Source organism: Armatimonadota bacterium (genome assembly GCA_017993055.1).
Classification (GTDB): Bacteria; Armatimonadota; UBA5829; order DTJY01; family DTJY01; genus JAGONM01.
Genome location: JAGONM010000014.1, coordinates 1 through 81,977, shown reverse-complemented (window position 1 = coordinate 81,977; position 81,977 = coordinate 1). Strand labels below are relative to the sequence as shown.

Below are 81,977 nucleotides of genomic sequence, written 5' to 3'. Positions count from 1 at the left end.
CTCTTAGGGTTATACTGCTCATCGATGCTCCTCCGTTTCGCTCGCTTGATTCGTGACCAAATCAAGTCTACGAAACGGGGAGCATCTTCGCAAATCTACACACTCAAAGCTTACGCCACTAGGCATGGGCGCTCAGGAGTCGAGGCACGAGACGAAGTCGGCCAGCGCGTCATCCCAGGAGCGCAGATCGTCGAGCCCTTGAGCCTTCAGCATCCCGTGGCTCAGCACGGAGTTCTTCGGGCGTCGGGTCGGGCCAGGCCACTCGCCGGATTCGATCGGCTTCACCTCGACATCGGTGATCCCGGCGAGGGCAAGTGTGGCCACCGCGAACTCGTGCCAGGAGCACGACCCCTTGTTGGTGACGTGGCAGGTGCCTCTGAGGGAGAGGTCAACCATCTGGCGTATCTTGCGGGCGAGATCCACAGTGAAGGTCGGTGAGCCGATCTGGTCAGCCACGACTTTGATCTCGCGGCGCGTCTGCGCGAGGTTGATCATCGTGCGAGGGAAGCTCTTGCCGTGCACGCCGTACAGCCAGGCGGTGCGGACGATCAGGTGCTCAGGGCAGAACTCGCGCACCCGCGCCTCGCCCTCGAGTTTGGAAGCGCCGTAGTGACCTAGCGGGTTCGGGACGTCCGATTCGTCGTACGGCTCGCCCTTCTCGCCGTCGAAAACGAAGTCGGTGCTGATGTAGACGAGTCCCGCATCGTTCGCCGAGCAGGCCTCTGCGATGTTTCGCGTGCCGTCGGCATTGACGCGGAAGGCGGTTTCGGGATCGCGCTGGCAGCCGTCAACGTCGGTGTACGCCGCGGCATGGATAACGACCTGCGGCCTGACGTCCGAGATGACCGCGGACGCTTGAAGGGCATCGGTGATATCGAGGGCGCGGAGTCCTGCGGTCACATCGGTCGGGACCACATCATGGCCTGAGAGCGCCTCCTGGAGGTCACGACCGAGCATACCGGCCCCACCGGTGATGAGTACGCGCATGTGCTAGAACCCGAAGACCGGCGTCTGACCGGCATCGCCGCGGATGCTGAAGGTCTTCTCCAGCCCGAACTTGTCACAGACCTTCGCCAACTCCGCGTCCGCCGCAGTGAACTTCTTGTCCAACGTGCCCGCGTCGGCTTTGACGGAGTTCAGTCCCGCGATGTCGTTCTTGCTGACGGCCGCCTGGAACTTGCCCATGAATACGATGAACGTACTGAGCGACTCGTAGTACTTCTGACCGAGCGGCCCGCAGTCGGGCGGCGCAGGCATCTGCAGGAAGTAGGCCGAAACCTGCTGCCACTCGCGGGTGAAATCCATGGACTTCTTCGCCAGGTTGTCCGTCGGGCTCTTCGCGCCGTCCTCGTCCCAGTCAAAGGGAAGCGCCTTCATTATTGCGTCGGAAGCATCGGCCATAACGGACTGGAGTTCCTTAGAGTAGACGGTCTGGCGGTACTGCTCCACCTTCTTGAGGTGCTCCAGGTACTTGACGACCTCTTCGGGGACTTCCTTCTTCTCGGGCTGTTTGGCCTCGGTCGTCGGCGACTGCAGGACTCCCGGCTGTCTGGCCGGGGGGGCGGTTTCCGTATTCAGAACCGGAGGCTGGATCGGGGCTGAGGTCGGCCCCTGATCGGTGACGCGGGGGCCCCTCAAGAGGAAGGCGGCGATCACGGCGGCTACGCACAATCCGACCGCAGCGGCGACCAACGCGACCTTCTTTTTGTCCGTTGCGGCAGGCTGGGCGCCTGTCGTCTGGAAGACCTCGCGCGACGCAGGAGCGCCACAACCCGGACAGAATCTCGATCCGGGCGGGATTTCGGTTCCGCACTTGCCGCACTCCATGAGAATGCCTCCCTACAGATCGTGCCGTCGGTTCGAGTATAGCATCGGGGCAGATGCAAGTCAATCGGGGATAGACCGGAAGCTGGACAGCTCCGGGGCAGTCGGTCTGCAGTCTGCGGCCTACTCGTATGAGAGCCCCGCGCCTCGAGTGAAGCGCGGGGCTCGATGAAGGAGGTAAGTCGGACGGTATATCAGGCAATCGCGCCGGCCTCAACCGCGCGGGCAAGGGTGTGGCGCTGCTCGTCGTCCACCTTGGTGAACTGCACGCCGTACTCCCAGTCCTCGTGACCGTTGCTGGATACGAGTATGGCACGCGTGATCCTGCCGGTTCCGGAGAACTCATCGAGGCCCGGGATGCCGGACGCCTGGATCTTCACCGTCGCTCCGGTCTGGAATCGCTGTTCCGTGATGATCTTGAGACCCCCGGCGCCGATGTCCTGGGTGAGGACCCTGCAGACGGGACCGACACTCGGCACTTCGGAATGAGGATTCTTCTCGACGAGGGCCATATCCACCGCAATGCGTGCCGGCATGCGGGGATGCTTCCTGCGCTGCACGCGGTAGATGACGGCAGGCTTGCCGACGACAATCATCGCCTCGAAGACGTCTCTAACCGCGAGCACCGACGTCTCGAAGCTGTAGAACGCGTCCTCGCCGGCGAACCCGATGGAGACCGCCGACCCCGGTTTGAGGCATGCCCCACCGGATATCCCCGAGGGGCAGGTAATAGTAAGCGTGCGGTCGTCCTTCTCCGCGATACGGCTGTGGTACTGACCGACGCACTCGCCGTCGTGAATCTCGAGGACGAGCGGCTGGTTCTGGTTGAACAGAACCGTGCGCACGGAGCCGGACCAGTTGAACGCCTTCTGGCCGATCCCATCATCGAGAGTTGCCTTGACCAGAGCCGCGAGGCTGTGCAGATCGAACGGCTTGTTGACGCAGGCGGTGGCGCCCACGGAGAGCGCGCTGGCCATGGTGTCGTGGCTCTCGTAGGCCGTCATGATGATGATGGGCATGTCTTTTCCATCGCGTCGGATATGCTGAAGCGCACTGATACCGTCCATCACGGGCATCTTGACGTCCATGATGACAAGGTCGAACTCGCTGTTCTTGACTGCTTCGACCGCTTCAGAACCATCGTGCACCGCGGTGACTTCGTAGCCGGCCTTGCGGAGTTCGGCTTCCAGTATGCGGCACAGATTGGTCTCATCGTCCGCGACGAGTATTCTACGTTTGTTGATCATTTCCCCAAGCCTCCAACAGCACGTCATCCGGGCTGAAGGGAAATCCAGCCGGGACATCAATCATCGCCCGTTCACAAATGCTTCGGACGTATCCTCGCGTTGCTGTCACCTCTTGTTATTGCATAAACCGTGCCATTGAGGGCATTGGCGACAAACTGGGCACTTTTTTTTGGCCAGTCCTGATGCCCTGACGGGGGACTCGAACATAGAGGACGGCGCCGCCCGTGATCCGAGAATGCTTCGGTCGTCAGGACCTCTCGCCGGCGGCCTGAACCGCGAACGGGAGCAGATCCGGCGTCACCAGGTCGGACGCGGGGTCGGCTAGGACTACGCATCGCTCTATCGCATTCTCAAGCTCGCGGATATTCCCCGGCCACTCGTACTTCATGACCAGATCCATCGCCTCGGGGCTGAGGAACTTCACGGCCTTGCCGTTCTCCTTGTTGAACTTCTGGATGAAGTGCTCGACCAGCGGCGCGATGTCCTCCATGCGCTCCCTGAGGGACGGCAGGAAGACCTGGATCACCTGCAGGCGGTAGTACAGATCAGCGCGAAAGACCCCGTCCGCGACGAGTTGCTCGAGATCGCGGTTCGTGGCCGCAATCAGCCGGACATCTACCTTGACGGTCTTCGTGCCTCCGACACGCTCGAACTCGCGTTCCTGAAGCGCGCGGAGAAGCTTTACCTGCACGCCGGGCGAAACCTCGGGAATCTCGTCGAGAAAGAGCGTGCCCTGAGTGGCAAGCTCGAACCGGCCGATCTTCTGGCCCGTCGCGCCGGTGAACGAGCCTTTCTCGTGGCCGAACAGCTCGCTCTCGAGGAGGGTCTCGGGCAGGGCCGCGCATGAAACTGCTATGAACGGCTTCTGCGCACGCGGGCTGTTATAGTGTATGGCGCGGGCGATCAGTTCCTTGCCGGTCCCGCTCTCTCCGCGGATTAGCACGGTAGCGTTGCTGGCGGCGACCCGCTCGATGATCCTGTAGACCTCCTGCATCTTGCCACTGCTACCGACGATGTTGTCGAACTTGTACCGCGACTTGAGTTCCTGCCTGAGTTCGACGTTCTCTTCGAGAAGCCGGCTCCTCTCCAGCGCGTTCTTGACGACCAGCTTGATCTCGTCCATGTCGAACGGTTTGGTGATGTAGTCGAACGCGCCGAGTTTCATGGCGTCAACGGCGGTCTTTATGGTGCCGTGGGCGGTGATCATGACCAACGAGAGCCTCGGGTTGATCTCCTTCGCCGCCTCGAGCACCTCGACGCCGTTCATGTCGGGCATAATCAGGTCGCAGATGACGACGTTGAGGCCCGGCTCGGTCGCCACGATGTCGAGGGCCTTGCGCCCGTTCTCGGCGGTTCGAACCTGATAGCCGTCTTTGGTGAAGACGGCCTCCAGCACACGCCGGATATTCGGTTCATCGTCAACTATCAGCAGGGATTTCTTTTCGTCCATGACACACCCTTTCACTAGCCATCCGTGGGCCTCTGCCCGCGTCTCGCGTACTCTTCTTCGCCCATCTGGACGGCACTCTCGGCCTGCTCGAGAGCGGCTCGAGCCCTGTCGCCGCACAGAGGCAGGAATATGCGGAAGGTTGTTCCCTCTCCTACCCGGCTCTGGACTCCGATCCGTCCGCCGTGGTTCTCGACTATCTTGTTGACGATCGCCAGACCGAGGCCGGTACCCTTGGTACGAGTGGTGAAGAAGGGCACGAATATCTGCGGCTGATGCTCTTCCGCGATGCCGATGCCCGTATCTGAAACGGCGATCTGCACCCCGTCCGGCTCGGCAGACGTGACAACCGAGAGTCGGCCTCCTTCGGGCATCGCCTGAATGGCATTGAGGATGATGTTGCGAAAGACCTGCTCGATCTGCTTGTCGTCCGCGACCACCCTCGGCACATCGTATGCGAGATTCTGCTCGACTTCGACCCGGGACTTGCTTATGTCCATCTGCATGAACTGAAGGAGTCTGAAGAGCACGTCGTTCACGTCGGTTTCTCTGAGGTTGAACCTCGTCGGCCGCGCGAAGTCGAGGAACTCGGTGGCGATCCTGTTCAGCACGTTCACTTCCTCGATGATGATATCGAGGAACTCGCACATCGTGGCGTGGTCCTCATACTCATTGCGTATGTACTGCGCTGCGCCCTTTATCGAACTCAGCGGGTTGCGCAGTTCGTGGGCGATGCTGGCCGCGAGCTGCCCGATCGCCGCCAGCTCCGAGATGCGGCGCATCTCGTTCTCCATGCTGATCTCGCGCGTGACGTCCTCGAATATGATGACGACCCCGAGCATCTCGCCGACGTGATCGCGGAGCTGGGCGATGTTCATGTTGATATACGCGACGTTGCCGTCGAGGCCGTGGTACTCCAGCTTGTAGCCGAGATATTTCTGCCCGCTATCCAGGACCCGGCGGACGGCATCGGCGGTACGCGCCCTGTCGGCCGGAGAGATGTCCAGCTTCTCCACGACGTCCGAGAAATGCAGGCCGGTGACGTCAGACGCATATATGGATGTGATGTCCTCGGCGGCCTTGTTCCAGGTCAGCACCCGGCCCTCGCGGTCGAGGGTCAACACGCCGGCCGCGATGCTGCGCAGAATGTTGTCCGTGTAGCTGGCGAGTGCGGCGAGAGCTTCGAGTTCTTTGTACAGCGCGGCCGCCTGCGACGCGATCACCGAAAGAATCTTGACGTTCTCCTCAGTGTAGGCATTGGGCGCGTAGCTGTGCACACTCAGCACCCCTACCACCTCATCCTGGACTATCAAAGGGATGGCCATGAGCGAACGGACCGCCCTGCCCCGCATACTCTCGAGTGAGCGGAACCTTGGGTCTCTCCGAACGTCGCGCGACACGAGAGCCTTCCGCTCTCGAATCGCCCAACTGCCGACGCTGTCGCCGTCGAGGGGAATCCCCTCGGCCGGACATTCGGGCGTTTCCACGCTTCGGCAGGCCTGCTCGACAAGAAGGGAACGATCGTAGTCCACCGTGTAGATGAAGCTCTCGTCGTACCAGACGATGCCGCGCACGATGTCTAGAATCGAATCGAAGGCTTCCTTCGGGCTGCCCGCGGTGGATATCCGCTCGGAGAGCTGATAGAGCGCGGAGAGCTCCAGCGACTTCTGCTCGATCTGCTCCTCGTACCTGCTGGCGTTCTTGATGATGCTTGCCGCCTGGGAAGCCACGATCGAGAGCAGGCGAATCCGCCGCTTCTCCGGCGGGCGGCCGTTGCTGCCGAGCATGAGGACTCCGATCACGGCATCCTCGGCCACCAGCGGCACGAGATTGATGCGCGAGAACGACTTGCCGAGCGCATCCGCGAGCGGCCTGAGCGACTCCGGCCATCGCCCGCCCGCGCCTGCAACCAGGCTGCGCGGCTCCCTGTGCCGGTGAAGCCACGCGATCGCCTCATCATTGATCATGCCGGGCACTGATCTGCGCAGTCTGGCCGGCACGGACGACGAGGACCACACGCGAACCGCGGAGTCCGAACGGCCATCCATCAGCAGGAGCATGGAAGAGACATCGCCGGTAACCTGAGCCGCGAGACGGACCAGGGTGCCGACCGCATTCTCCAGGCTGTAGGCATTGCTGAGATCGTTGCTCATCTCGTACAGGCTCGAGAGTTCCTGCACGCGATCCTTGAGGCTCTGGTAGAGACGGGCGTTCGATATCGCAAGAGCGGCTTGGCTCGCGAACACGCTGAACAGCTTGACGTCGTCGCCTGTGAACTCGGAGGCGGGCGAGATGCGGCGGATGCTGAGGACTCCGTTGACACCCCCCTCCTCATCCTTGAGAGGGACGCAGATGGAAGACACGATGTCGGGGCGGGGAGTGATCTCGGCTCCGGCGAAACGGGGATCGTCCCGCAGGTTCGTGAGGAGCATCGGCTCGCCGGACTGCGCGACCCGGCCAGCGATGCCCTCTCCGTAGGCGACTCGAGTCTCCTCGACGATCTCGACGGAGAGCCCGAAACTCGCCTTGATAACCATCTCGTCGCGATGCGGATCCTTGAGCATCAGCGAGCAGGCCTGCGCGTCCATGACGGCAGCCGCCTTCTCGGTGATCAGCCTCAGCAGGTCGTCTATCTGTGTGTTGCCGATCGCCTGGCTGATCTCGTAGATCGCGGTGACTTCTTCTATGCGCTTTCTCGCGGACGAATCGGGCATGCCTGTCCCCAAAAGTGAGCCTCAACGTGCAGATTATATCACAAAGCGCGGCTGACGAGGGTGAACGAGAGCGCATCCGACTCTCGACAATGCGACCTTCCCGGACAACAAGAACGGCCATCTCCATCGGCGTGAAGATGGCCGCGCCGGCAATCACCTTGACCGACCCGCCTACCAGCGCGTGGCGGGGCCGATCTGCTGGACGAGAGCCAGGAGGAATACGATCCGGGCGGCGACGACCAACGCGGCTCTCAGGACGGCTGCTCGTGCCATCGGTCACCGGTCGTTCCAACCGTCAGGCAGCCAGCCGCAGTTCGAAGGGAATCTCAACACCCTCGACCTCCGCGGACCCCGATGAGCCGAGGCATGCCGTCGGGGTCTCCGTCCAGAAACGGTCCCAGTGCTCGTCCTCGGCGCGGCAGTTCACCGCGGCGGTCACGAGCAGGAGTCCCAGGGCCGCGAACCCGAGAGCCGCGAGTATGACGGTACATACCGTCAGAATGGAGATGCCCATTTCTTCGATGTGCCTCCCATGAGGCGCTGGCCATCCGGTTCTCACGACCGGCCAGCCTCCAGTCTCCATTATCGGAGCAGGGAAAGCACATCTGCAGACGGCGCGACGGAATGAGAGGGAGGAAAGCAGCGTCAGCGAACGATCTTCTTGAGGTCGTCGGCCCTCCGGGTGAAGATCGCAGGGCCAGAGCCAGAGTCTGCGGTCTCGAGGCCGCAGACGCCGGTTGCTCGAACGATCTGCCCTGTCGAGAGATCTGAAGGCGGCGCGACAATGACCTTGACATGCCTCGGACCGACCTCGCGAGCACCCAGTGATGCATCACTGATACACACGTGGTCCGGACCGATCTCGGTGACGCGTCCGGAGATCATTACCAGAAGGCCGACGTTGTTCAGGCCGGTCCCACTGTAAGGACCCGGCAACACTGTGTCGGGAGTCCCGCCGACGGAACGCGCAAGCATACACACGGGCCTCACCGAACCCCAGCCAATAGGATCGACGGATGAGGCGGAGATGACTCTCACGCCATCGGCTCGACCCATGCAACCCCTGACCGCAACAAGGCGACCTTCCTCGACCGCGTCTGATGAGACGACCTCAATGCCAGAGGAACGGTCGAGGCTCTCCACGTAGAATTTCCCCGGGAATGCGGCCGTCACCACCACCGGCTCGATGCTGACCGTGATTCCGTCGGCGCATCGCTTTGCCACGCCAAGCTTGCAGGGATCGGGCAACACGAGGATGCCGTCCGAACTGCCGACGGGGCTCCAGAGACTAGCCCCGTTCCTGGCACGCACCGAGACGTAGTAGACTCGACCGGGCACAAGATTGAGATTGCCAACGGCGATCTCCGTTTCGCGAGTGAAGGTCCAATCCGTGACGTCGTTTGAGCCCGGACTGCTGCCGACCGCGTACTGATACCTGTCTATGCCCGACTCCGGATCCTCGGCCGTCCACAGGGCGTGTAAGTAGTCGGTCTCGACTTGCTGCAGACCATCGTCCGTGACCAGCGGGCTGCGAGAAGGAGGCGTCAGATCAATTGTCAGGCACGGCGAGACCGTAGGGTCGCTCCACCTGCCGCGCACGTCCAGGTCCTTGACCGACACGTAGCACGATCCCCCATGAGTCAGACGGGCTCGGGCAAGCACCGTGTGGTCTTGCAGACCGGTTGAGGTCCAGTCCTCCAGATCCGCCGAAGCGGGGGAACTACCCACGGCGTACTTGAACTCCTGCACGGGCATGCCGCCCAGCGGAGCAGTCCACCGGACCATTGACGAGTTGGAGACGAAGCTGTCCAGTTGGACGAACTCGGGAGGCGCCGGCGCCTCGGCAGCCCACTCCACCCGAAAACTGCTTGTCACCTCCGGCTGGAGCGCGACGTACAAGCCCAAACCAGTCAGTCTCTGGGATATTACGGAGGGCCCCGAGGCCACCGGCACCCGGCCGTCCTTCAGTCCAATCTTGACCTCATTCGCGAGCGCGCAAGGCCTGTTCACAACTACCGTGACTGCTCCATCAGGGCTCGGAGTGCAGGTGATAGAACCGGCAAGGTAGTCCTGGAGCCTGGCGACCAGTTGGTCAGCAGGCATGAACGCCACGTTCTGGCCGGACAGGTACTCTATCGCCGAACGAATCTGAGCGGACATGTGGATGCCGCTCGTATAGTAGTTGCCGTCGGGATTGAACATGTAGTCATGGATGTAGCCGTAGGAGTAGAGTCCATACTTGACGTTCTGCATGAACTGGGCCTTGATCTCGGATGCAAAGTTCCTGCCTTTCTTCCACACGAGCCAGTCGCTGTCTAGCGTCTGCGATGGGTAGTAGGACGTGCTTGCGGTCTGGGCCAGGTTGAAGAGCCACACCCTGCGAGTGGGCATTCGCTGAAGGTCCACATACTGACCCGTGGAAAGCCTGTATTGCCTGGCATCACTGCCTGCCGCCCCGAACAGCACACCCGCATTCCGAATCAGCGCAATCTGAGCCGGGGTCGGATCCATGTCGCCCGAGAAGTTGAAGTAACCCCCCGTGGCGGGAACGACGGCATTCTGGTCCGCCAGGGCTTCGCTGGTCTCGTGGAGCACGTCTTCGACAATCGGCCAGGATGAGGGGTGGGTCCTCGAGTGGGAACCGATGGTCATCAGAGGGTTGTCGAGTCCGTTCCACTTCGCTATCGAACAGGCGTTCAGCCTATCGTAGACGAGAAGGTTCACCAGCGGAACGCCGAAGTCGCGGGAAAGCGCGCTGACGCCGTCTATTGCAGCCAGGTTGTTCGTGGTGTCACAATGCACTTCGAATGATGCGATCGGTTTCCCGTCGGTCCTGTCGTTGGCGAAGCCGATCACCGTGGGGTCGGCGTATCTCAGGTACATGACGACTCTCCCGGCGTCGAGCGTGCTGAGCAGGTTGTGAGCAGTCCCGTCTATCGCGCCGCCTCGATCGCAGAGAAAACCTACGGTTTTGCCCTGCACAGTAACCGTGACCGGCGGCGCCATCTCAAAGTCATAGGTGTTGAAGTAGCCGCTGAGAATAACACTGGTGACAACCGAATCCTTCACCAAGCCTTCCGGCAGAATCGGAGACCCCGTCAGCAGGCGGTAGCCCCCGTTGGATACGCCGAACAGGGAGTATGAGTAGTTGACGTACTCGAGCAGAGTACCGCTCGGGCTCCACCGTTTGAAAGGCGACTGCCCGGTAATGAAGACCTTGCGACCCTCCCCGACCGCCGCCTGGCATCTCGCCGCCACTTCGGAGACCGGGACCGGCGAGGTGTGCCCGTTCAGGAAGATGACATCGTGGCCGGCGAGAGGCATGGTCACGAAACGGCTGTAGCCGACGACGTCGAACGGCAGACCGGCCCCGATCAGATCGGTAACAACGAACTGCCCGTTGTCGGAGGCGACCGCAACCGGAGAGGGCTGCTCGGTCGTCACGACGAGCACCCGCTGCGAACGACAGGGAGAGGCGAGCGCAAGAATGCAGAAGACGAGCGCAAGAAGACGGGCAAACTGACGGCTACCGGCCTTCTCGAAGACTCCGGCCATCGGAAGGGACTCCTCCGTTCACGCGTGACCGCAAACTCGTCCTGAAGCGGTTCTACGCAAATCATCGGCAGCCGCGACCTGATTCCGTGCGGAGATGTTCTGAGACCGGACGGCAGTCATAGCTCCAGCAGCCGCAGGATACTGAGCGTCGTCCCTGGACGCAAAATACCTATGTTGGCATTGTACCACATACTGTGTAACAACACAATGCCATTTGTCGGTAACTTCATGACCGAGCAGGCTGATTCACCGGCGGGTGAAGAGGGCGGTTCTGCGCGCCCAGAAGTTGAAGAAGAAGACGATGACTATGGCGACCGACTTGGCGGCGATGATGCGGGCGGCGTTGATGGTGATCTGAAAGCCATTCGAGGCGAACACGGGTATGACCGCGAGAACCCTGTCCGTCCATGACTGGATGAACGCATGGAGGGCGACGGATACCTCGCACCGGCCGAGCAGCCATCGCATGGCCAGCTCGAATATGATCTCCGTCAGAATGAGCCCCGCAACGCCGATTGCCGCGAAGACCGCGAACTCGAGACCCCGGTTGCGGATGCTCCGATGGGCAAACACCCAGCTTATGCTGAGCAGGTAGCAGACCGCCAGTCCGGCGATATATCCCCCGGCGACGGCGGCGGCATTCGGCCAGTGCGCGAACCGATAGAGAAGCAGCAGCACCGCGTAATCGAGCACGGTCGCCAGCGCGCCGACGATGCCGAAGCGAATCATCTGGTGGAGCCCGGAGTCCGACGGCGCGAGCAGCTTCCCCGCGCGAGCCAGGGATGGCCGGGCCGCTGCTCCTTCCTCTGACGGCCTACTATTCATGTGAGCTTTCCGATTCGGCAGCGCGACCCGACGCCGCGTCAGGACCCGACACGAGGTTCTCCCTCTCCTCGAGGACGACCATAGATGCGAAATCACGGCGGAAGAGAGGGCTCTTGATCCGGCCGTTCTTGTGGAGAGTGTAATGCCAGGCGACTCCGAGCGTGGACAGGCCGTACCTGACGCTGCGCAGGAAGTTGATGGACGAGGCCTCGGGCATATAACGGCACGGCACGCTGATCTCCGCGATCCGGAAGCCGAACGCGACCGTCTGGAAGAGCACCTGCGAGTCGAAGACGAAGTCGTCGGAGTTGCGGAGATAGGGTATGGTGGTGAGAAGCTTGCGGGAGTAGGCGCGGTAACCCGTGTGCAGCTCGCTGAGACGAGTCCCCATAGAACGGTTCTCAACCGAAGTGAGGAATCGGTTGGCGAAGTACTTGTAGGCGGGCATGCCGTACTGCCGCCCGTCCACTCCGAGCAGTCTCGAACCGAGGACGAGGTCAGCCTCGCCCTCACGGATCGGGCGGACCATCTCGGGAATCAGCGTCGGGTCGTACTGGTAGTCGGGATGCAGCATCACGACGATGTCGGCCCCGCGCCGCAGAGCCTCGGTGTAGCAGGTCTTCTGATTGGCCCCATAGCCCCGATTCTCGGGATGCACGAGAGTAGGGATGCCGAGATTTGCGGCCTCGCGAACGGTCTCATCGTTGCTGGCGTCGTCAACCAGAAGGATCTCGTCCACGACATCCTTCGGAATCTGTTCGTAGGTCCGAAGCAGGGTTGAGGCTGCGTTGTAGGCCGGCATCACTACCGTTACTTTGCCCATCTGCGGATTCCCAGTCTCCTGAGGCATCAGGACTCGGCCGCTTCGCCCGTCAGCACACGCCCGTACAGCGCCTCGGTCTTGTCGGTCACGCTGTCGTAGTTGTACTCGGCGACGCCGTGCGCCTTCGCCCGCTCTCCGAGTTCCCTGGCGAGCGCAGGGTTGCCCAGAACCAGCTTCAGCGACTCACAGAGATCGTCCACGTTCATGCTCTCGAAAATGACCCCGGTGTCCTCCACGACCTCGGTGTTCGCCGGAATGTCGCTTGCGATCACGCAGTTGCCGTACGCCACCGCTTCGAGCAGCGTCACAGGCAGACCCTCGATCGTGGACGGATGGACGTAACAGTAGGCGTTGCTGTACAACTCCTGGAGTTCTTCGCCGTAGACGTAACCGGTGAATATGATCTTGTCGGACGCGTGCTTCTGCAGGTCGGCGACGTATTCATCCGAATGGCTCGACCCGCCCGCGATGACGAGCGGCATCCCGGGGTTCAGCCTCTCGTAAGCCTCGATCAGATAGTGCGCACCCTTCTCCGGAACGAGCCGTGCTACGAACAGTATGTAGTCCCTCTCCCCGAGGCCGTACTTCCTGATGGTCTCCGGCGGACGGATGATCGGTTCGGTGACGGCGCTCGGGATGTATGTCACGGGGCGATGGTACTTCTCCTCTAGGTACTGCTTGAGGAACTTCGAAACAGTTATAGTGCTGTACGGGAAGTAGACGGATGCCTTCTCGCCGAACTGCAGGAACAGCTTGGCCTTCTTGCCCCACTTCTCGCGCTGCCAGTCGAGCCCGTGAACGGTTACCACGCTGTTCTTTCCGGCAAGACGCGCCAGGATCGCGAGCGTTCCCGGCCCGATGGCGTGGTAGTGGACTATGTCGTAGTCCTCGAACGTAAGGTGCAGGGTCGCGACGAAGGTATGCACGATGGCGTCGAAGTTCTTGCTGGCCAGGGTCGGGAGCTTCTTGAGATGCACTCCCTTGTAGAGCTTATCCTTCGTCTCAGTGTAGTAGGGGCGGCAGTAGACGGTGACGTCGTGCCCCTTCGCCGCGAGACGCGTGCTTATCTCCTCGACGTGGCGCTCAATCCCGCCCCACGTCGCCGGTATTCCCTTCGTGCCGAGCATTGCGATCTTCATGGTTGTCTTGCCGTCCCCCGCCGAGCGCGGCCAGGGAGATAGCACATTGTATCATATCGGGAGAATGCGGACCGACTTGGAGAGCGCCGTCCGACGCGGCCCGGACTTAGATTCAGGCGTCACCACGTCCCCGGCCCAGCAGGCGCTCGTAGATAGCGAGGAGCGACTCCATATACTTCTCGATCGAGAACCGCTCCTCCACCTTGGCGCGGCCCCGCCTGCCCATCTCGGAAGCCATCGCCGGATCGTCTATGAGGCGCCTCATGCACGACGCAAGTTCATCCGCGTTGCCGGCCTCGAAGATCAGGCCGTCCGCGCCGTGCTCCACGAGTTCCGGGATGCCGCCCATGTTCGAGGCGATGACCGGTTTCCCGGCGGAGAACGCCTCGAGGATCACCATCGGGCAGTTCTCGTGGCACTCGGAGGGGAGTACTACGAACCTTGACTCAGCAAGTTGCCTGCGAAAGTCCGCACCGGTCTGGAACCCCAGGAACCTGGCATTCTCGATATGCTCGTCGGAGACGATCCGCTGACACTCTTCGAGCAGAGGCCCCTTGCCGGCAAACCTGACCTCGAAGCCGCCGACTCTGCCGCAGGCCTCGAGCAGAGTCAGCACTCCCTTGAGCGCTTCGATGCGGCCAATGAAGAGCCCGTACTCGCCTGGAGCGAAATCGGGGGCTATGGACCTCGTGTCGGCATAGTTGTGCAAGACCTCAACTCGGTCTTCCGGAAGCCGCCCGTACTGCACCATCCGCCCTTTCAGGAAACGGCTTGGCGTAACGAACAGGTCTACGTTGCGCTCGTACAGACGCAGTGACCTGTGAACGGCGCCTTCGACGGCACAGACCAGGCTGCTCGCATAGGAGTCCTTGACACATTTCCGCAGCACGGCATGGTGAAACCACTTCCCGCGGCATCTCTCGCACACTCGGCCGTGCGTGAGGAGCAACATCGCCGGACAGATCAGCTTCGCGTCGTGAAGGGTGAGAACAGTCGGAATGCCAGCCTTCTTCAGGGCTGCCAGGATCGAGGGCGACAGTTGATGGTAGATGTTGTGGAGGTGCGCAATATCCGGCCGGGTGTCGGCGATGAGTCTTTCGATGCGCTCGCGGGCTTCCCTGGAGTAGACGATATCCGCAGCTTCCTTGGCCAGTCTCTTGATGCCCTTCGACTGCCTGGTGTTATAGTCAATGCTCGGCACGAAGTAGTCGGAGTACTGCGACTCACGGTTGTCTGGATGTGCCATGGCGAAGGTGATTGCCTCGTGACCGAGGGCTTCCAGCTCTCGAGCGGTGTCGAAAACGATGGTCTCCGGCCCACCGACCGGCCGGTAGAACTTGTTGGCTATCAGTACTCTCACGCCTCGCACCTTCGTTCCATATGTTCGGGCGGCTCGAGGCCTAGAAGGCGCAAAACGCCCGGCGCGATCGTAACGATGCTTCCGCCCAGATACTCTGGCAGCGGACGGTTCATGAGCAGCGCCGCCTCGGGCATATGTCCACCGGACACCTTCCTGTGCGTCGGGTTGACGTCAACGATCGGCCCGAAGAGCGATCGGCTGACCCCATACTCGAAATCGAGTTGGAAGATCACTTCGGGGTAGATAGAGGCATACGGTCCGCGATACATCTCCTCCCGCCGCATCGCCCATGTCACGATCTGCTTGCCCGTCTTCGGATCCCTGACCTTCAGCAGGTCAGCGATCAGCCTTTCTACAGCCTCCTCGTGCTTCTCGTCGCTATCGAACCCGGACCTTGGCAGGTCCACCCCGCCGTAGGGATTCATGCCCGAGAAGCGAGCGACGCCAGCCGAACTGCCGGCCTGATCTATCACGAACGTGGACTTCTTGAGCGACTTGGCCCCCGGAATCAACCTGGCGATCTTGAATACATAGTCCTGCATATCGTACCTGTCAAGAGTTCGGAGTACGAGCATCTTCATCCGCTCGAGCAGGCGCTTCGGGTCGAGCCTGCTGCGAGAGGCCGATGACTTGAGCAAGCCCTGCTGCCGCAGAAACTCATTAACGAGAAATGCCTTCGTGCAGCGCATGCCGTGACCGTGGTCGCCGAACACCATGAGCACCGTATCCTCGTCGATCAGATCTAGGTACTCGCCGATGATCCGGTCATGCAGCCTGTAGAAATCCTTGATGACCTCGGAGTGCGGGTTCTTGCCCGGATACGTCGGATCGGTCGGGTCGCAGTGGCGCCAAAAAGAGTGCTGCACCCGGTCGAGCGTCAGGAAGTTGATGAAGTAGAGGTCCCACCTCTCCCGGGCGAAAAGCTCCTTGCTGAACCGGAGGTGGTCTTCCGTGAGCTTCATTGTGCGCTCAGCGAATGCACCGAGGGTCTTCTTCGTAGGCTGATCCACGATCCCTCCGAGTTCGGGCACTTCGCAGTCGGTCAGGATCGAATCGGGATGCGCCTGGATGTCGCCGGTGACGAACACAGGGCCATTGACCATGATGCCGTTGACAGGCCAGACCGGATATGCCATGAAGGGGTTGATCACGCAGACACGCTTGCCCTGATCGCCCGCCGCGTCCCAGAAGGTGTTGCCCGTGAGGCCGCCGGTGTCGCACTTGAACGCCTTCTGCTTGGTGTCGAGGTAGTCCACCGAGTCGAGGATGCCGTGGTAGTCGGGCGTAGCGCCAGTGTATATGGTCGCCCATGCGGGCACGGAATCCGGCGGGTAGACGGAATCCATCCGAGTGAACGCACCCTCGTCCCGCAAGCGGCGGAAGTTCGGCAGTTCGTCCCACCACTTCTCCAGCAGGCTCGGCTCGAGCCCGTCCATACCCAGTATTACTACCCTTGACAACCACAAACCTCGCTTCCAGCCCGCCCGATCATGCACAGCACTCGCGTCAGCACGTCTGCCGCGATCTCCTCTACGGTCCTCGTCCCATCAACACGGATGAACCCCAGACCATTGCTCAGCGTCGCATACGCCTCAGCCCGATCAACCAAGTACTGCTCATCCATGACGTTCGGATCCTTCTTCCGATCCCACGCCACGCCCGGCGGCACGTCGAGGAAGAAGACCGCGTCGGGCTTGGGGAACAGCCTGACGAGCGGATGGCGCGCCAGCTTGATGATGCCTTCACCGCGCCGATCGAAGTTGATCGCCAGATCAGCCAGCATGTCGTAGATGAATCGGTCGCAGATGAGCACCTTGACGCCACCGAGAAGGCCCCGGAAACACGACCTAACCTGCATCAGATAGTCAAGCAGGCTCAAACTCAGCCATACCGGACCAATGATCGGCTTTCGAAGGATGCCCTTCTTGGAGGACGTAAAGGCCGTGTACTCGGACCCCCCCTTTTTGCGGCGGATCAGCTTCTTCGCCAGCTTGTTGAGCGGATCAAGTAGCCGGGGACTGTAGCGGCACCAGGTGTAGTCGCACAGAATCCCACGGTCTCTGAGTGCCGAGACCAGCCGCTCAGCCTGAAGCGTCTTGCCGGACCCGTCGATCCCCACGAAACAGATGAACATGCTACCTCGCAATCAACTCGTCCACATCGCCGAGAAACGCCTCGACGACCGCCGGCCAGGTATACGATGCAACCTTCTCTCTGTTCTTTGCTTCGCCGAACTGCCGCACTCGCCCTATCTGCTCAATCAGCGCCTCGGAACTCTCGGCGTAATACACACCGTTGCCACCGCCGAATCGGTCGATCAGCCCGCCGAACCTCGTACTCACCACGGGCAAGTCGCACGACATCGCTTCGAGCACCGAGAGCGGCATCTCGACGGCGCCAGTATCGTCGAACACCGGGAACACATAGAGATCAGCAAGCTGATAGACCTCCTCGATCCGCTCGGCATACCCGTCCAGAACGATGACGCCGCTCTCACGCAGGCTCGCGGCAAGTCCCGCGTCCTGAGGTGTGCTCGTGCTGCCGACGACTAACGCCTGCACTCCCGATGCGGACGCAACATCCGCCATCCCCTGCAGGTTTCGGCGCTCATTGATGTGTCCGACGTGAAGAACTACATATGCATCGGGGGCAACCCCATGCTCCGCGCGAAGCCGAGCTCTCTCGGAAGCTTCTACCGGTCGGAACCTCTCTGCGTCAACACCGGCGTGAACGACGCCCGCGTCAATGCCGATAGCCTCCAACATCCTCCTGCTCGCCTCGGACTGCACGTAGACCCGGTCCGGGGCGACCGCTCGCAGGATCGGCCATAGGTATACCGGATACGACCTCGGCTGGAGACCAATCATGACGACAGGAGCGCCACGCGCGTACGACCTGAGCGTACGCGATCTCAGGAAGCTCGCCGGGGTCGCGGACGCAACCGGTACGTATACCAACGCGTCGGGACGGAACTCCAGAATCGCCCGGCGGATATCGGCGTTGAGCAGCAGCTTGTCTGCCTGCACCTGCACGTCAATCACGCCCGGATCGCCAGATCCAAGACGGAGCACTTCGTGCCTCGCGGCCGACTCGCGAAACAGGTGGTACGTGAAGTTCTTGTAGCCTTCATCGAACGGGGGATGAAGCTCCTCCGTGAGAAGGCATATCCGCTGCGCGGTCTCAGTCATGATGCTCGGGTGTCCTGCTATTCCCCGGATCTGCCTATCTCAGAGATGATGAAACGATGCTTGCCCGCCCGCGTGAGTGGGATCGAGTCCACTACGTCGAACTCGACTTGGAGATCACCTCCGGTTTGCTCGGCGATGATCTCCGCCAGTTTCTCTAGGTATTCTTCCTTGAACTCCGCGTTCGGAACGATCCTGAACACGATCCCCGAGGGCTCTGCCTGCCAGATCTGAAACTTCGATATACCCGGGACCGCCCTAGACAGCAGCGTCCAGAAGGTGCCCGGGAAACGCGACCCTGACCGCGTGACGATGACATCGAACACGCGACCCTCGACCTTTTCTATCATCGGCAGACCGCGCCCGCAGGAACACTCCCTGTCGGACGGAACCGCTAGATCGTCGATCCTGTATCGGATGAAAGGCATGCCGAAGTTGTCCAGATCGGTGATGAGCATCTCGCCGGTCTCGCCAGGTCTAGCGGGTGTGCCGTCTTCTTTGAGATACTCAACAAAGAAGCGCTCCACGTTGACATGCAGTCCCCCATGCGCATTGCACTCGTGGGCAATATTGCCGAACTCCCTTGAGCCGTAGCGATTGAACACCCTGCATCCGTATGTCTGCTCGATGATCTCGCGCTGTTCGTCGAACATGGTCTCGCTAGACGCGATGATCGCACCGGGGCGAACCGAGTACTCGGGATTGTTCCGCAGGAACTCGGCGAATGTCACGAGAGGCGTCGGGTACGAGGTCAGCAGCTTCGGCCGGAACTTCTGCAGGGCTCGAGCGTACTCCGCCATCGTTTCGCTGTTCAGGTTGTAGGAGCAGAGGAACAGCGTGTTCATGATGGCGGACTTCAGCCGGCCCTTGAGCTTCTTGTGTGGAGTCAGGTCAAACGCCGCGCCCCACAGGGTCGCCGACCTGTCGCCCATGCGCGCCCCGCACCATCCATTTCCCCGCAGAACGATTGCCTGCCTGGCCTGGCTCGAGTTGTCGTCCACATAATACCACGTCGGTTCACCCGTAGATCCGCCAGTACTGTCCTTGCGTATACGCTCCCTGGGGACTGCCGTGCTGACAAGACGCTCCAGATCAGCGCGGATGATATCCTTGGTCAGCACGGGCAGCCGACGCATATCATCGGGCGACCGAATGTCCGCAGGCGTGATTCCCGCACTCTGGAGGGCCTCCGAGTAATAGGGTACCGTGGAGCAGGCATGTTCCAGCAACCTGGTCAGCTTGAACCACTGGTACTCGAGAACCTCAGCGCGGCCCAACCGTTCCGTTCGCGCCAACTCGGACACGAAGCCCATCACGCGATCACGCTTCGCGAACCTGTATGCCGGATAGATGACGGAGCGCAACATGAAGGGATTCACGGACGCCTCCCCAAGAGATAGTATCCGATCAGCCAGCCGATCTTGCGAAATCGCAGCGGCCAGAGATGCATCTTGTCTCCCTGAAAGACCCGCAACCGAGACAACAGGTACTCGCCGTCCGTATAGGCGATCTTGCGACCGCGGAAATGCCAGGCGTCCTGGCATCCGATCCGGTTGATCCACGCCGGATCGGCTCCGGGCGCGTTCGGCGTTCGGCCTGTGGAACTACCGGACTTCGTGCTAGCTGCGTAGCCGACCTCCAGCGCGAGACGCTCGACCTCTGGACTCCGGCCGCCTCCCGGCCAGCAGAGGAATCTCACTTCATGGCCGAGATTCTCCTCCAGCAGGCGCTTACTCTCACAGAGCTCGCATCGGGCGCGCTTGAGATACTCACTGCCCGACTCCATCCGCCCCCTATCCCCGTGCTCTTCCCGAAATGATCGTGCGATCTCCAGCAGTTCGTTCCTCCACTCGGCACGCAGGAAGAAATCCTCCCCGACGACTGCCTCGACAAGATGGGCCGCAAGCTCGTGGTCGGGAAGATACTGAGGCCCGGAGAGAGCCCTGCCGTGCTCGTAGATAGGCGTCCCAAAAGGTACGAGCGAGCTCTGATCTTCAGAGAGATAGCGAGGCTTCAGGTCGGGACGCGCATTCCACATAAGCCACGGATACCTCTCGGCGCTTTCGGGCGAGTGGAAATCGATGATGCGAGGCCCGTTGAAACACCAAGTGTGCGTACAGGTATGCGACTGAACCTCCATCACGCCTTCGGACTCCATCCGCCGCATCTCGGCCCATGATAGAAAGCCGGGCCCGGGCAGATCGGATCGGGCGGCCCTGCCAGCCCACACATCGTCCAAGGTGTTCCGAGGCTTCGGCGAAGGGTCTACGAAATCCGTGGAGACGAAGACCGTGCCCTTGTACCCGTGCTTCTTGAGGATCGGATAGGCGTAGACATAGTTATCAAGGTAGCCGTCATCGAAGGTCAGGACGACCGCTCTCCCGGGCAGTCTCCTGCCCTCCTTCATGTACGCATACAAGTCTCCAAGTCCGATGGAAATGTAACCCTCCCGAGCCATCGCCACGACCTGATCCTCGAAGACCTCGATGGGAGTCGTAAGCCAGGGCCATGGCCATCCGCCAATTTCCGGGCCGACCGTGTGGTACATCAGGACGGGGACGCTGTAGGGTTTATTGCTCATATAGTCTATCCGGCGGCGGACTGACCCGCGGACAACCGCGCATATATCTCTTCCAGCTTTCGGGCGGTGGCCTTGACTGAGTAATCCGACTCCGCCTTCTCCGCCGCGCGTTGCCCGAGCCGGGACGCCAGATCGGCATCGGCAGCCAGGTCACATATCGCATCGGCGAATGCCTGCGGTGCGTCCGGCTCGACCAGCAGGCCGTCTTCGCGGTCGGCGATCACATCGGGAATGCCCCCCACCCTCGTAGCGACGATCGGTTTGCCGGCCGCCATCGCCTCGAGCAGTGATATCGGCAGACCCTCGCGGATCGAGGAAAGCGCGAACACATCCATCGCGGCGAGCAATCCCGGGACGTCGCTCCTCGCGCCAGTGAAGATCACCCCGTCACGGACGCCGAGGTCGGAGGCACACTTGTCGAGTTCCGCGCGAAGCGGCCCGTCACCAACGATCAGGAGGCGGATGCCCGGCACGTCCTTCGACGCAATCGAGACGGCTTCGATCATCACGTGGAGCGCCTTCGGTTCGACGAGACGCGCAAGTGTGCCGACCAGAAACGTATGTTCTGTGACCCCGAGTTCGGTCCGTACCGATGCTCGTTCCGCCTCGCCTGCGCGGAAACGCTCTGCGTTCACACCGTTACGAACGACTATCAGTTTATCGTCGGGGACACGCTCGCGGTTGCGGATGATATCTGCTACGTCTTGAGAGACGCCGATCCGCAGGGCCGTGTGCCTCACCATGTATCGCTCGAAAGCAACCTGCCACGGCTTCTTCCACATCCCCTTGCCATGGTCCGTCGTGATCATCACCGGCACCCTGGCCAAGAGCCCCGCGATCCGCCCGTACAGCGCGGCATGATACATATGCATGTGGAGTACGTCTACCCTCTCCCGCTTCAAGAAGGAGCATATCCGCAAGACCGCCAGAGGAGCGCTGCGAAGGCGAAAACCGAACGAATGGTACTTAACATCGGCGGCTTCGAGGCGATTCTCCAAGGTTCCCCCGGGCTGAAGAACGCACACGATTACTCGAAAGCGCCCAGCGTCGAACTCCGGCGCGAGAGAGACCAACTGCTCCTCCGCGCCGCCTATATTGAGACGCCCGATCAGATGAGCGACCGTGATTCGGTTTGCCTGCTCGCGGTTCATCTCTGCCCCATAGCCGTTTCGATCAGTTCACGATAGCGGGCCTTCACTGCGTCCGGATGGTGGTTCAGCCTGACGTACTCCCGCGCGCGGGAGCCTATGTCGTCGCGCGCCTGCGAATCCGAGGACAGATGCCGTACGGCCTCGACGACATCGTCGAGCGACTCACAGAACCTGCCGAGGTCGTACCGCTGAATCAGGCCGTCGGGATCCACGGTGGATATGACCGGGATGCCGCGGCTCCAGGACTGCAGGAAAGTGTTCGGGAAGCCTTCCATCTCGGACGTGCAGACGAACAGCGCCGCCCTGTCGAAGTGCGTCCCGACTTCGTCGTAGGGCACCAGACCGGTCAGCTCGATGTTCGGCACGCTCTCAGACTGCTTCATGATGCCATCGAAGAGCTGCGGGTGAGAGTGATACGCCCCTCCGACCATCAGGAACTGCACGTCGGGAAGCCGCCGAGCAACTTGCAGGAACATCTCAGGATGCTTGTGATCCCGGAAACTGCCGACCCAGAGGACGGCGCTTCGACCGGGCGAAGGCTCGTGCTCCGGAATCGAGAAGGTGTTCCTGATGATGAACCCCTCTCGCCCGAAGCGCCGCTTCAGATCGCTGTTCTGCTGATCGGTCTGGACGACTATCATTTCCGCGTGCCGAATACCATGCCTGTAGACCATGCGCTTCATCGGGTTGAGGCGACTCTCTTTGGTGCCGTCGAGATCGAGGTCTATCGAAGTGGCGTGGACGAACGGACGCCCGAACCGCCTGCACAGCATCGCCAGAACCCCTGTCATGGTCCCGGTGGCTCGTTGATAGTAGAGATTGGCATCGGCACGCTTGATCGCCAGCCACATGGGATATTTCCAGGGTTTCAACAGCCACTTCCACTTGCCGCCCGGACGGTAGGCCTTGATCAGCCTGAGTCCTTCAGGAGTAACGACCTCATCCTGCTGGCCGAAGTCGTGCACAAGCGCTGATACCTCGCATCCGATGTCTTTCAGCATCTCCACGATCAGGGTCTGCTGGACTTCGGCCCCTCCCATGAAATCAGGCTTCATCCCGAGCAGCAGCTTGCTCAGGATGGGAGAGGTGGAGATGAGGCAGACCCGGTATCTTCTGTCCGCGAACTCGTTGTTCATTTCCTGCCTGATGATACGCGCGACCTGTCGGCGGCCAGGCGGCCGAACGTCTCGATCAGCCGCGCGGCGACCGCCTCAGTAGAATGATTATCCCTCACGTATTCGAAGGCGCGCCTGCCCATCTCCCGGCGCGTCTGTTCGTCCTCGGCGAGTTCCCTGACCCTGGCGATCAGTTCCTCGATATCGCCACAGTGATACCCAAGGCCCCGAGCGGCTATCAGGCCATCGGGGTCAAAGGTGGTGACCGTCGGTATCCCGGCTCTGCACGCTTCCAGGAAGACGTTCGGGAATCCCTCCGCTTCCGAGGTAAGCACGAGCATCATGGCTCGCCGGTAGTAAGACTCCGTTTCGCCCGCCGAGACCTGCCCCGCAAGTCTCAAATTGCCGAGCCCGTCGGCGCCGTCAACGACCCTCTGCCAGAGCGGGCGGTCTGCTTCGTTGAACCCGCCGATCATCTCGAACCGCCGGTCCGGGATGCGCGATGCCAGCTCGACCACCCATTCAGGACGCTTGACCGGCCTGAACCGGCCCACCCAGAGGATGGTGTCGCGTTCCATGCCGTCATCCGGCGCGCGATCAATCGGACACATGTTCCGGATGAGGATGCCTTCCCGCCCGTAACGGCTGTGCAGAAGGCGCATCTGCTCCTCAGTCTGGACGAACACAGCCGACGCGCCCCTGATCGCCGCGTTATAGAGCCACCGGTTGAGAGCGTTCATGCCTGACGCGTGACCGCCGTCGAGATCCCGGTTATGAGCAACACCGAATACGAACACCTTGCGACAGAGCCTGGACGCGAGGCCCGTGTAGCCTGCTTCCGCGCACGCTCCCCGGACATAGTAGACGTCGGCGCGTACTCTGCGGACGGAATGCAGGACACTGAACAGCGCCTTTGCCGTCCGCAAAAACCTGTTCCCGACAGGCGATCTGATGCCGAGATTTACCGGTATTCCGTCGTCGGTCACCTCAGCGTCGAAGCCGTCTTCGGACAGCAGAAGGAACTCGACAGGCGTTCCGGCGGCTGCGAGGGCGCGAGCCATGATGACCTGCTGGAACTCCGCCCCGCCGGTGGGCGTATCGGGTACCCGGTGCAGCAGACCGCGCATCCGCAACGAACAACTTACGAAGCAGACCTTCGGCATTCGTCCGGTCGCGGAGATCGAATCACAGTTCACTATGCGCTTCCTCCGTGTGCGATCGGAGCTTCGCGGGTCGCCCGAGCTCTAGTTCCGGACCGGCGCCGGGCGTGCCTTGCGCGGGAATCGGCCGGCAGCCCCGCCTGCGGCATCAAGGGCGACTTCCGCCGCCGGTTCGGGTCTCAGGTACGCACCGGCGATGCAGCCGAACATAAGGAAGTACAGCGCGCTCAGGTACGGACAGAAGAAGAATGCGTCGGTTGTAAGGGCCTGAGACAGGTGACCGGCGGCAAGCGCCCAGAAGGCCAGCACGAAGCCCTTCCCGAGAACGCCCGGCGGCGCGCGGCGATAGGCCGTAACCGAATAGGCCAGCATTCCGACCAGCATCGCGACAAACGGCACAAATGCGAGCGCGCCTCCCTCGACGGCTATCTTCAGGTATGAGTTGTGCGGAGACGTAAGCCTGGCGCCGTGGTGAGGCATGATATCGCCGTAAGGACGAAGGTACTCGCGTGCTCTTTCGCCATAGTTCTGCACACCTATTCCGAACAGCGGGTTTTCCTTTATGATCTGAACCGAGGTCGTATACACGATCGCGCGGCCGTACATCTCGGTTACGGATGTGACACGACCCTTGACGATAGGGTGGGAGGTGATGGGCCCCCAGAAAGCGGCGACCGCTATCGCGCCGAAGACGATCACCGGGGCCATTATCCGGCGGAAGTCACGGCTTCCGAACAGCAGGACGGCGGTGCCGAGCACCCAGCCTACGTAGATGCTGCGCCTGAGGGTATAGAGCATGGCAAACCCCATCATCACCGCGAGTATCCAGTAGAGGACGCGCCTCTGCTTCCAGACAGGATCAGCCGCCCGAATCACGGCCAGGAACCAGGCGGCGGCGACCACCATCCCGAACTCCTGGGGCGATCTGGCAGGCCCCTGGACCCGGACCGCGCCGAGCTCCAGTTCCTGCCACGCGGTCCCGTATATGCGGAAGAGGTTCTTATGTGTCAGGTACTCCGGGATGCCGAATCCCGCCAGATAGACTCCGACCAGGATCACACTCACGAAGACGAGACGCAGGTCATTCCTGTTGCTCACCCACCGGCGGGCGAAAAGGTAGACGAGTATCGGCATGAGATAGCTGTCCATGACGCTCTGGGCCGCCTGCCTCGGCTTCTGGGACGCAAATGTGGCGAGCAGCATGGTGCCGATGAACAGGAACATCGCAAGGTGGAGAAGAGTCAGCTTCGGAAATTCCTGGGAACGCTTGGCCTCCGCGAGCATAGCGGCCAGCATCACCATCATGAAGAGCCGGTCGGCGGTGACGACGGGAGTGCCCGGCATGAACTTGATCTGGAAGAAGTTGCCGACGACGAGCGATGTGATGAGCCAGATCAGAAGACCCACGAGCGGCCGGCTGAACGTGATCAGCGCGTATGCCAGGAGCCCGATCGCGCCGAGAAGCAGTTTGAGGTAGACGGGTTGCATGAACAGCACACCGGCCAGACCCGCCGAGGCGATGACCGTAAGCACCCATCCAGTGATCTCGTACTTCTTGACTATGCCGCGGACCCATCGCCAGGCCCGCTTCAGAAGGCGCCACGCGCCGAACACTATCACCTGCAATGTGAAGGAGATCGCGGCCGCAAGGACTCGCGTCACCCTCAGCCGGGCGATACTCTGCGCGAGCGGCGATCCGCCTATACGGACGAGGACCGAGGCGGCAGGCGCCCAGATTCGTCTGCTCGCCATTTCGCGTATTTTCTTCTTCAGGCTCCTCGAAAGCAGCATGAAATCTACCTCACGATAGACGAAACAGATTCACGACTCTGACGGCTTGCGGCCGGCGACCACGTAGAGCCGACCAAGATTCGTGGCGAGTACCGGCATCCTGTCAAGCCGCTGAACGAGATGCCGGAACACCCATTCTCCGGTTCTGCCTCTGAGAAACCCCATGCACTCGGCATGGACGACATCCAGGCCGCTTTTCCTGAGCAACTCCTGAATCTGTCCGAAGCTGAAAGTCCGCTCGTCCGCGTATGGGACTTCCTCCCCAGTATCACCCATCTTGAACGTCTTGTGCACCTTCAGCCCTCGTCGTCGCAGCAGGGCGAGCCTGCCCAGAAGATTGCCGTTGGAATCTGAGACAACGAGTTGGCCCCCGGGAAGCAACACGTCCCGGGCCATCTCGACGAAGTCCTCTGCCGGATCAATATGGGATATGGACTGGTTGCTCCATACGTAATCGAACTGCGGTTCGCGGGGAATGTTGAATACCGAATCCGTTCGGAACTCTATGTCAAGCTGGATGTCAAGCGCCTGTTCGTAGAATGTTCGACGCTTCTCGGCAACTTTGCGTCTTTCCCTCTTCAGGTCAACGCTGAAAACGCGCGCGCCCAGAGTGGCGAAGAGCAGGCTCTCTGTACCAAGGCCACTACCGGCATCAAAGACATAGGGCTTTCGATCCCGATCCCGGATCAGTTCGGATGCGATGTAGCGCAGATACCCCCTGGCAAAGCGCAGACGGAAGCGATCACCACTCGCACCTGAGGGCGGCAGATAGAGCGACTTCGGGTAGTACGAGTCAAAGACTTCGAGTTCCTCGCGGGCGAGTGACGTCGAGAGGCTTCTGTACTCCTCCTCGCGCAGATCCAAGAAACGCCTGAGCGCGGTGTCAACATCAGTGTCCGTGTTTGTGTTCGCGATCATGAATCCGCCTTATTGCGCGACTATCGAGACGAGCGTATTATTCCTGCAACCTTGCCGGGAATCCGACGCAGGATGCTCTTCTCCTTGTCGTTGAAGTACCCTGCCGCGTAGAGTGCCACGGGAAACAGAGCTGCCGACGTACTCTTGAGCAGCAGAGTGGACCAGGAATGGGCCAGGAATGTCCGGTACACGAAGAATATCGCGAGCGATACCGCCGCGGCCTTCAGTATATCCGCTACAGGATAAGGGACCGCATACGCCCGATTCGCGTAGACGACGCTGTAGACCGCGAGCAGCGCAAAACAGATCACGGTGGCCGCCACGGCCCCATCAGTTGCATAGTACTTGATCAGCACAAAGTTGAGCGCGAGATTCAGCCCAGCTATGACGATCATAAGCACGCTGAGGGCAGCCCCCCTGTTGGCCTGGATGAAGAGCGGCACGGTGAAGAAGTGCAGTCCATACAGCACGTAGGCCAGCGCGATCCAAGGCACGTAGGCGGCGGCGCTCCAGAACTGCTGCTTACCCATGACTCTCAGCAGTTCGGGCGCAAAGACGGACACTGCCAACGCCATCGCGATCAGACATGTGAGGTAGTACTTGAGTACGCTTGCACAGAACTGCGGGCCGGTGGGTGTGTTTGCGTTAGCGAAGAAGAGCGGACTCCAAGCCAGTTGGAACGCCTGAACGATCATTGTGGTTGTCATCTGCCCGAACTTGTATCCAACGCCGTATATGCCCGTGGCATCGAGACCGTGCATAGCTGTCAGAAAGTATCTGTCGGATGAGTTCAAAACCCAAGGGGCCAGAGATACCGGGATGAGAGGCAGAGACAGCGTCAGCACGTAGCGCAGTCTAGGCCACGAGAACTGCAAGCCGAGATCGCTTCGAATCAGAATCAGCCCCATGGCGACCGTAAACGCCGCGACCAGAACAGCCGCAAGCTGAGTACCGTATACCCCCCACCTGAGATACCCAACCAGATACAGGTTCAGACCGACTACGGCGATCACGTGGGCGAAGTTGATGACCAGATACCATCCGGGCCACTGCTTTGCCCTGATGGCCAGCACCGCCAGCCGGTCAACGAAGATGAAAGCGCAGGATACGGCTGTGAGGAGGACCAGAATGCCCTGAGTCGAGCTGCTGATGAGCAGTGATGCGAGGAAACCCCTGGCAAAGTAGGAAACGATCACCAGCGCTATGCCGAGCGCCACGGCGAACCCCAGCACGGAACTCATTAGTTCCCGCTTTTCCCGCTGATCCCGGCAATCGTTCATGTACACTTTTATGAGCACCGAACCGATGCCGAGCATCATTACGACCTGCAGATTGGCGGAAAATGTGTTCAGCACCTCCATCGTGCCATACTGAGATCGGGAGAACCTGTGCAAGAACAATGGGGTGAGAATCAGCGGAGAAATCTTCAGACTCATCACCCCGAAGCCGTATACCGCGGAATGTCCGACAAGTTTCTTGAGTTGATCGAGCATAGAAAGCGCACCAAGACGCTGGAGACGGCATCGGAAAGACCCGCAGCTACTCGCTCGCGGCGCCGGCGTAGAACTCCTTCTTCAGATACGGCAGGACCGACTGGGCGAAATCAACGAGATGCGACTCGGACTCCTCGTCGGTGCTCGTCACGGGCGCGGAGATCCGGATCATGGCGGACGGCCGAACCTGCTTCAGCATCAGCCGGTTTACCATCACCCGCGTCTTGTAGTTGCCGAGCGAGGTAGAGGTGGCGCCCTCGGACATGAACCAGTAGAGCCATGCCACTCGACCCTGCGCGGAGTGCTCCATGACCATGCTCATGGCGTCGAAGGTCTTGCCGGACTCCTCGTCGCGAATCTTGACCATGCGCCTCGTCTGCCCGCGCCAACCCTGGCCTTCGAGGCATATCTCAGGCTGGTGGAAGTTCCCGAGGTCCACCCCGTAGACGATGGCCAGCCCGACCTTCACATCGGCCTCGTCGTGCTCGTACCACCGGTACATAAGGCTGCTGGACGGCAGGAGACGCTTGGTCTCCTCGTCGAAGCCGGTATCGTCGTAGATCACCCAGTGGCCGAACTCCAGCGGGATTCGAGCGAAATCGGTGGTAACGCGGTTCCTATCGCTCGGCGCGACCGACCAAGTGAAACCGAGAGCCAGCGAACACAGGACTATCAGGAGAATAGCATGGGCTTGAAATCTCGACATCTGAACAACCTCGCAAGGAACGGCAGGCACATGAGCACGAGAAGCAGGACGATGTAGCCCGACCAGTCATGGAAGGCGTGCATCGCCTCGGCCCCTCTCCACTGGCCGACGAGACAGACCATGGTTATGCGGATGGCATTGGCAAAGACGCTCAGCGGGAGGGTGATCGCCACGAGCAAGATCAACCCCCACCAAGGGCCCTCCTTCAGGTACGCAAAGAGCACGGAGAACGCGAAAAGGGATATCAGCAGGCGGAAGCCGCTGCAGGCCTCCGCAACACGCGCTTCCACCCCGTTCGGCAGGGTGAGCACCTGTCCCGCCTGCACGGCATCGATGCCGATCAGATTCAGGATCGTCGCCGCTCCAGTCGTGGACCACATCTGAATCCGGAAGGAGGCCGGCCCCAGGAGGTTCCCGGGCAGAACGGCCATGAAATAGAGGTAGAGTATAGGAAACGCGAGTTCCTTCAGCATCGCCTTGCCGAGGAGTACGAGCACAAAGCCGCCGAGGAGTATCGGGAAGAGCATTCCCCTTATGCTCGCGGAGTTCGCCATCGCGGAGAACATGACGAGGAAGAGCGCCGGTATCACAATCGCGTAGCCCCACGCGCACGGTCGTATCGGCACGGCGGCGATGGCCCTCCTTTTGAGCCATACGACGAATGCGAAGATCAGCGGGATGAGTATGCCGTGAGAGTAGTTGCTCTCCTTTGCCATCCACACGCCGTACCACCACTTGAAAACCGGCATGTACAGCCAACCGAAGACGATCAGCAGGATTGCGGCAAACACCAGGTCAAGCTTGCGAAGTTCGAGGATCGTATTGCCGTTCCGCGAAGCGCTCGGTGCGGTCGTTGTCTCGTTGTTGGTCATATCGGAAAGCTCCATCGGGTTCGTCCGTCAGGCCGTGTCCTGCCGGCAGCCGCCGAGCAAGGCTAGTAGGCGCCGGTCCCCTTCAGCACCGCCGGTATCGTCTTGAGGATGATCACGAGATCAAGCCAGAGCGACTGGCGGCTAATGTACTCCAGATCGAGTTCCACCCAGCGCTCGAAGGAGAGGCTGCTTCGTCCCTGGATCTGCCAGAGACACGTCAGCCCCGGCACGACGGCGAGCCGGCCGCGCTGGTAGTCGGTGTATTTGTCCACTTCCTTCGGGAGCGCCGGGCGGGGCCCCACGAGGCTCATGTCGCCTTTCAGGACGTTGAGAAACTGCGGAAGCTCGTCGAGACTGGTCCGGCGGATGAAGGCGCCGACCCTGGTGATCCTGGGATCCCGCTTGATCTTGAAAACGGGACCCTCGGCCTCGTTCAGTTCCTCTAGTTGCTGTTTCATCTGATCCGCGTTCTCATGCATCGAGCGGAACTTGTAGATGGTGAACAGGCCGCCGTTCCTGCCTACGCGAAGCTGCTTGAAGAAGACCGGCCCCTTCGAGTCAAGCTTTACCGCCGCGGCGACGATCAATCCGAGCGGCGCAAGCACGATGACGGCAGTGAGAGAGAACAGAAAGTCCGCCAGCCGCTTGACCGCAGTCTGCCACGCACTCATGTGAGGAACAGGCGGGGCCGCCTCAGATTCGAGGCGACCCTCGCCTTCCAGGCCGGAACGATGGGTCTGTTCATCCGATGCCGCACTCATGCACTGCTCCAATCAGGCTTCGGTGTCGTCAGTAGTGTCGGCGTCACGGTCAGCGGCTTCCGACTTCGCGGCGGCGCGGACGCCAGCGGCCTCGAGGCGCCTCCGCTCGGACATGACGTCCTCGTAGCCCATCTTGAAGTGGTAGTACCCGTGACTGTCCTCCGGCCGCGCCATGTTGAGCACCGCGCCCAGCATGTTCGCGCCGACCTGCTCCAGCCTTCCCCGGAGTTCCACCTCGGCGCCTCTAGGCACGGTACCGGCGGCGTGGACTATGAGCACGTTCTTGACCAGCACCGCGAGCAGAGTCGCATCGGCAAACGCAGCAGCGGAAGGACTGTCGAAGATGACGAAATCCGCCAACTCGTTGATCTCGCTCACGAACTTCGCCATTTCGCGAGACCTGAAGAGACGAACGGGATTGCCCGGCACCGGCCCGGAAGGGACGATCAGAAGATCGGTCACCGAGGTCGGCTGGAGCGCATCCCTGAGCGGCAGTTGGCCGGCCAGGACGTTGCTGAGGCCCTTTTCGTTGCTGACGCCGAAGAACGTGTGCTGGGTGGGCTGCCTCAGGTCGCTGTCCACCAGGATGACCCTGGCACCGTCTCTCGCGAGCGATATGGCGACGTTGGCGGCAGTGGTCGAGCGTCCGGTGTCGGGCTCCGCGCTGGCGACGAGCAGTCCGTTGCCCTCCATCGTCTCCGAATGACTGATCCACAAGTTGGTGGAGAGCATCTGATAGGACGCGCCGATCACGGCTGGGAGATGCTTCTCATCGGAGAGGGAATGCGACTTCGCGGTCGGAACGACGGCAAAGACCGGAAGCTCCAGCAAGGCCTCGGCCTCGGCGGGCGTCTTGATCGTGTTGTCAAGATAGTTCAGCAGGAAGGCTATGCCGGAACAGAGCACCGGGCTGAGCAGCAGAGCGAGGATCAACTTCATCCTCTTGCGCGGGTCTGCAGGGCCTGACTGGGCCTGGTCCACGACCTGTATCGAGCTGACGTTCTCGGCCTCCTGCTCCCTGATTGCAGCCTCGTCGAGTTTCTGGCGCAGCAGGGTATAGGTGCTCTTAGCAGCATCTTCGTCAAGAGTCAGCTGAGCCAGTCGCGCTTCCTCTACAGGCAGTTCATTGAGAAGCGGCTCGACAACGCTAATCTCTGCCTGCGCGGCGGCACGAGCGGCATCGGCTGCGGAGAAATCGGCGGCAGCGGACACGTAGTTCGTGAGCAGATTGTCGTACACCGGGTTGGTCGAAGTTACCGTAGCGCTGAGGGCCATCTTGCCAGCCTCCGCAAGCCTTCGCTTGGTTTCAGCTATGGCCTGCATAAGAGCCCGCACGTCGGGATGTTCCGGCTTGCGGTCGCGCAGCATCTTCTGCAGCTCTATCTCCTGCTTGGAGAGCTCAACTTCGAGAGAGTTCCATATCGGGTTGCTGGCGACCGTGGACTGCGCATCGCGTATGCTCGGGAACTGCTTTTCGTCTGCGAGCTTGCGCTCCAGGCTGACCATTCGGCCGCGGGCCTGCTCCGCCTGTACCTGCACCTGCGAGAGCTGAATCTCGAGTTGAGACAGCCTCTGGATGAGGATGTCGGTCTGGCGCGGCAGCATGACGGCCCCGGATTCCTCCTTATACTTGCGAATCGCCTCGCGGGCTTCGGTGAGCCGCTTCTCGACCTTGGGCAGTTCGCGCTGAATGAACTCCTTGGTGCGTGTCGCGCCGCCGTAGTTCATCTCGTTGTAGAACTTGACGAACTCGACAGTTATGACGTCCGCGGTCGTCATGGCTTCGGCCTGGGTGTCGGACTTCACCTTTATTCGGAGAAGCATCGTATCCAGAACCGGCGTGACCTCGACTGTGCCCATGATCTTCACCGGGTCGCTGATCACCCCGAGGCGCAGCAGGGTCTCGTAGGACCGCTGCATGACCGTCTGGCTCTTCACAAGCTGGCCGAGGTTGGACAGACGCAGTTTGGGATCAACCTGCATCATGAACGGAGCAGTGTATATGTTGACCTTGTCCTCGCCCGGAAGCCGCTCCATGACTGTCGTCCAGGCCTCGAACTGCTGGGGACCCAGGTAGGTTACGCCGAAGACGATCCCGACGCAAATGAGGCTGCCGATGATGATCATCCACTTGCGCTTCCGTAGGATTCGATAGTATTGCCAGAGTTCCAATAGAGTGTCCTCCTCGATACCGGGACGCACTGCCCACTACAGGCCCAGGATTCTAAGCAGATAGCTGGTATTGAACACGGCCGAAACGACCTGGGATATCTTTGACCAGTCCGGCTTCGCGGTCTCCGGAACGTAGACCACGTCGCCGGGTTCGAGCTTGATATTCTGCGTCAGGTCAGCCTTCGACATGAAATTGCCGAGGTCGAGCTTGATGCGTTCCGCCGGTCTGGACCCGTCGGCGCCTCCCCGGATCACAACGGTGCCCTTGAGCACGCCTCTGTCGGTCGGTCCTCGCGCGATAGATATCGCATCCATTGCGGTCATGTTCTCTTTGAGTTTGACCTGGCCGGGTTGAAGCACCTCGCCTAGGACGAATACCCTGTTCTGGGTGTCCTCGGGGATGAAGATCGTGTCGCCGTCCATCAGTTCCATATTGACGGACATATCGCCCTGGATAAACAGCCTGTGCAGATCCAGTGGAACGGACTCGTTCATGTCCCTGCGAGTGAGAATGGCTCCGCGAAGATTGGCGGTTTCGCGGAAGCTCCCTCCCTGGGCGACGGCTTCCATCACCCGGTCGCCGTACTTGAACTCGAACTGGCCCGGCCTGTTGACCTCACCCAGGACATGCACCTTGGGCTTTCGGAACTGCGATATGGTAAGTTGTATCCTGGGCTCAACAAGGTACATGTCGAGCCCTCTGCGAATCTGCTCGATGAGTTCGGCGGGAGTAAGCCCCTCGACGTGCATCTGGCCGATCAGGGCGATGTTGATGTTCCCCTCGGGATCCACCATGTGCTCGCCTGTGAGGTTCGGCTCTCCCCAGACGCTCAGACGCAGTACGTCCTCGGTCTGGATGCGGTACTGCGCCGAGACCGTCTGCGCGTCGGCGGGCATCACCGCAGCGTACGACAGCAGCAGGGATATGACAAAGGCGAGTGCTATGAGTCTCATTGCTTAACTCCCTCCGGAAGAGGAAACGTTTGGCCGAATCGCGAGAACGAGCGCACCGAACCTGCCAAAGCACGGCGAGCGCGTCCCGGTAATAGTACCGGCATTCTCAACAGACATTATGGCGCGGAACGGCGCCGTCTGGAGTCCTGCTCGGAGTTTCCGATCGGATGTCCCGGATAATCTACGCAATGCACCGCTCCTTAGTTCCTGCGGCGCCCCGTGCCCTACTGCTCCTTGAACCAGGCCGCGAGACGCGCAAGTCCTTCTCGAAACCCCACGGACGGCGCGAATCCGAGCGTACCGCGAGCCTTCTCGATCCCCGCGGCGGAATGCTTCACTTCCCCCGCGCGAGACGGCTCGAAAACCGGTTCGATGCTCGTGCCGAGCACCTCGTTCAGCCCGGCGACCAGATCGAGCAGATTGTAGCTCTCCCCGCACGCGATGTTGAACACCTGGCCGGCGATATCCGGTGTATGGCAGGCCAGCATGTTCGCCGCAACGTTGTTCGAGACGTACGTGAAATCCCGTGACTGCAGACCGTCGCCGAATATCGTCGGCGGCTTGCCGGCCAGCATCCGCGTGAGGAACTTCGGTATGACGGCGGCATACTGCGATTCCGGGTCCTGCCTAGGTCCGAAGACATTAAAGTACCGGAGCGCAACCGTCTCCAGGCTATACAGATTCGCGAACATGCGGCAGTATTCCTCGCCGGCGAGTTTACTTAGCGCGTACGGCGAGAGGCACTCGGTCGGCATTTCCTCGGTCTTCGGCAGGCCGGGCAGATCACCGTAGACCGCCGATGACGAAGCCAGGATAACTCTCCGAACACCCGCATCCCTGGCTGCAATGAGAACATTCAGGGTCCCTGTAAGGGTTGCATCGTGGGTTGAGGCGGGATCCTCTATCGAGCTGATGACAGAGGCTATGGCGGCGTGATGCAGAACGTAGTCAACGCCATCCGTGGCCTTGCGCACCGTATTCAGGTCCGCGACGCTTCCTTCCGTCAGCCCGATCACGCCCATGTTACGGCGTATGTTATCGAGGTTCCCGGTGGAGAAATCGTCGAGAACGCGGACCTCCTCTCCCTGGCCGACCAAGTGGTCCACCAGGTGCGAACCGATGAAGCCCGCCCCGCCGGTAACGAGGTATACACTCATAGACTAAGAGTCCTGGCATCCTTCCAGCTCACGGCACGGAGACGGTCTCCGAGCCGGTTCACAAGAAACGCCAAATGTTAGCACCTCTCTTAGTCGCTGTCAAGCCGACGGCTTGCCTCGGAAGCGCAGCTGTGCGATAATCGGCCAGTGAATACGATGGTACATCGAAATCCGAGGCCGCCGAGATGATCAAGACCTGCCGTTCAACACTGATGACTCTTGCACTGGCTCTGCTCGTCTGCGGGCCAAGGGAGGCAACCTGTATGCCAAACGCCGATCTCTACGTGTCCCCCGCAGGCAACGACTCCTGGAGCGGGACGCTGGATTCGCCCAACGAGATGCAGACCGACGGGCCGTTCGCGTCCCTCACGAGAGCGCAAGCAGCCGTCAGGGCGCTGCCAACATCTCAGAGGACCCGGACGGTACTGATCCGCGCGGGCACGTACTTCCTCGATGAACCACTGATATTCACGGCCCGGGATTCCTGCACGACCTACGAAGCATATCCCGGCGAGAAGCCGATCATCAGCGGCGGGAGGATGATCACCGGGTTCACGCGCGGGGAAGGTGGAGTCTGGGAGACGCAAATCCCCGATGTCAAGGCAGGCAAGTGGTACTTCCGCGACCTCTACGTCAACGGAGAGCGGCGCTCCAGACCGAGACTGCCGTCCGCCAGCTTCCACAATATCACGCAGTCCCTGGGCGATGGCGTGCGCGACCAGTTCGTCTACAAGGAAGGCCAGTTCTACTTCTGGAAGAACCTCAGCGACGTCGAAGTCGTGGTCTTCAACGCGTGGGATGATCCGAGGTTCCGAGTGGCCGGCCTCGATCCCGAGAAGCATATCGTGAAGCTGAGCGGCTCGAACAACTGGAAGTTCGGAGCGTGGAGTTCGGACATGCGATTCTACATCGAGAACGTGGGCGAAGACCTGTACGAACTCGGCAAGTTCTATCTCGACCGCTCGACCGGGATGCTGCAGTACTTCCCAATGGACGACGAGAGGCGCAACACGGCGGAGGTTGTGGCACCGTACCTAGAGCAGCTTGTAAGTATTGACGGTGACCCTGAGAACAGCACGTATGTGGAACGCCTCACGCTCAAGGGGCTGACGTTCATGCACTGCGGATGGACGCTGCCCAAAGAGGGGATCGTGCCGGTCCAGGCGGCATATCCGGTGCCGGGAGCGATCACGGCCAAGGGCGCCAGGCACTGCGCCATCGAGGGCTGCGAGGTCTCGAGGTGCGGCACATACGGCATCAGCTTCCACCACGGGTGCCAGGACAACCGGATCGTCGGCAACCATATCTACGACATGGGCGCCGGCGGGATCAAGATCGGCGAGCCGCTCAACGAAGCGCCGGATAACATCCGGACCGAGCGAAACCTCATCTCTAAGAACCACATCCACGACGGCGGAATCACTCATCACTCGGCAGTCGGTATCTGGGTCGGAGGCAGCGGGCACAACACGATCTCCCGCAACCACATCCACGATCTCTACTACACGGGTATCTCGGTCGGCTGGCGATGGGGGTATGCGTACAGCCCCGCGGTCGAGAACATCATCGAGTACAACCACATCCACGACATTGGGAGGGGGCTTCTGAGCGACATGGGCGGAATCTACACGCTCGGGCCGTCACCCGGGACCGTTCTGCGGGGCAACCTGATCCACGACGCACAGTCGTATCACTACGGCGGCTGGGGCATCTACTTCGACGAGGGAAGCAGCGGCATCCTGGCGGAGAACAACATCGTCTACAACACGAAGACCGGCGGATTCCACCAGCACTACGGCAAGGAGAACGTCGTCCGGAACAATATCTTCGCCTTTGCGAAGGAGCAGCAGCTCCAGAGGTCTCGGCCAGAGGAGCACCTGCAGTTCACGTTTGAGAACAATATCGTGTACTGGAGCGGTGATGGTCCGCTACTTGGTGGCAACTTGACGGGCGACTCCTACAAGTTTGACAAGAACGTGTACTGGAACGCATCAGGGCCGGTCGAGTTTCCTGGCGGACTCGATGCCTGGCATGCTCGCGCGCTGGATGTCCACTCAATCGTCGCCGATCCGCTTTTCGTCAATGCGGTGAAGTACGATTTCCGGCTCAGGAAGGACTCACCAGCTATCAAGCTCGGCTTCCAGCCGATCGACAGAGCGGGAGACAGATAGTGGCGCTGGTAATACCTGTCGGGATGTGGTATAGTATCAGCGTTGCTGCGTTGCTTTGGCACTGACCTGGTTGTTCACGGATGTCTTCGGACCGGCTGGCTCACTCGCTTCAAGCCTCGGAGACAATAGACTATAGACCAACCAGGAGTGCATTCATTTGAGTTACGAGGACAGAGTATGTGTCTGCCGTGACTGCGCGCAGGAGTTCACATTCAGCGCAGAATCCCAGGCGGACTTCGAACGGCGCGGCTTCAACCCGCCCGTGCGATGTTCCGATTGTCGGAACAGGCGCGGCCCCCGACGCAAGCAGGATTCCACCTCCAATACAGAACATCGTGAACCAGTCGGCACGCCGTCATTCGGCGATTTCGGACTCGACGCAAGGCTCGAGCGCGCCATCCGCGCGGCCGGATTCGAGACCCCCACCCCGGTCCAGACTGCCACGATCCCGCTAGGCATGAGCGGCAGGGACCTCATCGGCACGGCTCAGACCGGAACCGGCAAGACAGCCGCGTTCGTGCTTCCGATACTTCACCATCTGCTGAGCAACCCGGTCAGCAAGCCCTGCACCAGGGCATTGGTTATCACACCGACGAGAGAACTGGCCGAGCAGATCAGCGATTCGTTCAAGCTGTTGGGCAAGTTCACGAAGATCAGAACCGCCACCGTCTACGGTGGAGTCGGATTCGCACCCCAGGAGCGCGCGCTCCGCACGGGCGCTGATGTGATCGTGGCGTGTCCAGGCCGGCTGCTCGATCACATCGAGCGCCGCAACACCGATTTCGCCGGCGTGGAGAAACTAGTGCTCGACGAGGCGGACAGGATGCTAGACATGGGATTCCTACCCTCGATCAGACGCATTCTGTCCTATCTGCCCAGGCAGCGGCACAGCATGCTCTTCTCAGCCACATTCGCAGACGAGTTGATGATGCTCGCCAAAGACACGCTTTGCGACCCGAAGCGAGTGGCAATCGGCATAGAGGCGCCGCCCAACACGGTAGCGCACGTCCTCTACCCTTGTCCTCAGCACCTCAAGACCTCGCTGATCCTCAGGCTGCTCGACGAGACCGACACGAACTCCGTGCTCGTCTTCACGCGCACCAAGCACCGCGCCGACCGAGTCGCCCAGCAGATCAAGCGGGCCGGGTACAAGACATCGGCGCTGCACTCGAACAAGTCGCAGGGCCAGCGGCAGGCCGCGCTCGACGATTTCCGCTCCGGCAAGTGCCAGATTCTCGTCGCGACGGACATCGCCGCGAGAGGCCTGGACGTCGAGGGAATTTCCCACGTCATCAACTACGACATCCCAGACACGCCGGACACTTACATCCATCGGATCGGACGCACGGGAAGGGCTGAGCGCGACGGCGACGCCATGACTCTCATCACCCGCGACGACTCGGGGATCGTGCGGGATATCGAGAAGACTCTCGGCGCTCCCATTGAGCGGCGCGAGGTCGAGGATTTCGACTACGCCGCGCCCGCGACGACTCTCGACAGGATTCAGAACGCGGACATGCATCGAGACAGGTCGCTGCCGAGCGTGGCGCAGGCGGTGATCCTCGCTCATGCCCTGCCGGACAGACACGTGCCGAAGGGCGCGCTGGGCCTGAGCAGACGCAGAAGGATGAAGCGCCGCTGAGCCGGCTCAGAATCCCCGGGGCATATCCCAGACTACGACGGTCTGACAGGTCCTCGGGGCGGAGGCCGGCCAACCAAGGGTGCGGCCTTCCGCTGTTTCGGCGGTGACGTAGTACTCGAACGAGCCATCAGCGGGCGGCAGTTGAGCCTCATAGGTGGCGCGGCCGATATCACGCAAGTCCACTTTTCGTAAGTCGCCGCTCCCCAACGGACGCCAGTGCAGCGACACGGTCCTCGGCAGATTCTTGTCGAGAATGATCACTCTGAGCCGCAGGGACTCGCCCCTGCTCACCTGGGTGCGAACCGTAGGGACGATGATTCGCGCCGGGCCGGTGTAGACCTTCGAGGGCTCGACTTCCCCAGGAAGGGCTGATCCGAGCGCCTGGGCGAGGAGTTCGTCATGCGCGGTCAGGAACTTGAGCGTCCCACGGCTGTGCTGCTCGAGGTTCGCGACCGTGCCCATCTCGCCGGGCGTGTCCACTGCAGCTAGTTGGTAAGTCATCATGCGTTCCCAGCGCCGAGCCATGCGGATTCGCACATCAAGCGCTTTCTCTGCCGCAGCCTTCCGCTTAGCTGAATCCTGCTCGGCGTTGACGGCGGCGGCAATGGCATCCAACTTCCCGCGCAGACATCCCAGCTCAGCCATGGCCGCCGCGCACCGGTAGGTGTTCAGCCAGTAGTCGAACCGCTCGAGATTCCCAGCCCCGCGCACGCTGGGCCGAAGCGCGGCCATATCGTCCACAAAGGCGTAGCGCTTTCTCTCCTCGTCCCAGGACGTGCCGTTGACTTGGACTGCGCCCGGTCCGCCGATCCATCCCGTCGCCTCCGGCATCCCCCGACCGTCAACCTCGGCGAGTATGCGGCCGATGCGCCCGGCGACGTTCGCACCGAAGCTCGCACGCGCAAAGTCGAGATAGAAATCCTCGACCGGCATGCCCCGACGGTCGAGATCGAGCGACGACGGCACGTTATCCGCTTCGTAATCACGGTACTTCGGTCCGCCGCAGTTGATCTTTCGCGAGAGAAGCGCGCCGCTATCGGTGCGACCTTCGATCACGATTCCCGCGATGCAGGGCAGTTCGAACAGCCGGATGAAGTCAACGTTCAGCCTGCCGTCAGCGACACGGATATCGGGATAGGTGAAATCGTGCGCGACGTTCCGGCCCCACTCGGCCACCATATCAAGCCGGTCAATAACGATTTGCCCCTGCAGTTTGACGCCGAACACGCGCTTGCCGGGATCATTGTAGTGCGGCTCGTTGAACTTCAGGGTGACGGCGTATGTACCGTTCGGCACCTTCAGCCTGTAGCCGTCAACATCGTAACGCACCGACTGGTATACCGGATCGTCATCGGTGTTCTCGACGGGAGCCGGGTAGGTGACCACGCTGCCGCCGATTGGACCGTCACGCTGCTCGTCTATCTCACGAAGCGCGCGAGCGAAGTCATCGGACGCCCACGACTGGTCCCAAGCCGCATCGGCGAGGGCGGAAACATTCTGAGCCATCGCCTTCGTTCGCCAATGAATCCCAAGCAGGCCGGTGCAGCCGAGCCGGAGGGCGTCAGCCGCGTCGTACCTCATGCGCCCGACCCAGGGCTGAGGCGAGGCGAGGGCCGGGTCGTTCTCCATCCACGGGATCGCCCACTTCGGCCTGCCCTCTATGCCGGCGAAACTCGGATCAACCGGCGCATGACCGACGGAGCGGTTGATGCAGCTCATCGGCGAGCCCTTCGGCAGGACGGCATCGAGCGCGGTTCTGTCCTGAGACGGGCCGAGCACCCATCCGCAGGTGGCGAGGACACACGGATTCCCCAGCGAGTCGAGCGCGGAGAGCGCCGCGCGGATGTCGCCCATCGTCGCCCGCAGATCTTCCTCGGTATTCCCGGCCCAAGTCCACTGCTCGGGAGTCCAGAGCCAGTAGTAGTCCACCGGACAGGCGCGCGCGATGCGCTGAAACATTACCCGGTATACCTCTCGGACGACTGCCGGATCGGCGGGGTCCCTGCCCTGTTCCTTCAGCCGTTCCCTCACCGTGCCCGGGATTGCCAAGGGGGTCTCCGTGCCGACACAGGTCTTCACACCGAGCGCGCGAGCGGTCGAAAAGGCCGTGCGCAGCATCTCGGCGGTCCGGTCGAAAACTGCGTTCGACTGCTCGGGAGTCGCCGGACGAGGAAGCGCGTCGCCCATGACATCCGGGCCGTAGTCATCACCCGGGAAGAGGAGGGATGCGCCGCCGGTGAAATCGCTCGTGGACATCGCGGCATATCCCCATGCGCCCTGCCGCTTGGTATTCGCCCAATGGGAGGGGTAGCTGAATCGGACGCGCCCGCGACCATCTGCATCATCCGCAAGGCCGATCCACACCGACGGCTCAGGGCCCGCGCCTCCCTCGGGATAACAGTGGAGGCCGATGAAGTTCATGCGCATCTTGGGAAGTTGCGCGATGTAGGCGAGGTAATCGTCGGTGTTCCACCAGTCCGGACCCTCGGGGAAATCGTGAAACGGCTGGATACCCCGAATCGAGAAGAGCGGCCTTCCGTCCTCATTGATCGTCGGAAGCGACTTGAGCCGGTCGTCGGGGATCACGTCGCCGTGGAGGTAGAACCTGACTCCGAGTTTCTCGGCGAACCGGTAGGCGCCGTACAACGTCCCGATGTCATCGCCGCCGACGATCCACCAGGTCTTTCCCGTGGTCTTGATCTCGTACTGCTCAGGCCCAAGAGCCTTGATCCCGCTCCGCGCGGCGACCGCCCGGTCCTGTCTGGCGACGACTATACGATGCGAGTCGTCGGCAGACCTCGCGACCACCGGCAGATCGCCGGTGCGGAGGTATACGTACCTCTGGACCTCCATCGCCGACAGCCGTTCGAGTGAGGACGCGCCGGGCACCGTCTCTATGACGACCGCCGAACGGACCGCTCCCGCGAGCAGTCCGAGCGCGAGCACTATCGATGCAATCCGTGTCTTCACCTGGAAGTCCCTCCTGGTCTCAATCACCTGGCGTATACCCCGATCTCAGCGAGGGCCATGCCGCGCGTTCCGTTTCAGTCCCGGATGGATGAGTCCCTGCAGTTGGTCTGAAGGTAGTAGACCTGGTTGTCCCGCTCTCCGTAAGGAGTATTCTTCATGTAGCAGCACTCCCGATAGCAGTTCTCCGTCCCGCCGACGGACGCGTAGATCAGCAGTACCAGAATCGAAAGCGCGATGCACGTCATTCTGCGCATGGTCATGCCTCAGATCGCTGCCCCGCAACAGCACGATCGGCCTCCGAGCGGCTGACGAACACAGCGCACACCGCATCCCCGGTTATGTTGACTGCGGTCCTGGTCATGTCGAGCAGTCGGTCCACAGACAGTATCAGCCCTATCGGTTCGAGCGGCAGACCGACCTGCTCGAGCACCATCGCCAGCATGATCAGTCCCACGCCAGGAACGCCCGCAGTGCCGATGCTGGCGAGCGTTGCAGTCACGACCACCATCACGATCTCCGCGAGCGACAGGTCCGTACCCGTGATCTGCGCGATGAAGACGGTGGCTACACCCTGCATTATCGCTGTGCCGTCCATGTTCACCGTCGCCCCGAGAGGCTGCACGAAGCTGCTCACTTCCCTGGACACGCCGAGGTTCTCCTGAGCAGTCTGCATCGAGACCGGTAGAGTGCCGCTGCTGGACGACGTACTGAACGCCACGGCCATTGCGGGTGAGAACCCCCTGAAGAAGGCCAGAGGGTTCATCCTGCCCAGCAACCCGACTGCCAGGCTATACGTAACTGCGCAATGGAGTATGAGCGCACCCAGCACGACCAGGAAGTACATCGCAAGAGAGGCGAGCACGTCTCGGCCCTGTGATCCGACCGCGGAAGCGATCAGCGCAAACGCCCCGTAGGGTGCGGTCAACATGATGACATGGACGAGATGCACCATCACGTCATTGGCCTGCTCGAACAGGCTCGCAAGCGCCCTCGTTCTCTCGCCGAGCATCGCAAGCGCGAGACCGATGAAGATCGCAAACGCGATGATCTGAAGCATATTGCCCTCAACGAGGGCGGCTACGGGATTGGCGGGGATGATATTGACTATCGTGTCAATGACCGATGGAGGCTCGGCGGCCTTGAACGCGGATGTTCCGGCGATGCGGAGCGCTCCTTCCCCGCCGGGCTTCACGATGAAGGCAAGCGTCATCGCAAGCGAGACCGCGATCACCGTCGTGACCAGAAAGAAACCGATAGTCTTCGCGCCGATGCGGCCGAGCTTCCTGGGGTCGCTTATCCCCATCGTCCCGACCACGATGGAGACAAAAACGATGGGCACTACGAGCATCTTGATGAGGTTCAGGAAGATGCTTCCCACAGGCTTCAGCAGGTATGTATCCAGCTTTGGGAATATAACCGGCAGGAAGGCGTTCGAAAGCACGCCGACAAGAATACCGAGCACGAGCCCGATGATGATGTTCCGAGTCAACTTCACGTCCGTTCTCCGCCGGCGAAGCGTGCGTCTAGCTGGTGGTCGCGACGCGCGGCCAGTATGAGTATTGAGCGCCGAGACGCGGTGTTCCTTTGTCCGGAGGCAGAAACCGGCGTAGATCCAAAGTGCAAGAGAGCGGATGGTAGACCAAGGAAGAACAGGCAGAATCGAACTGATGCTCTATTGCCTCGATGGTGGTGTCGGAACTCGAATACTTCTGTGTGGCAGCCCGGTCACGTGATTGCCTGCAGCTAGTGCCTGGGCTGACATCGGAGATGCGGTTTCAAATGGCCTGCGCACTCTGCTAGAGATGAGTTGTGTTACGTGTTGCCCGGGTTCTCTACGCCAAGGCTGACGCGCAGAACACACAAGCTGCTCTTCACTTCTCGAGGCGAACGCTGCCGCGCATTTGGGAGGGCAGTGCCCGCTCGCGGATTGGGCCAAGGCTGGAGGATGATCATGTCCTCAGAAGGGTCAGTGTTGCGCGACAGTTCCCACAAAACGGACATCACATCCTTACTATCCGGACGGAATTGACTGCCGCACCGGCCATCTATCTCACCAGAAGCCAGGCAGTTGCATTGTTTTCCAAACAGTTCGCCAGCTCGGATGGTTCTTGCCGGTCAACAGCTCACGGTTCGATGTACATCGTGTAGAGGTCGGCACGGCGCATAGTGACGCGGAGGCGGAAATCGCCCTCGGGCATCGCAAATACGGGGGCCTTGATGCTGTCTCCCCGAACGGTGGCGGTGTCGAGCACACGGCCTTTCGCATCCAGCAGCTCTATGCGGAGCAGACCGTTCGCGGCGACACAGGCGTTGACGAAGAGCGCGCCGCCTCCCTTGATGGGACGGGTGACGAAGCTCCCCTTGCGCCAGTCGGCACGGACGCCGAACCAGCCGTCGGCACGGTAAGACATCACGCCCACGGCGAAGTAGCTCTCGCGACTGTGCTTGGCCAGACCTTCCCAGCCGCCCATCGACTTGAAGTACGGGAGGCTCTCGGCGAAGCGGCGTTTGCCGAAGATGGACTTGAAGTCGTCGGCCGTAATCTCACTCGCCGCGTTGTGGCGGAACAGGGGTTCGGCGTAATAGTGCGGCAACGCGGTGCCCGAGATGATCTGATAGTAGCGTCCGCCGTCCTGAACGATCTCCTGGTTGGGATACAGCTCGCCGAAGTACCAGTCGAAGGGATTCGTCGACTTCGCGAACGGTTTGGGGTCGGAGAAGTTGTGGAAGTTGATGCCGTCGCGGCTGTACTTGAGGTCGAGATAGACCTGCTGGCTCTCGCTGTCGTAGGCGTTGATGAATGCGAGATACAGCCCGGCCTCGGGCATGAACCGGATCTCGCCGCCATACTGCTGCGAGAACGGGTTGTCGGCCGGACCGCCCGCGGAGATGGAATGGACGTATCGCCAGTCGGCGCCGTCCGTAGTGCTGTAGATGGTAAGGATGCGGCTGCTGTTGGGCAGCAGGTCGTAGGGCACGTCGTAGGGCGCGAATCGGCGAACCGTCTGGCCTCGAGCCAGGAACAGCGTCTTGCCGTCGTTGGAGAACCACGTGTTCCCGAAGTTGTCGTTGGTGGAGAAGCCGTCGTCGAAGCTGTCGCTGGTGTAGAGCGGGACGTCGCGGAACAGCGGCGTGTTGCGGAGGAAGACGGAGTCGCCCGACGAGGTATCGGCCACAACCCAGTAGGTGCGGGAGCCGGCCTTCACGCAGCCGAAGTCGAAGGGGTCGAGGTTCTGGATAAGGCCGATATCCCGCAGGGTGTACGTGCCGTGACGGGCGGGGTCATACATCTCGTACAGCCGGCGTGCGTGCGCCGAGCCGATGACGGGCAGACTCTTGAATACATCCTTCTGAGGTTCGGTCTCAGGCGCCGTGGCGACAGGCACATAAGGACCCTCGGGGGACGGACTCTGCACCGTGAAGGGGATGGGGTTGTTGGAGTAGAGGTAGCCGCGGCGGTAGGGGTGCTCGATTCCCTGAATCACATAGGTGCCATCGACGGCGCGACCAATGGAGGAGGCGTTGACGCGCAGCACCTCGGGCCGGGTGGAACGGTAGGCCTCGGTGAACTTGGGTTCGGAATAGCGGACCTCGAGATTGCGGAACGACTCGAAGAGCCAGTCGTCGGGTGTGAAGAAGATCTTGCGAAGGCGGATGGGCCCATCGGGCGGCGACACGGCGGGGATGCGCTCAATGCGGAGCATGCGCTTCATCGAGGTCTGCCCGACCGTGACGGTGGCCATGTAGCGTCCCGGAGGAAGGGCGCCGATATTCTTCAGGATACAGGAGTTGCGGCCGGTCGAGAGCCGGAAGTTCCCGTTCCAGACCTCCTTCTCGTCGGCAGAGACCACGGAGACCGAAGCGGCTCGCAGGTCGGCCATCGCCTTGGGGATGACCACAGTGAGTTCGGCCTGCGCAGGGTTGCGGTAGATGGGCATCGCGAACTCGGCCTGCACTTCGGCGACGTCGACCAACACCTTCCCGTCGGCCTGCGCGAAAGGTACATGCACGACAGTCAGGAGGAAGATGGGAAGGAAGGGAATTAGTTTTTCCATGGAACGAGGCCTTTCTGTGATGCAAATGCCGGAGATAGAGACAGGCGTCGGACCGAAGTATCCTGTAGTTCGTATTCGCTGTCACTTACCCTCAGACTCCGAATACACTTCCCATAGTCCTGCCACACCCGGCTCATTGTATGCAAAAAGAGGCGACTTTCCTCAGTGAAAAGCCGCCTCTCATACTTGGTAGCCCGTAGGGGATTCGAACCCCTGATCCCCTGGCTGAGAACCAGGTATCCTTGACCACTAGACGAACGGGCCGTGTGAACTTATGTCCACTAGGGACAGCCGTATTGTACCACAAGCCGATTTGTTTGTAAAGACGCTTTTCAGTTCGCAGAGGTTCCCTATCCCATACCGCTCCCGTTCCTGCCAAGCACGGAAGGTTCACGGGCGGCCCGTGCGGAATGTACACCCAAGCGACATGGTGATATTCCTGGTTCTCACAGTCGTGTTCAACACGCTTTTCGCCGCTTCGTACAAGCTGGCGGTGCGGCGAGGCTGCAACCTCGACGCGGTCAATGTGTGGGTCTACATAGGTTCCACGGCGACGATGCTCGCGTACATCCTGATCAAGGGGAAGCTGCCGTACCATCCCCTCGCGCTCGCGATGGGCGTATTCGGCGGGTTCATGGTGTTCTTCGCAACGCTCTCCTTCTTTTACCACATGAGGTATGGGCAACTCTCGGCATCCTGGACGGTCATCAGCCTCTCCATCGGGTTTCCCGTGCTGGCCTCGATCTTCGCGTGGCATGAGTACCCGAGCCCCAGACAGACAGTCGGGCTTCTTCTTATAGTGGTTGCGCTCGTCCTCTTCGGGAGACACGAAACGAACGCGGAGGGCGAGAGACCATGAGCTTCCTACTGCTGATGGTCGCATTCGTTCTAACCGGGGTGCTGAACATCCTGAACAAGGCGCTGATCCAGTGGAATCTGGCCCCGTACCGCGACGTCTACATGCTGGCGTTCTACGGCACACCGGCCCTGCTCGGCATCGTGATCCTCGGAGTCAGGCGGCAGGAGCAGAGCGGCGACGACAGGCGCGTCGGCCTGATGATGGGCACGGCGGGCGCGATCAGCATGGTGTTCTTCCTGCTGGCCCTTCAGGGGATGAGCGGGATCGTGGTATTCCCGGTTCGCAGCCTGGGAAACCTGTTGCTGACGGCGGTCTTCTCCATCGCAGCGTGGAGGGAACGGCTCTCTACGAGTCAGAAGATCGGGATCGGGCTGTCGCTGGCCGCGCTGTGGCTGATCTACTGATCACACAGGAGGGGCTGCGCCGTCGCTCATCAAGGTGAGGCGTTATGCACCCAGCGCCGCGTTCTCACCGCCCAGCGAGGCGCCGCAGATTGCACCGTCCTCGATCACGATGCTCGACGCTATCCCGCCGATCGCCTCCACCTGCACCAGCTCATGCCCTCGATCCGCCATCGCCGACTTCGCCGATTCCGGCAGGTCAACGGTGTGCTGGATCGGGCCGCCCTGTGTGTGAATCCTCGGGAAACTCAGTTGCCCCGCCGCCGTCATCCCCCAATCCACGATATCCGCAACGAACTGCGGAAGCAGACTCGGGATCGTCCGCCCACCCGGAAGCCCGATCGAGGCTACCGGTCGGCCGTCCCTGGTGATGATCATCGGAGTCATGTTGTGAAGAGGCTGTTTCCACGGCCCGGGCGAGTTCGGATGCCCAGCGGCGGGATTGAATCGAGACATGCCGTGCCCGAGGACGATGCCAAGACCGGGCACCACCACTCTGGAACCGTATCCTCCACCGTGAGTCTGAGTCAGCGACACCATATTCCGGTCGGCATCGCACGCGTTCACGTGGACGGTGCACTTCGTCGAGTCAAAGCCTTCCTGAGTCCGAGCGATGCCCCCTGCGCGCACCCTGGACGCGAGAGTCTCCGCGTATTCAGGCGACATCAGGCGAGCGATCAGATCGCCGAGGCCGGGAACGTCTCCCAGAAGTGACAGACGATCATGCCAAGAGAGCACCAGCGTGTCTGCAAGGTCTCCCCAGTACGCCGGATCTTCGGGCGAGCAAGGATCGGGGTGAAGCATCTGCATCACGGCCATCACCTGGAGAGCAGTCGGGCTTCCGGCAACTCCTGTGCAGGCGTAGACCCTGTGCCCCCGATAGTCGAGCGAGAGCGGCTCCGATACCTCGACCGCGAACCGCGCCATGTCCTCCTCAGTGAGTATACCGCCCATCGCGCGGACTCTCTCGGCTATCATGCGGGCGGGCTTGCCCCGGTAGAAGGAAGCGGGATCGTCCGCGAGGGCCTTCAGCAGGTTCGCCAGGTCCGGCAGGCGGAGCGTCTCGCCGTCTGCGGGGATCAGACCGTCCGGCAGAAACGCCGCCGCAGACTCGGGATCCGCGTTGTCAATCAGGCCCTTGATGTTGGCGCTCAGTCCCGGCCAGACAGTGAATCCGTCTGCGGCGAGATTCACGGCAGGCTGAACGAGATTGGACCAGCCCAGGCGGCCGAACCTCTGCGCTGCGAGTGAGAGTCCGGCCACCGTGCCCGGCACCGAGACCGCGAGCGGCCCGAACATATTCCTGCGGTCCTCCACGCCACCGAACCCGCCGACGTTGGTATTCTCCGCGGGGAGTACCGGCTCGAACATATCCTCGGAAGCGGCCATCGGAGCGCGGGTGTTGTAGTCAATACTGGCTACCTCGCCCGTGCCGGCCATGCAGATGACCATCGTACCGCCATAGCCGCCGATGCCGTTCGACGAAGGTTTCACAACGCACAGGGCCAGCGCGGTCGCGACCGCCATGTCCACTGCGTTGCCTCCGGCGCGCATGATATCGAGTCCAACCCGTGAGGCAAGAGGGTTGTCCGAAGTGACCATTCCTCGCGATGCGCGGACATCGTTCAATGAAATCGCCATGATATACACTCCAATTCGTGGCGTGCAGTCCCGACTATGTGAAGTATAGAAGCGTACCCTCCGCTTGTCAAACGACCTCCGGCAGCGCCTTCACCGGATAGTCGCCGGACTGAGTGTTGACTTATGCGCAGAACGGGTATAATATGGACCGTGTTTCGCCCGGCCGCTGCTGCGACGAACCGCAGGTTGTTGTGCGCGGGCATTCCCACATCAAAGGAGGAAACCTCAGAATGGATGACCGCCAGTTTCTTCTAAGCCCGAAGGACCTCCCGAGGCAGTGGTACAACGTGGCCGCGGATCTCGATTCGCCGCCTCCTCCACCGCTGCATCCCGGGACGAAGCAGCCAGCAGGCCCCGACGACCTGGCGCCGATCTTCCCGATGGGCGTTATCATGCAGGAGGTCAGCACGGACCGGTGGATACCGATCCCGGATCCGGTGCTCGACATCCTGAGCATCTGGCGGCCCACCCCACTGTACAGAGCTACCAAGTGGGAGAAGGCCCTGGAGACGCCCGCGAAGATTTTCTACAAGTGGGAAGGGGCAAGCCCCGTCGGCAGCCACAAGGGAAACACCGCGGTAGCCCAGGCGTACTACAACAAGCAGGAAGGCGTCAACCGTATCGCGACCGAGACGGGCGCCGGCCAGTGGGGCACCGCACTCTCTATGGCCTGCAAGTTCTTCGATCTCGACTGCACCGTCTACATGGTGAAGGTCAGCTACAACCAGAAGCCGTACCGCAAGTTCATGATGAACGTCTACGGCGCGACAATCTATCCGAGCCCGAGCGAGCACACATCTTACGGACGCAAGGTGCTCGCAGAGGACCCCGACTGCCCCGGCAGCCTGGGAATCGCCATCAGTGAGGCCATAGAAGACGCGATCTCCGACCCCAAGGTCAAGTACTCCCTGGGCAGCGTGCTGAACCACGTCATGCTGCACCAGACCGTGATCGGCCAGGAAGCCATCAAGCAGATGGCGATGGCGAATGCCTATCCGGATGTAGTGATCGGATGCGTCGGCGGCGGAAGCAACTTCGCCGGCCTGGCGTTCCCCTTCATGCCGGACAAGTTCGCAGGAAAGAACATTCGCTTCGTGGCAGTCGAGCCCAGCGCGTGCCCGACGATCACCACAGGCCCGTACAAGTACGACTTCGGCGACACTGCAGAGATGACTCCTCTGCTGAAGATGCACACACTCGGCCACAACTTCATGCCGCCGGGCATTCACGCAGGCGGACTGCGCTACCACGGAATGGCCCCGTTGGTCAGCCTGCTCGTGGACAAGGGCTTCATCGAAGGCGTCGCCTACCCGCAGACTCCGGTCTTCGAGGCGGCAGTAGGCTTCGCCCGCACAGAGGGCATCATCCCGGCGCCGGAGAGCTCACATGCGGTAAAGGCCGTGCTCGACGAGGCGATGCGCGCGAAGGAAGAGGGGAAGGAGAAGGTGATCCTCTTCAACCTCAGCGGACACGGGTTGCTCGATCTGGCCGCGTACGACTCCTACTTCAGTGGAAAACTGATAGACGTGTAGGGTCTCGACACGGAACAACCGAACATGAGGAACGAGAGGGGGAGATGGCGCATCTTCCCCTCTTGCAACTTGTGCCGAAACCGGCCCTCCCAACGTATGAACCTTCAGGAAGCTCTATCCGAGGAGAAAAGATGATCAAGTACACAACCCATCTGCTGACAGCGGCGTTCTGCGCGGCAACCGTCGCCTCGGCCGCATTCGCGGGAGGCGCGACGGTAGTCTACGATTTCTTCGAACGTTACCCGGAGGCAAAGATCTCGAACGCGATGTCACCAGGCGCCAAGAAGGCAAAGTCGGGCGGGATCGAGAGAAAGTCCGTCTTCCTTCACCCTACCGGAGCGGGCGATGCGGTCGCGGAGTACGAGGTCACGCTGCCGAAGCTGAAGTCCGGCGAGAAGCTGGTTCTGGTGTGCGGCGTCGGGCTGACCGACGGGATCCCGGCGAACGATTCGGAGCATCCGTACGACGGAGTGGTTTTCGAGTTGAGGATCAACGGCAGGAAGGAGTTCGAGACGGACGTCCGAGACCCCGGATGGAGGGAAGGCGCGTCGGATCTGACTTCTCGGGCCGGGAAGAAGATCAGGGTCGCGCTGGTCAGCAGGGGCAAGCAAAACACAAACTACGACTGGGCGAACTGGGGAACTCCTCAGATCGTGCGGCTGTCCGAGAACGTTCTCGACAAGGACCTGGCGCCGGTGTCCAGCGGCCTCGTGCTGGTCAAGTCCAAGAACGACGGCACCGCTTCAGTGTTCCCACTCGCCGAATCAGGTGCGACGCTCGGGGAGTCTCTGACCGTACCCCTGGCAGAGGACAAACTAGCTGCTGCAAGGTTCGACTTCAACGCCGACGGGGCTCATTCAGTACGGGTTAGTACCTCTCACGGCGCTGCAGAACTCGGAGTCTACGCGTTTGCCCCTTCGCTCGAGATCGAGTCCTTCGGGCCGACGAGCGCCCTGATCTACAGGGACAGACCGGCGACTCTCCGCGCGGTGATCAGAAACGTCGGCGAAGGAGACTTGAGCGTGTCGGACGGCGCGACGGTCGAGTTCGCTCAGAGCGCGGCGAACGACGACGGGACGCCGATCTACCTCGGCTATCCTCTAATGAAGAAGATTTCGGCACAGCCGATCGGCAAGCTGCTCTCGGGAGAGAGGAAAGTCATCGAATGCGCTCTCGCTCCCGACGAGAGTAAGGGCATCCTGTACGTGGGGGCCGTGCTGAGCACGAAGGACGGTGGAGGCCCGAGCGCTGTCAGATCGGTAGCACTCGTTACACCCACCACTGACCCGGGACCGCCTGGAGACAGTGTAAGCACGCGCGTCTTCGGTGATGGCCTGAGAGTCCTGCAGAACCCGAAACTTCGGATACTCTTCCTGAGGTCGGGCGACGCGTTCGCGGCGTGGACCGCAAACATCCCCAAGGGCGACGGGTGGGAGCAGGTAGCATCCGGTTCCTTCGGCAGGCTGGTTACCGGCGAGGGGGAGGAGCAGGTCCTGCGTCCGATTGAGTCCCACAACGATGCTGATTCCGTCACGCTTAACTTGAGAAAGAAGGTCGGCAACTCCTCGTGTTCGTTCGAATGGGTCTTCAAGATGGAGCCCGATCGGCCGAACGTCTCGATCTCGCACTCCGTCAAGACCGACAAGCCGCTGGACATCGGCCACTTCTCCGGGCCGATGGTCTGCGCAGGAGACGGCGGGTTCGGCGCGAGAAAAGACGAGGGACTGTTTCCCGGCCTCGAATACCTGTTGACCGAGCAGTCGTCCGGAACTGAGTTCGTCCATCCGCCGGACAACCTCCGGACCGTCCCGCACCCGAACAAGGTCACAATCCCGCTGATGGCCATCCGGAATGGAAGCACGCTGGTCACGCTCGAGTGGGACCCGCTCCAGAAGTGGGCGGCGGGAACGGACCGTCCCGCATCGGTCTTCGCCTCGCCGAACTTCCTCGACGGGCAGGAGAACCATCTGATGGGAATCTTCGCGCCGTCGGTGCCGGACTACACGCCGGAGAACAGAGTCGTCGCGGACAGGCCGTTCAGACTGGAGGCCGGGAACTCGCTTCGTCTGGAGGCTACGCTGGGCGTGCGGTCGGAATCTGCGACGATCCTCGACGCGGTCGGCGAGTGGGTTGCGCGACACGGCGTCCCGGAGCCGCCCGAGACAGGTCTCAAGCCGTACGAGATGATGAACCTGAGCGAGGAGGCGTTCCTCGGTACCGCGTGGATCAAGGATAAAGCGGGATGGAACCACACCATCACCGGCCCGGTGAGCTTCGACGCTATGATCGCGAACTACCTGTACGCGCGCAACAACCGAACGTATGACGCAAAGAAGAGCGAGGAGATCGCAGCGGTTGTGAATCCGGCAATCGAAGCCGTCAGGGCAGACCTGCCTCTAAGCACGGCGCTGTATGCGGGTGACGTGCCGGCGGCGCTGACGAGGGCGTTTGCGCACGCAGAGTCGCTGATCAAGAGCCAGCGCGAGGACGGGTCATGGGCTTACACGCCGGACAAGGAGCACGAGGTCTTCGGGACACCCGGAGACACTTCGTCCGGCCTGACCGCACTGCGGTCAAAGGAACTCCTGGAACACGCGCTCATCACCGGAGACGCGACTGCCCGTGACGCCGGCCTCAAGGGACTCGCATTTCTCGATACTACGGCCCGACCCGAGGGCGCGCAGACCTGGGAGCTTCCTCTGCACGTGCCGGATATCCTGGCATCGGCGCACCTCGTGACCGCGTATCTGAACGGCTACCGAATCACCGACGAGAAGCGGTATCTCGACCGGGCAGTCTACTGGGCGAAGTCGGGCCTGCCGTTCGTCTACCTCTGGAGCGCGGCCGACCAACCGATCATGCGCTACGGAACGATCCCGGTCTTCGGCTCGACATGGTACGACAAGCAGCCGTGGTTCGGGGTGATCGTACAATGGTGCGGTCTCGAATACGGCTACGCGCTCGACAAGCTCGCGGAACACGATAGCTCAATGCCCTGGAAGCAGATCGCGCGGGGAATCCTCCATTGCGCGGTCCAGCAGCAGCAGTACACAAAGAAGGAATACCCCCAGAACGCCGGCATGTACCCGGACGCCTTCAGCCCGATCCTCGGCAAGGAGCAGTACCACTGGGATATCAACCCGCGCCTTATCGCCCGAAACCTCATGCGCGAGTTGGGCATGGACACGGAGCCGGCGACGCAGAAGGTGCTCGACCGCCAGTCCCAGATGCTCACGTTGACGCTCCCCGCACAGAGCCTGAAAATGAACTACTCGATGGACTGGATCAGGTCCGAGTTCAACTATGCTGTGGGAGCAACGATCTACGCCGTGGTCAGCGGCGTCTATCGCCCGGAGTCATTCGAACTGAACGGGAAGGCAATCAATCTCTTGAAGGACATATCAGCAGCGCCGATCGGATGGGTATACGACGAGGCGCGGACGCTCTCAGTCGTGAAGATGGTGACGGGCGGGGAGAACAAGTTCGTCATTGACCTGATAAACCATGAGATGAGGCAAGCACCGGGGGCAAGCGTAGAGAAACCGACAGACCCGGCAGCCGATAAACGCGAACAACCGGATACGAATGCGGTAGAGTGAACATGAGGGAGGGCGCTCTCCGTCCGGGCGAGAGGGTCCTCCCCAAAGAACCGGTTACCCGTCGTGCGGAGCGGACTTGCCCGGCTGCGCCTGCACTCGGCTGTGAAGCAAGCCGTCGTGGATGTCCAGTCTCTGCTTGTCTTTCTTCTTCCGCTTCTTCTTTCCGTCGTTTCCGCGGTCTCTGGAATGTGCCATTCTCCCGGCTCCTTTCCGGCGGACTGCCGCTTGATCGAACTCGCTTCGCATAATCCCCATACCGACGCGTTCTAAAATCTAGCCAACTACTCAGCTTCTTCTTGAATAATGAAGCGGCCTTGCGGTTAATCATAGGTTACCACGGAAGGGCCTGTCGGTCAAGCAGGCAAAAATACCTGTTTTCTTGCAGAGAGCGCTTGCCGCCGCAGGATTCCTTTGACAGGTCAGGCGTGTTCTGTTACACTGGATGTACGTTCCGCAGTGCGGAGCGAACGCCATTGGCGATCCTATAAGGAGGTGGTGGCTACATGGAAAATAGTCAAAGAGGTGACGCTGGGGGCTAGGTTTTAGCCTTCGGGTCATGAACGAGCCCTCGAGGCAGTTCACCTTATTCAGTGCGGGGTCCGCGTGAGCGGACCCCTTCTTAGTTTGTACACTTCGTGGACTGAGTGAAGGTTCTTCGCGACGACTGCGTCTAACTGCCTGTATTGACCAAAACGACTGCGAGACGAATTGAAGGGAGGCAGGACGATGCACAGGTTGATCACAGGGACGATTCTGTTTGCGGTTCTGGCGGCGATGCCTGCGGCGGCGCAAGACACCGATTCACTCAAGGCGAGGACGACTTCCGTCGCGGCGTTCAAGAACGGGACCGGCTTCTTCATCAGGGAAGGCACGGCTACTCTCAGGGAAGGCTGGGCATTCTGGGACTACATCCCGCCGGCCGCACTCGGGACCTTCTGGGTCGGGTCCCCGAAGGTGGGAGTGAGCATCGAGCGTCTGCTCGCCCTGAGGGAGGACTCATCCCACACCGTTCCCGCCAGGACGGTCGCGGATATGCTCGAAGCCAACGTCGGGAAGCAGGTCAAGATCACGTACGGAGAGCGCGTGATCGAGGGCAAGCTCCTTGCGGTCCCCGTGGATACGGATTCCTCTCCCGGCCAGCCGATGCCCTTCAATGTGGTCTCGACGGTTCCTCGCCCCGCGTCCGACCTCGTGCTGGTCGAGACCGCCAACGGCACGGTCGCGGTCTCGAAAGCGTCGATCTCACTCGTGGAGTTTGCGGGCAAGGCCAACGCGGACCGCGTGGTCAAAGACAAGGTCAAGCGGCTGAGGTTCAAGATCTCAGGGGCGAAGGAGAGCGCGCCGATCACCATCGGCTATCTTCAGAAGGGCATATCGTGGTCGCCTGCATACCTCGTCGAACTGCTCAATGACACAAGCGCGCGCATCACGATGCAGGGCTTGCTCGTGAACGATGCCGAGGACGTCGAGGGCGCGGAGGTGTTCTTCGTCGTGGGATTCCCCAACTTCCTCTACTCCGATGTCGTGTCGCCGCTCGCGCTGACTCAGTCCATCTCCGAGTTCATTGACCGCCTTGGAAGGCCGCAGTCGCCCGCCGGCGGGTACGGCACGGTCATGACCCAATCGGTTATGTACAACCGCGCCGATTACGGCTATGCCGGTGGGGGTCCGGAGAGCGCGCCGGACTTCGGCTATTCGAGTACGAGCGAGACTCCCGGCGCTCAGGAGGAGGACCTCTTCCTCTACAAGATGCAGGACGTGTCGCTCAAGAAGGGCGAAAGAGCGTACTACACCGTGTTCTCGGCCGAAGTGCCGTTCAAGCACGTCTACAAGTGGACTGTAAACGATACGTCGGGAGTCAGGACGGACGGATACGTAGACTCCAACCGCAACTCGGGAACGCCCCCGGCTGAGGACCAAGTCTGGCACATGCTGACGCTGACCAACACGTCGAAGTACCCGTGGACGACCGCGCCGGGCATGGCGATGTCTCAGGGACAGCCGCTCGCGCAGGACACTCTCGCGTACACTCCCAAAGGCGGCGAGAACGACCTCAAGCTCACGGTTGCCACGGACATCCGAGGCAAGAAGAGCGAACTCGAAACCGAGCGCCAGAACGACGCGATCAACATTAATGGGCACAGCTTCACCAAGGTAACGTCGGAGGGGAAGCTCACTCTGAAGAGCTTCAAGTCGAAGGCCGTCACGGTGCATGTGAAGAAGACTATAATCGGCGAGGTCACATCCACCACCCTGGGAGGAAAGACCGAGAAGATGGGTGTCGCGATCCGCGCGGTCAACCCTACCTCCGTGGTCAAGTGGGATGTCGCGCTGAAGCCCGGTGAAGAGAAGGTGCTGGACTACTCCTACTACACCTACGTGCGGTACTAGAAAGGCCCCGCAGTTCGGGCAGGAGTTCAACTCCCGCCCGAACAAGCCTCAGCTATCTCCCGCTGCCCAGACCGACCCGTTGATCAGAAGCGGGGCGAACTGCGCGTGCCGACAGCACTCGGGCGTGTGGCCGAGGGCGAGGTAGTAGACCCTGCCCTGCCCCCAGGCCTTCGTCCAAGCGACCGGCTCGGCCTTCCCGCGGTAGAGCGCCGACGCTAGGACGGTCACGCGCGGATCGTAGTCGAGGATGTACTGCTCGTCCTCGACAAAGAACTCCTCGATGCCATGAGTGATCGGGTTCTCGGGGTCGGCGACGCTGCACTGGTACATTCGCGGCTTCGGGTGCGTGGTGAAGATGCCTCCGAGCATCGCGTGGAACTCCGCGCAGTCGCGGAACGACGCCGTTGCGGAATGGACGCCGACGAATCCCTTCCCCGAAGCAACGTATCTAAGCAGGCCGTCGCGCTGTCCATCGCTCAGTTCGCCGCGAGTGTAGTAGAGCACGATCACATCATACGCATCGAGCCCGGATTCGAGGACCGACAGGTCCTCATGCACGCGGGTCACATCGAAGCGACTGTCCGCGCGGAGGATTCTCTCGATCTCGTCGCCGCAGCCCTGCCCGTCGTGGATGATGCCGCCGCTGAACACCAGAGTCTTGATCGGATTCATGAATGCCTCCCGCGCTACGGAACCTTGAGGCCCCTGATCACCTTCATCAACTCGTCACAGTACGGCCGCAGGGCGAGAACGTCGGCGCCGAGCGACAAGAACCGGTACCCCATGTCAACCCACTCCTGGATGTTCTGGGCGCTGGAAGTCGTACCGGCGAACTTGCCGTACTTCCGACACACGTCAGCCACCCGCCTGCGGGTCTCGATCAAGAGCGGATGGCTGAAATCGCCGGGGGCGCCGATCCCCTGGCTGAAGTCGGCCGGGCCGAAGAAGATGATGTCAATTCCGTCCAACTGCGCGATCTCTTCGAGGTCGTCGAGCGGCTCGGGATCCTCTATCTGCACCGCGAGGAAGCGGTTGCCGTTCGCAAACCTCAGATACTCCTGGAAGTCGCAACCGCAGTACTCGCCGTCCGCGTTTCCGCCGTCAACCGGCCTGCGGCCGATCGGATGGAAGCGCGTCATTCGAACGACATTCTTCGCGTCTTCGAGGCTCATTATGTGCGGCACCATGATGCCTGCCGCGTCCATCTCGAGCGGCCTGACGTAGTCGCTGTAACCGCCGCGAGCGACGCGCACCATCGTGTCGCAGTTGTGCGCCTTGCCGGCGTATATCTGCGCCTCGACGAGCGACCAGTCGCTCGCAGTGTGCTCCATATCGGCCCATATGGCGTCATACCCCGCGAGAGCGGCTATCTCGACCGCGCGCGCGGTCTCCAGGTTGAGTTTGAAGACGCTCGCCACCTCACCGGCGCGAAGCTTGTCCAATACACGGCTGGTACGCATAGAAGAACCACACTCCATTCATTGTTTCTGTTACTTTGGGCACGGGGGCCGTTTTCTCCTTGTGCGGTTGACAAACGTAAGCCGGGCTTGTATACTCGATACATCGTGACGTTACGAGGTTTCGATATGACAGAAAAACGGCAGTCCCTTTCGACAGAGGCACTCTGCGAGGCGGCGGCGTGCCTCAGGATCATGGCTCATCCGGTCCGCCTGAGGATCGTGGACCTGCTGATGCAGAATGAACTGGCCGTCCACGAGATCGCCGATCTGTGCGAAGTGAAGCCGAACCAGATATGCGAGCACCTGCGGCTCATGCAGACCGCCGGACTGCTCACCAGCAGGCGCGCCGGTAGAACCGTCTATTACGCAATCACTTCACCGCGGCTGCCTTCCCTGATGGAGTGCATCCGCAAGAACTGCCCGAGATAACCCGGAGGAGATCACATGTCCGAGAAGACCAGAATCGTCATAGCCGGAGGCGTCGCCGGAGGGGCGTCCGCGGCCGCGCGCGCAAGGCGGCTCTCCGAGGAAGCCGAGATCATCGTGCTGGAGCGCGGAGAGTACGTCTCCTTCGCGAACTGCGGACTTCCCTACCACATCGGCGGAACGATCAGCGACCGCAACAGACTGCTGGTGCAGACTCCCCAGACCCTCTACGCGAACCTGCGCCTGGATGTCCGCACCAGGACCGAGGCCGTCCGCATTGACCGCGAGCGGAAGGAGGTCATCGCCCGAAACGTGGAGTCGGGCGAGGAGCAGGCGATCCGGTACGACAGGCTGATCCTGAGCCCCGGCGCGGAGCCGATACGCCCGCCCATTCCCGGCAGCGAGGACCCGCGAGTGCGCACCCTGCGGTCCATGCAGGACATGGACGAGATCGTCGCGCTCCTTGAATCCGACACTTCGGGACGAGCGCTGGTGATCGGCGGTGGGTACATCGGCCTGGAGATCGCGGAGGCGCTTCGGCACCGCGACATGGAGGTCACCCTCGTGGAACTCGCCTCGTGCGTGATGGGGGCGGTTGATCCGGAGATGGCCAACCCCGTGCACCAGGAGATTCTGCGGAACGGGGTGGACCTCCGGCTCGACACTTCGGTCACGAGCTTTGAAGACTCGGGAGACACCCTGACCGCGCACCTGAGCACCGGAGAGGCGCTGGAGTGCGGGCTGGTCTTGATGGCGATCGGCGTTCGGCCCGACGTCTCACTCGCTCGGGATGCGGGGCTGAAGATCGGCGATCGAGGCGGCATCGTCGTGGACGAGCATATGCGGACGAGCGATCCGGACGTGTTCGCGGTCGGTGATGCCGTCGAGGTGACGGAGTTCGTCGGCGGCGGGACGGCTCACATACCGCTGGCGGGACCGGCAAACCGACAGGGGCGAATAGCGGCGGACAACGCGCTGGGGCGGAGCAGCTCCTACAACAGGACGCAAGGCACAGGGATATGCAAAGTGTTCGACCTCGCGGTCGGGATGACCGGACTGAACGAGAAGTGCCTGAAACGGGACGGAATCCCATACGAGAAGATATACATCCACCCAGCAAGCCATGCTTCGTACTACCCCGGGGCGACCCAGATGAGCCTCAAGCTCCTGTTCGATCCCGGCGAGGGCCGGATACTCGGCGCGCAGGCAGTCGGCGCGAACGGGGTGGACAAGCGGATTGACGTGCTGGCGACCGCCATCCGGGCGGGCATGACCGTCTACGACCTCGAGGAACTCGAGCTGTCGTACGCCCCACCCTACGGCTCGGCTAAGGACCCGGTCAACTACGCCGGGTTCGTCGCATCGAACGCGCTAAGGGGAGACGTCGCGCTCTGCCACACCGAGGACTTCCTCGATCCGTCCGACTCGCAGATCATGCTGGACGTCCGCACGGCCCCCGAGGTCGCGGCGGGGACCATTCCCGGCTCAGTCGCCATCCCGCTTCAGGAACTTCGGGAGCGCATCGGCGAGCTTCCGCGCGGCAAGGAGATTCTGGTCTTCTGCCAGGTCGGCCTGCGCGGATACCTGGCGTGCAGGATACTGAGACAGAAGGGGTTCGCGTGCCGCAACCTAACCGGGGGGTTCAAGACCTACCGGATGGCAACCGGCCATCTGGACGCGCCCTCCGCGCCGGACAGGAAGGAGGTTACGGACGACTCTGGCACGACCGACGAGGTATCCGCGGCCGCCGTTTCCGCAGGGGTTACGCCCGTGAAGACGGTTGACGCGACCGCCCTCCAGTGCCCGGGGCCGATCATGCGCACCGCGGAGGAACTCAAGGAGATCGCACAGGGCGAGGCGATAGAAGTGATCTCGACCGACTCCGGGTTCGCTTCCGACATCGGCCCGTGGTGCCACAGCACCGGGAACACGCTGGTCGAGCTGACATCAGAGAACGGCCGCTACCGGGCGTTGATCGCGAAGGGCGCGCCGAGGCCGGAGCACGCTCCCGCTCACACTCCATCGAAGCACAAGACGATCGTCGTGTTCAGCAGCGACTTCGACAAGGCGGTGGCGGCGTTCGTAATCGCAAACGGAGCGGCGGCGATGGGCAGTGAGGTCACGATGTTCTTCACCTTCTGGGGGCTGAACATCCTCCGCAAGCCCGAGGGCGCGCGCGTGAGCAAGAACGTCATCGAGAAAATGTTCGGCTGGATGATGCCGAGGGGCGCGGACAAGCTGTCGCTCTCGAAGATGAACATGGGCGGGATGGGGCTCTCGATGATCAAGGGCATCATGCGAAAGAAGAACGTGCCCTCGCTTCCGGAGTTCATCGAGTCGGCCCGGAAGTCGGGAGTGCGGCTCGTGGCGTGCACGATGTCCATGGACCTGATGGGCATCAAGCGCGAGGAACTGATCGAGGGCGTCGAGGAGGGCGGAGTGGCGATGTACCTTGACAGGGCGGAGGCGGGGAACGTGAATTTGTTTATCTAAACGACAGCAACAATCGTGCTCGACAGCACTCAGAGGCCCGCTGTGTGGCGACTGAGTTCGCGCCTCGACCAGTTCGCGTGACCGCGCGAGGAGGGAGCCCTGTAACCCCAAGACCGGTCATGGAGGATCGGCGGTGCGAGAGGGGCAGGTGCGAACCACACGGAGAAACAGCCCGCCAGGGCAGTTTGACGGGCTGTTTCCGCAATCACCACGCTCACAGGAGATCGCACCCAAACGATCCCATTGCAACATAGTGCAATATTATTCTACAGCAGAGGCGGCACGGCGACAATAGTCCCATAGGACGGAAGTTTCGGGGCGCTACCCCCCCAAAGGTCGGGCATAGACGACTTCGGCGCATACCCCGCGTCCTATTCGCCCATCACCGTCACGAGCACCGAGCGGCGCCGGGGCTTCACGTCGCACTCGATGAGGAAGACCTGCTGCCAGGCGCCGAGCACGGGCTTGCCGTCCGCGACGGGGATCGTGAGCGAGGGACCCATGAGTGTCGCCTGGAGGTGCGAGTGGCCGTTGCCGTCGTGCCAGGTCTCCTCGTGCGCGTAGTCTTGTCCAGCCGGGATCAGGCGCTCCAGCAGGGCCGGGAAGTCCTGCGCAAGGCCGGGCTCCAACTCGATCGCGCCGAGCGCCGCCGTGCTGCCCACGTTGAAGACGTTTGCGATGCCGGTCTGCACGCCGGACTTCCGCACGACCTCGAGCACCCTGTTCGTGAGATCGTGGATCTCGTGGTGCTCCTGGGTGCGGATGCTGATTTCCTCCTGATGAACCATAGGTCTGCTCCTTTCCTAGTAGAAGAACGTATATGTCTGCACGCCCATGATGCCACGCACGAAACTCCACATGCCGCCTACCGCGAACTCGCCGAGCACGAGGCCGACGAAGAACGGGATCGCCGCCCGGTAGCCTCGCAGGCCCGCGTATCGCAGGATAAGCACCTTTATGAGCCAGCTTATCATGATCGGCAGCCAGATGTAATCCGTGCCGAATGCCATCCCGAGCGCGTATCCCGCCAGGTGGAACGGGAAGCCGTGGTATGTGACGGCGAGCTTCGCGAGAAAGAGGGCAAAAGCGGCGCCGACCGCGATGCCGAGGATGCTCATGTAGTTCGCACCAACCGGATTGGCGAGCCAGTTGGACAGCTGGGTGTAGGCCTCGCGGGAGAACCCAGACCCGGGAGCGCCGGGATGGTGCGCGGCTGCGTAGTGACGCCCGTAGGCGAGGTGCATGATCGCCCAGAACGCCGAGAGCACGCCGATCACCCCGGCGGCGGCGAGCGCGGCGACCATGGTTCGGATGCGCAACCCGCTCTCGCCGGCGGCCTTCAGGCACTCGGCCTGCTGGGGCATCAGAAGCCCGCGGTGCATCCGGTTCTGGAACCAGAGCAGTGAGAAGATCGTGAGGTTCTGCGGGCCGAGGAACGAAGTCCCCAGCGCGAGCACGAGCATGTGGCTCGGACCTACCGTGCCGAGTTCGTGGGCGGGCGGACCGAGTTCGGCGCGTATTCGGGTGAACGCGCCGCAGAACATGACGTAGAGAAGGACATAGGCGACTGCGAGCCAGAGCGCCATCCCGGCCAGGTTCAGGAACGCGGTCATGACGACGAGCGCGAGCCCGAGGGCGATCAGCGCGCCACGGTAGCTGACGCCGCCGTCGTGGGTGCTTCCCTCCCCGGTGACGGCCGATCTCCAAACCGCTTGCAGGTATCCGCGCCCGAACCAGAGGCTCGCGGCGAATAGGGCGATCAGCGCGCCGAAGGACTGCTCCTTCAGGTACGGATACCAGACGTCCGCCCCCTGGTAGCCGAACGCCGACGCCGAGACCTGCTGGGCCTTGCGGAAGAAGAAGAAGAACCAGCTCGAGAAGGCCATGTTCGTCGGCATAAAGAAGCTGAGGCCGATCACGAACGGATAGAACGAGACGACGGTCCAGCCCATCGCACGCCATGGGGCGTACGCGCTGAACCAGGGGCTGATATTCGTCATCTTCACGTTGACGCTCGGCAGGGTCGGGTAGAACTGCGCGAGGCCGTTCAGCAGGTCAATCGAGGCGGCGATCACGAAGCCTGTCCAGAATAGGCGGCTGCGGAAGAGCGCGTTCGATCCGCCGCCCTCGGTGATGATGATCGGTATCTGCGCGATCGGGTAACTCAGGCGCTCGTTCTCGACCCAGTGCCTGCGCAGGAGGATGACGATCGAGAGCATGGCGGTGATGACCGAGACCAGGAAGAGCGACCACGCGCCGATCGGCACCAGCCAGATGCGGATGTTCTCCCAGTCGTACAACGTGGAGTGCCCCTGTTCGAAGCTCCTGACCGAATCGCTGAGGTCGTTGATGGTGAGCCACCTGGGCAGGTGGGGCATGATCGTCTCGGCCATGCGGTTCTCGGGCGTGGCGAAGTAGGCGGCGTGAGGGATCGTCGGGACGACCATCTGCATGCAGTCGTGGCCGACCAGGCTCGAACCGGTGGCGACCATGCCGTAGACCACCAGGAGCTCCCGGCGGCAGAGCGCGGCACTCGGCAGGAAACGCCTCACCAGGGCGTTTATGAGCATGAGCGCCATCAGGCTGAAGATGACGTTGTAGAACAGGGAAGCGCACGTCGGGAAGCCGGAGTAGTCCATCGCCTCGGCGCGGGCGATCCAGAGGCTGTTGACGGGGATGAGCGCGCCGCCGAGCAGGAAGACCCACCATCGGAAGCGCTCCGGCGGCAACCCGACACCCTTCATGGCCGACCGCCGGATCGCTCTACTCGGAAGACGGCGACGTCCTCCGGTCCAAGTTCGACCTCGAATGCGGGCGCACGCAAGGTCCGCCCGCCAAGGACATCCTCAACCGGCGCACCCGGGCCCGCTCCCGACCGCGGATCGAGAGTGATTGTCGCGGTCCTGCGCTCCCCGGAAGAGTTGAAGACCGTCAGGTAGAAAGCTTCGCCGCCGCCGAACCGCTCGATCCAGACGTCCGGGTCGCTCGTTCGAGCGAGGGTTACCGGCTGCCACCCGGCCTCCGCGATGGCGATGATAATCGGGAGGTACTTCTTGAAGACCGGCCGGTGCCTGTCAACTACGATCGGATCGGCCCAGTACCAACCTCCCGAAGGCGCGGCCTGGTTCGACGGGAGAACTCCATAGAAGAGACACCGCTTGACGTATCTCGCCTGCTCGTCCGCAGTCAGATCTGAGTATTGAAGCACGCAGTACGGCTTCCCCCGGCTCATGAACCGCGCGAAGTTGAACTCGGCATCGGGCCAGGGAGTCCATGCACCGCCCTGCTTCCAGAATAGTTCCGTGCCCATCACGTCCAGATAGGGCGCGGCGAAGGGGGTGGCGGGCGTGCAGTTGCCGAAGACGAGCCTGCCGGTCGAATGCATCCAGTCGGCCATCCGCCGGGCGTACGTCACGTGAGAGTAGACCTGATGGAGCGCCGGCATGCGCCCGCAGTCGAAAGTCGGCGGCTCGTCCGCATAGGCCCAGTGGGCGCGCCGGTAGTTCAGGTTCGCGAGGTAGCATTCCATCGTGTCGAGGTAGACTCCATCGAGCCGACAAGGCAGCAGTTTCGCCTCCTCGAAACCACCGTTCGCCAGCAGCTCGCGACCCCCGGCGCGCAGGCTGACATCATCTATCCAGAGCACGGTGGAATCGGGGGTCCAGGTCGGGGTCTGCAGAGAGACGGAGACGTACCTAGGCGCTCGGGCGGTCGGAACATCGTGTACTCGCGTCTGCCAGGAAGAGCCCGGGGCGGCAACCGGAAAGGAGACCCCAGCGCTGGTGCCGTCATCGTACCAGAGAGTGACACTCCAGGCGAACCCGGTCCCGTCGGCCGGAACGCTCTCACCTCGGAAGCTGTAGCTGAACGAGAGGGGTTCCGCTGAGCCGACGTACCGGACGATCTGACTGATGCCGCGGAGATACTGCTCGTAGTAGGACTTGCCCTGGACGGGATCGAGACGCACAGACTGCCCACCGGAGCGCTTATGCTCCTGGTCCACTTCGATGAAAGGGTGCTCCGAGACCCTCGCGAAGGTCCAACCGGGGAGGTGCCACTGCCGACTTACCGTCATGGTCTGGCGCACGATCTCGCGGTCCCAACCGCCCGAGGAGTACTGCGATCCGGCGGGCGGGGGAAGGAGATCATTCGGGTTCACGATCATCATGTTCTCGTTCCGACCGCCGGTAGGGCTCCGGAAGAAGTATCCCTGCGGGTTGCCCCACCGGTCCTCGATGGAGCTGCCCAGGTAAGCTGGATACCGCCTGCGCATGTCGAGCGGAAGCGACCGATCGTCCTGGATCGCGATGCGCTTCGCCAGGCTGACAGATGTCTGCGGATCGGCCGGCCCGTGAACCTCAGGCGCGAGGAGGTGCGCCGGAAACTCCTGGTGGTGTATCCACGGCTCGGCGTACCGAAACGAATACATCTCAGCACGCTCGTCCCAGCCCATGTGGCCGACCGATTCCAGGAATTGGAAGTGGAAATCCTCGTGCTCCGGGATCGCGGCAGGAGTCATGAATGCGAGCCACGTGCCCTGCTTCTCGACACGATTGCGGAAAGCCCACTCGAACACCCGGTAGTACTTCTCCGCCGCACCCCGGAATCCGTCTGAGCAGGCGAACAGGTATGCGGTGAACGAGCTTCGGTTCGCCCAGCGGCCTGCGTCGGGGCTCAGCCCGAGGTCGAAGCGGATTCGCAGCTCGCGGCGCGCGGCGTCGTACTCGGTCTGGAAGACGCGCGGCTCGGCGACCGACGTGCCGATCGCGAGGCATTCGCCGGTCTTGGTTTCGACGCAGGCAAACGGGTAGCGGCTGTTCCAGCCATCCCGCCCCGCCCCGTACCAGGCGCCGCTCCGGTAGATCCCACCCTCCTCGATCTTCCTGCTCGTGCGGACGTCGTCGTGCCAGACGCCGCCGACTGCATCGAGCGGGATAGAGAGCCAGGCGCTTACCGCGCGGTCTCCGCATTCCATGCTCTCGAAGGAGCAGGTGATCTCGACGCACTCCTGCATCGGCCGGTAGGTGACCATCCCTCGAAGGGATGCCTCTTCGATAACAAACTCCTGATGGACGGAATTATCCACGCGCCTGACCGCATCAGACGGCGACGACACCTGATAGCTCGCACGCTGCAATCTCACGCCGCGGTACCAGGCCATGCACTTGCCGCCGGGGACAGAGAGGTCGAGGTCGAGGCTCTCTACCGGCCTGTCGGGGCAGATCACGCGCCTGCTGAACTGCGGACCGTGGTCGTACTGGCCGAAGTACGCGGAGACCTCTGGCATACGGCTGCCGTCCGTATAGACCGCGTTCGCGTTCAACGCGAGGTGCCTGTTGAACCATCCGAAGGCCTCGCCCTCGACACGGGCCTGGCACCAACCGGAGAGCACGAGCGGCTCGGGCGTCTTCTGGTTGATCTCGACCCGGGCCTTCGGGCGCGCGTCGCTCACTCCCGAGACGCGCATCCACGAGCCGGGATGTCCGTTCGCCGACTCCTCGTAGCAGTCAGCCGGCGTGTTCCAGAATGCCGGCCCAACCTCCAGCAGGTCGGGCGCGTTTCGGTCCTCTATGACCTCCTCGAAGCGGATCGGGGAGGAATCGGCCCGAAACTCGCGTCCACCGATAGAGACCGAGCGAAGAGTGCCGTCGGAACGGTTAAGCGTCAGGGAGAGGTCGTCATCGGTCTCCAAACGGATGCTTCCAGCCGATTCACGCGCATTCGACTCGTTCGGAGAAACACCGTCGGGCACAGAAAACGAGGCGAGTATCGCCAGAACTATGGGACAGCAGATGATCATGGACTCGTTGACCTCCGGATAGAACTCGATTCCACTTCGAACGCCGGCTATCCTGCGTAGCGGCTCCGGCAAACAGGATTGGCTACGGGTCGCGGAGAATCATTATGGTGCGGAGGCGCGATTGGATATCAGGTCACTAGCGACTGTATTTGGAATACTCATGGCATGGGCGGCTGCAACTCGCGTCGGGGCAGGAACAACAGGTATCAAGATCAACCTGCGCGATGAGAAGCAGGTCATTCACAGCTTCGGGGCGTCCGATGCGTGGACCTGTCAGTTCGTCGGCGAGAACTGGCCGATCGAGAAGCGCGAGCAGATCGCGGACCTGCTCTTCAGCAACGAGACCGACGCCAGGGGAAACCCAAAGGGCATCGCACTCTCGATGTGGCGTTTCTACGTCGGGGCCGGGAGCGCCGAGCAGGGAGACGCGAGCCGCATCCACACACCGTGGCATCGGGCGGAGTGCTTCCTGAACGCGGACGGGACGTACGACTGGACAAAGCAGAAGGGTCAGCAGTACTTCCTAGAGGCCGCGCGCGAGCGAGGCGTTCCGTTCCTGCTGGCGTTCAGTTGCTCTCCTCCCGTTCATTACACGATCAACGGCATAGCACACTCCAGTGACAGGCGATGGACCCTCAACATTCGCGACGGTTCCGTGCCCGCTTTCGCCGATTTCCTGGTCGCCATTGCCGAGCACTTCCACGAGAGGGGGCTGAACTTCGACTTCATCAGCCCGGTGAACGAGCCTCAGTACATCTGGGACAGCAACAAACAGGAGGGCACTCCGGCCGAGAATGCGGAGATCTATGAGTTGACCCGCCTCATAGCAAAAAGGCTTCACGATAAGGGGCTGCCATCCGAGGTGGTGATCCCGGAGGCGGCCCGCATTGACTACCTCTGCTGGAAGAAAGGGAATCCTCGCGAAGCCCAAGCCGATGCCTTCTGGAATCACGCATCGTCCTATTACCTCGGCAACCTGCCCGCGGTAACTCATGCCGCATCCGCTCACAGCTACTTCACCACCTGGCCGATATCGAAGCAGGTGGAGACTCGCAGGCAGCTCCGTGAAGAGATGCAGCGGATCGATCCCGGACTCGAATACTGGCAGACCGAGTTCTGCATACTGGAAGCGAACGACGAGATCACCCACGGGCACGGACGCGATCTCGGCATGGACACGGCGCTCTATGTGGCCAGGGTTATCCACAACGACCTGACCGTCGCTAACGCGACACACTGGTCGTGGTGGCTGGCGGTCTCTCAGGCCGATTACAAGGACGGGCTCATCTATATCGAAGGAGAGAAGCCCGAGAACGACGGGCGCGTACTCCCCTCCAAGTTGCTCTGGGCGCTCGGCAACTTCTCGCGGTTCGTGAGGCCGGGCATGGTGCGGTTGGACGTATCGTACGATGTAGAGCGTTCCCCGCTCGAAACCACCACCGGCCTGATGGTCTCGGCCTACCTTGACAAGGAGAGAGGCCGACTGGCTATCGTAGCGATCAACACCGCGACCACAGCGCAGGCGATCAGGATCAAGGGCCTCAAGGTGCGGGGTGACTGCTTCGACACCTACACCACTTCGAAGACCCGGTCGCTCAAGAAGGCCGCCACACCGGCGAACAGGATCAACATCGCCCCGAGAGCGATAGTAACCCTGGTCGGCGCCGTCGAGTAGCCGACTCGAATCCATCTTGACCGCGGATCACCGAATCGCAATCTTCGTCGGTCTGCGCTATACTAGGCTCAGTATCACTGAGGCGGAGGTCAGAGTCAATGGAAGACAGCGAGAAGTTCACCGGATCGGATACCGAGGGAGGTATCACGAGCAGTTATCACATGGACGACGGGGTCGTGCTGAAGGTGCCGTATGCCTTCTTCGGCTCGATCTATGACGACGACGAGAAGAACGCCGCGTGGGAGGCGATGCAGCAGGACACGCTGACCATGGGGCCGCAGGTCGCCGCATTCCAGAAGGAGTTCGCGGCGATGTGCGGGACGAAGCACGCGTTCGCCTCATCCAACTGCACCACGGCGATGCACATCTGCACTCAGGCGTTCGGCATCGGGCCGGGCGATGAGGTCATCGTCACGCCGAACACGTTCATCGCCACTTCGCTCGTCGTTCTGAAGGAAGGTGCGCGGCCGGTCTATGCCGATATCGACCCTCGGACGTTCAACATCGACCCGAAGGAGATCGAGAGCAAGATCACGCCGCGGACCAGAGCGATATATGTCGTCCACTACGGCGGCCAGATGTGCGACATGGACCCGATCATGGAGATCGCGCGGAAGCACAATCTCTTCGTGCTGGAGGACTGCGCGCACACCCCCGGCGCGGAGTACAAGGGCCGCAAGGCAGGAAGCATCGGCGACGTCGGCTGTTTCAGCTTCCACTCGCTGAAGAACATGACCACCTGCGGTGAGGGTGGGATGATCACGACCAACCGCGATGACCTGGTCGATCCGATCGAGAAACTCAGGTGCATGAACCTCGAGCCGTGGAAGGACCAGACCGACTATTGGGTCCCGTCGCACTTCAACATCGTGGACGTCAACGGCAAGTGGGGCAACAACTACCGCATGAACGAGATTCAGGCGGCGGTCGGGCGAGCGCAGTTGAGGAAGCTTTCAATGCTGAACGAGAAGCGTCGCGAGTTCGGGCGCAGGATCACCGAGGGACTTAAGGGCATCAGGGGTGTAACCCCGGTCTACGAGGACCCGAACTGCTATCACGTCTATCACCTCTACACGGTCTGCGTCGAGGAGGAAGAGATCGGCGCGAGCCGGGATGATTTCATGCGCGTGCTCTACCGCGAAGAGGGCGTCCAGGGCATCCTGCACTACCAGCCGACGTACCACTTCGACGGCCTGAAGAAGCTCGGCTACGGAGATCACCTCTGCCCGATCCATGAGAAGTTCTTCTACCATCGGGAGTTCAACATTGCGATGCATCCGCGCCTGACCGACCGCGAGATCGAGGATACGGTCACCGGGATTCGCTACACGGCGGAGAAGGTGCGGCGGAGATAGGACGTATGGGACGGATGGGACCTATGGGAGGTGAGGATGAAGGTTATCAAGCAGGGCGGGCATCGGCTCTTCGAGAGCGACCCAGAGACGACACGAGTCGTAACGGAGATGCTCATCGATCTGGAGCGGAACGGGATGGATGCCGTTCGGAAGTACAGCGCCAGGTTTGACGACTGGAATCCTGAGAGCTTTGAACTGGACGACAGTCAGGTATCCGAGGCGATATCGCGCCTCTCGGAGCAGGCCATCGCCGACACGGATTACTGCCAGGCCAACGTTCGCGCATTCGCTCAGGCGCAACTGGAGACGATGAAGCCGCTCGAGACGGAGATCAGGCCGGGAGTCATCCTCGGGCACAAGCACATCGCCGTCAACTCGGTCGGCAGCTACATCCCCGGCGGGCGGTACCCGATGTTCGGCTCGGCTCAGATGAGCATCATCCCGGCGAAGGTTGCGGGCGTCAAGACCGTCGTCGCATGCACGCCGCCGGTCAAAGGTCAGGGATACTATCCCGCGACGATCAACGCCATCAAGAAGGCCGGCGCGGACCGAATCTTCATCCTGGGAGGCGTCCCGGCGCTCGCGATGATGGCATTCGGCATAGGCGACTTGGAGCCGGTCGATGTACTCTGCGGCGCGGGCAACAAGTACGTCACCGAGGCCAAGCGCCAGCTCTTCGGGCGATGCGGCATCGATCTGCTCGCTGGCCCGACTGAGATACTTGTGATCGCGGACGATTCGGCTGATCCGGCGCTCGTGGCATGCGACCTCCTCGGGCAGGCGGAGCACGATCCGAACAGCGGCATCTGCCTCATCACTCTGAGCGAGGACTTCGCACGCCGGACGGTCGCCGAGGTCGAGAAGCAGCTTCGGACGCTCCCCTCTGCTGATGTGGCTTCCGTCTCCTGGGCAAGCAACGGCATCGTCTATGCCACCGAGAGTCCCGAGGAGGCGGTCGCCTTGAGCGACGAATATGCGCCCGAGCACCTGGAGCTTCATGTGCAGGATCGGGACTTCTTCTTTGAGAGCCTTACCAACTACGGGTCGCTCTTCATCGGCGAGGAGACGACAGTCGCGTACGGCGACAAGTGCATCGGCACGAACCACATTCTCCCGACGAGCCGTGCCGCAAGATACACCGGCGGCGTATGGGTCGGCAAGTTCCTGAAGACCTGCACCTACCAGCGCATGACCCCGGAGGCCAGCCGCGAGATCGGCGCGGTCACCGAGCGCCAGTGCAAGCTGGAGCACATGCTTGCACACGGAATCACGGCGAAGGTGCGAGTTAAGCGGTACTCGGATCAGACGTGAGAAGCCGGCGCAGTTCCTCAGCGACGCATCCCCGTCCGATCGCGAGATCGAGGATGCGGTCAAGGGAATACCCAGTACCGACGACAAGGTTCGGAGACAAGCTGTGACGTCAGCAGGGATGGAGATAACACGAGCGATGCTGATTCTGCTGCTCCTGCTTCCGATATCCGCACGGGCTAATGATGTGTATGACATCCGTCCGATGTCGGAGCGCGAACTTATGGCCACGTACCAGAACGTGATGCTCGACGCCTGCCGTCACGCCGAGGTACAATGGCACGAGTGGTCGGCGGATCCCGAGGGCGGATACTGGGGCAACGCGATCAGCGACGGCAATGAAGGCATACGCGCGATCTCTCAGATGGTGCTCACATGCGGCGCGCTCCTGAAGTACTCGAATGCTTTGAAGGGCGACGAGCGCCGGAAGTATATGCGGAAGACCACCGCGGCGATCTACTACTGCATTTCAACGCACGTGACCGGAACGCAGATGTGCGCCGACGGCAAGCGATGGGGAGGCAGCTGGCAGTCGGCGATGTGGGCGGGGACGCTCGGCTTCGGGGCGTGGCTCATCTGGGACGACCTGAGCCCCGACTTGCGCCAGGGCGTCGAGCGCGTGATGGCATCAGAGACCGACCGCTTCCTCGGGAGCAAGCCTCCATTCGGTCGCTGGAACGATACCAAGGCCGAGGAGAACGGCTGGACGCTGATCTGCATTTCGCTCGCGGCCAACATGTTCCCCGAGCATCCTCACGCTCAGGTCTGGAACGAGAAGGCCATCGAGTACATGATGAGCACTCTCTCGACGCCCGCAGACCTGAGGGATACGAGCATCATAGACGGCAAACCGGTCAAGGAGTGGGTCTCGGGGGCGAACCTTCACCCGGATTTCACGCTCGAGAATCATGGTTTCTTCCACCTATCCTACGTCGAGTGCAGTTCGTACTTCCTCACTCAGGCGGCGATGCACTACATCTATGTCCATCGGCCGGTCCCCCAGGCGGCGACTCATCATCTGATGGATACCTGGGCGATGCTTCAGACGCTCCTGCTCCCTTGCGGCGACAGCGCTCGGCCTCAGGGGATGGACTGGGAGCTGCACGGCCTGCCGAACATCAACCTGATGGCTTCGCTCGGAACTCTCATGCGCGATCCGACAGCGACCGATGTGGAGAAGATCGTCCTGCAGAGGATTCGCACATGGCAGGAGATGCAGGACGGCGACCTGGCCGTCCCGGGTTCGAAGCTCGGATTTACCAGGCACTCGATCGTCGCCGAGCAGACGAGCTATGGCTTCCTCGCGCACAAGCTGTTCGGTCCTTCCAATCCGAGGCGGACCGGGCCGCTTCCTACTGAGGGTGTGCGGAAGCACAACTCGGTCGGGGTGGTTCTGCACCGGACGAAGAGCAAGCTCATGTCGTTCTCCTGGAAGAATCGGGTCATGGGCATGCTCGCCCCGATCGGAGAGGGACATCTCGGCAATCCGCACTTCACCGTCCCGATTCTCAACGGATTCGTCGGCTCGATGGAGACCGGGGGCGAGAACAAGCTCGATGTCGTCGAACACTCCTGGAAGGAGACTGCGAACGGTTTCGAGACGACAGGCGTGCTCCTCACGAATGGCGAGCAGTTGAGGCAGACGATCAAGGTTTGCTCGATCGGCGAGAGGACCGTCGTCTATCAGGACCGCGTCACCGCGATTACCGATGTGACCGTCACGCGTGAACTGGGCATTCCTTTCGGCATCGAGAACGACAAGCTCAGTGGCGGCAAGCGGAGCGTCTATCACCAGTACGGAAAGACCGTCTTCGATTGGGAAAAGGCTCAGGAGACCATGGTCATTCCAGGGTCGTGGGCGAATGTGGACGGCCGACTCGGCATCGTAACGGCAGCCGGGTCAGGACTGGCCTACTGCCAAGCCTCCGGATATAACCAGCAGGCGGTTTTCGCGGACGTCCTCTACGGCTCATTCTCGGACCAGCCCCGCAGTTTCAAGGCGGGTGATGAGGTTGCGAGCCGTATCGCGGTCTTCTTCACGGAGGTCTCACCGGAGGAGACGGCAGCGCTGGCGCAGTCGGTCCATGTGGAGCACACGGCGAACGGCGGTGTGCTTCGCATGAGGCTCCCCGAAGGCGGAGAGACCCGGCTTCCCCTGTTAGGAATTCCCAAATGAGATATGTGTGCGCGCTTGTGCTCGGGATGACCAGCGGAGTTCCTCGAGCCTACCGCGTGCCGTACTGCTACTGTCTGGCGCGAAGACAGCGACTGTTGCGGAGAATGAACCACTAGGACCGGTCACATGAACGTCGAACATCTGGCAAGGGACCTGGGCGTCGCCCCCATCCCGGAGACCTGGAGAACGCACCGGCAGGCATTCGAGGCGTGGCAGTCATCCGGCGGCTGTGGAGCCGAGATGGGCGTGATCCCGACAAACTCGGCGGAAGTCTTTGGGCTGCCGTCGGACTGCATGGGGGACCTCGAGGCGGTCTGCGCTGAGATCAGGAAGAGCTCCGCGCTTGCTGCACTCGCAGGGCTCTGGCACTTCCTCCTCTTTCACCAGCCGGGAATGCGCGGACTCGGCGAGGATGTGCTGCCCGCCCCCGTGGCCGCACTCGGTAGGGCCGCCCCCCTCTTCCACATCGCTGTCCTGGTCTCCGGCACGGAACACGCTCTCCGGGCCTTCCGCGACACGGGTGTATCAGAGCAGATCGCCCTCGATTCCCTGAGACAGTGCGGTTCGCAGATGATAGACCACCGCGAGCGGTATGGTGTTTACGGCATGCGGTTTCTCGGCTGGATGCGCAACTACTTCAATGCGATGATGTTCCGCCTCGGACGCCTTGTGTTCAACACCAATGACTACACGTGGCCGTTCCGCGTCTACCGGCATCGCAAGAAGGGTGAACTGATTGCATTGTGCGACGCCGGAAAGCTCTACCGCGCGGATGGCACGGCTGACGGCACGAACGGCATCACCGACCCGGAGCCGTGGGAGTCGGCACTCGGGATAGGCACCGACTTCGTGAGAGGAAACCCCGTCCTGCCCGGCGCGCTGGCCGGGAGAGAGATCGTCACACTCTCAACGAGCGACTGGAAGCCGACTATCACGCCCGGCGACGACATGGTCGAGGTCCACATCCCCGGACGGAACAGCGGCGGCGCGCTGATCTGGGACGACTGTCTCGCGTCCTACGCTCAGGCGCTCGAGTTCTTCCCCCGCCAATACCCGGAGAAGAACTTCACGTCGTTCACCTGCTGGTCCTGGCTGCTCGATCCGAGCCTTCCGACGATACTGCCGGCTGAGTCGAACATCGTGAAGTTCCAGTCGCCCTTCCACCTGCTGCCGGTAGTCGGCTCGGACGGTCAGTGCCGAGACCTTGCCTTCGGAGATCCATCCGTTGACCTGGCGGGATTCACTCCCAAGACGTCGCTACAGCGGGCGATCGTCGATTTCGTCCGGGCGGGCAACCGGATGCGCTCGGCTGCCGGATTCATCACCATTGAAGAGATGCACGCGCTCACGGGCGCGGGACGATGTTGAACTGATTCGGAGGAAATCGGAATGGAACGAACACCGTCTCTCATGAGGGCATTCAGTCCGCTGCTTGTTGTACTTGCCGTCTGCATCGCGACGTCCGCCTGCGCGATGACTATAGCGGAGGACGGCGAGTCGGACTACTGCATCGTTGTTGCGTCGGATGCGATCACGCCCGAGAAGACGGCGGCGTACGGACTGCAGAGCTACCTGAAGCGGGTAACCGGCGCGGACTTCCCTGTCAGGAACGAGCAGGCAGCAAGAAAGCATGCGCGCCAGATTCTGATCGGCCAGTCCAAGAGCGTCCGGAGCCTACTGCCCGATGTGGACTGGAGGTCGCTCGGTCACGACGGCATCATCATCCGAACTATCGGCAACAAACTGATTCTCGCCGGCGGGAGGCCCCGGGGAACACTCTATGCAGTGTATACCTTCCTGGAGGACACAGTCGGCTGCCGGTGGTGGACGAGCACCGAGAGCACTATCCCCAAGAAGAAGACTCTACGCATACCGGAACTGAACATCAACTACACGCCGAAGCTGCTCTGCCGCGAGGCATACTATGAGGACACGAACGCCAATCCGCTGTTCACGGCCAAGCTGAAGCTGAACGGGCACTTCTCGGCCATTCCGGAGGAGTACGGCGGACACTACTCGATCCTCGGCTGGTGCCACACGTCGTACGCCCTACTGCCCCCGAACACGTATTTCGCCGCCCACCCTGACTGGTACAGCGAGATCAACGGCAAGCGCAGCGCCGACTGGGGACAGCTCTGTTTCAGCAATGAGGAGATGCGCAAGGAACTCACCCGCCAAGCCCTGGAATGGATACGTAAGAACCCGAATGCGGGCATCATATCCATCAGCCAGAACGACTGGGGCGGCAACTGCCAGTGCGCCAGGTGCAAGGCCGCCGACACCGAGGAGGGATCGCCCTCAGGCTCGCTCATCAGAGGGATCAATGCGATTGCCGAGGAGATCGAGAAGCAGTACCCGGACATGCTGATCGAGACGCTCGCTTACCAGTACACCCGCAAGCCGCCGCTCCACGTCAAGCCGAGGAAGAATGTCGTCGTGCGCCTCTGCTCGATCGAGTGCAACTTCGGCAGGCCGCTGGACAGCGACTACAACGCCGGGTTCCGCGACGACCTGCGCAACTGGGCGGCGATCGCGCCCAACCTCTACATCTGGAACTACGTCACGGACTTCGCCGGCTACATCCAGCCGCATCCGAACATGAGGGCACTGGCGCCGGACATCCGGTTCTTCGTCCGCAACAACACCATCGGCATCTTTGAGCAGGGAGACCCGGGATGCACGATCGGCGACTTCGACAAGATGCGCGTATGGCTGCTCGCCCACGTGATGTGGGACCCTTCGAGGGACGAGAAGGCGCTCACGGCGGAGTTCATGAACGGCTACTACGGCAGAGCAGGATCGTATCTTCAGCAGTATCTGGCTCTGGTCCACGATTCCTGCGAGAAACGGAACATGCACCTGGGATGCTACAACGGCGACCTGAGTTTCCTGACGCTAGAGGTGATGAACGAGGCGCTGGGCCTCTTCGCCAAGGCACAGGAGTCGGTGAAGAACGACCCGGTCCTGTCCGCAAGAGTGCGCCGCGAGCGGCTGGTGCTCGACCACGCGCTGCTGAGAAACTACTGGGGATACAAGCAGGCATCGGAATCGGGCGGAGTAGCGTTTGCCGGCCCCGCTGATCCGGGGAAGCTGGCCAAGGAGTTCGTAGACCTGGCGAGGCGATACAAGAACCGGAATGCCACCGAGGGCCAGTCGTTCGAGTCCTATGTTCCCGGGCTCGAGGCGCTGTTCATCATCCCACCGACTCCCGAGGAGCTGAGCGCGCTGCCAAAGGAAGACTGCATCGTAATCGAGGAGAACGCGATGCAGCTCATCGGCAAGGAGAACGGCTGGGTAGAGGCGGTGCAGGACTCCGCCGCGTCGGACGGAGCGGCGGCCCGGATGCCCGGGAGTCACACGCAGTGGGCGACGCAGTTCAGCATCACCGCCGATGTCGCGAAGCAGTTGGAGGGCAAGTGGAAATGTTACGCCGTCATCCGCTGCGAGACCGGCGACGCGGGAAGCGGCTTCCAGGTGGGGATATTTGACCCGGCGAGCGGGTTCGTTGCGCGACCCACTCCATATTGCCCGAAGGCGGATGCGGGGAGGTACAAGACCTACTACCTGGGTTCGCATGCGCTCAGGCAGGGCATGTACCTCTGGGTCGCCCCATTCGGCGACGGCAACGCTATGAAGGCCATCTACACCGACCGCTTCGTGCTGGTGCGCGACAAGTAGCCGACTGGGTTTCGAGGAACACACTTGAGGTGTCCGGATGCAAACGCTTGACGTAGTGCTGGTCACTCTGGCTATTGCCGCGTGCTGCTGATCGTCAGTTGGTGCGACTAGCTCTCGGCGAACAACTCCATCTGGGTAGCTCCCTGGAGAATAGTAACGTGGGCAAGGCGATCTGCGCCGACAGGTTAGTCCTCGTCCGGGACAGGTAGTCATGCGCTCTTGTCATCCGCCGGCCGTCCGGGAGAGTGCGACCGTCAGGACCGGGCGGAAAACGGACCATAGAGGCAGTACTCCCGCCCTCGCAGGACGTTCGTCTACCTCAGCGGGAGGGTGACCGTGAAGGTGCTTCCCTTTCCGGTCTCGCTGCTTACGCAGACGGTTCCGTCCATCATCTCGGAGAGGTGCTTCACGATCGAGAGGCCCAGGCCGGTTCCCCCGGACTGCCTAGATCTGGCTTTGTCCACGCGGTAGAACCGTTCGAAGATGCGAGGCAGTTCGTCCGGTGCGATGCCGATCCCCGTGTCGGCGACCTGCAGCGACAACCGGCCACTCTCCACGTACGCGGAAATCGTGACTCGACCATTGTGCGCGTGAGTTTGCGCCTGCCCACCCACCCCGTGCACTATCGCATTGTCCACCAGGTTGATGAGGATTTGTTGAACAGCGTCCTGATCGCCCCGCATGACCAGGTCGTCCGGAACGTTGGATGAGAGTTCCTGAGACATCTGCTCCGCCTTGGGCATCAACTCCGACAGAACATTTTCGACGACCGCTGAGATCCGAAACTCGTCCCTGCGAACCGGGCGCCATCCGGATTCTATCGTGGCAAGATCGAGGAGATCCTCGGATATGGCGGTCAGCCGATCCGCTTCGGTCACGATCTTCTCCGCTAGTTCGCCCGCAAGCTTGTCGTCCTTCTCTCCTCGGAGGACTATCGTCTCGGCCATAGCCTTGATCGAGGCCAGAGGAGTCCGCAGTTCATGGCTCACATTGGCCACGAAATCCCTGCGCACGGAGTCTATGCGCCTCACCGCCGTCAGATCGTGCATGACGATCAGGGCTCCCGGAGGACCGTCGGGTTTCTCCAACGGGGCAACGAAGACGTTCGTATAGGGCTGCTCCGATGTCTGGAGCTGAACCTCGAGCGATGCAGGTGTACCGGTGCGAAGGACGCGGCTAACCAGTTCCGAGATGTCGCGGCTCAGTGTGGCCTCGATGACGGTCCTGCCCTGAACCTGCATGATGTCCGCGCCGAGAAGACCGGAAGCCGCGGGGTTCAGCATCTGCACGCGAGCGTTCGAATCCACGACGGCGATCCCGTCGTCCGCTTTGTCGAGAATGGTCTGCAGCTTGGCCTTGTCGGCGGCAAGTTCGTCCATTGCGCGCCGGAGCTCAGCGGCCATCTGGTTGAGCGTTACCGCCAACTCCTCGATCTCATTCCCCGGCTCGGCGGGCGCATCGAGTCGCAGATCGAGGTCACCCTGGGCGAATCTCCGTGCCGCGATGCTCATCGCCGAAATGGGCCTCGAGACGTTGAAAGAGATCATCACCCAGGCGAGAACTGCGATCAGAGACACAAGCAGGGCCGCGACGAAGAACACCCGATGGATGATCCCCCGCGCCTCCTCGACCAGCGACAGGTCTTCGGCAAGCCGTGCGACTCCGAGGGGATGCGCGGCATCGCCAATCCTGGCGGCCACGTAGAGCATCCTGATATGCAGGGTTTCGCTGTATCGGATCGTCCAGCCGGAGCCGGATGCAAGAGCCTGTCGGACCTCCGGGCGGTCGTTGTGGAGTTCCATGTCGGAGTAGTCGTACTCGCTGTCGCCGAGCACTCGACCGTCTGCGCCAATGATCGTGACGCGGCGTCCAAGCTGCCCGCCCGCCTCTCCGGCCAGCGGATCGACGGCCTCGGGCCCGGAAGTCATCAACGGCAACGCGAGCTTCGCAACGAAACGGCACTCAGTGAGCAGTGCGCCGCGGAGTGAGGAGACGTAGCAGTTGTCTGTCCACTGCGAGAGATAGATTCCCAGCGCCGCGATGGATACCAGGACTAGCAGGTAGGCGAACGCGATTCTCCAACGGATGCTTCGCAAAGGTCTCATGGTCATTCCGCGAACTTGTACCCGACTCCTCGGACAGTAAGTATGCGTTCGGGCCTGGAGGGGTTCTCCTCGACCTTCTCCCTGAGCCTGCGAATGTGCACATCTACCGTGCCCGCGTCTATGTACTCATCCTCTCCCCAGACTCGATCAAGGAGGACCGAGCGCTCCATCACCCGTCCTCGGCCGGTGAGGAGAACATGGAGCAGTTCAAATTCCTTGAGGCGAAGATGCACCTCTGTCCCTTCGACCGTCACCAGCCGGCGTTCGACGTCAAGCTCGACCCCATGCGCGCTTAGCAGATTGGAGGGCTGAACACCCTGCATCGAGCGCCGAAGGGCGGTTCGAATCCTCGCGATCAGTTCCAGCATTCCGAACGGCTTAGTGATATAGTCGTCGGCACCGACTTCGAGACCTACCACCTTGTCTATCTCTCTCGACTTGGCGGTCAACATCAGGATCGGGATGCCAGAGGTGCGTCGGATCAGCCGGCAGACCTCGAGGCCGTCAATACCGGGAAGCATGATGTCAAGCAGCACGAGATCGGGCTTCTCCTGCTCCATCATCTTCAGGGCGGACGGCCCGTCCGCCGCGACGCAGGTCTTGTATCCCTCCTCGGAGAGATTGAGGGCGATAGTCTCGGCCAGAGGGGCTTCGTCTTCGACTATGAGTATCTTCGGCACATACGCCTCCAAGGAGCATTGTACAGGGGATGGGAGTGCACTGCAACACCCGGCGGGGACCCCAGGACACCTTTAAGGCACAGACAAGTCCGGTGAAAGCATTCTGCAAACTGGCCGGGTTATGCTGAAGTCGAACGCAGGCAAGTCACACAACGGAAAGGAGAGATCACGCGTGAGAAAGATCGCAGTAGCAATGTGCCTGACAGCGGGCATGCTCTGCGCGGGAAACACCGCCGCGCATGCGCAGGATGATCTAGCCGCGCAGATTGCGGAGATCAGGCAGCAAGTCGAGGAACTGCAGAAGCATCTCGAGAAACTGCAGGAAGCTCAGTCGGCCGCGACAGCTTCTCAGGAAGACGCGGAGAGCCTGTCATCCACTGTGCAGCAACTGAAGGATGCGGTGGAGGAGCCTGAAGGAGCCATACAGACTACCGTAGCCGACGTTGCCAAGCTGAAGAAGATCAAAGTGTCCGGCTATGTCCAGGCTCGGTCCGAGTCCTACCAGAATATCGATGGTGCGAGCAATCTCGGCGACAACAAGACGCTTGACAACAGGTTCTACGTACGCAGGGGCCGCTTCAAGATCACCGGCCAACCCACCTCCAAAACCGTCGGCGTCGTTCAGCTGGACATATGCGGATATGACCGGAGCAGGGTAGAGACAAAGGACCTGTACCTCGAGTACCACCCCTGGGGCGTGGCAACGCCCGCGCCGTTCTTCGTCCGGTTCGGACAGCAGAACTGGCCCTTTGGCTATGTGATCGAGCGTTCGTCTTCGGCCCGCGAAGTACCGGAGCGCCCGAAGCTGTTTGGGGGCACCTCGGTGAGCCTGTCAGGCTACCCATCGTTCAACGGTCTCTTCCCCGGGGAGCGCGACAAGGGCATCGCTCTGTTCAGCACGGAGACCAGCAAGCTGGATTGGGCGCTGGGCGTGTTCAACGGCACGGGGACCAAGTCCGGTGACCCTGGGAAGTCGTTCCTGGAGAGCGGCGGGAAGTTCGAGGACAACAACGGCGGCAAGACCATCGTCGGGCGGTTGCGATACCCGGTCACTGAGAGCCTCAGCGTGGGTGCTTCGATCTTCAGGGGAACTCAAGCGGTACGCGCGGTCTCGAACGCGCCGGCCGCCGCGAAGGTGGATCAGACTCGCCTGGGACTGGACTTCCAGTACTACATGGAAGGCGCATCGATCAAGGGCGAGTACGTATCCGGCAAGGAGCCCTACTACTCCAACACGACCATTACGCCCAATGGTACATCAGGAACGAACCGCACGGTAAGCGGATGGTATGTCGTCGGCGTGAAGAACCTCGGTCCTGACTACCAGGCCGTAGCCCAGTATGACGTGCTCGACGACAGGGCGCTAAACGCTACCTTCGGGACGCTCAGCACCTGGAACCTTGGACTCGTCCGCTTCCTTGACGAGGCCACGAAACTCAAGCTGTTCTATGAAATCAACGATGAGGAGAGAAACTCGGTAGACAACAACGGGTTGCGCGTCGAGATGATCACCGTCTTCTAGTCCTGAGGGAAATGAGGAGAAACCAATGAAAAACAAGATGCTCGAAAAGGTATACGTTATCATGCTGGCTGCGGCGGTGGCCGCCGGCTTCGCTCTGCCGGTCGTGGCGGCCGGCGGAATGATTAAGATCAAAGGCTCCGATACGGTCCTGCCCCTCGCTGCCGCGTGGGCAGAGGCCTATATGAAGAAGAACCACGACGTAATGATCTCCGTCACGGGAGGCGGCTCCGGAGTGGGGCTGGCCGGCCTCATCAACGGCTCCTGCGACATCGCGAACGCCTCCCGTGCGGCAAGGCCGAAGGAAATCACGCAGGGCCGTGATCGCAACGTGACGCTCAAAGCGACAACCGTTGCCAAGGACGGTGTGGCGGTCATCGTCAACCCGGCCAATCCGATGACGAACATCTCAATGGCCAACCTCGCGAAGCTCTACACCAGCGCCAACAACTGGAAAGACGTGGGCGGCGAGAACATGAAGGTCGTCGCGATCGGCAGGGACAGCAGTTCCGGCACTTACGTGTTCTTCCAGGATACTGTGCTCAAGGGCAAGCGGTTCCGCCAGGAGACCCTTACCCTGCCCTCCAACAATGCCATATGCCAGTCGGTGGCACGGGACAAGGGAGCGGTCGGCTACGTCGGTCTGGCATTTGCCAAGGAGTTCGTTGCGAAGAAGAAGGTGAAGATAATCGCGGTTGACGGCACAGCAGCAAGCGATGAGTCCGTCAAGAGCGGCAAGTACAAGCTCTGGCGCCCGCTCTACTGCTACACCAACGGCCAGCCCAAGGGCGAGGTCGCCGACTACCTCAAGTTCGTCACCGGGCCCGAAGGCCAGAAGATGGTGGAGAAGCTGGGCTACGTGGCGCGCTGATGCGGCCACGGTGACTAGGACTTCGAGCCTGGAGGCATCACGTTCGAGATCCTCCAGGCTCTCTTGTTCTTATGGTATGCAGGGATAGGTTAAGCAGGGCGAACGCACGTTGTTGATAGCCATCTAGGTCCCCACAAAGATCGCCTCCAGGAATGACGTGTCCCAGCAGGCTTGTTTTATCGATGCCCTCACGCTCATCTTGCCCTTTACCAGGTTGATC

The 81,977-nt window shown here is 61.5% G+C and carries 58 protein-coding genes and 1 tRNA gene; 17 read left to right on the top strand and 42 right to left on the bottom strand.

Annotated features, from left to right (window positions below; translation table 11 throughout):
* Positions 1-132 precede the first annotated feature (132 nt).
* The 28 genes from rfbD to KBC96_07300 form a co-directional block, all read right to left on the bottom strand.
* Positions 133-987, bottom strand: a complete 855-nt coding sequence (gene rfbD, locus KBC96_07435) for a dTDP-4-dehydrorhamnose reductase (protein ID MBP6964220.1) — start codon at positions 985-987, stop codon at positions 133-135.
* 3 nt (positions 988-990) lie between these two features.
* The gene (locus tag KBC96_07430; protein ID MBP6964219.1) at positions 991-1,827 is read right to left on the bottom strand and encodes a zinc ribbon domain-containing protein; all 837 of its coding nucleotides are present in this window, start codon (positions 1,825-1,827) and stop codon (positions 991-993) included.
* 191 nt (positions 1,828-2,018) lie between these two features.
* Positions 2,019-3,071, bottom strand: coding sequence for a response regulator (locus KBC96_07425; GenBank protein MBP6964218.1), 1,053 nt, complete (start codon positions 3,069-3,071; stop codon positions 2,019-2,021).
* Between the two features lie 247 nt (positions 3,072-3,318).
* Positions 3,319-4,521: a sigma-54-dependent Fis family transcriptional regulator gene (locus KBC96_07420; GenBank protein MBP6964217.1), complete on the bottom strand. Its 1,203-nt coding sequence runs from the start codon at positions 4,519-4,521 to the stop codon at positions 3,319-3,321.
* A gap of 14 nt (positions 4,522-4,535) precedes the next feature.
* A complete protein-coding gene (locus KBC96_07415) occupies positions 4,536-7,232 on the bottom strand; it encodes a GAF domain-containing protein (GenBank protein MBP6964216.1) in 2,697 nt (898 codons plus the stop codon).
* A 295-nt stretch (positions 7,233-7,527) separates the two neighbouring features.
* Positions 7,528-7,746 (bottom strand): hypothetical protein, encoded by a 219-nt coding sequence (locus tag KBC96_07410; protein ID MBP6964215.1) that lies wholly within the window; start codon positions 7,744-7,746, stop codon positions 7,528-7,530.
* Positions 7,747-7,877: 131 nt separating this feature from the next.
* Complete coding sequence (locus KBC96_07405) at positions 7,878-10,787, bottom strand: hypothetical protein (GenBank protein MBP6964214.1); 2,910 nt, start codon at positions 10,785-10,787, stop codon at positions 7,878-7,880.
* A 246-nt stretch (positions 10,788-11,033) separates the two neighbouring features.
* Positions 11,034-11,612: a GtrA family protein gene (locus KBC96_07400; GenBank protein ID MBP6964213.1), complete on the bottom strand. Its 579-nt coding sequence runs from the start codon at positions 11,610-11,612 to the stop codon at positions 11,034-11,036.
* Positions 11,605-12,414: a glycosyltransferase family 2 protein gene (locus KBC96_07395; protein MBP6964212.1), complete on the bottom strand. Its 810-nt coding sequence runs from the start codon at positions 12,412-12,414 to the stop codon at positions 11,605-11,607. Before KBC96_07395 ends, KBC96_07400 begins: the two co-directional genes overlap by 8 nt.
* Positions 12,415-12,461: 47 nt before the next feature.
* Positions 12,462-13,574: a glycosyltransferase family 4 protein gene (locus KBC96_07390; GenBank protein MBP6964211.1), complete on the bottom strand. Its 1,113-nt coding sequence runs from the start codon at positions 13,572-13,574 to the stop codon at positions 12,462-12,464.
* Positions 13,575-13,686: 112 nt separating this feature from the next.
* Positions 13,687-14,934: a glycosyltransferase family 4 protein gene (locus tag KBC96_07385; GenBank protein ID MBP6964210.1), complete on the bottom strand. Its 1,248-nt coding sequence runs from the start codon at positions 14,932-14,934 to the stop codon at positions 13,687-13,689.
* Positions 14,931-16,394, bottom strand: a complete 1,464-nt coding sequence (locus KBC96_07380) for an alkaline phosphatase family protein (protein ID MBP6964209.1) — start codon at positions 16,392-16,394, stop codon at positions 14,931-14,933. The genes KBC96_07385 and KBC96_07380 overlap by 4 nt, the downstream gene beginning before the upstream one ends.
* Positions 16,382-17,068: a hypothetical protein gene (locus KBC96_07375; protein MBP6964208.1), complete on the bottom strand. Its 687-nt coding sequence runs from the start codon at positions 17,066-17,068 to the stop codon at positions 16,382-16,384. The genes KBC96_07380 and KBC96_07375 overlap by 13 nt, the downstream gene beginning before the upstream one ends.
* A 1-nt stretch (position 17,069) precedes the next feature.
* Positions 17,070-18,122 carry a glycosyltransferase family 4 protein gene (locus KBC96_07370; protein ID MBP6964207.1) on the bottom strand — a complete coding sequence of 351 codons (1,053 nt, stop codon included), beginning with the start codon at positions 18,120-18,122 and terminating at the stop codon, positions 17,070-17,072.
* 17 nt (positions 18,123-18,139) lie between these two features.
* Entirely contained in the window at positions 18,140-19,498 is a 1,359-nt protein-coding gene (locus KBC96_07365; GenBank protein MBP6964206.1) for a phenylacetate--CoA ligase family protein, read from the bottom strand.
* Positions 19,495-20,700, bottom strand: coding sequence for a polysaccharide deacetylase family protein (locus tag KBC96_07360; GenBank protein MBP6964205.1), 1,206 nt, complete (start codon positions 20,698-20,700; stop codon positions 19,495-19,497). The genes KBC96_07365 and KBC96_07360 overlap by 4 nt, the downstream gene beginning before the upstream one ends.
* A gap of 5 nt (positions 20,701-20,705) precedes the next feature.
* Positions 20,706-21,851, bottom strand: a complete 1,146-nt coding sequence (locus tag KBC96_07355) for a glycosyltransferase (GenBank protein MBP6964204.1) — start codon at positions 21,849-21,851, stop codon at positions 20,706-20,708.
* Entirely contained in the window at positions 21,848-22,987 is a 1,140-nt protein-coding gene (locus KBC96_07350; protein ID MBP6964203.1) for a glycosyltransferase family 4 protein, read from the bottom strand. Before KBC96_07350 ends, KBC96_07355 begins: the two co-directional genes overlap by 4 nt.
* Positions 22,984-24,162 carry a glycosyltransferase family 4 protein gene (locus KBC96_07345; GenBank protein MBP6964202.1) on the bottom strand — a complete coding sequence of 393 codons (1,179 nt, stop codon included), beginning with the start codon at positions 24,160-24,162 and terminating at the stop codon, positions 22,984-22,986. Before KBC96_07345 ends, KBC96_07350 begins: the two co-directional genes overlap by 4 nt.
* Before the next feature lie 48 nt (positions 24,163-24,210).
* The gene (locus tag KBC96_07340; GenBank protein ID MBP6964201.1) at positions 24,211-25,878 is read right to left on the bottom strand and encodes an O-antigen ligase family protein; all 1,668 of its coding nucleotides are present in this window, start codon (positions 25,876-25,878) and stop codon (positions 24,211-24,213) included.
* A 69-nt stretch (positions 25,879-25,947) separates the two neighbouring features.
* A complete protein-coding gene (locus KBC96_07335; GenBank protein ID MBP6964200.1) occupies positions 25,948-26,835 on the bottom strand; it encodes a class I SAM-dependent methyltransferase in 888 nt (295 codons plus the stop codon).
* 20 nt (positions 26,836-26,855) lie between these two features.
* On the bottom strand, positions 26,856-28,328 hold the full coding sequence (locus KBC96_07330) for a polysaccharide biosynthesis C-terminal domain-containing protein (GenBank protein MBP6964199.1): 1,473 nt from the start codon (positions 28,326-28,328) through the stop codon (positions 26,856-26,858).
* A gap of 46 nt (positions 28,329-28,374) precedes the next feature.
* The gene (locus KBC96_07325) at positions 28,375-29,034 is read right to left on the bottom strand and encodes an EpsI family protein (protein ID MBP6964198.1); all 660 of its coding nucleotides are present in this window, start codon (positions 29,032-29,034) and stop codon (positions 28,375-28,377) included.
* Positions 29,001-29,906: an exosortase/archaeosortase family protein gene (locus KBC96_07320; GenBank protein MBP6964197.1), complete on the bottom strand. Its 906-nt coding sequence runs from the start codon at positions 29,904-29,906 to the stop codon at positions 29,001-29,003. The genes KBC96_07325 and KBC96_07320 overlap by 34 nt, the downstream gene beginning before the upstream one ends.
* A gap of 62 nt (positions 29,907-29,968) precedes the next feature.
* On the bottom strand, positions 29,969-30,667 hold the full coding sequence (locus tag KBC96_07315; protein MBP6964196.1) for a sugar transferase: 699 nt from the start codon (positions 30,665-30,667) through the stop codon (positions 29,969-29,971).
* Between the two features lie 12 nt (positions 30,668-30,679).
* The gene (locus KBC96_07310; GenBank protein MBP6964195.1) at positions 30,680-32,839 is read right to left on the bottom strand and encodes a polysaccharide biosynthesis tyrosine autokinase; all 2,160 of its coding nucleotides are present in this window, start codon (positions 32,837-32,839) and stop codon (positions 30,680-30,682) included.
* Positions 32,840-32,875: 36 nt separating this feature from the next.
* Complete coding sequence (locus tag KBC96_07305; protein ID MBP6964194.1) at positions 32,876-33,793, bottom strand: polysaccharide biosynthesis/export family protein; 918 nt, start codon at positions 33,791-33,793, stop codon at positions 32,876-32,878.
* Between the two features lie 224 nt (positions 33,794-34,017).
* Positions 34,018-34,950 carry an SDR family oxidoreductase gene (locus KBC96_07300; protein MBP6964193.1) on the bottom strand — a complete coding sequence of 311 codons (933 nt, stop codon included), beginning with the start codon at positions 34,948-34,950 and terminating at the stop codon, positions 34,018-34,020.
* A gap of 263 nt (positions 34,951-35,213) precedes the next feature.
* Here KBC96_07300 and KBC96_07295 point away from each other — a divergent pair, with 263 nt between their 5' ends.
* The gene (locus KBC96_07295) at positions 35,214-37,121 is read left to right on the top strand and encodes a right-handed parallel beta-helix repeat-containing protein (GenBank protein ID MBP6964192.1); all 1,908 of its coding nucleotides are present in this window, start codon (positions 35,214-35,216) and stop codon (positions 37,119-37,121) included.
* A gap of 157 nt (positions 37,122-37,278) precedes the next feature.
* A complete protein-coding gene (locus KBC96_07290; GenBank protein ID MBP6964191.1) occupies positions 37,279-38,763 on the top strand; it encodes a DEAD/DEAH box helicase in 1,485 nt (494 codons plus the stop codon).
* Between the two features lie 6 nt (positions 38,764-38,769).
* Here the strand turns inward: KBC96_07290 and KBC96_07285 are convergent, their stop codons facing one another.
* The 5 genes from KBC96_07285 to KBC96_07265 form a co-directional block, all read right to left on the bottom strand.
* Positions 38,770-41,733, bottom strand: coding sequence for a hypothetical protein (locus KBC96_07285; GenBank protein ID MBP6964190.1), 2,964 nt, complete (start codon positions 41,731-41,733; stop codon positions 38,770-38,772).
* 74 nt (positions 41,734-41,807) lie between these two features.
* Positions 41,808-41,987, bottom strand: a complete 180-nt coding sequence (locus tag KBC96_07280) for a hypothetical protein (protein ID MBP6964189.1) — start codon at positions 41,985-41,987, stop codon at positions 41,808-41,810.
* A 2-nt stretch (positions 41,988-41,989) separates the two neighbouring features.
* A complete protein-coding gene (locus tag KBC96_07275) occupies positions 41,990-43,228 on the bottom strand; it encodes a dicarboxylate/amino acid:cation symporter (GenBank protein MBP6964188.1) in 1,239 nt (412 codons plus the stop codon).
* A gap of 628 nt (positions 43,229-43,856) precedes the next feature.
* Positions 43,857-45,788 carry a hypothetical protein gene (locus tag KBC96_07270; protein MBP6964187.1) on the bottom strand — a complete coding sequence of 644 codons (1,932 nt, stop codon included), beginning with the start codon at positions 45,786-45,788 and terminating at the stop codon, positions 43,857-43,859.
* 187 nt (positions 45,789-45,975) lie between these two features.
* Positions 45,976-46,052, bottom strand: a tRNA-Glu gene (locus KBC96_07265).
* Between the two features lie 139 nt (positions 46,053-46,191).
* Between KBC96_07265 and KBC96_07260 the strand changes: the two genes are divergently transcribed.
* The gene (locus tag KBC96_07260) at positions 46,192-46,647 is read left to right on the top strand and encodes an EamA family transporter (protein ID MBP6964186.1); all 456 of its coding nucleotides are present in this window, start codon (positions 46,192-46,194) and stop codon (positions 46,645-46,647) included.
* Positions 46,644-47,051 carry a hypothetical protein gene (locus KBC96_07255; GenBank protein ID MBP6964185.1) on the top strand — a complete coding sequence of 136 codons (408 nt, stop codon included), beginning with the start codon at positions 46,644-46,646 and terminating at the stop codon, positions 47,049-47,051. Before KBC96_07260 ends, KBC96_07255 begins: the two co-directional genes overlap by 4 nt.
* Before the next feature lie 42 nt (positions 47,052-47,093).
* Here KBC96_07255 and KBC96_07250 read toward each other — a convergent pair whose 3' ends face one another.
* Positions 47,094-48,689 carry a gamma-glutamyltransferase gene (locus KBC96_07250; protein MBP6964184.1) on the bottom strand — a complete coding sequence of 532 codons (1,596 nt, stop codon included), beginning with the start codon at positions 48,687-48,689 and terminating at the stop codon, positions 47,094-47,096.
* Between the two features lie 230 nt (positions 48,690-48,919).
* Here KBC96_07250 and KBC96_07245 point away from each other — a divergent pair, with 230 nt between their 5' ends.
* Both KBC96_07245 and KBC96_07240 read left to right on the top strand, forming a co-directional pair.
* The gene (locus KBC96_07245) at positions 48,920-50,221 is read left to right on the top strand and encodes a TrpB-like pyridoxal phosphate-dependent enzyme (GenBank protein ID MBP6964183.1); all 1,302 of its coding nucleotides are present in this window, start codon (positions 48,920-48,922) and stop codon (positions 50,219-50,221) included.
* A 131-nt stretch (positions 50,222-50,352) separates the two neighbouring features.
* Entirely contained in the window at positions 50,353-53,820 is a 3,468-nt protein-coding gene (locus KBC96_07240; GenBank protein ID MBP6964182.1) for a hypothetical protein, read from the top strand.
* A 54-nt stretch (positions 53,821-53,874) separates the two neighbouring features.
* Here the strand turns inward: KBC96_07240 and KBC96_07235 are convergent, their stop codons facing one another.
* Entirely contained in the window at positions 53,875-54,015 is a 141-nt protein-coding gene (locus tag KBC96_07235) for a hypothetical protein (GenBank protein MBP6964181.1), read from the bottom strand.
* A 531-nt stretch (positions 54,016-54,546) separates the two neighbouring features.
* Here KBC96_07235 and KBC96_07230 point away from each other — a divergent pair.
* Positions 54,547-56,211, top strand: coding sequence for a hypothetical protein (locus KBC96_07230; GenBank protein MBP6964180.1), 1,665 nt, complete (start codon positions 54,547-54,549; stop codon positions 56,209-56,211).
* A gap of 48 nt (positions 56,212-56,259) precedes the next feature.
* Here KBC96_07230 and KBC96_07225 read toward each other — a convergent pair whose 3' ends face one another.
* Both KBC96_07225 and KBC96_07220 read right to left on the bottom strand, forming a co-directional pair.
* Positions 56,260-56,883, bottom strand: a complete 624-nt coding sequence (locus KBC96_07225) for a ThuA domain-containing protein (GenBank protein ID MBP6964179.1) — start codon at positions 56,881-56,883, stop codon at positions 56,260-56,262.
* A gap of 14 nt (positions 56,884-56,897) precedes the next feature.
* A complete protein-coding gene (locus KBC96_07220) occupies positions 56,898-57,689 on the bottom strand; it encodes an aldolase (protein MBP6964178.1) in 792 nt (263 codons plus the stop codon).
* 108 nt (positions 57,690-57,797) lie between these two features.
* Here KBC96_07220 and KBC96_07215 point away from each other — a divergent pair, with 108 nt between their 5' ends.
* Positions 57,798-58,100 carry a winged helix-turn-helix transcriptional regulator gene (locus KBC96_07215; protein MBP6964177.1) on the top strand — a complete coding sequence of 101 codons (303 nt, stop codon included), beginning with the start codon at positions 57,798-57,800 and terminating at the stop codon, positions 58,098-58,100.
* A 15-nt stretch (positions 58,101-58,115) separates the two neighbouring features.
* Entirely contained in the window at positions 58,116-60,590 is a 2,475-nt protein-coding gene (locus KBC96_07210) for a DsrE/DsrF/DrsH-like family protein (GenBank protein ID MBP6964176.1), read from the top strand.
* 371 nt (positions 60,591-60,961) lie between these two features.
* Here KBC96_07210 and KBC96_07205 read toward each other — a convergent pair whose 3' ends face one another.
* The 3 genes from KBC96_07205 to KBC96_07195 are packed head-to-tail and all read right to left on the bottom strand — an operon-like array spanning position 60,962 to position 66,390.
* Positions 60,962-61,378, bottom strand: coding sequence for a secondary thiamine-phosphate synthase enzyme YjbQ (locus tag KBC96_07205; protein ID MBP6964175.1), 417 nt, complete (start codon positions 61,376-61,378; stop codon positions 60,962-60,964).
* Positions 61,379-61,393: 15 nt separating this feature from the next.
* Positions 61,394-63,334 (bottom strand): hypothetical protein, encoded by a 1,941-nt coding sequence (locus tag KBC96_07200; GenBank protein MBP6964174.1) that lies wholly within the window; start codon positions 63,332-63,334, stop codon positions 61,394-61,396.
* Complete coding sequence (locus KBC96_07195; protein ID MBP6964173.1) at positions 63,331-66,390, bottom strand: hypothetical protein; 3,060 nt, start codon at positions 66,388-66,390, stop codon at positions 63,331-63,333. Before KBC96_07195 ends, KBC96_07200 begins: the two co-directional genes overlap by 4 nt.
* Positions 66,391-66,511: 121 nt before the next feature.
* Here KBC96_07195 and KBC96_07190 point away from each other — a divergent pair, with 121 nt between their 5' ends.
* The 6 genes from KBC96_07190 (at position 66,512) to KBC96_07165 (ending at position 76,582) form a co-directional block, all read left to right on the top strand.
* The gene (locus tag KBC96_07190) at positions 66,512-68,065 is read left to right on the top strand and encodes a hypothetical protein (protein MBP6964172.1); all 1,554 of its coding nucleotides are present in this window, start codon (positions 66,512-66,514) and stop codon (positions 68,063-68,065) included.
* A 98-nt stretch (positions 68,066-68,163) separates the two neighbouring features.
* On the top strand, positions 68,164-69,420 hold the full coding sequence (locus tag KBC96_07185) for a DegT/DnrJ/EryC1/StrS family aminotransferase (GenBank protein MBP6964171.1): 1,257 nt from the start codon (positions 68,164-68,166) through the stop codon (positions 69,418-69,420).
* 36 nt (positions 69,421-69,456) lie between these two features.
* Positions 69,457-70,731, top strand: coding sequence for a histidinol dehydrogenase (hisD, locus tag KBC96_07180; protein ID MBP6964170.1), 1,275 nt, complete (start codon positions 69,457-69,459; stop codon positions 70,729-70,731).
* A complete protein-coding gene (locus tag KBC96_07175; GenBank protein MBP6964169.1) occupies positions 70,676-72,904 on the top strand; it encodes a hypothetical protein in 2,229 nt (742 codons plus the stop codon). The genes hisD and KBC96_07175 overlap by 56 nt, the downstream gene beginning before the upstream one ends.
* Before the next feature lie 126 nt (positions 72,905-73,030).
* Positions 73,031-74,272 (top strand): DUF5596 domain-containing protein, encoded by a 1,242-nt coding sequence (locus KBC96_07170; protein ID MBP6964168.1) that lies wholly within the window; start codon positions 73,031-73,033, stop codon positions 74,270-74,272.
* A gap of 21 nt (positions 74,273-74,293) precedes the next feature.
* A complete protein-coding gene (locus tag KBC96_07165) occupies positions 74,294-76,582 on the top strand; it encodes a DUF4838 domain-containing protein (GenBank protein MBP6964167.1) in 2,289 nt (762 codons plus the stop codon).
* Positions 76,583-76,896: 314 nt separating this feature from the next.
* Here the strand turns inward: KBC96_07165 and KBC96_07160 are convergent, their stop codons facing one another.
* Complete coding sequence (locus KBC96_07160) at positions 76,897-78,687, bottom strand: PAS domain-containing protein (GenBank protein ID MBP6964166.1); 1,791 nt, start codon at positions 78,685-78,687, stop codon at positions 76,897-76,899.
* 2 nt (positions 78,688-78,689) lie between these two features.
* Positions 78,690-79,367 carry a response regulator transcription factor gene (locus KBC96_07155; protein MBP6964165.1) on the bottom strand — a complete coding sequence of 226 codons (678 nt, stop codon included), beginning with the start codon at positions 79,365-79,367 and terminating at the stop codon, positions 78,690-78,692.
* Between the two features lie 172 nt (positions 79,368-79,539).
* Here KBC96_07155 and KBC96_07150 point away from each other — a divergent pair, with 172 nt between their 5' ends.
* Both KBC96_07150 and KBC96_07145 read left to right on the top strand, forming a co-directional pair.
* Entirely contained in the window at positions 79,540-80,889 is a 1,350-nt protein-coding gene (locus KBC96_07150) for a hypothetical protein (GenBank protein MBP6964164.1), read from the top strand.
* Positions 80,890-80,914: 25 nt separating this feature from the next.
* Positions 80,915-81,757, top strand: a complete 843-nt coding sequence (locus KBC96_07145; GenBank protein MBP6964163.1) for a PstS family phosphate ABC transporter substrate-binding protein — start codon at positions 80,915-80,917, stop codon at positions 81,755-81,757.
* The last annotated feature ends 220 nt before the right edge of the window (positions 81,758-81,977 follow it).

Coding starts and splice junctions, on each gene's coding strand:
- rfbD (MBP6964220.1), bottom strand. CDS start 987: ATGCGCGTACTCATCACCGGTGGGGCCGGTATGCTCGGTCGTGACCTC.
- KBC96_07430 (MBP6964219.1), bottom strand. CDS start 1,827: ATGGAGTGCGGCAAGTGCGGAACCGAAATCCCGCCCGGATCGAGATTC.
- KBC96_07425 (MBP6964218.1), bottom strand. CDS start 3,071: ATGATCAACAAACGTAGAATACTCGTCGCGGACGATGAGACCAATCTG.
- KBC96_07420 (MBP6964217.1), bottom strand. CDS start 4,521: ATGGACGAAAAGAAATCCCTGCTGATAGTTGACGATGAACCGAATATC.
- KBC96_07415 (MBP6964216.1), bottom strand. CDS start 7,232: ATGCCCGATTCGTCCGCGAGAAAGCGCATAGAAGAAGTCACCGCGATC.
- KBC96_07410 (MBP6964215.1), bottom strand. CDS start 7,746: ATGGGCATCTCCATTCTGACGGTATGTACCGTCATACTCGCGGCTCTC.
- KBC96_07405 (MBP6964214.1), bottom strand. CDS start 10,787: ATGGCCGGAGTCTTCGAGAAGGCCGGTAGCCGTCAGTTTGCCCGTCTT.
- KBC96_07400 (MBP6964213.1), bottom strand. CDS start 11,612: ATGAATAGTAGGCCGTCAGAGGAAGGAGCAGCGGCCCGGCCATCCCTG.
- KBC96_07395 (MBP6964212.1), bottom strand. CDS start 12,414: ATGCCGGCCTACAACGCAGCCTCAACCCTGCTTCGGACCTACGAACAG.
- KBC96_07390 (MBP6964211.1), bottom strand. CDS start 13,574: ATGAAGATCGCAATGCTCGGCACGAAGGGAATACCGGCGACGTGGGGC.
- KBC96_07375 (MBP6964208.1), bottom strand. CDS start 17,068: ATGTTCATCTGTTTCGTGGGGATCGACGGGTCCGGCAAGACGCTTCAG.
- KBC96_07370 (MBP6964207.1), bottom strand. CDS start 18,122: ATGACTGAGACCGCGCAGCGGATATGCCTTCTCACGGAGGAGCTTCAT.
- KBC96_07360 (MBP6964205.1), bottom strand. CDS start 20,700: ATGAGCAATAAACCCTACAGCGTCCCCGTCCTGATGTACCACACGGTC.
- KBC96_07355 (MBP6964204.1), bottom strand. CDS start 21,851: ATGAACCGCGAGCAGGCAAACCGAATCACGGTCGCTCATCTGATCGGG.
- KBC96_07350 (MBP6964203.1), bottom strand. CDS start 22,987: ATGAACAACGAGTTCGCGGACAGAAGATACCGGGTCTGCCTCATCTCC.
- KBC96_07340 (MBP6964201.1), bottom strand. CDS start 25,878: ATGGCGAGCAGACGAATCTGGGCGCCTGCCGCCTCGGTCCTCGTCCGT.
- KBC96_07335 (MBP6964200.1), bottom strand. CDS start 26,835: ATGATCGCGAACACAAACACGGACACTGATGTTGACACCGCGCTCAGG.
- KBC96_07330 (MBP6964199.1), bottom strand. CDS start 28,328: ATGCTCGATCAACTCAAGAAACTTGTCGGACATTCCGCGGTATACGGC.
- KBC96_07325 (MBP6964198.1), bottom strand. CDS start 29,034: ATGTCGAGATTTCAAGCCCATGCTATTCTCCTGATAGTCCTGTGTTCG.
- KBC96_07320 (MBP6964197.1), bottom strand. CDS start 29,906: ATGACCAACAACGAGACAACGACCGCACCGAGCGCTTCGCGGAACGGC.
- KBC96_07315 (MBP6964196.1), bottom strand. CDS start 30,667: ATGAGTGCGGCATCGGATGAACAGACCCATCGTTCCGGCCTGGAAGGC.
- KBC96_07305 (MBP6964194.1), bottom strand. CDS start 33,793: ATGAGACTCATAGCACTCGCCTTTGTCATATCCCTGCTGCTGTCGTAC.
- KBC96_07300 (MBP6964193.1), bottom strand. CDS start 34,950: ATGAGTGTATACCTCGTTACCGGCGGGGCGGGCTTCATCGGTTCGCAC.
- KBC96_07295 (MBP6964192.1), top strand. CDS start 35,214: ATGCCAAACGCCGATCTCTACGTGTCCCCCGCAGGCAACGACTCCTGG.
- KBC96_07280 (MBP6964189.1), bottom strand. CDS start 41,987: ATGCGCAGAATGACGTGCATCGCGCTTTCGATTCTGGTACTGCTGATC.
- KBC96_07270 (MBP6964187.1), bottom strand. CDS start 45,788: ATGGAAAAACTAATTCCCTTCCTTCCCATCTTCCTCCTGACTGTCGTG.
- KBC96_07255 (MBP6964185.1), top strand. CDS start 46,644: ATGAGCTTCCTACTGCTGATGGTCGCATTCGTTCTAACCGGGGTGCTG.
- KBC96_07250 (MBP6964184.1), bottom strand. CDS start 48,689: ATGGCGATTTCATTGAACGATGTCCGCGCATCGCGAGGAATGGTCACT.
- KBC96_07245 (MBP6964183.1), top strand. CDS start 48,920: ATGGATGACCGCCAGTTTCTTCTAAGCCCGAAGGACCTCCCGAGGCAG.
- KBC96_07240 (MBP6964182.1), top strand. CDS start 50,353: ATGATCAAGTACACAACCCATCTGCTGACAGCGGCGTTCTGCGCGGCA.
- KBC96_07235 (MBP6964181.1), bottom strand. CDS start 54,015: ATGGCACATTCCAGAGACCGCGGAAACGACGGAAAGAAGAAGCGGAAG.
- KBC96_07230 (MBP6964180.1), top strand. CDS start 54,547: ATGCACAGGTTGATCACAGGGACGATTCTGTTTGCGGTTCTGGCGGCG.
- KBC96_07225 (MBP6964179.1), bottom strand. CDS start 56,883: ATGAATCCGATCAAGACTCTGGTGTTCAGCGGCGGCATCATCCACGAC.
- KBC96_07220 (MBP6964178.1), bottom strand. CDS start 57,689: ATGGAGTGTGGTTCTTCTATGCGTACCAGCCGTGTATTGGACAAGCTT.
- KBC96_07215 (MBP6964177.1), top strand. CDS start 57,798: ATGACAGAAAAACGGCAGTCCCTTTCGACAGAGGCACTCTGCGAGGCG.
- KBC96_07210 (MBP6964176.1), top strand. CDS start 58,116: ATGTCCGAGAAGACCAGAATCGTCATAGCCGGAGGCGTCGCCGGAGGG.
- KBC96_07205 (MBP6964175.1), bottom strand. CDS start 61,378: ATGGTTCATCAGGAGGAAATCAGCATCCGCACCCAGGAGCACCACGAG.
- KBC96_07200 (MBP6964174.1), bottom strand. CDS start 63,334: ATGAAGGGTGTCGGGTTGCCGCCGGAGCGCTTCCGATGGTGGGTCTTC.
- KBC96_07195 (MBP6964173.1), bottom strand. CDS start 66,390: ATGATCATCTGCTGTCCCATAGTTCTGGCGATACTCGCCTCGTTTTCT.
- KBC96_07185 (MBP6964171.1), top strand. CDS start 68,164: ATGGAAGACAGCGAGAAGTTCACCGGATCGGATACCGAGGGAGGTATC.
- hisD (MBP6964170.1), top strand. CDS start 69,457: ATGAAGGTTATCAAGCAGGGCGGGCATCGGCTCTTCGAGAGCGACCCA.
- KBC96_07170 (MBP6964168.1), top strand. CDS start 73,031: ATGAACGTCGAACATCTGGCAAGGGACCTGGGCGTCGCCCCCATCCCG.
- KBC96_07165 (MBP6964167.1), top strand. CDS start 74,294: ATGGAACGAACACCGTCTCTCATGAGGGCATTCAGTCCGCTGCTTGTT.
- KBC96_07160 (MBP6964166.1), bottom strand. CDS start 78,687: ATGAGACCTTTGCGAAGCATCCGTTGGAGAATCGCGTTCGCCTACCTG.
- KBC96_07145 (MBP6964163.1), top strand. CDS start 80,915: ATGAAAAACAAGATGCTCGAAAAGGTATACGTTATCATGCTGGCTGCG.